The organism is Mesorhizobium sp. 113-1-2 (genome assembly GCF_016756475.1).
GTDB lineage: Bacteria > Pseudomonadota > Alphaproteobacteria > Rhizobiales > Rhizobiaceae > Mesorhizobium > Mesorhizobium loti_C.
This window is the reverse complement of sequence record NZ_AP023242.1, coordinates 4,110,300-4,223,553: the sequence shown is the minus strand read 5'-3', so window position 1 is coordinate 4,223,553 and position 113,254 is coordinate 4,110,300. Positions and strand designations below refer to the sequence as shown.

At 63.3% G+C, this 113,254-nt stretch carries 107 protein-coding genes and 2 tRNA genes (2 of these 109 only partly in view); 59 read left to right on the top strand and 50 right to left on the bottom strand.

Going from position 1 to position 113,254, the window contains the following annotated elements:
* The 4 genes from JN279_RS20465 to JN279_RS20450 form a co-directional block, all read right to left on the bottom strand.
* On the bottom strand, nt 1-371 hold the 5' end (the start) of the coding sequence (locus JN279_RS20465; RefSeq protein ID WP_202350091.1) for an acyltransferase family protein. 652 nt of this gene lie to the left of the window's left edge; the window shows 371 of its 1,023 coding nt (coding positions 1-371); it begins with the start codon at nt 369-371; its stop codon lies off the left edge, out of view.
* Between the two features lie 276 nt (nt 372-647).
* Entirely contained in the window at nt 648-1,445 is a 798-nt protein-coding gene (locus JN279_RS20460) for an FAD binding domain-containing protein (protein ID WP_202350090.1), read from the bottom strand.
* Nucleotides 1,446-1,457: 12 nt separating this feature from the next.
* Nucleotides 1,458-3,809 carry a xanthine dehydrogenase family protein molybdopterin-binding subunit gene (locus tag JN279_RS20455; protein WP_202350089.1) on the bottom strand — a complete coding sequence of 784 codons (2,352 nt, stop codon included), beginning with the start codon at nt 3,807-3,809 and terminating at the stop codon, nt 1,458-1,460.
* 109 nt (nt 3,810-3,918) lie between these two features.
* Nucleotides 3,919-4,422, bottom strand: a complete 504-nt coding sequence (locus tag JN279_RS20450; protein WP_096446851.1) for a (2Fe-2S)-binding protein — start codon at nt 4,420-4,422, stop codon at nt 3,919-3,921.
* Nucleotides 4,423-4,733: 311 nt separating this feature from the next.
* Here JN279_RS20450 and JN279_RS20445 point away from each other — a divergent pair, with 311 nt between their 5' ends.
* The 3 genes from JN279_RS20445 (at nt 4,734) to JN279_RS20435 (ending at nt 7,842) form a co-directional block, all read left to right on the top strand.
* On the top strand, nt 4,734-5,870 hold the full coding sequence (locus tag JN279_RS20445; RefSeq protein WP_096446853.1) for an FIST signal transduction protein: 1,137 nt from the start codon (nt 4,734-4,736) through the stop codon (nt 5,868-5,870).
* Nucleotides 5,871-5,889: 19 nt separating this feature from the next.
* The gene (locus tag JN279_RS20440) at nt 5,890-7,230 is read left to right on the top strand and encodes a hybrid sensor histidine kinase/response regulator (RefSeq protein ID WP_096446855.1); all 1,341 of its coding nucleotides are present in this window, start codon (nt 5,890-5,892) and stop codon (nt 7,228-7,230) included.
* 147 nt (nt 7,231-7,377) lie between these two features.
* Complete coding sequence (locus tag JN279_RS20435) at nt 7,378-7,842, top strand: immunity 26/phosphotriesterase HocA family protein (RefSeq protein WP_096446857.1); 465 nt, start codon at nt 7,378-7,380, stop codon at nt 7,840-7,842.
* 56 nt (nt 7,843-7,898) lie between these two features.
* On the opposite strand, the gene JN279_RS20430 is transcribed toward JN279_RS20435, so the two are convergent.
* Complete coding sequence (locus JN279_RS20430) at nt 7,899-8,582, bottom strand: response regulator (protein WP_096446860.1); 684 nt, start codon at nt 8,580-8,582, stop codon at nt 7,899-7,901.
* A gap of 225 nt (nt 8,583-8,807) precedes the next feature.
* On the opposite strand from JN279_RS20430, the gene JN279_RS20425 reads away from it, so the two are divergent.
* Genes JN279_RS20425 through JN279_RS20415 form a run of 3 tightly spaced genes read left to right on the top strand, consistent with a single transcriptional unit; the run spans nt 8,808 to nt 10,618 of the window.
* Entirely contained in the window at nt 8,808-9,503 is a 696-nt protein-coding gene (locus JN279_RS20425) for a fumarylacetoacetate hydrolase family protein (RefSeq protein WP_202350088.1), read from the top strand.
* A 4-nt stretch (nt 9,504-9,507) separates the two neighbouring features.
* On the top strand, nt 9,508-10,158 hold the full coding sequence (gene maiA, locus JN279_RS20420; RefSeq protein ID WP_096446864.1) for a maleylacetoacetate isomerase: 651 nt from the start codon (nt 9,508-9,510) through the stop codon (nt 10,156-10,158).
* A complete protein-coding gene (locus JN279_RS20415; RefSeq protein WP_096446866.1) occupies nt 10,148-10,618 on the top strand; it encodes a DUF4262 domain-containing protein in 471 nt (156 codons plus the stop codon). Before maiA ends, JN279_RS20415 begins: the two co-directional genes overlap by 11 nt.
* On the opposite strand, the gene JN279_RS20410 is transcribed toward JN279_RS20415, so the two are convergent.
* The gene (locus JN279_RS20410) at nt 10,619-11,863 is read right to left on the bottom strand and encodes an MFS transporter (RefSeq protein WP_202350087.1); all 1,245 of its coding nucleotides are present in this window, start codon (nt 11,861-11,863) and stop codon (nt 10,619-10,621) included.
* Between the two features lie 100 nt (nt 11,864-11,963).
* Here JN279_RS20410 and JN279_RS20405 point away from each other — a divergent pair, with 100 nt between their 5' ends.
* Together JN279_RS20405 and JN279_RS20400 are read left to right on the top strand one after the other, a co-directional pair.
* Nucleotides 11,964-12,425 (top strand): winged helix-turn-helix transcriptional regulator, encoded by a 462-nt coding sequence (locus JN279_RS20405; protein WP_096446870.1) that lies wholly within the window; start codon nt 11,964-11,966, stop codon nt 12,423-12,425.
* A 110-nt stretch (nt 12,426-12,535) separates the two neighbouring features.
* Nucleotides 12,536-13,576 carry a zinc-dependent alcohol dehydrogenase family protein gene (locus JN279_RS20400; RefSeq protein ID WP_202350086.1) on the top strand — a complete coding sequence of 347 codons (1,041 nt, stop codon included), beginning with the start codon at nt 12,536-12,538 and terminating at the stop codon, nt 13,574-13,576.
* A 9-nt stretch (nt 13,577-13,585) separates the two neighbouring features.
* Here the strand turns inward: JN279_RS20400 and JN279_RS20395 are convergent, their stop codons facing one another.
* A complete protein-coding gene (locus tag JN279_RS20395; RefSeq protein WP_202350085.1) occupies nt 13,586-14,449 on the bottom strand; it encodes a DMT family transporter in 864 nt (287 codons plus the stop codon).
* 105 nt (nt 14,450-14,554) lie between these two features.
* On the opposite strand from JN279_RS20395, the gene JN279_RS20390 reads away from it, so the two are divergent.
* The gene (locus JN279_RS20390) at nt 14,555-15,973 is read left to right on the top strand and encodes an aminotransferase-like domain-containing protein (RefSeq protein ID WP_202350084.1); all 1,419 of its coding nucleotides are present in this window, start codon (nt 14,555-14,557) and stop codon (nt 15,971-15,973) included.
* A gap of 16 nt (nt 15,974-15,989) precedes the next feature.
* Here JN279_RS20390 and JN279_RS20385 read toward each other — a convergent pair whose 3' ends face one another.
* Complete coding sequence (locus tag JN279_RS20385) at nt 15,990-16,880, bottom strand: LysR family transcriptional regulator (RefSeq protein WP_202350083.1); 891 nt, start codon at nt 16,878-16,880, stop codon at nt 15,990-15,992.
* 129 nt (nt 16,881-17,009) lie between these two features.
* Here JN279_RS20385 and JN279_RS20380 point away from each other — a divergent pair, with 129 nt between their 5' ends.
* The gene (locus tag JN279_RS20380) at nt 17,010-18,458 is read left to right on the top strand and encodes an MFS transporter (RefSeq protein WP_202350082.1); all 1,449 of its coding nucleotides are present in this window, start codon (nt 17,010-17,012) and stop codon (nt 18,456-18,458) included.
* 41 nt (nt 18,459-18,499) lie between these two features.
* Here the strand turns inward: JN279_RS20380 and JN279_RS20375 are convergent, their stop codons facing one another.
* From JN279_RS20375 to JN279_RS20365, 3 genes are all read right to left on the bottom strand, one after another.
* Nucleotides 18,500-18,997 carry a MaoC family dehydratase gene (locus tag JN279_RS20375; RefSeq protein WP_096446882.1) on the bottom strand — a complete coding sequence of 166 codons (498 nt, stop codon included), beginning with the start codon at nt 18,995-18,997 and terminating at the stop codon, nt 18,500-18,502.
* A 249-nt stretch (nt 18,998-19,246) separates the two neighbouring features.
* Nucleotides 19,247-19,675 carry a phasin family protein gene (locus JN279_RS20370; protein ID WP_096446884.1) on the bottom strand — a complete coding sequence of 143 codons (429 nt, stop codon included), beginning with the start codon at nt 19,673-19,675 and terminating at the stop codon, nt 19,247-19,249.
* Between the two features lie 103 nt (nt 19,676-19,778).
* Complete coding sequence (locus JN279_RS20365) at nt 19,779-21,074, bottom strand: DUF445 domain-containing protein (RefSeq protein WP_096446886.1); 1,296 nt, start codon at nt 21,072-21,074, stop codon at nt 19,779-19,781.
* Nucleotides 21,075-21,360: 286 nt separating this feature from the next.
* On the opposite strand from JN279_RS20365, the gene rirA reads away from it, so the two are divergent.
* Nucleotides 21,361-21,822 carry an iron-responsive transcriptional regulator RirA gene (gene rirA, locus JN279_RS20360; protein ID WP_096457419.1) on the top strand — a complete coding sequence of 154 codons (462 nt, stop codon included), beginning with the start codon at nt 21,361-21,363 and terminating at the stop codon, nt 21,820-21,822.
* Nucleotides 21,823-21,849: 27 nt separating this feature from the next.
* Here the strand turns inward: rirA and JN279_RS20355 are convergent, their stop codons facing one another.
* The 5 genes from JN279_RS20355 to hemP are packed head-to-tail and all read right to left on the bottom strand — an operon-like array spanning nt 21,850 to nt 25,967.
* Entirely contained in the window at nt 21,850-22,641 is a 792-nt protein-coding gene (locus JN279_RS20355) for a heme ABC transporter ATP-binding protein (protein ID WP_202350081.1), read from the bottom strand.
* An 8-nt stretch (nt 22,642-22,649) separates the two neighbouring features.
* The gene (locus JN279_RS20350) at nt 22,650-23,753 is read right to left on the bottom strand and encodes a FecCD family ABC transporter permease (protein ID WP_096446890.1); all 1,104 of its coding nucleotides are present in this window, start codon (nt 23,751-23,753) and stop codon (nt 22,650-22,652) included.
* A gap of 5 nt (nt 23,754-23,758) precedes the next feature.
* On the bottom strand, nt 23,759-24,667 hold the full coding sequence (locus JN279_RS20345) for a heme/hemin ABC transporter substrate-binding protein (RefSeq protein ID WP_096446892.1): 909 nt from the start codon (nt 24,665-24,667) through the stop codon (nt 23,759-23,761).
* Between the two features lie 11 nt (nt 24,668-24,678).
* Entirely contained in the window at nt 24,679-25,740 is a 1,062-nt protein-coding gene (locus JN279_RS20340) for a hemin-degrading factor (RefSeq protein WP_202350080.1), read from the bottom strand.
* A 20-nt stretch (nt 25,741-25,760) separates the two neighbouring features.
* The gene (gene hemP / locus JN279_RS20335) at nt 25,761-25,967 is read right to left on the bottom strand and encodes a hemin uptake protein HemP (RefSeq protein ID WP_096446896.1); all 207 of its coding nucleotides are present in this window, start codon (nt 25,965-25,967) and stop codon (nt 25,761-25,763) included.
* Between the two features lie 199 nt (nt 25,968-26,166).
* Here hemP and JN279_RS20330 point away from each other — a divergent pair, with 199 nt between their 5' ends.
* Genes JN279_RS20330 through JN279_RS20315 form a run of 4 tightly spaced genes read left to right on the top strand, consistent with a single transcriptional unit; the run spans nt 26,167 to nt 30,323 of the window.
* Nucleotides 26,167-28,356, top strand: a complete 2,190-nt coding sequence (locus JN279_RS20330) for a TonB-dependent hemoglobin/transferrin/lactoferrin family receptor (protein WP_202353771.1) — start codon at nt 26,167-26,169, stop codon at nt 28,354-28,356.
* Nucleotides 28,357-28,360: 4 nt separating this feature from the next.
* Nucleotides 28,361-28,804: a hypothetical protein gene (locus tag JN279_RS20325; RefSeq protein WP_202350079.1), complete on the top strand. Its 444-nt coding sequence runs from the start codon at nt 28,361-28,363 to the stop codon at nt 28,802-28,804.
* A 41-nt stretch (nt 28,805-28,845) separates the two neighbouring features.
* Nucleotides 28,846-29,949, top strand: a complete 1,104-nt coding sequence (locus tag JN279_RS20320) for an energy transducer TonB family protein (RefSeq protein ID WP_244734057.1) — start codon at nt 28,846-28,848, stop codon at nt 29,947-29,949.
* Between the two features lie 59 nt (nt 29,950-30,008).
* A complete protein-coding gene (locus tag JN279_RS20315; protein WP_202350078.1) occupies nt 30,009-30,323 on the top strand; it encodes an antibiotic biosynthesis monooxygenase family protein in 315 nt (104 codons plus the stop codon).
* 43 nt (nt 30,324-30,366) lie between these two features.
* On the opposite strand, the gene JN279_RS20310 is transcribed toward JN279_RS20315, so the two are convergent.
* Both JN279_RS20310 and putA read right to left on the bottom strand, forming a co-directional pair.
* A complete protein-coding gene (locus JN279_RS20310) occupies nt 30,367-31,467 on the bottom strand; it encodes a glycosyltransferase (protein WP_244734054.1) in 1,101 nt (366 codons plus the stop codon).
* Between the two features lie 48 nt (nt 31,468-31,515).
* Nucleotides 31,516-35,124 (bottom strand): bifunctional proline dehydrogenase/L-glutamate gamma-semialdehyde dehydrogenase PutA, encoded by a 3,609-nt coding sequence (putA, locus tag JN279_RS20305; protein ID WP_202350077.1) that lies wholly within the window; start codon nt 35,122-35,124, stop codon nt 31,516-31,518.
* Between the two features lie 165 nt (nt 35,125-35,289).
* On the opposite strand from putA, the gene JN279_RS20300 reads away from it, so the two are divergent.
* A complete protein-coding gene (locus JN279_RS20300; RefSeq protein ID WP_056596145.1) occupies nt 35,290-35,742 on the top strand; it encodes an Lrp/AsnC family transcriptional regulator in 453 nt (150 codons plus the stop codon).
* Nucleotides 35,743-35,799: 57 nt separating this feature from the next.
* Here the strand turns inward: JN279_RS20300 and JN279_RS20295 are convergent, their stop codons facing one another.
* The gene (locus tag JN279_RS20295; protein WP_202350076.1) at nt 35,800-36,999 is read right to left on the bottom strand and encodes a cytochrome-c peroxidase; all 1,200 of its coding nucleotides are present in this window, start codon (nt 36,997-36,999) and stop codon (nt 35,800-35,802) included.
* 7 nt (nt 37,000-37,006) lie between these two features.
* Nucleotides 37,007-37,456 (bottom strand): FixH family protein, encoded by a 450-nt coding sequence (locus JN279_RS20290; RefSeq protein WP_095200265.1) that lies wholly within the window; start codon nt 37,454-37,456, stop codon nt 37,007-37,009.
* A gap of 151 nt (nt 37,457-37,607) precedes the next feature.
* Between JN279_RS20290 and JN279_RS20285 the strand changes: the two genes are divergently transcribed.
* On the top strand, nt 37,608-38,528 hold the full coding sequence (locus JN279_RS20285) for a sugar kinase (protein WP_096457434.1): 921 nt from the start codon (nt 37,608-37,610) through the stop codon (nt 38,526-38,528).
* Between the two features lie 12 nt (nt 38,529-38,540).
* Here the strand turns inward: JN279_RS20285 and JN279_RS20280 are convergent, their stop codons facing one another.
* From JN279_RS20280 to JN279_RS20270, 3 genes are all read right to left on the bottom strand, one after another.
* Entirely contained in the window at nt 38,541-39,563 is a 1,023-nt protein-coding gene (locus JN279_RS20280; protein ID WP_096446904.1) for an aldose epimerase family protein, read from the bottom strand.
* A 90-nt stretch (nt 39,564-39,653) separates the two neighbouring features.
* Entirely contained in the window at nt 39,654-41,111 is a 1,458-nt protein-coding gene (locus JN279_RS20275) for an NAD-dependent succinate-semialdehyde dehydrogenase (RefSeq protein ID WP_202350075.1), read from the bottom strand.
* 198 nt (nt 41,112-41,309) lie between these two features.
* Nucleotides 41,310-42,260, bottom strand: coding sequence for an AEC family transporter (locus JN279_RS20270; protein ID WP_096446908.1), 951 nt, complete (start codon nt 42,258-42,260; stop codon nt 41,310-41,312).
* Nucleotides 42,261-42,371: 111 nt separating this feature from the next.
* On the opposite strand from JN279_RS20270, the gene JN279_RS20265 reads away from it, so the two are divergent.
* The 11 genes from JN279_RS20265 to JN279_RS20215 all read left to right on the top strand — a co-directional run bounded on the left by JN279_RS20265 (nt 42,372) and on the right by JN279_RS20215 (nt 54,043).
* Complete coding sequence (locus JN279_RS20265; RefSeq protein ID WP_202350074.1) at nt 42,372-45,392, top strand: caspase family protein; 3,021 nt, start codon at nt 42,372-42,374, stop codon at nt 45,390-45,392.
* 98 nt (nt 45,393-45,490) lie between these two features.
* Nucleotides 45,491-46,039 (top strand): histidine phosphatase family protein, encoded by a 549-nt coding sequence (locus JN279_RS20260; protein WP_183460362.1) that lies wholly within the window; start codon nt 45,491-45,493, stop codon nt 46,037-46,039.
* A 229-nt stretch (nt 46,040-46,268) separates the two neighbouring features.
* A tRNA-OTHER gene (locus JN279_RS20255) sits at nt 46,269-46,344 on the top strand.
* 2 nt (nt 46,345-46,346) lie between these two features.
* Nucleotides 46,347-46,415 (top strand) — tRNA-Leu (locus JN279_RS20250).
* 360 nt (nt 46,416-46,775) lie between these two features.
* Nucleotides 46,776-47,918 carry a slipin family protein gene (locus JN279_RS20245; RefSeq protein WP_202350073.1) on the top strand — a complete coding sequence of 381 codons (1,143 nt, stop codon included), beginning with the start codon at nt 46,776-46,778 and terminating at the stop codon, nt 47,916-47,918.
* 233 nt (nt 47,919-48,151) lie between these two features.
* Nucleotides 48,152-48,433, top strand: a complete 282-nt coding sequence (locus JN279_RS20240) for an acyl carrier protein (protein WP_010909964.1) — start codon at nt 48,152-48,154, stop codon at nt 48,431-48,433.
* A gap of 56 nt (nt 48,434-48,489) precedes the next feature.
* Nucleotides 48,490-49,680 (top strand): beta-ketoacyl-ACP synthase, encoded by a 1,191-nt coding sequence (locus tag JN279_RS20235; protein ID WP_096446918.1) that lies wholly within the window; start codon nt 48,490-48,492, stop codon nt 49,678-49,680.
* A 50-nt stretch (nt 49,681-49,730) separates the two neighbouring features.
* Nucleotides 49,731-51,008: a beta-ketoacyl-ACP synthase gene (locus JN279_RS20230; RefSeq protein WP_202350072.1), complete on the top strand. Its 1,278-nt coding sequence runs from the start codon at nt 49,731-49,733 to the stop codon at nt 51,006-51,008.
* A 37-nt stretch (nt 51,009-51,045) separates the two neighbouring features.
* A complete protein-coding gene (locus JN279_RS20225; RefSeq protein WP_202350071.1) occupies nt 51,046-52,074 on the top strand; it encodes a zinc-binding dehydrogenase in 1,029 nt (342 codons plus the stop codon).
* 13 nt (nt 52,075-52,087) lie between these two features.
* The gene (locus JN279_RS20220) at nt 52,088-53,074 is read left to right on the top strand and encodes a lipid A biosynthesis lauroyl acyltransferase (RefSeq protein ID WP_202350070.1); all 987 of its coding nucleotides are present in this window, start codon (nt 52,088-52,090) and stop codon (nt 53,072-53,074) included.
* 135 nt (nt 53,075-53,209) lie between these two features.
* Nucleotides 53,210-54,043, top strand: a complete 834-nt coding sequence (locus JN279_RS20215) for a class I SAM-dependent methyltransferase (RefSeq protein ID WP_244734052.1) — start codon at nt 53,210-53,212, stop codon at nt 54,041-54,043.
* Here the strand turns inward: JN279_RS20215 and JN279_RS20210 are convergent.
* The 3 genes from JN279_RS20210 to JN279_RS20200 all read right to left on the bottom strand — a co-directional run bounded on the left by JN279_RS20210 (nt 54,028) and on the right by JN279_RS20200 (nt 57,267).
* Nucleotides 54,028-55,245 (bottom strand): NAD(P)-binding domain-containing protein, encoded by a 1,218-nt coding sequence (locus JN279_RS20210; protein WP_096446928.1) that lies wholly within the window; start codon nt 55,243-55,245, stop codon nt 54,028-54,030. The two genes, JN279_RS20215 and JN279_RS20210, sit on opposite strands and share 16 nt — an antisense overlap.
* A gap of 116 nt (nt 55,246-55,361) precedes the next feature.
* Nucleotides 55,362-56,570, bottom strand: coding sequence for a carboxylate--amine ligase (locus JN279_RS20205; RefSeq protein WP_244734050.1), 1,209 nt, complete (start codon nt 56,568-56,570; stop codon nt 55,362-55,364).
* 265 nt (nt 56,571-56,835) lie between these two features.
* On the bottom strand, nt 56,836-57,267 hold the full coding sequence (locus tag JN279_RS20200) for a L,D-transpeptidase (protein ID WP_096446930.1): 432 nt from the start codon (nt 57,265-57,267) through the stop codon (nt 56,836-56,838).
* A 220-nt stretch (nt 57,268-57,487) separates the two neighbouring features.
* On the opposite strand from JN279_RS20200, the gene JN279_RS20195 reads away from it, so the two are divergent.
* From JN279_RS20195 to JN279_RS20170, 6 genes are all read left to right on the top strand, one after another.
* On the top strand, nt 57,488-58,765 hold the full coding sequence (locus JN279_RS20195; RefSeq protein ID WP_202350069.1) for an acetylornithine deacetylase/succinyl-diaminopimelate desuccinylase family protein: 1,278 nt from the start codon (nt 57,488-57,490) through the stop codon (nt 58,763-58,765).
* Nucleotides 58,766-58,889: 124 nt separating this feature from the next.
* The gene (locus JN279_RS20190; RefSeq protein ID WP_096446934.1) at nt 58,890-60,368 is read left to right on the top strand and encodes an ABC transporter substrate-binding protein; all 1,479 of its coding nucleotides are present in this window, start codon (nt 58,890-58,892) and stop codon (nt 60,366-60,368) included.
* Between the two features lie 79 nt (nt 60,369-60,447).
* The gene (locus tag JN279_RS20185) at nt 60,448-61,395 is read left to right on the top strand and encodes an ABC transporter permease (protein WP_096446936.1); all 948 of its coding nucleotides are present in this window, start codon (nt 60,448-60,450) and stop codon (nt 61,393-61,395) included.
* A complete protein-coding gene (locus JN279_RS20180) occupies nt 61,392-62,261 on the top strand; it encodes an ABC transporter permease (RefSeq protein WP_202350068.1) in 870 nt (289 codons plus the stop codon). Before JN279_RS20185 ends, JN279_RS20180 begins: the two co-directional genes overlap by 4 nt.
* The gene (locus JN279_RS20175; protein ID WP_096446940.1) at nt 62,258-63,880 is read left to right on the top strand and encodes an ABC transporter ATP-binding protein; all 1,623 of its coding nucleotides are present in this window, start codon (nt 62,258-62,260) and stop codon (nt 63,878-63,880) included. The genes JN279_RS20180 and JN279_RS20175 overlap by 4 nt, the downstream gene beginning before the upstream one ends.
* Complete coding sequence (locus JN279_RS20170; protein ID WP_202350067.1) at nt 63,822-65,090, top strand: tetratricopeptide repeat protein; 1,269 nt, start codon at nt 63,822-63,824, stop codon at nt 65,088-65,090. The genes JN279_RS20175 and JN279_RS20170 overlap by 59 nt, the downstream gene beginning before the upstream one ends.
* Nucleotides 65,091-65,159: 69 nt before the next feature.
* On the opposite strand, the gene JN279_RS20165 is transcribed toward JN279_RS20170, so the two are convergent.
* The gene (locus tag JN279_RS20165; protein ID WP_096446944.1) at nt 65,160-65,591 is read right to left on the bottom strand and encodes a TerB family tellurite resistance protein; all 432 of its coding nucleotides are present in this window, start codon (nt 65,589-65,591) and stop codon (nt 65,160-65,162) included.
* A 147-nt stretch (nt 65,592-65,738) separates the two neighbouring features.
* On the opposite strand from JN279_RS20165, the gene JN279_RS20160 reads away from it, so the two are divergent.
* The 4 genes from JN279_RS20160 (at nt 65,739) to JN279_RS20145 (ending at nt 68,172) form a co-directional block, all read left to right on the top strand.
* Nucleotides 65,739-66,524, top strand: a complete 786-nt coding sequence (locus tag JN279_RS20160; protein WP_096446946.1) for a TSUP family transporter — start codon at nt 65,739-65,741, stop codon at nt 66,522-66,524.
* Nucleotides 66,525-66,575: 51 nt separating this feature from the next.
* Nucleotides 66,576-66,746 carry a hypothetical protein gene (locus JN279_RS20155; protein ID WP_080511798.1) on the top strand — a complete coding sequence of 57 codons (171 nt, stop codon included), beginning with the start codon at nt 66,576-66,578 and terminating at the stop codon, nt 66,744-66,746.
* A 102-nt stretch (nt 66,747-66,848) separates the two neighbouring features.
* Complete coding sequence (locus JN279_RS20150; protein ID WP_096446948.1) at nt 66,849-67,679, top strand: helix-turn-helix domain-containing protein; 831 nt, start codon at nt 66,849-66,851, stop codon at nt 67,677-67,679.
* Between the two features lie 73 nt (nt 67,680-67,752).
* Entirely contained in the window at nt 67,753-68,172 is a 420-nt protein-coding gene (locus tag JN279_RS20145; RefSeq protein ID WP_096446950.1) for a VOC family protein, read from the top strand.
* Nucleotides 68,173-68,323: 151 nt separating this feature from the next.
* On the opposite strand, the gene JN279_RS20140 is transcribed toward JN279_RS20145, so the two are convergent.
* Both JN279_RS20140 and JN279_RS20135 read right to left on the bottom strand, forming a co-directional pair.
* On the bottom strand, nt 68,324-69,799 hold the full coding sequence (locus JN279_RS20140; protein WP_096446952.1) for a cobyric acid synthase: 1,476 nt from the start codon (nt 69,797-69,799) through the stop codon (nt 68,324-68,326).
* Nucleotides 69,799-70,413, bottom strand: a complete 615-nt coding sequence (locus tag JN279_RS20135; RefSeq protein WP_096446954.1) for a dimethylsulfonioproprionate lyase family protein — start codon at nt 70,411-70,413, stop codon at nt 69,799-69,801. The genes JN279_RS20140 and JN279_RS20135 overlap by 1 nt, the downstream gene beginning before the upstream one ends.
* 142 nt (nt 70,414-70,555) lie before the next feature.
* On the opposite strand from JN279_RS20135, the gene JN279_RS20130 reads away from it, so the two are divergent.
* Complete coding sequence (locus JN279_RS20130) at nt 70,556-71,722, top strand: isobutyryl-CoA dehydrogenase (protein ID WP_096446956.1); 1,167 nt, start codon at nt 70,556-70,558, stop codon at nt 71,720-71,722.
* A gap of 26 nt (nt 71,723-71,748) precedes the next feature.
* Entirely contained in the window at nt 71,749-72,633 is an 885-nt protein-coding gene (mmsB, locus tag JN279_RS20125; protein ID WP_096446958.1) for a 3-hydroxyisobutyrate dehydrogenase, read from the top strand.
* A 280-nt stretch (nt 72,634-72,913) separates the two neighbouring features.
* Here the strand turns inward: mmsB and JN279_RS20120 are convergent, their stop codons facing one another.
* The 8 genes from JN279_RS20120 to JN279_RS20085 all read right to left on the bottom strand — a co-directional run bounded on the left by JN279_RS20120 (nt 72,914) and on the right by JN279_RS20085 (nt 81,194).
* On the bottom strand, nt 72,914-73,498 hold the full coding sequence (locus JN279_RS20120) for a cytochrome c oxidase assembly factor Coa1 family protein (RefSeq protein ID WP_244734048.1): 585 nt from the start codon (nt 73,496-73,498) through the stop codon (nt 72,914-72,916).
* A 143-nt stretch (nt 73,499-73,641) separates the two neighbouring features.
* Complete coding sequence (locus JN279_RS20115; protein ID WP_096446960.1) at nt 73,642-74,007, bottom strand: hypothetical protein; 366 nt, start codon at nt 74,005-74,007, stop codon at nt 73,642-73,644.
* Between the two features lie 138 nt (nt 74,008-74,145).
* Entirely contained in the window at nt 74,146-75,525 is a 1,380-nt protein-coding gene (locus JN279_RS20110) for an aspartate aminotransferase family protein (protein WP_096446962.1), read from the bottom strand.
* 50 nt (nt 75,526-75,575) lie between these two features.
* The gene (locus JN279_RS20105; RefSeq protein ID WP_081293941.1) at nt 75,576-75,701 is read right to left on the bottom strand and encodes a capsid protein; all 126 of its coding nucleotides are present in this window, start codon (nt 75,699-75,701) and stop codon (nt 75,576-75,578) included.
* Nucleotides 75,702-75,769: 68 nt separating this feature from the next.
* A complete protein-coding gene (locus tag JN279_RS20100; protein ID WP_096457437.1) occupies nt 75,770-77,833 on the bottom strand; it encodes a prolyl oligopeptidase family serine peptidase in 2,064 nt (687 codons plus the stop codon).
* A 79-nt stretch (nt 77,834-77,912) separates the two neighbouring features.
* On the bottom strand, nt 77,913-79,073 hold the full coding sequence (locus JN279_RS20095; protein WP_096446964.1) for an MFS transporter: 1,161 nt from the start codon (nt 79,071-79,073) through the stop codon (nt 77,913-77,915).
* Nucleotides 79,074-79,165: 92 nt separating this feature from the next.
* A complete protein-coding gene (locus JN279_RS20090; RefSeq protein WP_096446966.1) occupies nt 79,166-80,341 on the bottom strand; it encodes an MFS transporter in 1,176 nt (391 codons plus the stop codon).
* A gap of 160 nt (nt 80,342-80,501) precedes the next feature.
* Complete coding sequence (locus tag JN279_RS20085) at nt 80,502-81,194, bottom strand: helix-turn-helix domain-containing protein (RefSeq protein WP_244734044.1); 693 nt, start codon at nt 81,192-81,194, stop codon at nt 80,502-80,504.
* Nucleotides 81,195-81,359: 165 nt separating this feature from the next.
* Between JN279_RS20085 and JN279_RS20080 the strand changes: the two genes are divergently transcribed.
* The 4 genes from JN279_RS20080 to JN279_RS20065 all read left to right on the top strand — a co-directional run bounded on the left by JN279_RS20080 (nt 81,360) and on the right by JN279_RS20065 (nt 88,197).
* Nucleotides 81,360-82,436, top strand: coding sequence for a hypothetical protein (locus JN279_RS20080; RefSeq protein WP_202350066.1), 1,077 nt, complete (start codon nt 81,360-81,362; stop codon nt 82,434-82,436).
* A gap of 174 nt (nt 82,437-82,610) precedes the next feature.
* On the top strand, nt 82,611-84,188 hold the full coding sequence (locus tag JN279_RS20075) for a trimethylamine methyltransferase family protein (protein WP_202350065.1): 1,578 nt from the start codon (nt 82,611-82,613) through the stop codon (nt 84,186-84,188).
* 73 nt (nt 84,189-84,261) lie between these two features.
* Entirely contained in the window at nt 84,262-86,832 is a 2,571-nt protein-coding gene (locus tag JN279_RS20070) for a GcvT family protein (RefSeq protein WP_202350064.1), read from the top strand.
* 9 nt (nt 86,833-86,841) lie between these two features.
* Complete coding sequence (locus tag JN279_RS20065; protein WP_202350063.1) at nt 86,842-88,197, top strand: M24 family metallopeptidase; 1,356 nt, start codon at nt 86,842-86,844, stop codon at nt 88,195-88,197.
* Here the strand turns inward: JN279_RS20065 and JN279_RS20060 are convergent.
* Nucleotides 88,162-88,989, bottom strand: coding sequence for a phosphate/phosphite/phosphonate ABC transporter substrate-binding protein (locus JN279_RS20060; RefSeq protein ID WP_202350062.1), 828 nt, complete (start codon nt 88,987-88,989; stop codon nt 88,162-88,164). The genes JN279_RS20065 and JN279_RS20060 overlap by 36 nt on opposite strands.
* A gap of 91 nt (nt 88,990-89,080) precedes the next feature.
* Complete coding sequence (locus JN279_RS20055) at nt 89,081-90,091, bottom strand: fatty acid desaturase (protein WP_202350061.1); 1,011 nt, start codon at nt 90,089-90,091, stop codon at nt 89,081-89,083.
* Between the two features lie 230 nt (nt 90,092-90,321).
* On the opposite strand from JN279_RS20055, the gene JN279_RS20050 reads away from it, so the two are divergent.
* Nucleotides 90,322-91,179 carry a helix-turn-helix domain-containing protein gene (locus JN279_RS20050; RefSeq protein ID WP_095199809.1) on the top strand — a complete coding sequence of 286 codons (858 nt, stop codon included), beginning with the start codon at nt 90,322-90,324 and terminating at the stop codon, nt 91,177-91,179.
* 132 nt (nt 91,180-91,311) lie between these two features.
* A complete protein-coding gene (gene bmt / locus JN279_RS20045) occupies nt 91,312-92,334 on the top strand; it encodes a betaine--homocysteine S-methyltransferase (protein WP_202350060.1) in 1,023 nt (340 codons plus the stop codon).
* An 11-nt stretch (nt 92,335-92,345) separates the two neighbouring features.
* Here the strand turns inward: bmt and JN279_RS20040 are convergent, their stop codons facing one another.
* From JN279_RS20040 to JN279_RS20030, 3 genes are all read right to left on the bottom strand, one after another.
* Nucleotides 92,346-92,615, bottom strand: a complete 270-nt coding sequence (locus JN279_RS20040) for a hypothetical protein (RefSeq protein WP_096446980.1) — start codon at nt 92,613-92,615, stop codon at nt 92,346-92,348.
* 390 nt (nt 92,616-93,005) lie between these two features.
* The gene (locus JN279_RS20035) at nt 93,006-95,168 is read right to left on the bottom strand and encodes a YfbK domain-containing protein (RefSeq protein ID WP_202350059.1); all 2,163 of its coding nucleotides are present in this window, start codon (nt 95,166-95,168) and stop codon (nt 93,006-93,008) included.
* Nucleotides 95,169-95,170: 2 nt separating this feature from the next.
* A complete protein-coding gene (locus JN279_RS20030) occupies nt 95,171-95,731 on the bottom strand; it encodes an RNA polymerase sigma factor (RefSeq protein WP_202350058.1) in 561 nt (186 codons plus the stop codon).
* A gap of 336 nt (nt 95,732-96,067) precedes the next feature.
* Between JN279_RS20030 and JN279_RS20025 the strand changes: the two genes are divergently transcribed.
* Together JN279_RS20025 and JN279_RS20020 are read left to right on the top strand one after the other, a co-directional pair.
* On the top strand, nt 96,068-96,574 hold the full coding sequence (locus JN279_RS20025; protein ID WP_202350057.1) for a chromate transporter: 507 nt from the start codon (nt 96,068-96,070) through the stop codon (nt 96,572-96,574).
* Nucleotides 96,574-97,122: a chromate transporter gene (locus JN279_RS20020; protein ID WP_202350056.1), complete on the top strand. Its 549-nt coding sequence runs from the start codon at nt 96,574-96,576 to the stop codon at nt 97,120-97,122. The genes JN279_RS20025 and JN279_RS20020 overlap by 1 nt, the downstream gene beginning before the upstream one ends.
* Before the next feature lie 17 nt (nt 97,123-97,139).
* Here the strand turns inward: JN279_RS20020 and JN279_RS20015 are convergent, their stop codons facing one another.
* The 3 genes from JN279_RS20015 to JN279_RS20005 form a co-directional block, all read right to left on the bottom strand.
* Entirely contained in the window at nt 97,140-97,877 is a 738-nt protein-coding gene (locus tag JN279_RS20015; protein WP_202350055.1) for a dienelactone hydrolase family protein, read from the bottom strand.
* A 142-nt stretch (nt 97,878-98,019) separates the two neighbouring features.
* Nucleotides 98,020-98,706: a 4Fe-4S dicluster domain-containing protein gene (locus JN279_RS20010; RefSeq protein ID WP_202353767.1), complete on the bottom strand. Its 687-nt coding sequence runs from the start codon at nt 98,704-98,706 to the stop codon at nt 98,020-98,022.
* Nucleotides 98,707-98,804: 98 nt separating this feature from the next.
* A complete protein-coding gene (locus JN279_RS20005; protein WP_096446992.1) occupies nt 98,805-100,379 on the bottom strand; it encodes a trimethylamine methyltransferase family protein in 1,575 nt (524 codons plus the stop codon).
* A gap of 289 nt (nt 100,380-100,668) precedes the next feature.
* Here JN279_RS20005 and JN279_RS20000 point away from each other — a divergent pair, with 289 nt between their 5' ends.
* Entirely contained in the window at nt 100,669-101,367 is a 699-nt protein-coding gene (locus JN279_RS20000; protein WP_032930649.1) for a corrinoid protein, read from the top strand.
* Between the two features lie 85 nt (nt 101,368-101,452).
* Here JN279_RS20000 and JN279_RS19995 read toward each other — a convergent pair whose 3' ends face one another.
* Nucleotides 101,453-101,590 carry an entericidin A/B family lipoprotein gene (locus tag JN279_RS19995; protein ID WP_096446994.1) on the bottom strand — a complete coding sequence of 46 codons (138 nt, stop codon included), beginning with the start codon at nt 101,588-101,590 and terminating at the stop codon, nt 101,453-101,455.
* 54 nt (nt 101,591-101,644) lie between these two features.
* On the opposite strand from JN279_RS19995, the gene JN279_RS19990 reads away from it, so the two are divergent.
* Nucleotides 101,645-102,286, top strand: a complete 642-nt coding sequence (locus tag JN279_RS19990; RefSeq protein ID WP_202350054.1) for a DUF1638 domain-containing protein — start codon at nt 101,645-101,647, stop codon at nt 102,284-102,286.
* Here JN279_RS19990 and JN279_RS19985 read toward each other — a convergent pair.
* Both JN279_RS19985 and JN279_RS19980 read right to left on the bottom strand, forming a co-directional pair.
* A complete protein-coding gene (locus tag JN279_RS19985; protein ID WP_202350053.1) occupies nt 102,283-102,828 on the bottom strand; it encodes a hypothetical protein in 546 nt (181 codons plus the stop codon). The genes JN279_RS19990 and JN279_RS19985 overlap by 4 nt on opposite strands.
* 43 nt (nt 102,829-102,871) lie before the next feature.
* Nucleotides 102,872-103,783 (bottom strand): NAD-dependent epimerase/dehydratase family protein, encoded by a 912-nt coding sequence (locus JN279_RS19980; protein WP_202350052.1) that lies wholly within the window; start codon nt 103,781-103,783, stop codon nt 102,872-102,874.
* Nucleotides 103,784-103,933: 150 nt separating this feature from the next.
* Here JN279_RS19980 and JN279_RS19975 point away from each other — a divergent pair, with 150 nt between their 5' ends.
* From JN279_RS19975 to JN279_RS19950, 6 genes are all read left to right on the top strand, one after another.
* On the top strand, nt 103,934-104,509 hold the full coding sequence (locus JN279_RS19975; protein WP_202350051.1) for a DUF4893 domain-containing protein: 576 nt from the start codon (nt 103,934-103,936) through the stop codon (nt 104,507-104,509).
* Nucleotides 104,510-104,596: 87 nt separating this feature from the next.
* Nucleotides 104,597-105,379 carry a formyl transferase gene (locus tag JN279_RS19970; RefSeq protein ID WP_202350050.1) on the top strand — a complete coding sequence of 261 codons (783 nt, stop codon included), beginning with the start codon at nt 104,597-104,599 and terminating at the stop codon, nt 105,377-105,379.
* A gap of 203 nt (nt 105,380-105,582) precedes the next feature.
* On the top strand, nt 105,583-105,885 hold the full coding sequence (locus JN279_RS19965; protein ID WP_202350049.1) for a virulence factor: 303 nt from the start codon (nt 105,583-105,585) through the stop codon (nt 105,883-105,885).
* Nucleotides 105,878-106,474, top strand: coding sequence for a methylenetetrahydrofolate reductase C-terminal domain-containing protein (locus JN279_RS19960; protein ID WP_096447008.1), 597 nt, complete (start codon nt 105,878-105,880; stop codon nt 106,472-106,474). Before JN279_RS19965 ends, JN279_RS19960 begins: the two co-directional genes overlap by 8 nt.
* On the top strand, nt 106,471-107,562 hold the full coding sequence (locus tag JN279_RS19955) for a methylenetetrahydrofolate reductase (protein WP_095199795.1): 1,092 nt from the start codon (nt 106,471-106,473) through the stop codon (nt 107,560-107,562). The genes JN279_RS19960 and JN279_RS19955 overlap by 4 nt, the downstream gene beginning before the upstream one ends.
* 81 nt (nt 107,563-107,643) lie before the next feature.
* The gene (locus JN279_RS19950) at nt 107,644-108,618 is read left to right on the top strand and encodes a methyltetrahydrofolate cobalamin methyltransferase (RefSeq protein WP_019858705.1); all 975 of its coding nucleotides are present in this window, start codon (nt 107,644-107,646) and stop codon (nt 108,616-108,618) included.
* A gap of 79 nt (nt 108,619-108,697) precedes the next feature.
* Here JN279_RS19950 and JN279_RS19945 read toward each other — a convergent pair whose 3' ends face one another.
* Entirely contained in the window at nt 108,698-108,958 is a 261-nt protein-coding gene (locus tag JN279_RS19945) for a hypothetical protein (RefSeq protein WP_096447010.1), read from the bottom strand.
* A gap of 71 nt (nt 108,959-109,029) precedes the next feature.
* Between JN279_RS19945 and JN279_RS19940 the strand changes: the two genes are divergently transcribed.
* From JN279_RS19940 to JN279_RS19930, 3 genes are all read left to right on the top strand, one after another.
* A complete protein-coding gene (locus JN279_RS19940) occupies nt 109,030-111,099 on the top strand; it encodes an ASKHA domain-containing protein (protein ID WP_096447012.1) in 2,070 nt (689 codons plus the stop codon).
* A 187-nt stretch (nt 111,100-111,286) separates the two neighbouring features.
* A complete protein-coding gene (locus tag JN279_RS19935; RefSeq protein WP_202350048.1) occupies nt 111,287-111,472 on the top strand; it encodes a hypothetical protein in 186 nt (61 codons plus the stop codon).
* A gap of 234 nt (nt 111,473-111,706) precedes the next feature.
* Complete coding sequence (locus JN279_RS19930; protein WP_096447014.1) at nt 111,707-112,660, top strand: alpha/beta hydrolase; 954 nt, start codon at nt 111,707-111,709, stop codon at nt 112,658-112,660.
* 33 nt (nt 112,661-112,693) lie between these two features.
* Here JN279_RS19930 and JN279_RS19925 read toward each other — a convergent pair whose 3' ends face one another.
* Nucleotides 112,694-113,254, bottom strand: the 3' portion of a protein-coding gene (locus JN279_RS19925; RefSeq protein ID WP_010910020.1) for a LysR substrate-binding domain-containing protein. 339 nt of this gene lie beyond the right edge of the window; 561 of the gene's 900 nt are visible here — the last part of the coding sequence; the start codon falls outside the window, past its right edge; it ends in the stop codon at nt 112,694-112,696.

Below are 113,254 nucleotides of genomic sequence, written 5' to 3'. Positions count from 1 at the left end.
TAGGTGAATGTCAGTGCCGTCAGTGCCGCCTTCCATTTGAAGGCGATGAACGTGCCGGAGAGCGCGACCATGGCAATGATGACGAACACCAGAAGCGCCGGATAGATGCGCGAGAAGCGGCGTTTGAAAAACTTCTTCAGCGGGTAGCGTTCGATGAACAGGATTTCGGCCATCAGCCGGCCGCTGAGCACGAAGAAGAATTCAACGCCGAGCACGCCGAGATTGATTCCGGGAACCGGGAAAAAATGGCCGATCAGCACCAGGGCGATCGACAGGCCGCGCCAACCATCGAGATAGGCCAGTCTTGTCCGGGCCGATCTGTCGACGACGGATTGTGACGGAACCATCTGGGTCGCGGAAATTTCGGACATGCCGATCCCTTCGCATTGGCATGCGAAGGGGCACGGCGGTACCTATCCGAACCCGGCTCGCATTCCCGCCCCAGCCCATACTGCAGTGCAATATAAGTTTGTGCAAGTGCGAGATTGCCGCCGATGCAGTTTCCCGGCGAGCACGGACAGGAATTGCTTCGAGCAAAGGGATGGCGTGCTACGCTGATTCTATAGGGAACTGGGCGGCTACAGGCGGCCACGGACGAAAAAGGGGCCGCGAGAGCCCCTTTCCTTATCCACAACCGCCAACGCGCGTCACGCGTTGGCTGCCGCTACCGCGCGCTTGGCCATGACCGCGATCAGATTGGCGCGGTAGTCGGCGGAAGCGTGGATGTCGCTCATCAGGTTCTTCGCCGGCACTTTCACGCCATTGAGCGAGGCAGCGTCGAAACTCTTGGCAAGTGCCGCCTCGATCTCCTTCGAACGGAAGACACCGTCATCGCCGGCGCCGGTGACAGCAACGCTGACGCCGTCCTTGCCCTTGGCCACGAACACGCCGACGATCGCGTAGCGCGAGGCCGGGTTGCGGAATTTTTCGTAGGCCGCCTTTGCCGGCGCGGTGAAGGTAACCGCCGTGACGATCTCGCCGTCCTTCAGAGCCGTTTCAAAGAGGCCCTTGAAGAACTTGTCGGCTGATATCTCGCGCTTGTTGGTGACGATGGTGGCGCCCAGCGCCAGAAGCGCCGCGGGATAGTCCGCCGCCGGATCGTTGTTGGCGATCGAGCCGCCGATCGTGCCCTTGTGGCGCACCGCCGGATCACCGATCAGCGACGCCAGATGGGCAAGCGCCGGGCAGGCCTTCCGCAGCTTCTCATCGTTGGAGACGTCGAAATGGGTGGTGGCGGCGCCGATGGTGACCGTCTTTCCCGACACCTTGATGCCCTGCATTTCCTTGATGCGCGACAGATCGACGAGATCGGAAGGGGCCGCAAGCCTCGTCTTCATGGCGGGGATGAGCGTCATGCCGCCGGAGAGCAGCTTGGCGTCGCCGCTCTTCACGAGTTTGGCGGCGTCAGCGACCGAGGCGGCACGGTGATAATTGACCGAGTACATGGTTGTTCCTCCTCAGTGCTTCGTCGCGGCGCGGATCGCGGCCCAAACGGTGGCCGGCGAAGCCGGCATGGCGATGTCGGCGATGCCGATGGCGTCGGTGATGGCGTTGATGACGGCCGGCGGCGAACCGATGGCGCCGGCCTCGCCGCAGCCCTTGATCCCCAACGGATTGCCCGGACATGGCGTGTTCGAAGTCGAGACCTTGAACGACGGCAGGTCGCCCGCCCGCGGCATGGTGTAATCCATGTAGCTCGCCGTCAAAAGCTGCCCGCCGGCGTCGTAATGGGCGCCCTCCAGCAGCGCCTGGCCGATCCCTTGTGCGATGCCGCCATGCACCTGGCCCTCGACGATCATCGGATTGATGATGTTGCCGAAATCGTCGGCCGCCACGAACTGGACGATCTCGGTCGTGCCGGTCTCCGGATCGATCTCGACCTCGCAGATGTAGCAGCCCGCCGGGAAGGTGAAGTTCGACGGATCGTAGAAGGCCGTTTCCTTCAGCCCGGGTTCCATCCCTGCCGGCAGATTGTGGGCGGTATAGGCGGCAAGCGCCACCTGGAACCACGGCACGTTCTTGTCGGTACCGGCGACCTTCAGCGCGCCGTTCTCGATGACGATGTCGCCCTCGTCGGCCTCGAGCAGGTGGGCGGCGATCTTCTTGGCCTTGGCCTCGACCTTGTCGAGCGCCTTTGATATCGCCGACATGCCGACCGCGCCCGAGCGCGAACCATAAGTGCCCATGCCCATCTGCACCTTGTCGGTGTCGCCATGGACGATCGAAACCGAATCGATCGGCACGCCGAACCGCTGGTTGACCAGTTGCGCGAAGGTCGTCTCGTGACCCTGGCCATGGCTGTGCGAGCCGGTCAGCACCTCGATCGTGCCGACGGCATTGACCCGCACCTCGGCCGATTCCCAGAGGCCGACGCCGGCGCCGAGCGAGCCGACCGCCGCCGACGGCGCAATGCCGCAGGCCTCGATGTAACAGCTCATGCCGATGCCGCGCAGCAATCCCTTCTTGGCCGCCGCCGCCTTGCGCTTGGCAAAGCCGGCATAGTCCGAAGCGTTCATCGCCGCGTCGAGCGAGGCGCCGTAGTCGCCGGCGTCATAATTCATGATCACCGGCGTCTGGTGCGGGAAGGAGGTGATGAAGTTCTTGCGCCGCAATTCGGCTGGCGAAACACCGAGCTCGCGCGCCGCCGCTTCCATCGTGCGTTCCAGGAGATAGGTGGCTTCCGGCCGACCTGCCCCGCGATAGGCATCGACAGGGGCCGTGTTGGTGTAGACGGTGCGCACATTGGCGTGGATGGCCGCAATGTCATACTGGCCCGACAAAAGCGTCGCATAGAGATAGGTCGGCACGCAGGACGAGAACAGCGACATGTAGGCGCCGAGATTGGCGATCGTGTCGACCTTCAGCCCGGTGATCCTGTTGTCCTTGTCGAAGGCCATTTCCACCGTCGAGACATGATCGCGGCCATGCGCGTCGGAGAGAAAACTTTCGGTGCGGTCGGCGACCCATTTGACCGGCACACCGGTTTTCTTGGAGGCCCACAGGCAGACGATCTCTTCCGGGTAGATGTAGATCTTGGAGCCGAAGCCGCCGCCGACATCGGGCGCGATCACGCGCAATTTGTTTTCCGGAGCGACATTGTAGAAGGCGCTCATCACCAGCCGCGCGACATGCGGGTTCTGCGATGTCGTCCAGCAGGTGTAGTGGTCCTCGGCCTTGTCGTAATGGCCGAGCGCCGCGCGCGGCTCCATGGCGTTCGGCACCAGCCGGTTGTTGACGATCTTCATGCGGGTGACATGCGCCGCCGCCTTGATCGCCGCGTCGGTCGCCTTGGCATCGCCGATCTCCCAGTCGAAGATCAGATTGTTCTCGGCCTCGGGATGGATCTGCGGGGCGCCCTTTTCGAGCGCCTTGGTCGCGTCGACGACAGCCTTCAATTCCTTGTAGGTGATCTCGACCGCCTCGGCCGCGTCGCGCGCCTGGCCCTTGGTTTCGGCCACGACGATGACGACGGCGTCACCGACATAACGCACCTTGTCGAAGGCCAGCGGCGACCATGCGCCCATCTTCATCGGCGAACCGTCCTTGGAATGGATCATCCAGCCGCAGATGAGGTTGCCGATGCCGTCCGCCTTGAGCTCCTTGCCGGTCAGCACGCCGATGACGCCGGGCATGGCTTGAGCCTTCTTGACGTCGATCTTCTTGATCTGCGCATGCGCGTGCGGGCTGCGCACAAAGGCCGCATGCTTCATGCCGGGCACCACCATGTCGTCGACATAGCGGCCCGCGCCGGTGATGAACCTCTTGTCTTCCTTGCGCGCGACCCGAGCGCCAACACCTTCAATGCCCATAAGAAATTCCTCCCGAGATTGTAGGGGAGTAGGTGAGTAGGGCAGTACAGCAGGGAAAATTGGTTCCGGTTCCCTACTGCCTTACTGCCTTACTGCCCTACTGCTTCGTTCACGCAGCTTGTTTCGCCTTGGCCTTGGCAGTCCCCTTCGCCATCGTCTTCGATGCCGCGAGGATCGCCTTGACGATGTTGTGGTAACCGGTGCAGCGGCAGATATTGCCTTCCAGCTCGGCCCGCACCGTCGCCTCGTCGAGGCCTTCGGGATGGCGGGCGATCATGTCGGTTGCCGTCATGATCATGCCTGGCGTGCAGAAGCCGCATTGCAGGCCGTGATGTTCCTTGAAGGCTGCCTGCACGGGATGCAGGTCGGCGCCGTTGGCGAGACCCTCGATGGTCACGACTGTCGACCCTGAGGCCTGGACAGCAAGCATCGAGCAGGACTTGACCGCCTTGCCGTCGACATGGACGACGCAGGCCCCGCATTGCGAGGTGTCGCAACCGACATGCGTGCCGGTCAAGCCGAGATTCTCGCGCAGGAAGTGAACCAGCAGCGTTCGATCCTCGGCGGTCCCGCTGACCCGCCTCCCATTCACCATCAACGAAACGTCCGACATGAATCCTCCCTGGGTATCAACCTTGGTCATCACGCTGCCGACGCGCCGCTGGCACTTCGGCCATGCGTTATTCGTACACCGCACAACGCGCAAAAAACAGCGCGACGGAAAAGCCGGATCATTGTACTTTCGGTCATGACAGGGCCAAAGGTGCAGTCCCCTCGCCCCATTGCCAAAACGCCGATTGAAAGCAACAATATCCTTCGACGCCCGCGCGCCAGAAGCCTTGCAAAAACAGCGCACAAAAACAGCGTCGGAGGAAACGCGGGAGAACGCCGCTGACCAGTTCACGGACGCGCTACGCCTGCGGCTTGTCGGCGCTCACCACGGACGAGCCCGACCCGGATGTTTTCGCACGCGCGGTGGCCAGCGAGGCCGCCGCAATCAATGCCGGCTTTGCCCTCGTGTTCTTTTCCCAGAGCCTTGTCGAGGCCGGCGCCCTGTCGCGGGCACTCTCAGCCTACGCGCCGGGGCTGCACCATGCCGGCTGCTCCACCGCCGGCGAGATTACGCCGCAGGGGCTCGAGGAAGGCCATATGCTGGCGATGCTGCTCCCCTCGGCCGCCTTTACCGCGGTCAGCGCCATGGTCGACAATTTGTCCTCGTCGGGCATGGACAGGATCACCGGCGAGGTCGAGGCCTTGCGACGCAGGCTGCGCGTCCGGGTGGGCGGCGAGCAGGCCACGAACACCTTCGCGCTCTGCTTCATTGACGGGCTATCCTATGCTGAAGAAGCGGTCAGCTCGGCCATCCACTGGGGTCTTGACGACATACCATTGCTCGGCGGCTCGGCCGGCGACGATCTGAAATTCGAGACGACGCGCCTGATCTCGAACGGCAGGGTCACCTCGGACAGCGCCATCATCGTGCTGATCGCCACGGAAATTCCGTTCCACGTCTTCAAGACCGACAATTTCGTTCCGACCGACGAAAAGCTGGTGGTAACGGCGTCCGATGCCGATCACCGCATCGTGCGCGAGTTCAACGCCACCAATGCGGCGGAGGAATATGCCGCCTCCGTCGGCATCGTTCCGCAGACCCTGACGCCGTTGAGCTTCGCCTCGCACCCGGTGGTGGTGAAGGTGGGCGGCGAATATTACTGCCGCTCGATCCAGAGAATGCATGCCGACGGCTCGCTGTCGTTCTTCTGCGCCATCGACGATGGCGTCGTGCTGTCGATCGCCCAGCCAAAGGACATGGTGGAATCGACACGCGCCGCCCTGCGCGAGGTCGAGGAGCGCCTCGGGGGCATCGACCTGATCCTCGGCTTCGACTGCGTGCTGCGCCGGCTCGATGCGCGCAACCGGCAGGTCTTTCGTGACATTTCGGAACTCTACCGGGTCAACAATGTCGTCGGCTTCGGCACTTATGGCGAACAGTACCGGTCGATGCATTTGAACCAGACCTTCACCGGCATTGCCTTTGGCGAACGGCAAGCGGCGGAATAGGGGGCCGCGGAACAACAAGATGCCGCTCAAGGACATAAACGACCTCGAAAAGCTGAAGAAGATCAACGCCGCCCTTGTCAGCCGCGTCGAGCGGTCGATGGACCAGCAAGGCAATGCCTTCTCGCTGTTCCAGACCGCGATCTCGCTGGAAAACCGCGTGCGCACGCGCACCGACGAGCTGCACTCAACGCTGCGGCGGCTGGAGCAGTCGAACATCGATCTCATCGCCGCCAAGGAAAATGCCGAGCTGGCGAACCTCTCCAAGACAAGGTTTCTGGCGGCCGCCAGCCATGACGTGCTGCAGCCGCTGAACGCGGCCCACCTCTCCGTTTCGGCGCTCGCCGAGGTGCAGACCAGCGACGAAGGCAGGAAGCTGGTGCGCCAGGTCGAGCGCTCGCTGGAAACGATGGAGGACCTGCTGCGCACGCTGCTCGACATTTCCAAGCTCGACGCCGGCGTGGTGCAGCCCGATATCAGCGACGTCAGCCTGGAGGCGCTGTTTTCGTCGCTGCGCTCGGATTTCCAGCCGGTCGCGGAAATCAAGGGGTTGTCGCTGAAATTCCGGCCGGTCAATGCCGTGGTCCGCTCCGATCGCACGCTGCTGCGCCGCATCCTGCAGAACATCCTGTCCAACGCGCTGGGCTATACACGCTCGGGTGGCGTGCTTGTCGGCACCAGGCACCGCGGCGACACCATCCGCATCGATGTCGCCGATACCGGCTGCGGCATTCCCGAGGACCAGCGCGAGGCGGTGTTCGAGGAATTTCACCGCGGCACTCCGTCGTCCAATGCGGAGTCGGACGGCGGCGGTCTTGGGCTCGGGCTTGCCATCGTGCGGCGCATGGCCGGCGCGCTCGGCCACCCCGTGACCTTCTCATCGAAGGTCGGGCGCGGCACGATCTTCCATATCGATGTGCCCGTCGGCATCGGCGCGCCCGCCGACGCCATCGCCAGCGCCACCAGCCTGGAACGGTCGCGGGGCTATGGCCTGTTCGGCACCAAGGTGCTGCTGGTCGAAAACGACATTGAGGTGCTGGAGGCAATGACCTTCCTGCTCGAGCGCTGGCAATGCCTGGTGCGGTCCGCGACCTCGACCGACGACGCGCTGGACCTGCTCGGCGACACCGACTGGGTCCCCGACATCGTCATTGCCGACCAGCATCTCGACGGCGGCGATCTCGGCACCGCGACCATATCGGAAGTCCGCGACTATCTCGGCCGCGCCGTTCCGGCGCTGATCGTCACCGCCGACAGTTCCGAGGCCGTCGCCAAGGCAGCCCGCGCCGGCGGCATCGAACTGATGCGCAAACCACTGAAGCCGGCGCAACTGCGCGCGCTGCTGGCGCATTTGTTGGCTTAGTGTTTCCTCCTCCCCGTCACTATACGGGGAGAAGGTGGTGGCAGCTGGATGAGGGGCGGCGCCGACGTTCGCGATCTTCGTGGCGGGAAAAGAAATTAGTGCACTGTCGCCGTAATTCAACTGGGCGGCGAATAGGGGAAATTATACTTGAGAAAACTACCTTATAAAGAAGGCACCTTATTTGCCATTCCGTTGAGATCTGGTGGCTATGGGCTTGGCTTGGTAGCCCGTATGGCCCGAATGGGAAAGATTATTCTAGCATATCTATTTGGACCAATGCGTCTGGAATTGCCAAACGCGGATGAATTAAATGACATAAGTCCAGATAACGCGGTCAGGTGCTTACGGTGTGGCGATCTCGGTTTAATTAATGGAAGTTGGCCAATTATTGGTCAAATGAAGAGCTGGGAAGAAGACAAATGGCCTATGCCAAACTTCGTTCACAAAGAAAGCCTTTCTGATCGAATTCTTATTCGAAAATACTCAAATTCTGATCCCTCGAAGCTGGAGGGTCAAGCCAGCGTAGCTTCAGCGGGCGATTTGGATCAGGACGGTTTACACGGATATGAAATCGTCGAATTGCTTCTGACCGAGCAGCTGAAACCCCATTGATCAAGGAACCACGGTAACGATGTGAATTACGTTGACGGAGCGCCCTTTACACTAACTCAAAACCCAGCCTGATCCCTGAACAGCTCCGCATTGTCCAGCTTCGAAACCTCGATCACCGCCTGCGTGCGGCTGTACACATTGAGCTTGCGCAATATCTCCGAGACATGCGCCTTCACTGTGGTCTCCCCCACCTGCAGCTCGTAGGCGATCTGCTTGTTGAGCAGGCCCTGGCGCAGCATTTGCAGCACGCGCAGTTGCTGCGGCGTCAGCTTGGACAGGCGCTGGACCATGTCGGCGCGGTCGATGCTGTCGGCGTCGGCTGGCTGGCCTTCATAGGTTTCCGGCACATAGATCGCGCCGTCCATCACCGAGCGGATGGCGGCGGCCAGATCGCTCTTGCGCGCCGATTTCGGGATGAAGCCGGCGGCGCCATAGGACAGGGCCTCGGAAATGATCCTGGGCTCCTCATAGCCCGACACGATCACCACCGGCAGGCGCGGATAGCGGGTCCGGAGCTGCAGCAGCCCTTCGAAGCCGTGCACGTCGGGCATTGAGAGATCGAGCAGCGCAAGGTCGAAAGGCTTGGCGTCGGCCAGCAGATCGAGCGCCTCGGCGATCGAGCGCGCCTCGACCGTGTCGACCTCCGGATAAGCCATCTGCACGGCGCTGTGCAGCGCCTCGCGAAACAGCGGATGGTCGTCGATGATCAGGAACCGGGCGCGATCGTTGGATGCTGTCATGTGGCTCGTTCCGGTTTACCGGCCACACCATAGCCCCGCGACCATGGCCGGATTATTGGCAAATAGTCTATCGCCGGAGATACGCCGCTGCAAAAGTGATGGGAACCCTGAATTCCTTATACAGCCCCGGCAAAGCCCGTGCTTTAAGAAAAGCGACGCCTTGCCCGGTCCCCGAAATCGGCCGAAGGTGCCGCCGGCAACCCGATATCCAACACAGAGACCACCATGACCGCCTTCATCCTCCCCGTGCCGCCAACGCCTTCCGTCGCCATCGACGGGTCGGCCGAACGCTTTGCCGTACGACGCATTTTCTGCGTCGGCCGCAACTATGCGGCGCATGCGCGCGAATTCGGCAATGACGAGCGCGATCCGCCCTTCTTCTTCACCAAGCCGGCCGATGCGGTGGTCGATTCCGGCACAGCAATTCCCTACCCGCCGCTGACGGCCAATCTGCACCACGAAATCGAGCTGGTGGCGGCGATCGGCAAACCAGGCTTCCGCATTGCGCGCGAGCGGGCGCTGGAGCATGTCTGGGGTTATGGCGTCGGCATCGACCTCACCCGCCGCGATCTCCAGGACGAGGCCAAGAAGGCGGCGCGACCCTGGGACTGGTCGAAGGCGTTCGATCGTTCCGCCCCTTGCGGCCCGCTGGTGCCCGCACAAACGACCGGCCACCCGACGAAAGGGCGCATCTGGCTCGCCGTCAACGGCAAGGTCCGGCAGGAGGCCGATCTCACCGAATTGATCTGGCCAATCGCCGACATTGTCTCGATCTGCAGCGAGGGCGTAGAATTGCAGGCCGGCGACCTGATCTTCACCGGCACGCCGGCCGGTGTCGGCGCGGTCAAGCCGGGTGAGACGATGACCGGCGGCGTCGACGGCATCGGCACGATCGAAGTGACCATTGGCCAGCCGAAGTGAGCGCATGAGCGAACTCATCCTGCACAATTACTATCGCTCCTCCACCTCCTATCGGGCGCGGATCGCGCTGGAGATGAAGGGGCTGAGCTATGATTACGTCCCGCATCATCTGCGCCATGGCGAGCATCTGGAACCGGCCTATCTAGCGGTCAATCCGCAAGGGCTGGTGCCGGCCTTGGTGCTCGACGACGGCACGCTTTTGACGCAGTCGCTGGCCATCATCGAATATCTCGACGAGATTCAGCCCGCGCCGCCGCTGCTGCCGACGGACGCCCTTGGCCGGGCGCGCGTGAGAATGCTGGCGCAGATGATCGCCTGCGACATCCACCCAGTGAACAATCTGCGCGTGCTGACCTCGCTGCGAACTTTGTTCGGCGCCGGCGACCAGGACATCACCAACTGGTTCCGCCACTGGGTGAACGAAGGCTTTCAGCCGCTTGAGAAGATCCTGGCTTCCTCGCCTCAGACGGGAACATTCTGCCATGGCGAGGCGCCGGGGCTCGCGGATATCTGCCTGGCGGCGCAGATCGCCAGCAACGCCCGCTTCGGCGTCGACCTGACGCCCTATCCGACGATCGCCCGCATCAACGCCGCCTGCATGGCGCTGCCGGCCTTCCAGAAAGCCGCGCCGCAGAACCAGATCGATGCCGAGTAGAGAAGCCAAAGACCCCGAGGAAGCCAAGGCGCTCGCCGATATCGAAGAGTATGGCTGTCATATCCTCTATGTGCTGGAGGAGGACGAGCATCCGCCATTCGCGTACTCGGTGGGGATAGAACACAATTTCAAAGTCCCTGAACTGGTCGTCGTCGGACTCAAGCCGGAACTTTCGCAGACCATCATCAACGAGTATTGCCGACGAGTGCGCAGCGGCGAGAGGTTCAGCGTCGGAGGGCGGGCGTCAGGGTTCTTGGGAGGCGGCTTCGACTGTCAGTTCGGCTCGGTCCATCCGGACCACTATCCTGAACATTTCGGTTGGGATATCTGGTTCTACGACGGCTCGGATTTCCGGATTATGCAGCTAATTTTTCCAACAACTTCCGGGGTTTGGCCGTGGGATGCCGAAGCTGGCGAATGGGTTCGCAAACGGCAACCGTTGCTTGATACCCCGCCCTAACTAGTGCCCTAGCCTTAGCGTCGCCACCCAGAACACCAGCGCCGCCAGAGCGACACCGCCGCCAAGCATGCAAACACCGCTCCAGCCCCAGGCGCCAAAAATCATGGTCGAGGCGATGGAGCCGAGCGCGCTGCCGAGCGAATAGAAGATCATGTAGCCGCCGACCAGCCGGCTGCGCGCATCCGGCCGGCGCGAAAAAATCAGGCTCTGGTTGGTGACATGGACGGCCTGGATCGCCAGGTCCAGCATGAGGATGCCGGCGACAAGCAGCCACAGCGACATACCCATGAAGGCGATCGGCAGCCAGGCTGCGGTCATCAGCAACAGGCTGAGCCCAGTGACCAGCTGGCCGCGCCCGCGATCCACGAGGCCGCCTGTCCAGCGGGCACCGAGAGCACCAGCGACGCCGGCCAGGCCGAACAACCCGATCTCGGTGTGCGAGAGGGAGAACGGCGCGGCACTCAGCGGCAGCACCAGCGGCGCCCACAGCACGTTGAAGGTGGCGAAGATCAGCATGGCGAGCACGGCGCGCACGCGCAGCAGCGGCTCCTGCACGAACAGCAGCACCACCGAACCGAGCAGGCGCGGATAGGATGTGCGTGGCCGCTCCGCCTCGTGGCGCGGCAGGATCAGGTAGAGAACCAGCGCCATGACCAGCGTCAGCGCCGCCGAGATAAGATAGACCCAACGCCAGCCGGCAAAGTCGGCGACGACACCGGCGACGAAGCGGGCAAGCAGGATGCCGGTTATGACGCCGCTGGTGACGGTGCCGACCGCCCGCCCGCGCTCGGACGGCAGAGCGAGGTCGGCGGCGTAGGCCACCAGCACCTGCACCACCACAGCAAGCAGCCCGACGACCGCGAGGCTTGCCAGCAGCATCACGGCGTTCGGCGCAATCCCGACCGCGATCAATGCCATGGCGGAAAGGACCGCCTGCCCGGCGATCAGCTTGCGGCGGTCGAAAAGGTCGCCAAGCGGCACGATCAAGAACAGGCCGAGCGCGTAGCCGATCTGCGTGACCGTCACCACGATGCCGACCGAGGCCGGCGCGATGGCAAAATCATGCGCCATGGCGTCGAGCAGCGGATGGGCGAAATAGACATTAGCGACGCTCAGGCCGCAAGCGATCGCGAAGACCAGCGCGGTCATTGCCGACAGTCCCGGTGGCGACGCCGGCACGACTTGCCGCGGCCCGTCGGATCGCTCCAGGCTTGTTGCCGCGCTGTTCACCACCTGCACATTCATGTCGCTCTCCGTAAATAGGTTTCAAATTGAAACCACTTGCTGGATAGACAGAACAGTTTTATCTTGCAACCAAAATGACAACGCTGGACCAACGATTGCCATGGTGAAACGAACGAGCCACCACGAAGCGGATTGCCTGATCGCACGGCCGCTGGACGCGATCGGCGACTGGTGGTCGCTGCTCATCGTGCGCGATGCCTTCGATGGCTTGCGCCGCTTCGGCGAGTTCCAGAAGAGCCTCGGCGTTGCCAAGAACATCCTGTCGGCGCGGCTGCGCAATCTGGTCGCGCACGGCATACTGGAAACGGTTCCGGCTCCCGATGGCAGCGCCCACCACGAATACGTGCTGACGCAAAAGGGGCGCGGCCTGTTCTATGTCCTGGTCGCCTTGCGGCAATGGGGAGAAACCTATTTCTCCGGACCGGGCGAGCCCTACACCTTCATGGTCGACATCGAGAGCGGCCGGCCGATCAGGCGCCTGGAGGTGCATGCCGAGGACGGTCGACTGCTTGTTCCCGGCGACACAAGGCTCGCCGATTTCCGCAACAGGGAAAACAGCTGAGCGCCCTGGCCGGTTCGGCGGACCGGCCAAGCTGGCGGAATCGATTTCCGCTTGACCGGCCGGGGAATCGGCTATCGTTTCCCCAGACAGTACGCAGGGTGGAGTGACCGATGAAAGCCGTCGTCTTCGAGAAATTCGGCGAAGCGCCGACGATCCAGACCGTTCCCGATCCGAAGCCGGCTGCCGATGGCGTGGTCATCAAGGTCGAGGCAACCGGGCTCTGCCGCAGCGACTGGCATGGCTGGATGGGCCATGATGACGGCATCACCTTGCCGCACGTCCCGGGCCATGAGCTGGCGGGCGTCGTCGTCGCCGCCGGCAAGCAGGTCAGCCGCTGGAAGGCCGGCGACCGCGTGACGGTGCCGTTCGCCGTCGGCTGCGGCCGCTGCTTCGAATGCACCTCGGGCAACCATCAGGTCTGCGAGCACCAGACGCAGCCGGGCTTCACCGGCTGGGGCTCGTTCGCCGAATATGTCGGCATCGAGCATGCCGACACCAACCTCGTGCGCCTGCCCGAGGAGATGGAATACGCCACCGCCGCCAGCCTCGGCTGCCGTTTCGTCACCTCGTTTCGCGCCATCGTCGACCAGGGCCGGGTCAAGCCCGGTGAATGGGTGGCGGTGCATGGCTGTGGCGGCGTCGGCCTGTCGGCGATCATGATCGCCAGTTCGTTGGGCGCCAATGTCATCGCCATCGACCTCACCGACGAGAAGCTGGAGTTCGCCAGAAAGATCGGCGCCGTCGCGACCATCAATGCGTCAACGACGCCGAATGTGGTCAAGGCGGTCAAGCAGATCACCAATGGCGGCGCGCATATGTCGATGGACGCGCTTGGCCACCCCACCACTTCCTTCAACTCGATCGCCAATCTGCGCCGGCGCGGCCGCCATGTGCAGGTCGGCCTGATGCTAGGCGAGCATGCCCGCCCGCAAGTGCCGATGGACAAGGTCATCGCCTTCGAACTCGAAATCCTCGGCAGCCACGGCATGCAGGCCTACCGCTACCAGGCGATGATGGAGATGATCCGCCATGGCAAGCTCAAGCCCGAACTGCTGGTCGGCAAGAAGATTAGCCTCGACGAGGCGCCCGCGGCCTTAATGGCGATGGGCGGTTTCGAGGGCATCGGCATTGGGGTGGTGACGAAGTTCTAGGTCGGGAGTCTACCGCGCAAACTTCTTCGCGCCGAACACGCAGGCCACCACGCCAAGCGTGACCACCACCATCAGCGGGCTGACCTGTTCGTGCAGCAGTGTCGCCGCGAGCGCCAGGCCGAAGAACGGCTGCAGCAGCTGCAGCTGGCCGACCGCGGCAATGCCGCCTTGCGCCAGGCCGCGATACCAGAAGACGAAGCCGATCAGCATGCTGAAAAGCGAGACATAGGCCAGCCCGATCCAGGCGTGCGAGCCGACGGCGGCAAAGGATGGCGGCAAGGTCGCGAAAGTCAGCACCAGCATGATCGGCAACGACAGCGTCAGCGCCCAGCAGATCACTTGCCAACCGCCGAGCCTGCGCGACAACGCGGCGCCCTCGGCATAGCCCAGGCCGCAAACGACGATGGCGGCGAGCATCAGCCCATCGCCCACCGGCGAAGCCGTCACGCCTTGCATCAGCGCGAAGCCGGCGACCAGCGCACTGCCTATGCAGGAAAACAGCCAGAATGCCGGTCGTGGGCGCTCGCCGCCGCGCAGCACGCCGAAGATCGCGGTTGCCAGCGGCAGCAGGCCGACGAAGATGATCGAGTGGGCGGAGGTGACGTGCTTCAGCGCCAGCGCGGTCAGCAAGGGAAAGCCGACCACCACGCCAAGTGCGACGATCACCAGTGACATGAGATCGCCCCGCTCCGGGCGCTTCTGCCGGAACAAGAGCAGCATTGCCAGGCCAAGCAGCCCGGCAATCGCGGCGCGGGCCGATGTCACGAATGTCGGGTCGAAGTCCATCACGGCAACGCGCGTCGCCGGCAGCGAGCCTGAGAAGATCAACACGCCGATAAATCCGTTCAACCAGCCGCTCGCGGTCTTGTCCATTCCAGGCTCCATGTCTTTCGCCCTCTATCGGGCAGATGCCATGGTGCAGCCAGAGACAATGGGGTACAATTTATCGAAACTGTAATGGCCAGACGAGCAGTACGGATGACGGACTTCGCTTTGGAAAAGGACGACGCGCGGACCCCGGGCGCCCCCACACTGGTCGAAAGCGTCATGGCGACCATCCGCCAGCGGATCGCGGCGCGCAGCCTGACACCGGGCGCCCGGCTGCCCTCCATCCGCGCCTTCGCCCAATCCATGCAGGTGTCTAAATCCACCGTGGTCGAAGCCTATGAACGGCTTGCAGCGGAAGGCACGATCCGCTCCCGGCCGGGTTCAGGCTTCTATGCCGCCGGCTCGCTGGCGCCGCTGTCGCTGGCCGAGATCGGTCCCCGGCTCGACCGTGCCGTCGATCCGCTCTGGGTCTCGCGCCAGTCGCTGGATGCCGGCGACGAGGTGCTGAAACCCGGCTGCGGCTGGCTGCCGGCCTCGTGGATGCCGCAGGCCGGACTGCGCCGCGCGCTGCGCACGGCGGCGCGCGCCGATGATGTCGCACTTGCCGATTACGGCACGCCGCTCGGCCTGCCGCCGCTGCGGCAACTCCTGGCGCGGCGCATGGCTGGGCATGGCATCGAAGTCTCGCCCGAACAGATCATGCTGACGGAATCGGGCACGCAGGCCATCGACCTCCTATGCCGGTTCCTGATCGAACCCGGCGACACGGTGCTGGTCGACGACCCCTGCTATTTCAATTTCCACGCTCTGCTGCGCGCCCACCGCGCCAAGGTCGTCAGTGTGCCCTACACACCCTCGGGACCGGATATTGAGCTGTTCGCGCAGGCGCTGGCCGAGCACCGGCCGCGCCTCTACATCACCAATTCCGCCATCCACAACCCAACCGGCGCCATCCTGTCGCCGGTCACCGCGCACCGGTTGCTCAAGCTCGCCGACCAGTCGGACCTGACCATCGTCGAGGACGACATCTTCGCCGATTTCGAGCACGCCCCCGCCCCGAGGCTGGCGGCTTTCGATGGCCTCAGCCGTGTTGTCCAGATCGGCAGCTTCTCCAAGACGCTGTCAGCGTCGGTGCGCTGCGGTTTCATCGCCGCGCCCCGCGACTGGATCGAGGGGCTGACCGACCTCAAGATCGCCACCACTTTCGGCGGCGGACGGCTGGCGGCCGAACTGGTGCTGACGCTGCTGAAGGACGGCAGCTACCGCAAGCACATGGATCTGCTGCGCGCCAAGCTGGCGCGCGCCATGGCCGAGACCGGCGCTCGGCTGAAGGCGATCGGCATCACGCCGTGGATCGACCAGCCGGCCGGCCTGTTCCTGTGGTGCAGCCTGCCCGATGGCGTTGACGCGGCCGAAGTCGCGCGCCGGGCGCTTGCCGACAATGTCGTGCTGGCGCCCGGCAATGCGTTCAGCCTGTCCGGAACGGCCAGCCGTTTCCTGCGCTTCAACGTCGCTCAGTGCGAAGACCAGCGGATTTTCAAGGTGCTCGAAACCGCGATGAAGCGGTGATCGCACGTCGCTTCAATCAGCGGCTCGCACAGACCTCCCGCACGCAGTCGCGCAGCCAGCGTTGTGCCGGATCGGCATCGAGGCGCGGATGCCAGAGCATGGAGATGGTAACCTCCATCGTGGCGACCGGCAGCGGGAAACTGTGCATGCCGGTGCGCGCGCCGGCCGTGTGCCGCTCAGGCACGCTGGCGATCAGTTCCGAGGCGCGCGCCATGGCGAGCGCGGCCGAGAAACCCGAAACCATGCACACGACCGTCCGCTGCAGGCCAAGCGTGCCCAGTGCCTCGTCGATCGGCCCTTTCTCGCGGCCGCGCCGCGAAACACTGATGTGCCGGCCCGCGGCGTAGCGCCCGGGCGTCACAATGCCCTCGCTCAGCGGATGGCCTGATCGAACAGCGCCAATGAAGCGGTCGCGAAACAGCGCCTGGATGCGCACTTCGGGCCCGGTTTCGCCGGCGACCCCGATTTCCAGGTCGATTGCCGCATCGCGCAACGACATCACATCCTTGTCGGACTTCGGCGCGAAACGCAGCCGCACCCCTGGCGCATCGGCTTCGATGCGGGCGACCAGACGGGGCCCGAATTCCTCGACGAAGCCCTCATTGGTGCGCAGCGTGAACACCTTGTCCAGGCTTGCGGGATCAAGCAATTCGGCGGGGCGCAGCAGCGCCTCCGCGTCCTGCACGACAGCACCGACCTGCCGGCGCAATTCTTCCGCGCGCGGCGTCGCCACCAGGCCACGCCCGGCGCGGACCAAAAGAGGGTCGCCCGTTGCCTCGCGCAGCCGCGCCAGCGTCCGGCTCATCGCCGAGGGGCTGAGCCGCAGACGGCGCGCGGCGCGGGCCACGCTGCCTTCCTCCAGCAGAACGTCGAGAGCGAACAGCAGATTGAGATCAGGAGACGTCATCCGCAGATCATAACATGATGTGGCGTTTGACGCACGAATATGATGCAAATGCTGCGCCTTCCGCCATATCAACTACAAGACTAGATCTCCGATGGTTCCGGTTGCGGAGCGAATGGAAAGGAGATCGCCATGGCAGTCGCCGCACAAAGTCGAGATGGGCTGATATCAGCCCCCCAAGAGAAAGAAACGGTCGGCTGGGCTCTGGCAAGCCTGTCGCTCGCCACGCTGCTGTCGTCGCTCGGAACCAGCATCGCCAGTGTCGGGTTGCCCTCGCTGATGCAGACATTCGGAGCATCGTTCCAGGCCGTGCAATGGGTGGTTCTGGCCTATCTCCTCGCCATTACCACGCTGATCGTCAGCGCCGGGCGGCTGGCCGACATGTTTGGGCGCCGGCCATTGCTGCTTGGCGGCATCGCGTTGTTCACATCGGCATCGGTGCTCTGCGGCCTGGCGCCGACGCTGTGGCTGCTGATTGCCGCGCGCGCCGTGCAGGGGCTTGGCGCCGCATTGATGATGGCGCTGACGCTGGCCTTTGTCGCCGAGACCGTAAGCAAGGAGCGGACGGGCAGCGCCATGGGCCTGCTCGGCGCCATGTCGGCGATCGGCACGACGCTCGGCCCCTCGCTTGGCGGCTTGCTGATCGCCGGCCTCGGCTGGCGCGCGATCTTCCTCGTCAATGTGCCGCTGGGCCTGCTGACCTTCGCCCTCGCCTGGCGCGCCCTGCCCGCTCGCAACAACACAGCTCAGGCCGCCCAAGGCAGATTCGACGCGATGGGCACTCTCCTGCTGGCCCTGACGCTGGCCGCCTATGCATTGGCCATGACGCTTGGCCGGGGCCATTTCGGCGCGCTCAACATCGGCCTGCTGGTCGCGACCGCTTTCGGCGTCATTCTGTTCGCCGTCGCCCAGACGCGGGTGAAGAACCCGCTGGTCCAACTCGCCAGTTTCAAGGATCCGCGGCTCAGCGCCAGTCTGGCCATGAGCCTCATCGTCGCCACGGTGATGATGGCAACCCTGGTGGTTGCCCCGTTCTATCTGTCGCGAGGGTTGGGGCTCGATGCCGCGATGGTCGGCGTGGTGCTCTCGACCGGGCCGCTTGTGTCGACCCTGTCGGCGCTGCTGGCCGGACGGCTTTCCGACCGCTTCGGAGCCAACAGGATGATGGTCGCCGGCCTCACCAGCCTCGCCACGGGCACATTCCTTCTGTCGCTTGCCCTGACCGGGCTTGGCATTGCCAGCTATGTCGTTCCGATCACCGTCACCTGCTTCGGCTATGCCCTGTTCCAGACCTCCAACAACGCGGCCGTCATGACCGGCGTCGGCGCGGGCGAACGCGGTGTCATGTCGGGCCTGCTCAATTTGTCGCGCAATCTCGGCCTCATCACCGGCGCGTCGCTGATGGGCGCCATCTTCGCGGTTGCGTCGGCCGGTGGTCAGCAAGGAGCAGGACAGGACGTCCTGAATTCCGCTTCAGCCGCCCGGGGCATGCAGGTCACCTTTGAGACGGCAACGGCCCTGGCGTTGGTTGCATTGCTGCTAGCGCTGCTGTCATCCCGCAATGCGATCAAGCACGGATAATCGATGCGAAATTTCTGAAATCGCGGGGCTTGGGCGGCCGCTCAGGCCCCTGCCCGTTTGCGGCGCTCATACAGCATGACCAGCGTTTCCGCCGTCAGTGCCGGCTTTTCCTCGCCTTCGATCTCAACCGTGTTGGCTGCCTTCATCAGATACTGGCCGGGCCCCCTGTCCTCCATGGAAAGCAGGACGGTGCGCAGCCTGATGCGCGCGCCGACCTTAACCGGCGCCAGGAAACGCACCTTGTCGAAGCCATAGTTGAAGGCGGCCTGGGTGTTTTCCGGCACGATGCCCATACCGAGCGCCAGCGCGCCAATGATCGACAGGGTCAGATAGCCATGTGCGATCGTCGTGCGGAACGGGCTTTGCCGCCGCGCCCGTTCGGGATCGACATGAATCCATTGATGGTCGCCGGTGCATTCGGCGAACTGGTTGATACGGTCCTGGTCGACCGTGGTCCATTCCGAGACACCGAGCTCCTGCCCGGACATCGTTCTCAACTGCTCGAAGGTCGGCGGCGTTTTAGGCCGTACTTCTGTCATTCCTGCTTTCCCGATAGCTTGCCGTGCCTCCGGACCACGAACGGACGGCTCCTGTCAATTCGCCCTGCGTGAATCCGTTCCGCCGAATTCCGGCTGAATCGTGCCATGCCTTACCATGCATTGGCAGGTCGAATTCGGATTTTACGACGTTTCAGGGCAGCCGGGAGCTTATAGCGTGGCGCGGATGCAACTATGCGTAAGGTTACGCAATGCCGAACAACCGGAGACGTAACGGCAGGCCACGGGGATCTACTTCTGCCCGTAGCCGGCGCGGATTTCCTCCATCGCCTCCTTGATACGCGCACGCAGGATTTCGATCGATTCGGTGCCGGATTTGCGGGCCAGTTCAGCCACTTCACCGGCATTCTTGAGTGCGACCTCGAAGGACTTCCTGGCAAACTCCGTCTGTTTGGCCATCAGCTCCTGCGGGTTACCCGGCGCCCGGTAGCTCTGCGCCATGTCGGCAATTTCGCGCAGCGTGTCCCGCAGCATTTCGCGTTGCCTCGACAACAGCGAGGTCGCGCCGGCGGCGCCGGCTCGCGCCGATTTCTCCAAGGCCTCGAGGTTCTTTCGATGATGGGCAAGGATCGCCTCGACATCGACATTGGGCACCTTCAGGTCGCGGCCGAATTTGCCGAACATGTCCATGAAGGAATCGGATTCCGGTTGTTTTGCCACGATGTCTTCTCCCCTTTGCCGCGGATGCGGCTGCCCTCACGGGGAGCATAGCACTCGGATGCCGCGTGTCCATTTCGAAGACGGGCCTGGCGACCGATACGCATCAATTGACCGGGAGCAGCAATTCGATCGTGTAGAGCACAATACCCGCCAGCCCGCCGATAATCATGCCGTTGAAGCGGATATATTGCAGGTCCCGGCCGATGTTCATCTCGATCAGCCGCGTCAGTTGCGCCAGGTCCCAGCGCTTGACCTGATCGCCGATGAATTTCGACACGCCGCTCTTCTGGCTCTCGACAAAGGAGGCGAGCGCCACGACGAATCCTTGGTTCATGTCGGCCCGGATCCGCGCATCGCCGGCAAGATGCCGGCCGACCTCGACGAACATGTTGGCGAGATGTGCGCGGACCACCGAATTCGGCGCCTTGGCGTCCTGCGCGATGAACAGGCTGAGGCTCTCCCACATGTCGCCCGCCAGCGCCCTGACCTCGGGTCGGACGAGGAAATCACGCTTCATCTTCTCGGCGCGCTTTGCATATTGCTTGGACGTCCGCAGCCGCTCGACGAAGCCTTGCGCGAAACGGTCGAACTCGGCCCGCATCGGGTGGTCGGGATCGGCCCGCACCTCGTCGAGCAAGGAGCCTGCCGAGGCGACGATCTTCTTCAGGAGATAGGCGTCGGCGCGGAACAGGTTGAACAGCGACGGCAATTCCTCGCGGATCTTCTCGCGCATCGTCACCAGCGCCTGTTCGTCGTTGAGGAAGCGGCCGACCACCTTGATGAACTCGTCGAACAATTTCTGGTGGCGGCGGTCATCAGTAAGCGCCGACAAGAGTTCAGCCGCCAGCGGCGCCAGCGGCACCTTTTCGATCTGCTCGAGCATACGGCTGGTGACGAAGCCGCGCAGTCCGGATTGCTCGACCGCGGCCAGCGTCTGCGGCACCAGCCGCACGACGAAGCGCGACAGGCCGGCGGCGCGTTCGGCATCGGTCAGCCAGTCGGCGACGAGTGCTGCAAAATCGACCTCGGCAAGCTTTTCCCACACTGGCTCCGGCGCCAGGAAATTGGCCTCGATGAAGCGGCCGAGATTGTCGGCGATGCGGCTCTGGTTTTCCGGGATGATGGCGGTGTGCGGGATCGGCAGCCCGAGCGGCCGCCTGAACAGCGCCACCACCGCGTACCAGTCTGCCAGGCCGCCAATGGTCGCCGCCTCGGCGAAGGCAGCTACGAACCCCAGCCACGGATAGGTGCTTTGGAACGACTTGGCCAAGGCGAACACCAGCACGCAAAGCGCCAGCGCCGCGGTGGCGATGAATTTGGTGCGGCGTAATGCCGAGAGCTTGACGGCCGCGTCGGCATCGAAACGGACAGGCGCCAGGGACGGAGCCGATTGTGACATGGACGAATTGCTCCTCGTCGATCTCTGGTCGATCTCGGGCCTATCTAGGGATTCGTCAGCCGAAATGCCCGTAGCGGCCAGTTTTCCCCGCGTTTTGCCGGGTTGCGCACATAAAGTTGACGAGAATATTCATCTATGGTGCCCGGCTAGTCTGGAATTGTTCCAAGGTATAGGCCATATTCGGGTCGAGGCCAGTGCGACGAATCCGAAACTCCGGGATCAGAGCTGCGCCGGCAAAATTCTGGAATCCGGCATGGTCACCGCGCCGGCGCCTAGTGAGGACAAAATGCGGCTTACACGCCAGACCAATTATGCCATGCGCATCCTGATGTATTGTGCCGCCAACGATGACCGGTTGAGCCGCATTCCCGAAATCGCGACCGCCTATTCGGTGTCGGAACTGTTCCTGTTCAAGATCCTGCAGCCGCTGGTCGAGCATGGCCTGGTGGAGACAGTGCGCGGCCGCAATGGTGGCGTCCGGCTTGGCCGCGCCGCGGAATCCATCAGCCTCTTCGACGTCGTGCGGGTGACGGAAGAGAGCTTTGCCATGGCCGAATGCTTCGAGAACGATGCCGCCGAATGCCCGCTGGTCGACAGCTGCGCGCTGAATTCGGCGCTGCGCGAGGCTCTCAACGCCTTCTTCGCCGTGCTTTCCCGCTACACCGTTGCCGATATGGTGGCGGCAAGGCCGAATGTGCGCAACCTGCTCGGCATCGACATGCTGGAGCGCCGCGCCCCGGCTGCCTGATCTGAGCAGGCCGGCCTCACCTGAACATCAACCGACCGACGATTGCGGCAGCACGAACGGCATGTTGCCGGCCGGCAGCACGCCAATCCTGAGCCGGCAGTCGAACACTTTTTCGATCAGATCATCACTCAGCACATCCCGTGGCGAACCAGTGGCTGCGAGCCGGCCGCGGTGCATGACGAAAATCCGGTCGGCATACATGGAAGTCAGATTGAGGTCGTGCAGGATGGCGACCACGCCGCCGCCCCTTCTGGCGAAATCGCGGGCGATGTTCATGATGATCAGCTGATGCTTGATGTCGAGGCTGGAAACCGGCTCATCGAGAAAGAGATAGCGCGGCTTGCCGTCGAGCACCGGCGCCCAGACCTGGCACAGCACGCGCGCAAGCTGGACGCGCTGCTGCTCGCCGCCCGAAAGCTCCTGGTAGAAACGCCCGGCAAAACCGTCGAGGTCGACGCGCGCCAGCGCCCGCTCTGGCAGCCGCGCGTCCTCGCCTGATAAGGCGCCTGAGCGCCCGCCGACAAGGCCAAGCTTGACGACCTCGCGAACCGTGAACGGGAAGGACAGCGTCGTCGCCTGCGGCAGCACCGCACGATGGACGGCAATCTCTACCGGTTTCATCGCCGCAAGATCGCGGCCGTTGAGGGCGACCTGCCCGGTATAGGCGAGCTCACCCGACAACGCCTTCAGGAAGGTCGTCTTGCCCGAGCCGTTGGGGCCGACGATGGCCGCGACTTCGCCGGGCCGTGCGTCGAAATCGACACCGCCGACGATGCGCTTGCCGGCGATATCAACGGAAACATCCCTTGCCTCGATCATTCAAAGCCTCACAAATCGACCACGCCGCGCTTGCGCAGCAGGATCCACAGGAAGAACGGCGCGCCTGCGATCGCGGTGACGATGCCGATCGGCAATTCGGCCGGCGCCACGATGGTGCGGGCGACCGCATCCCCCAAGAGCAGCAGCGAGGCGCCGAGCAACGCCGAAGCGGGCAGCAGATAGCGATTGTCCGGACCGATCAGCAGCCGCAGCAGATGCGGCACGACGATGCCGACGAAGCCGATGCCGCCACTGACGGCGACGGATGCACCGACCGCAGCCGAGACACCGATGATGGCCGTATATTTCAACCGCTGTATCGGAATGCCGAGATGCCCGGCGGTCGCCTCGCCCAGCGCCAGCGCATTGAGGCCGCGCGCCAGGAACGGCATCGCCGCCAGCGCCAGTATGATGATCGGCCCGACCGAACCGATCTTCTGCCAGGTCGCGCCACCGAGCGATCCGAGCTGCCAGAAGGTCAGGTCGCGCAACTGGCGATCGTCCGCCATGAAGATGAGGATGCCGGTCAAGGCCATGGCGAGCGCCGCCAGCGCGATGCCGGCCAGCAGCATGGTGGCGACCGAGGTTTGCCCGCGCCGCGTGGCGACCTGATAAAGCACCAGCGTCGTGGCAAGACCGCCGAAGAAGGCTGCCAGCGGCAGCGCGAGCGTGCCGAACAAGGCTGTCACCGGCGCCAGCACCGTGGCGCCAAGCACGATGACGGCGACCGCGCCGAGGCTGGAGCCGGCGGAAACGCCGATCAGGCCGGGATCGGCCAGCGGATTGCGGAACAGTCCCTGCATGACGGCGCCCGAGACCGCGAGCGCCGCGCCGACCAGCATGCCGAGGATGATGCGCGGCAAACGGATATCGTAAATGATCAGGCTGTCACGGCCGTTCAGCGCCGCATCGCTCGGAATGGCCCCAAACAGCCAGTCCCTGAGAACGTTGATAGCCGAAGCATCCGATGCCCCTGACGTCAGCGACAAAAGCACGGCTGCCGCGAGCCCGAGGCACAACAGCAGGATGACGATGCGGGCGCGGCCCGAGCGGTCGCCTTCGGATGCATTCGCCATCACCTTCACCGGGCCGGCGATCGATTGGTCGACCATGATGCTTAGTCCGTGACTTCAGCGCCATAGAGCGAGACGGCGAGGTCGTGGATGGCTTCAGCCGTGCGCGGCCCGAAGCCGAGCAGATAGCTACCATCGATGCGGATCAGCTTGCGCGCAGTTCCGGCCGGCGTCGAGGCAACGGACGGGTTGCCGAACAATTCGTCGTCCAATACCGGCGGTCCGGCATTGCTCATCATCAGGATCACGTCAGGCCTGGCGGTGATGATCGCTTCATCGGACATCTGCTTGTAGCCGGAGAAGCCTTCGACGGCATTGACCCCGCCTGCCAGCCTGACCATGCCGTCGGCCGCGGTTTCGCTGCCGGCCGCCAGGATCTTGCCGCCCTGTATCGACAGCACGAACAGGATGCGCTTGCGCTCCTTGATCGAGGCGGTCTGCTTTTCGGCTGATGTCAGTTTGGCATCGAGTTCCTTGGCCAGCACCTCGGCCTTGGCATCGACGCCGAGCGCCTTGCCGACGATGCGGACCTTCTCGAGGATGCCTTCGTGGCTAAAATGCTCGGGCACTTCGATGAAGGGTATGCTGGTCTTCTTCAGCACATCGACGGCTTCCTTGGGACCGCTGCCCTGCAGCGCCAGGATACCGGTCGGATTGACCGACAACACACCTTCCGGCGACAGAGCGCGCATATAGCCGACATCAGGCAAGGCCAGCGCCGCTTTCGGATAATTGCTGGTGGAGTCGCGCGCCACCAGATGTTTCTCCTCGCCAAGCGCATAGACGATTTCGGTGATCGAACCGCCTATGGCGGCGATCTTCGACGGATTGGAGAAGACCGAGACGCCCTCGGCAGCGCCAGCCGGTTGCAGTGTTGCAAAGGCAAGGGAAAGGCCGAGGATCGGCGCTGCCATCGAACGGCGCATGGCCGGCAGGTTCGGGAAAAACCGCATCACACCGTTCCTCACGCTGCCGTCGGGCTTGGAATGCGCGGCAGGTTCTCGGCCAGGAACCGCCAGTCGTCGCGCTCGCTTTCGCCTTCGTGGCGCTTGCCGAAGAACTGGATGATCATCTCGCCATTCGCCGCATAGACCTCAAGCGAGGTGACATGGCCATCCTTGGTCGGCTTGCGCACCGCCCAGACTTCATGGATGTGGTCGGTGCGCAGGTGCAAGTGGAAGGTCTCGTCCAGCACATTGATCCACGGCCCCATCGGTTTGATCGACTTGACCGGTCCGGAATGGATCTGGATGCAGCCGCGGTTTCCGACGAAGCACATGATCGGCATCTCGCCTTCGGCGGCATGGTGGAACATGGCGCGGACCGCGTCATTGTCGAGCAGCCAGGCATAATCCGTTCCGACCATGCGCACCGCCTGGCGGCGGCTGAGCTTGAGCGTCTTCAGCATGCCGAAGAACTGGTGCACGTCGGTCAGCCGGCTCCAGCGGTCGCGCAGATCGTCTGGGCTGGCGGTGGTTGCCCCGCCCTCGCCCTGATCGTCGGAAATTGGGCCTGAAATATTGACCGTCGGTTCCTGGTTGGAGGATTCCAGCGAAGCGACCAGCTTCTGGTAGGCATAGAGGCTGGAGGCCGGCCGCAGATGCACCTTGTGCACCGCCTCGCCCGCCGCATCGAAGAACTGCAGGCTGCGGCGGATGTCGTCGCCGTCGCGTTTCTCCACGGCAAAGCCATGCGCCCAGACCTTCGGGAAGATGCGCAGGTCGATGTTCTCGCCAAGCACCATGGCATTGTGGTTGCCAGTGACGACCTTGTCATAGACGCCGATCTTTTCGTGCACGGCGCTTTCGTTGCGGGTCAGCGCCATCACTTCGCCAACGGCTTCGAGACCCGTCAAAAGGTCGTTGACGCGCGGTTCGATGCGCACGACGCCGTCACCGCAATGCGCGGCGGCCAACTCGGCTTCCGAAATGCCGAGTTGGGCCGCCAGGTCACGCTCGCGCGCTTTCGGATCCTCCGTCCGTGCCCGCCGGATTTCATGCGGGGCGGGTTTTACGCGCTGGTCCATGTCTTACCCCTGATGCCTTCTTACTTGTTGAGAATGAGCTTGCCCTGCCGGGTGATCTTCAGCCGGTAGAGCGCGCCATGATGCTCGATGCCGATCTCGTGCTCGCCCTGGAACAGCGTGTTGCTGGAGAGCGTTCGCACCGCCAGCGGGATCCGATCGAAGCGGGTGGAGGCATCGTCCGAACGGCGGGCGCGATAGCGAAAATCGTTGGGATTGTGCGTGTTCATCTGGGTCGATCCCTTTCCTGTGCCGGGCACCTGGCTAGGCGTTGCGAAATGTCGATTCATTTCTTGACTTGAATAATCATGTTTATTAGTCAGTGCAATACCGGAGTAAACGAGTCAACATTTAACACGCCGGACACGATGAAAAATGCCAGCGAGCCCCAGGCCAGCCAGCATGAAACCTGGAATCTGGAGTTGGGGCATGGGGTTGGTGAACTGGGAATGGCGCGGCCGGTCGGCGGCGCACGGTGTGGCGGCTTTGTTGGCTAGCGTGGCGGCGGTCGCTTTGTCCGCGCCGTCAGCCCACGCTCAGCAGGCAACGCAGCCGGCGGGCGAGCAGACAGATCAATCGAAGAAGGCTGACCAGGAGAAGGCAGCCCCCGCGGGTGCGACGCTGCTCGACAAGATCCTGGTGCTCAGCCGCACCGGCGAAACGGCGATCGAATCATTGGCCTCGGCCAGCCATGTCGACCAGGACCAGCTCGCCCGCCGCATGGCGACGACGCCGAACGAGATGCTGCTGGGTGTGCCCGGTGTCGCGACACAGGCCGACGCCAGGCGCGTCAGCACTAGCATCAACATCCGCGGCCTGCAGGATTTCGGCCGCGTCGCGGTGATCGTCGACGGCGCACGCCAGGACTTCCAGCGTTCCGACCACGGCACGCAATCGACCTTCTACATCGACCCCGATCTCGTCAAATCCGTCGATGTGATCCGCGGTCCTGTCGCCAACACCTATGGTTCGGGCGCCATCGGCGGCGTCGTCTTCTTCGACACCAAGGACGCAGAGGATTTTCTCAAGCCGGAGGAAACATGGGGCGCTTCGGTAACCGGACGCTATGAGAGCAACGGCAAGGGCTGGACCACCAGCGCCACGGGTGCCTACCGTTTCAATGAGAACTGGGATGTCCTGGGCAACATCGTCTACCGCAACTATGACGACTACAAGGATGGCGGCGGCGACACCGTCAAAGGCACCGGCTTCGACGTGCTCAGCGGCCTGCTCAAGACCACCATCCGCCCGTCCGAAAACAGCGAGTTGAAACTGGGCTGGGTCGGCTCAAGCGACAGCTGGGACGAAACCAGCGGCAGCGTGCCGGTCAACGATGTCGACCTGAAGTCGAACACCTTCACGGCCCGTTACAACATCACGGACGAGGACAAGAGCTGGCTCGATCTCCACATCAACACCTCCTACAACAAGACCAATCTCGACCTGACCAGCCTTGTTCCGCAAAACCGCTTCGATCCGGTCACAGGCCTTCCAGTGGTGCTGCCAACCGGCTCGACGTCGACTTTCGATGTCGGCACCGCCGCAATCGACATCTGGAACACCTCACGATTCGAAACCGGTGGCGTCGCCCACGAATTGACTTATGGCGGCGACTGGGTCGGCGACAATGTGAAGACGGGCGGTACCGCCGGCGGCGACAGTTTCTACACGCCGTCAGGCAAGCGCAACGTCTCCGGCGCCTATGTCCAGGATAAGCTCACCTGGGATTGGCTCGAGGTGATCGCCGGGCTGCGTTACGACAGCTACAGTCTCAAGGATGACACCCACGATACATCAGGCGATCGGTTGTCGCCGCGCATCACCGTCGGCGTCTCGCCCTTTGACAACGCCAGCCTTGCCGGCCTGCAATTCTATGGCACTTACGCAGAGGGCTACCGTTCGCCCTCCCTCACGGAGACGCTGATCAGCGGCAACCATCCGGCAGGTGTCACCTTCCCATTCCTGCCCAATCCGAACCTGCGACCTGAAACCGGCAAGACGACCGAATTCGGCATCAACTACAAGCAGAACGATATGTTGGAGGCTGGCGACGCACTCCGCATCAAGGCGGCCTATTTCAACAACGACGTCGACGACTATATCGAAGGCGTGACGTTGTCGCCGTTCGCCCCAGGCAGTGGTTGCCCGTTCGGCCCTGGCATTCCGATCTGCTACCAGTACCAGAATTTCGCCAAGGCCAAGATCCACGGCTTTGAGTTTGAAAGCGTCTACGACGCTGGATGGGGTTATGCCGGGCTTTCGGCATCGATCACGAATGGCCACACCATTTCCTACAAGGGTGTGGAAGCCGATCTCGCTACCATCCCCTCTTCGCAGGTCACCGCCCAGCTTGGGCTGCGCTTCCTCGAGGACAAGCTGACCGTTGGTGGTGAGGTGCAGTATAACGGCAAGCCGAAGGGCAATGCGGTGGCCGAGGACTACACGCTGGTCAATGCCTTCGCCAGCTACCAGGCGACCGACAATCTGAAGGTCGATTTCCGCGCCGACAACCTGTTCGACGTCAAATACGCCAATCCGCTCAACGGCAGCACGACAGTCGCGGTCTATGAGCCAGGCATCACGCTGAAGCTGGCGGCAACAATGCGATTTGGGGGCTGATGGCATGACGAGCTTGACGACATCCCTTCGTCTGCTGACCTCGACGCTGGCGATGTCGCTGGCGATGGTTCCGGCGTGGGCTGAAGGGTCCGCGCCGGTCCCCGCGCTGACCCTCGAACTCAATGCCGCGCAGCCTTCCGACAAGGGCTGCCGGCTGACCTTCCTGATCAACAACAATCTCGGCGCCGACCTCTCCAAGGCGGCGTTCGAGATCGCGCTGTTCAACACCGCCGGTGTCGTCGATCGGCTGACCGTGCTCGACTTCAAGGACCTGCCGGCAGGCAAGACCAAGGTGACGCGCTTTGATCTCGCCGGCACCGACTGCACCAAGGTCAGCCGCGTGCTGATCAACAGCGCGACCGAGTGTGCCGGCACCGGCGTCGAACCGGCCGCCTGCATGCGCAAGCTGAAGACGGACACCAAGACCGGTATCGCTTTCGGCGTCTGAGACCGGCGTTGGGGCTGCATCCCGCATTTACAGGAAATACCGTGGCCTGGCCGCCGGCCGGACACGGTTCGCCGATACCAGGGGCAGATGATCTTGATTTGACTTTTGCCCGCTGGTCGCTGCAATTTCCGGCCCGCGACATGCAGGAAATCAGTCCCCTCACCGACGCTGGCAGTGAACTGGCGGTAGCGCCGGCCGGGCCACTTGTGCCCGCACGGCCGACCGCCCGATGGCCCATTGCCCTCGTCGTCTCGGGCCTGCTCCATGGAGCGGCGGCGGCATTCTTTCTGTTCTCGCCCTCCAGCGCATTCAATTCCCGGAATGCTGAGCAATCGGAAGGCGGCGATCAAACCGGCGACAAGGTGGCCGGCAGCGCGTTGGACAAGGATCCGGCGGCAATAAATGTCACGCTGGAGCCGAAACCGCAGCCGACCAAACCGGAACCGGCAAAGGCTGTCAGACCAGCACCGCCGACAAAGCCATTGCAGCCTGAGCAGGAGGTTGTGAAGCAAGCTCCCGAGCCCGTACAGGAAGCAGCCAGGCCGCTGCCCGAGCCTTTGCCGGAAGCTGCCAAACAGCCAGCGGTAACGCCGGACATACTGGTGGCGGCGACCCCGCGCCCCGACGATCAGAGCGTGGATGCCAAAGCCGAAACATCGCCGCAGCCGAGCGTCCAGGCCGAAAGCGCTCAAGCGCCTGCTGTCGTTCCGGACCAACCGCCAATCCCCAGCGCCAGGCCAACTCCGCCAGCCGCTCCGGCGACGATTAGAGCAGCGAGTGAGCGCAGCGGCATGGCAGATGGCCTGGACAAGCTGGCGCAAGCGGCCAGCAAGGGCAAAAGACCGAAAGAGGCAGGCAGCGACGCGGAAGACAGCTATCGCGGCGACGTGTTTAGAAAGCTCGGGAGTGTCAACCGTACTCTCCCGCCTTCGCTGCAACTTAAGGCACGCAACAATGCGGTCGTCACATTCGTCATAGGCAGGAAGGGCGGCATAGATGAGTTGCGCGTTCTGCAGAGCTCAGGATCGGCGGCTTTCGACGAGGCCGCGCTCGGCATCGTGCGCAAGGCCGCTCCTTTCCCTCCAATTCCCGCACAGGCAGCAAACCCAACTTTGGAGTTCGAGGTCGGAATCGGCCCATTTTGAACCGGCCCGGAACAAAGCGCTGCAACGCCAACGATCAACATCCGCACGAAAGGAACCCCATGTACATCGCCATGAACCGCTTCAAGGTGCAGAACGGCTCGGAAGCCGATTTCGAGGCCGTGTGGAAGAACCGCGATTCCAGCCTTGCCGAGATGAAGGGTTTTCGGGAATTCCATCTGCTGCGCGGCCCGGTCAACGAGACCGAAGGCTACACGCTGTTTGCCTCGCACACGGTGTGGACGAGCCAGGACGATTTCGTCGCCTGGACCAAATCGGAAAACTTCCGCGCCGCACACAGGAATGTCGGCACGACGAAGGTCCACTATCTCGGCCACCCGCAATTCGAGGGCTTTTCCGTCGTCGAGGGCGCCTGACGTGGCTTTGCCCGAGCAAATGCGAGAACCTCGGGCACCCTCGTCATGATCGCGTCGAACCGCGCCCACCCAGCCGACGCAGCCAGTGGCCAACATGCATGCGCAGCCACTGCCAGGGCCGTCCCCGGGTCAGGTATCGCATCAGCCGCGGATCATCGGCCAGCTCCTTGAACTGACGCACATGCTGCCTCAGGAATGCGGGTATGAAATTGCGCCCGTTGATATCACTGAGCCAGGCTGAATTCTCCAGCACATAGTCGACGACATCCGCCGCCAATGTGCTCTTGTGGGCTCGGTGGGCAGGCGTTTGCGGTACATGGCCGCCGGCAAAGGCAATGCCGGTGGAAGACATGTTCGACCCGTGCAGGCGATAGAGGCTGAGCCCTTCGGATAGGATGAGGCTGCCGCCGGCCAGATGCGCACATGTGACCGTCAGATAATCCGCCCCCATCTTGGCCTTGAACGGGAAGGACAAGACCCGCTCCAGCGCGCCACGCCGGTACAAGATCGCCGAGCATGGCGACCATAGCCAGCCGGTTGTCGCAGGCGCGAAATAAGTCACTGGATGCTCTGATACGTAAGCAATCCCGGGCGCTATGCCGGCAAGCTGGCCACCAGGCGCGATGGCGACGCCATTGCCGTCGGGCCCGGAGCGCGGTTTGCGCAAGGGAAGGAACGTGCCGCTCAGCAAGGTGCCGCTGCCGTCGACCAGGAACACGTCGGAGCTCGACAGCGCGGCCGAATATGTTGCGTTGAGGTGGGCGGACAGATGCGCCAGAAGAAAATCCGGCAGCCACGCATCGTCGGCATCGAGAAATGCCACGAAAGGCGCGTCGGTCGCGGCAAAGCCAACGCGGAATCCCGTGATCTGCCCGCCATTTTGCGAGCGCGCCAGCAGGCGCAGGCGCGGATCGTCTATGGCTGCCAGAAGCTGGCGGATATGGTCGGCCGAGCCGTCGGTCGAGGCGTCGTCGACAATGACGCAGTCCCAGTTCCGGTAGGTCTGCGCCAACACCGAGCGGATCGCCTGTTCGACGTAGGGCCGGTAATTGTAGCAGGTGATGACCACCGCCACGCGCGGCAGCTCAAACGGTGGGGACTTGTCTTCCATCTGATCGGTCGCCCCGCTCGAATTGCCGCCCATGCTTATCCCCGGCAACTCGACACAAGGCAAGCGAGGTGTGAATAGTCTTTATGCCGCAGCGAGCAGGCTGGCATTGCCGCCCGCGGCGGTCGTGTCGACGCAGACGGCCCGCTCATGCACATAGGCCGCCGGATTGAGCACCTCGCTGACCAGCGGCACGATCGGGCCTGAGCGCTCGGCAATGACCTTGCGCACGATGCGCGCAGCTTCCGGCGTGCCCGAAAAAGCGACGACATCGACGCGCAGCGAGCGGGCCTCGACCGGATCGGGACGTCCGTCGATCGCAGCCAAAGGCAGGCCCTTGCCGGTCAATGCGGCGAGAGCCGCCGGCGCGCCCGGTGCAACGGCCAGCACCGCATTGCCGGCGGCGAGCGCCTGGATCGTCTGGGCAAGCAGCGTGTCGGCATCAGGCCCCAGGCACAGCACCCGCCCACGCGGCGACAGCGACAGCGTGTTGGCCTCGCCCGTCGGTCCCGGCAGATCGACCTGACCGAAATCGATTGCAGCGGCCGCGCCAATGGCGGCCGCACCCTTGCCGCGCAGATGCTTCCTCAGGATGGCGATCCGGTCCAGGCGCGTCGACCAGCCCCCGAGCGTGGGATCGGGCAGATTGTCGGCCAGCTCGGTCGCCGTCACCTTGTGGCCCTCGCCAACTTCCGTGCCGGCTTCCGGCCCTTTGCGGAAGCGGCGCAGATAATGCGGGCCGCCGGCCTTTGGACCGGTGCCCGACAGCCCCTCGCCGCCAAAGGGCTGCGAGCCGACGACGGCGCCGATCTGGTTACGGTTGACATAGATGTTGCCGGCATGGATGCCGTCGACGAAATGCTGGACGCGGCCTTCGATGCGGGTATGCAGGCCGAAGGTCAGGCCATAGCCCTTCCGATTGATGGCGGCGATCACCGCGTCGATCTCATCGGCGTCGAAGGTCGCGACATGCAGCACCGGGCCGAAGACTTCTCTGTCCATCTCCTCGATGCCCTTGACCCTGAAGACATGCGGCGCGACGAAGCGGCCGTCCCTCGGCGCCTCGAGCTTGGCGATCAGCCGGCCTTCGAGACCCTTCTTCGTGCAATAGTCACGGATCGAGGTTTGCGCCTCATCATCGATGACTGGGCCGACGTCGGTCGAAATCCGCCAGGGGTCGCCGATATTGAGCGCTTCCATGGCGCCCTTCAGCATCTCCAGCATCTTCTTCTCGACGTCCTTCTGCACATAGAGCACGCGCAGCGCCGAGCAGCGCTGGCCGGCACTCTGGAAGGCCGAGGCCAGTATATCGCGCACCGCCTGCTCGGGCAGCGCGGTGGAATCGACGATCATGGCGTTGAGGCCGCCGGTCTCGGCGATCAGCATGGCGTCGGGCGCGGCACTTTCGGCCAACTGCTTTTCGATCAGCTTGGCGACCTCGGTCGAGCCGGTGAAGCAGACGCCGGCAATGCGCGGATCAGCGGTCAGCGGCGCGCCGACCGATGGGCCGTCGCCGGGCAGCAGCTGGACGATGTCTTCCGGGACACCGGCCTCGCGCAGCAGCTCGACGGCACGGAAGGCGATCAGCGGCGTCTGCTCGGCCGGCTTGGCGATCACCGAATTGCCGGTGACGAGTGCCGCCGCGATCTGGCCTGTGAAGATGGCCAGAGGAAAGTTCCACGGCGAAATGCAGACGATGGCGCCGCGCGCTTGCGTGCCTATCTCGGCGTTTGCCGCTTCGGCGGCGTAGTAGCGCAGGAAGTCGACGGCTTCGCGCACTTCGGCGACGCCGTCGGCCAGTGATTTGCCGGCCTCGCGGGTGGCCAGCGCGAAGAACTCGACCGCATTGGCCTCATAGAGATCGGCGGCGCGGTTGAGGATGGCGGCGCGTTCGGCAACGGGGCGCTTTGCCCAGGCCGGTTGCGCTTCCACTGCGATCCGCACGGCGATCGCGACCTGCTTGGCGGACGCCTCGTGAACCGTTCCGACCACTTCATCGGGCTTGGCCGGATTGACGATTGGACGCTGCTTGCCGTAGCCGGCGGCCCGCGTGATCGGCTTGGCGTGCCAGCGATCCGGTCCGGCAAAGGCCGCCCTGGCCTTGTCGATCGCCGCCAGCGTCACCGTATCGGTGATGTCAATACCCCTGGAGTTGCGGCGACCAGCACCAAAGATCTGGGACGGCCGGGCAATCGCCGGATTGGCGGCAGAGCCCTGGCCTTCCACCGTTTCGAGCGGATCACGCGCGATGTCCTCCGGCTCGACGTCCTCGTCGGTCAGCTGATGCACGAAGGAGGAATTGGCGCCGTTCTCCAGCAACCGGCGCACCAGATAGGCCAGCAGGTCGGAATGCGCACCGACCGGCGCATAGATGCGGCAGCGCGTGCCTTCGGCCTGGCGCACCGTCTCGTGCAGCGCCTCGCCCATGCCATGCAGGCGCTGGAACTCGAAGGCGTCGCGATTATCAGCCATCGACAGGATGGCGGCGACGGTGTGGGCGTTGTGGGTGGCGAACTGCGGATAGATGCGGTCGGTCATGCCAAGCAGTTTTTTCGCGCAAGCCATGTAGGAAACGTCGGTGTTGGCCTTGCGGGTGAAGACGGGATAGCCGGCAAGCCCGAGCGTCTGCGCGCGCTTGATCTCGGTGTCCCAATAGGCGCCCTTGACCAGCCGGACCATGATGGTGCGGTCGTATTTCTTGGCCAGTGCATAGAGCCAGTCGATGACGAAGGCCGCGCGTGGCCCATACGCTTGCACCACCACGCCAAAACCGTTCCAGCCGGCGAGTTCCGGCTCGGCCAGCACGCGTTCGATGACGTCGAGCGACAGATCGAGGCGATCGGCTTCCTCGGCGTCGATGTTGAGGCCCATGCGCGAATGCCGGGCGGCGAGCGCCAGCGACAACAGCCGCTCGGCCATGACAGGAAGCATCTCCTCCTTCTGCGCCACCTCGTAACGCGGATGCAGCGCCGAGAGCTTGACCGAAATGCCGTGGTTCTGCCTGATGTCAGGGCCGTTGGAGCCGGAATCGAGCGAGGAAATCGCATCGGCATAGGCCTTGAGGTAGCGCAGCGCATCGGCCTCGGTGCGGGCCGCCTCGCCCAGCATGTCGAAGGAATAGAGATAGCCCTTCTGCGTCATCGGCCGGCCGCGCTTGACCGCCTCCGCGATGGTGCGGCCGAGCACGAACTGTTCGCCCATTTCGCGCATGGCGGCGGCCACCGCCTTGCGGATCACCGGCTCGCCCAGCCTGCGCACCATCGAGCGCAGCGTGCCTTCGATGCCGCCCTCGCCCTCGTCGAGGACACGGCCGGTCAGCATCAGCGCCCAGGTCGAGGCGTTGACGAAGATCGAGCTCGAACCGCCGGAATGCGCCGACCAATCATGCGGCGCGATCTTGTCGGCGATCAGATCGTCCATCGTCTCGGTGTCGGGTACGCGCAGCAGCGCCTCAGCCAGGCACATCAGCGCCACGCCCTCCTTGGTGGAAAGGCCGTAGGCGGAGAGGAAAACTTCCATCAGCCTTGGATCGGACGATCCGCGCACCGCCCGTACCAGATCCACGGCGCGCGCCGAGATCGCATCGCGATCCCCACCCGAGAGCCCTGTCGCCTCGGCCAGCCGCTTCACGGCCTCGTCTTCGTCAGGCAAATAGTTGGCACGGATCTGCTGGCGGATGGTGTCTAGCGGCATGGCGGGTCCTGCGGAGCGAGCATCAGGGAACGGGCCGGCGGTCACCGGACCGAATGGCGCAAGCTAGCACAGCTCCTAAATTTCGGCCGGTCCAAAGAAATCGACATCATAGGTCAATCGATCTATCCTGACGCCGGTGGTGTCAGCATACGGACTATGATTTCGATGACAGAAGACCAATTGGACCGCATCGACCGGAATATCCTGGCCGCGCTGGCAAGCGATGGCCGGCTTTCCATGTCGGAACTGGCGGCAAAGGTCGGCCTGTCCAAGACGCCGGTGCAGGCACGGGTGAAGCGGTTGGAGAAGGATGGCTATATCAGGGGCTATCAGGCGATCATCGACCGCGAGCGCATGGGCGAAGGCCATGTCGCCTTCGTCCAGGTCAAACTGTCCGACACCCGCTCCGCCGCCCTCGACGCTTTCAACCGGTCGGTGCAGGCCGTGCCGGAGATCGAGCAGTGCCACATGATGGCGTCGAGCTTCGACTATTTGCTCAAGGTCCGTACAAGGGATATCGCCGCCTACCGCCGCGTGCTCGGCGAGCGCATTTCCGCCCTGCCCCACGTCGCCCAGACCTCGACCTTCGTGGCGATGGAGACGGTGAAGGATCGCTGACCATGATCCCGAAAAGTGGATGCCGGTTTTCGGACAAGATCATGGTCAAACAAGAGCCTACTCCGACAGCGTCTTCAAAAACGCCACCAGCGCCGCGCGCTCGCGGTCCGACAGCTGCAGCGGATGGATCTCGGATGTCCCCTCGACGCTCGGCGCCGCCTTGGCGTAATGCGCCACCACCTCGTCGAGCGTCGAAAACTGCCCGGCATGCATGTAGGGCGGCCGCGTCGCCGCGCCGCGCAGCGATGGCGTCTTGTAGGCGCGGATCAGTTGCGGTGCATCCTTGACCATGAAGCGCAGCTCGCCGCAAGCGGCGACGTCGCCGTCGCGATAGGCGCCGAAGCAATTGAATAGATCGGCCTCGACCTGTGCCACCGCATCGACACGCCCGCGATCCGGCGGCAGATCCGCGACAGGCGGCACGCCCGTATTGTGAAAACCGTTGTCGGTGAAGCGCGGGCCGTTGTGACAGGTCACGCAATTGGCCTTGCCGATGAACAGTTTCAGCCCAAGGATCTCTTCCCGCGTAAAGACCGCATCGCCCTTCGGCTCGGCGCCGGTTGCAAGGTCGAGCGCAAAGCGGTCGAAGCGCGTCTGCGACGGCTCGATCGAGCGTTCGAAGGCGGCGATCGCCTTGCCTATATTGGCATAGACGCGGTTGATGGCGTCGCGCTGCGCATCGCTCATCGTCTTCCAGGCAGCCTTCTCGGCATCGTTTCCAAGCGGACTGGCATTCAACGGAATGCCGGAAAAATCGGGCAGCGGCCCGAAAATGCGCTCATAGCGTTCGCCGAAGCGCGCCTTGATGTAGTGCGCGTAGGCGGCCCGGTTTCCCGCCTGTTCCAGCGGGTTTTCCAGCGGCGTCAGCGCCTGCGCCCACAGGCTGTCGCGGCGGCCGTCCCAGAAGAACCATGGGTCGCGCGCCACGCCGGCCAGCGGCATGGTGCGCCGGTTGGTGCGGCCGACGCCGACCGCTTGCGGCAGGTCGTCCTGGAACTGCCGGTCGATTTTGTGGCAGGTCGAGCACGACACCGTGCCATCGCGGCTCATGCCGAGATCGAAGAACAGCGTCGAGCCAAGCGCCGCGGCGGCCGGCACGTCGGCAAAGCGGTTGGTGGTGTCGGGCTTCAGCGACGGCAGCGTGTTCAAGGCCAGCGAGGCGATGGTCTTCTTCTCGGCGTCGGAAAAATCCGGCTTACCGCAGCCGCCAAGGATGACGGCCACCATCAGCGCCAGAAAGCAGAAAAGGCGCTTCATCGATCGCTCACAGCACCACGTTGAACAGCACCGTGTCGGAGCCGGCGCCGGACGAGATGGCGAAACGAAGTTGCCACCAGCCGCTCATGGTGAATTTCAGCCCCTCGATGCGGTAGCGGCCCTCGCCCAGGTAATCGGTCACCTGTGGGCTGGTCGGCAGGCCGTGATTGTGTTGCGGCATGCCGCCGGAGATGGCGATCGCGGCGCGCTCCACCGAAGCCCCCGTCTTTGTTTTCAGGGTCAACAGCCAGGATTCCAGTTCGCCCTGCCGCACCACGCCCCGTTCCGGCACGAAGCTCGCCATGTACAGCCCGTTGTCGGTTTTCTTCGTCCGCGAGACATCCGGGCCGGCAAGTTGCGCCGACTGCGGCGCCGTCAGATAGACGACCGCGAGAACGCCGACCAGCAGCGCAGCCAGACCAAGACCCGCCAAGAGATAACGCCATATCGATGCCAAACCGGTTCCTCTTCTGCGGATAACGCTCTGCCGGGTGGATCGCGTCCCGCCAGCCTGTGGGAAAACGCTGTGGCTGAAAAAAGCCTGCGTGCCAAGCATGGCGCCGCCGCCGGCAAAAAGCTACAGCACCGAAATCACTGGAGGATTGCAGATGGCGGGAAACGGCGTCGCCTCGATCGGCGAATGCATGCTCGAACTGTCGGGCCAGACCGGCCCGAACTGGCGCATGGGTTTTGCCGGCGACACGTTCAACACGCTGTGGGCCCTGCACGCGTTGAGCGGAGACCGTCCGGCAACCTATGTCTCGGCCTTCGGCGACGACCCCTTCTCGCAAGGCCAGATCGGCTTCTTCGCCGAAAACGGCATCGGCATCGGTTCCAGTCCGGTGATACCGGGCGCGCGCCCCGGCCTCTATGCCATCACGCTGACCGGCGCTGAGCGCTCCTTCACCTACTGGCGCGGCGACGCGGCGGCCCGGCAGCTCGCCTCGGATCCCACGGCATTGTCGAAAAGCTTGGAAAATCAGGCACTTGTGTACTTTTCCGGAATCACTTTGGCAATTCTGGACGATGCCGCGCGCAAAACACTGCTGGCGGCTGTGGCCAAGGCGCGTGCGGCGGGCTCGTTGATCGCCTTCGATCCCAATTACCGGCCACGGCTTTGGCGCAACCGCGAAAGCGCGCAGGCGGCCATCGTCGAGGCACTTGGCGTCACCGACATCGCCCTGCCGACCTTCCCCGACGAACAGATGCTGTTTGGTGATGAGACACCGCAGGCGACCGCGGAGCGGCTTGGACAATGGGTCGGCGAAATCGTCGTCAAGAACGGCGAGCAGCCGGCGCTGATTGCCGAAAACGGAACGCTAAACAGCGTCTCCGCGATCCATGTCGCGGCCCCCGTCGACACCACCGGCGCCGGCGATTCCTTTAATGGCGGCTATCTGGCGGCCCGGCTTGCCGGCCTTGGCCCACAGGAAGCCGCCCGCCGGGCCCACCGCGTCGCCGCCGCCGTGGTCCAGGTCCGCGGCGCGCTGGCGCCATTCGAGACATTGCGGGCGGCGTTCGAAAACTAGCCGCCTGAAGGACTATGGCAGGCGGAAACGATATTCCGTCACGTGGTGATAGATCGCGCCCGGCCACAGCGTCGCCTGCGGGAAATACGACCGGTTCGGTGCATCCGGCCATATTTGCGGCTCCAGGCAGAAGCCGGAAAATGCCTTGTAGTCCCGGCCTTCCAGCCCCTTGCGCGGCGTCACATACTGACCGGTATAGAGCTGGACGCCGGGCTCCGTGGTCCAGACCTCCATCTCGACGCCGGAGCTCGCCCCTTGCGTCCATGCTGCTTGCCGAAGCGGCCCGCGTGTCGAAGCAAGGCAGAAATTCTGGTCATAGGGAAGCTGCTCGCCCTCGGTCTCCATGCGCAGCGGCCGCGCCTGGCGGAAGTCGAAGGGCGTGCCGTCGACCGGCTTGACCACGCCGGTCGGGATCATATCGCTGTCGACAGGCAGATAGGCCCCTGCGTTCAGCATCATCCTGTGGTCGAGAATGTCGCCGGCGCCGCCATCATCGAGGTTGAAATAGGAGTGCTGGGTGAGATTGCACAGCGTCGGCTCCTCGCAGGTTGCCGTCAGTTCGACGCTGAGCGTGCCGGGAATCTTCAGCCGGTAGGTGCAAGTGACGTCGAGCGCGCCGGGAAAACCCATCGCGCCGTCCGGATCGTGCAGCGTCAGCGTGACGAAATCCCTGCCATGCAGCGAAACCGTCCATGGCCGGTGCGAATAGCCCTGCGAGCCGCCATGCAGCGTATGCCTGCCGAGGAAATTTTGTTCGGTCTGGTAGCGGTTGCCGCCAATGGTAAAGCGGCCGTCGCGGATGCGATTGGCATAGCGGCCAACCACCGCGCCGAAGAAGGCGTTGTCGGCTTCGTAGGCTTGCAGAGTGTTGTAGCCGAGCACCAGCGGCGCATCATGGCCGGTCAGGTGCAAATCCTGGATGATGGCGCCGAGGCCGATGATATTGGCGGTGAGGCCGCCGCCCCTGATGGTGAAGCGGCGCACCGGCTCGCCCGCCTGCGTCGTGCCGAAAACCTCGCCGTCCTTCATCGTCATGCCCGCAAACGTCAGTTAATCCTAGGATTTCGGCTGGTTTTCTCGACCCAAGGCGGGCGGGCAAGGCCCGCCGACCCTGGGGATAAGGTATCAGAGGCCGAGGCCGCCGATACAGACATATTTGGTATCGAGGTAATCCTCGATGCCCTGATGTCCGCCTTCCTTGCCGAGGCCTGATTCCTTGACGCCGCCGAATGGCGCTTCCGGCGTGGTGATGAGGCCTTCATTGACGCCGACCATGCCGTATTTCAGGCCTTCCATGACGCGGAAGGCGCGGCCGAGATCGCCGGTGTAGAAATAGCAGGCGAGCCCGAATTCGGTATCATTGGCGAGCGCTATTGCTTCCGCTTCGGTCTCGAACTTGAACACTGGAGCGACCGGCCCAAAGATCTCTTCCTTCATGAAGCGCATCTTGGGCGTGGCGTCGGCGATGACCGTCGGCTGGAAGAACGAACCGCCGAGCGCATGACGCTTGCCGCCGGCGACGATCTTGCCGCCCTTTGAGGTGGCGTCGGCGATCAGTTCCTCGACCTTCTCGACCGCCTTCTCGTCGATCAGCGGTCCCTGCTGCACACCCTCTTCGAGGCCGGAGCCAACCTTCAGCCCGTTGCTGGCCGCGGCGAGCTTCTCGACGAACTTGTCATAGACGCCGGCCTGGACGAGGAAACGGTTGGTGCAGACGCAGGTCTGGCCGGAATTGCGGTACTTGGCGGTGATCGCGCCGGCGACGGCCCGCTCGATATCGGCGTCGTCGAAGACGATGAACGGCGCGTTGCCGCCCAACTCCATCGACACTTTCTTCACGGTGACCGACGACTTCTGGATGAGCAGCTTGCCGACCTCGGTCGATCCGGTGAAGGTGATCTTCGACACCAGCGGATTGGCGCAGATCTCGTCGCCGATCTCGCTGGCCGATCCGGTCAGGATGTTGACGACGCCCTTGGGGAAGCCGACTTCCTCGGCGAGCGCGCCCCAGGCAAGGCCCGAGTAAGGCGTCTGCGAGGCAGGCTTCACCACGGCGGTGCAGCCGGCGGCAAGTGCGGGACCGAGCTTGCGGGCCAGCATCGAGGACGGGAAATTCCACGGCGTGATGGCGGCGATGACGCCGACCGGCTCCTTGGTCACCAGGATGCGGCGGTCCGCCCATGGCGACGGCACGACGTCGCCATAGGTGCGGCGGCCTTCCTCGGCGAACCAAAGGATGTAGGCCGCGGCCGAACCGATCTCGCCCTTTGATTCGAACAGCGACTTGCCCTGCTCGATGGTGAGCAGCTCGGCCAGCACATCCTGGTTGTCCATCATCGCGTCGTGCAATTTGCGCAGCAGCTTCGAGCGCTCGAGCGCGGTCGTTTTGCGCCACGACTTGAAGGCGGCGTCCGCGGCCTCGATGGCGCGGCGGGTTTCGGCTTTGCCCGACTTCGGCACGGTGCCGATCTTCAGGCCGGTGGCGGGGTTGTTGACGTCGACCGTCTGGCCGCTATCGGCCTGCACCCATTCGCCGTTGATGAGATTGGCCTGCCGCATGAAATGGCTGGTTTTCTGAAGCATGGTCTATCCTCCGTTTCGGTGCCCTGACGGGCCGGTCTGTGAATTCTTCGATGAGCGTGCGTAGTGGGCGGAAGCCGGCACGCCGGAGCCACTGCTTTACCTAGGGCAAGGCCGGCAAGCAATCGCAAGATGGCATATAGGGGTTGGGCCAGCCAAAGGCTAGTCCTTCACATGTGAATTAGTTTAAAACGCCGAGACCTAACCAAAGACATGAACCACCACCGTCAGCCAGAAGGCCGTGGTGACGGCGGCGCAGGCGGTGGCGATGGTCATCTGGTTCGATGCCAGTGCCTGGCCGGTGTTGAACTGCACGGCGATAAGGTAGGAATTGATGCCGGACGGCAGTGCCGCGACCACGACCGCCACCTTGGCCGTCATCGGCGGCAGGCCGAGCAGCCAGACAAAGGCAAGAACCAGCGCCGGCATCAGGAACAGTTTCAGCGCCGAAAGCGCCAGCGCCGGCCGGACATTGCCGGAAACGCCGAAGCGGCGCAGGCTGAGCCCCATGGCAAACAGCGCCACCGGCCCTGCCGTGTCAGCCAGCGCATCGACCAGCCGCATGACGAGGCCGGGCAGTGGCACGCCGCTCAACCGCCACGCAAGCCCGAGCAGAATGCCGATAATCAGCGGGTTGATGAACAGCCGCCGCAGGAAACTGCGCAGCACCCGCAACGGATGGACATGTTCGCCACCGCCGCGGCCGAACATCTCGAACAGCACGATCGAGGCCATCATCATGACCGGCAGGTGCACGGACACCAGCAGCGACAGCACTTCGAAGCCGCTCGGGCCGAATATGCCAAGAATGAAGGGAGCACCAAGCAGCACCACATTGGAGTAGGCCGACGAGACGCCGCCGACGACGCCGGCACGGGCATCGCGTCCGAAGATCCGCGTGGTAACGAGATGGCCTGCGGCCCAGGTGATCGCCACCGCCGTGAAATAAGCCCCCCACAGCGGCCAAGGTGCGACGCCGTGGAAATCGGCATTCACCATCGTCTGGAACAGAAGCAGCGGCATCGCCACCGAGACCGCGAAGTCCGATATCCCCTCGCCGCTCGCCGGCCTGAGATAGCCGGTCAACCCGGCGAGATAGCCGAGCGCCACGAGGCTGAAGACGAATAGGACGGTTTCTGTAAGCGGAGACATTTTTCAGGGATAGGCGAGCCACGCGCGCGGCGCAATCACGCCCGAATTTGATCATGCTATGCTGGCAGAGTTATAGAGGGTTTGGAGTATCAGGGCGGACACCAACGACAAATGACCTTTGTCGAAACCTCGGGACGCAATTTTCTAGCGCGGATGTGGCTGACGGCTTTCGTCGCCGCGCTGCTTTGTCTTGCCGCGACGGCGCTTGCTTTTGCCGAGACGAAGAGCCTCAAGGGCGTGGCGCTGATCATCGGCCAGTCGAATTACCTGCACATCGCCGCCCTGCCCAACCCGGCCAATGACGCCCGCGACATGGCCAAGATGCTGACCGATCTCGGCTTCGACGCCCGCAACGTCACCGATCGCGACGCCGCCAAGCTGAAGCGCGACCTCGAACGCTTCGTCGAGGATGCCGAGGGCGCCGATGTCGCCTTCATCTATTACTCCGGCCACGGCATCGAGGCCGGCGGCGAGAACTATCTGGTTCCGGTCGATGCCGATGTCTCGTCGCTGAAGGATGCCAACAGCGCGCTGGTGCCGATTTCCGCCGTCATGGATGAGTTGAAGAAGACCGTGCCGGTGACGATCATGCTGCTCGATGCCTGCCGCACCAATCCGTTCCCGGCGGACGCCGTGGTGCGCCGGGCGCCGACCGCTTCCGCCGAGCCCATCGGCGCCGGCGGGCTGGAACCGGTGCGTGGCGCCAAGGTGCTCGCCAATGCGTCGGCGCAAGATGCGAGCCTCGGCACGGTGGTCGGCTTCGCCGCCGAGCCGGGCCGTCCGGCGCTGGATGGTGCGGCCGGCGAAAACAGTCCTTACGCGGCGGCTCTACTGCGCCATCTCGCCGCGATGAAAGGCACGGAGTTCGGCTCCGTCATGCGCATGGTGACCGAGGAAGTCTATCTCGACACCAAGGCCAAGCAGCGCCCCTGGGTCAACGAAAGCCTGCGCCGCCTGCTCTATTTCGGCGTCGCGCCGCCGGAGCCGACAGGTGATGACGGGCTGATCACCGGCGAAAGGCGGCAGCTGCTCTTGACCATTTCCGACCTGCCCGATCCGAAGCGGGCGCAGGTGGAGTTGGCCTCGCTGCAGGACGGCGTGCCGCTCGACGCGCTCTATGGTGTGCTGAGGGCGCTCGGCACAGACAAGATCCCCGAGGACCCGACCGACCTGCAGAAGGTGCTTGGCGCTCAGGCCGAGCGCCTGAAGAAAATGATGTCGGAACGAGCCGCACTGCGCACCGACGATCCCGAGATCAAGCGGCTCGTCGCGTCCGCCGACAAGGCCATCGGCCAGGGCGCCATGATGACGGCACGCAAATTCCTCGATGACGCGGTCGGCAGGGTCGAGCAAAACAGCGGCGCTGTCGACGACGCCGAGGAACTGGTCAGGCAAAAACGCATCGCCGACGCCGCCATCTATGCCAAACGCGCCGACGCCGCCGCACTGGTCTTCGACTACAAATCCGCCGCCAACGACTATGCCAAGTCCTTCTCGCTGGTCGAGAAATGGGACGACAAGCTGCGCTGGAACTACAAGAACCAGGAAGCCGAGGCGCTCAACGCCTACGGCTACGCCACCGGCGATCTCGATGCATTGCAGCACGCAATCGAAGCCTATCATGTCATCCTGAACTTCATTCCCAATGGCGAGCAGAATCGCGACTGGGCGATCACCCGCAACAACATGGCGGTGGTGCTGCAGACCATCGGCGAGCGCGAGACCGAGACCGCGCATCTCGAGGAAGCGGCACAGATCTTCCGCGATTCGCTCATCGTTTTCGAGCGCGAGAAGGACGACCCCAACTGGGCGGCCGCGCAGAACAATCTCGCCAATGTGCTTTTGAAGATCGGCGAACGCGAGAGCGATCCGAAGCGCCTCAATGAGGCGGTGGCGGCGATGCGCGCGGCGCTGGAAAAGCGCCCCCGAGACAAGCTGCCGCTCGACTGGGCCGCGTCGCAGAACAATCTCGGCCTGGCGCTCTATGCGCTCTCCGAGCGTGAAACCGCCGGCGAGCATCTGAAGGACGCGGAAGCCGCCTACCGGCTGGCGCTCGAGGAATACACGCGCGAGAAGACGCCCGTGGAATGGGCGATGGTCGAGAACAATCTCGGCAACACGCTGGTGACGCTTGGCATCCAGCTCAACGACAAGGCCAAGATCAACGAGGCGGCCGATGCATTCCGCGCCGCGCTGAAGGTCAGAACCCGCGAGACCTTCCCGGTCTCCTGGGCGACAAGCCGGCTCAACCTTGGCAACGCGCTCAGCGGTGTCGCCCGCTTCGACATGGGCACGGATACGCTCGAAGAGGCCGCCACGGCCTATGACGACGCGCTGACGGTGTTTACCCGCCAGCGCTTCCCGATGGATTGGGCGTCGGCGCAGAACAATCTCGGCTCGATCTACCAGACGCTTGGCCAGCGGACCCGCGACGCGGCCAGGCTCGAACAATCGGTGGCAGCGTTCCAGGCGGCGCGGCAGGTCTATGTCAGGCGGAAATTCCCGCTCGACTGGGCCATGTGCTACTACAATCTCGGTAACACGCTGCAACTGCTAGGCGGCGTGACGGACAAGCCCGAGCACTACAGCGAGGCGGTCGACGCCTACGGCAATGCATTGCGCGAGTACAAGCGCGAGACCAACCCGCGACAATGGGCCCTGGCCCAGGCCGGCCTCGGCTCGACGCTGCACTGGCTGAGCATGAGCAGTGCCGATCCCAAGATCCTGCGGGATTCGATCGCCGCGCGGCGGGCAGCCCTTGAAGTGCTGACCATCGAAACAGCACCGATCGACTGGGCCAACGCCCAGAACGGCATCGGCATGAGCCTGCTCAATCTCGGCAATCTCGAACGGACCGGCAAATATCTCGACGAGGCCGAGGCGGCTTTCACGGCGACGCTGAAAGTGTTCACCAGGGAAAGCCAGCCCTTGCAGTGGGCCTTTGAACAGAACAACCTTGGCGACATCCACTGGAACCGCGCCACCTATGGCGGCGGCAAGCCGGAATATCTCAGGGCTATCGAATTCTTCGAAAACGCCAAGCAGGGCTTTACCGAAGCCGGCTACACCATTCCCATCCCGCTTACCGACCAGAAGATCGATCTGGTGAAAAAGCAAATCGTCAAAAAGTGAGGCTGGGACATCTGGCAACGCCCGCTTGTCTTTGTGCCGGCGTTCCGATCCCTATATGCGAATCGCCGGAACCGATGTCGGCTCCTGGAAGGACTGCGATGATCCGATTTGCCCTGGCCCTGTTGCTGCTCGTCATTCCGGTTGCCGCCCACGCCACGGATGCCGGATGGGCGCTGCTGCGCGATGGCGGCCATGTGGTGCTGCTGCGTCATGCCATGGTCACAGGCACAACCGACCCCGCCAATTTCGACATCGACAGCTGCGCCACGCAGATGAATCTCTCAGCGCGCGGCAAGCAGCAGGCAAGCAAGATCGGCGCCTTGTTTGCCGCCCGCGCCGCCCCAATCGAGCGCGTTCTGTCCAGCCGCTACTGCCGCTGCCTCGACACCGCGCGCATCGCCTTCGAGGCTGAGCCGGAGCTGTTCGCGCCGCTCGATCTGCTGAAGGGCGACGATGCGCAGAAGGCAGCGCAAATCGCCGCCATCATGAAGGAAATCCGCGCCTATTCCGGCTCCGACAATCTGGTCATGGTCACCCATCTGGAAGACATCGTGGCGCTGACCGGTGTTTCGCCGCGCGAGGGCGAGGCCGTGGTCGTCGAACCGCAAGGCGACGGTCTGCGCGTTCTCGGCCGCGTCACGTTCTGACGGCACGGTACTGCATCTCCAACGTTGGACGCAGTGTTGCCGAAATGCCACCACTGAAAGAAGCCGCAAATTCGCCGCGACAATGCCGCTTGCGACAACCCGTCGCAGGCTCTATAGCCGCGCTCCCGGTCACGAGAACCGAAGTGAGCACAACGGTTGGAGCTTTCGTCTCCGCCCGTGCAGGCGGCTTTGCCGCCCTGTATACGGCGCCGCTTTGGGGATTGGGATCGCGGATGTAGCTCAGTCTGGGAGAGCGCCGGATTTGGATCCGGAGGTCGCAGGTTCGAATCCTGCTGTCTGCACCACGGATAGCTCAGTTTGGTAGAGCATCAGATTTAGGTTCTGATTGTCGAAGGTTCGAATCCTTCTCCATTGGCCTGATAAGCCAGCACCCTGCCAGGTGTTATCTGAAAACGGTCCGGGGACCGGAATGCTGAAGACCTGACGGACGGCCGAAGCCTTCGGGCCAAGGCCGTATCGAAAGGTCCGACGCCATCGGCTCGCGGCCAGGCCCGCGGTGATGGTCAAGGCGCAGCGTCGCCGGCAAGGCAGGCCAAGGCTTGCCGAGCCCGCTTCACTGCCCCGCGATCCGCTCCCGAAGGCCCGCCACGGGTTGATGCCACCGGTCCCCGGATCATTCGTGCCCGGACTGTGACGACGTGAAACGAGCAACGAAGGGAAGATCGACGCATGACGTGACGCCTCGCATGGGGCCATGCCCGACAGGAGTATGACAATGACCATTCTCGATAAGGTTCTTGGACGCGAGCGCGTCCTCGTAAAGGAAAACGAACGTGCCCTCACCCTCCACAAGGGTGAGATCAAGGCTGTCCTGTTGCCCGGCGAGCATTGGCTCGCCAACCGGCGCGGCAGCCTCGAAGTGTCTCGGCACGATTTGAAGAACCCGGAATTCGTTTCGGCGTACGAGAAGGCGTTGTTCGACAAGCTCCCGGATGTGGCCGCGCGTCATTTCACCGTCGTTCGCACCGGGCGCACGGATGTCGCCATCATCGAGCGTGACGGAAACCTGCACGCCGTTCTGGCGCCGGGCCGCAAGCTGGTTCTGTGGACGGATGCCGGCCCGTGGACGGTGACGACGGTCGACACGTCGGCGGATCTCGCCATCGATCCGGCGGTCATGCGCCGGCTCGGCCAGGCCCGGAAGGCGGAGCTGACGTCGGTCCATCCGGTCGTCGACGGCCAGGCCGGACTGCTGTTCGTTGACGGTGTCCTGGTGCGGACGCTTGCCGCGGGCGTGCATGGCTTCTGGAACGTCGGACGCATGGTGCAGGTGAAGGTCGTCGACCTCAAGCGCCAGTCGCTCGACGTCGCCGGGCAGGAAGTGCTGACCAAGGATCGCGTCACGATCCGCGTCAACATCGCCGCCGAATACCGGGTCGTCGACCCGGTCAAGGCGGTGAGCGCTGTGAAGGACTTCTCCGAGGCCCTCTACCGCGCCCTCCAGTACGCCTTCCGCAAGACGCTTGGCGGGCTGACGCTTGACCAGATCCTTGAAAAGAAGGTGACGGTCGACGAGGAAGCCGCTGCCAAGGTCCGTGCCGACATGGCCGAGATCGGCGTCGAGGTCAGCGATATCACGCTCAAGGATGTGATCCTGCCGGGCGAGATGCGCGAGATCCTCAACCAGGTGGTGTCGGCCGAAAAGCAGGCGGAGGCCAATGTCATCCGCCGCCGCGAGGAGACGAACGCCACGCGTTCCCTCCTCAACACGGCCAGGGTGATGGCGGAGAACCCGGTGATGCTGCGGCTGAAGGAGCTCGAGGCTCTGGAAACCATCGCCGGCAAGGTCGAGCGGCTGACCGTCCACAATGGAACGGGCGGACTGCTGAACGACCTGGTCAAGCTCCGTGACAGCTGATGCATGTCGCCCAAAAGTGGTTCCCGGTTTTGGGAAAACGACATGCATCGAAACAAACACTAACCTGACGTAATGGGAAGGGCCGCCGACTTGACCGGCGGCCCTTCTTGCGTTTCTTGGGCACGCTTCCCATCTGCGCCCGGACTATCAGGCCTTTTCCTGCCGGGAAAAACCGATTAGACAGCGCCCAAACAAGATGCGGACAGATTCCGCCCGCAAAGAAGGAAAAGCCCTTGTCCACCACGTTCGACAAAGTCGCCAAGATCATTGCCGACACCAGCGAGATCGATATCGACACCATCACACCCGAGAGTCACACGATCGACGATCTCGGCATCGACAGCCTCGATTTCCTCGACATCGTCTTTGCCATCGACAAGGAATTCGGCATCAAGGTGCCGTTGGAAAAGTGGACCCAGGAAGTCAATGACGGCAAGGCTTCGACCGACGACTATTTCGTCATGAAGAACCTGTGCGCCAAGATCGACGCGCTGGTCGCCGCCAAGACCGCCTGACGTCACCTAAGCGCGCGACCTTGACGCGCTTTGCCGCCTGACCCACAAAGCCGCCCATGAGTAGCCCCCGCGACGTCGTCATCACTGGTATCGGCCTTGTCTCCTCGCTGGGAGAAGGCCCTGACGCCCACTGGCAGAAGCTCGCGCAACCGGGCCTGCAGCCGGTGCTCGAAGCCGCGCGCTTCGCGCCCTATACCGTTCATCCGCTGCCGGAGATCGACTGGAACCTGCAGATCGCCAAGCGCGGCGACCAGCGGCAGATGGAGACATGGCAGCGACTCGGCACCTATGCCGCCGGCCTTGCGCTGGACGATGCCGGCATCAAGGGCAATGACGAGCTCTGCACGACCATGGACATGGTGGTGGCCGCCGGCGGCGGCGAGCGCGACGAGGCGGTCGACGCCGCCATCCTCGCCGCTTCGGAAAGCCGCAACGACCGCGATGTGCTGCTCAACGAGAAGCTGACCACCGAATTGCGGCCAACCTTGTTCCTGGCCCAGCTTTCCAACCTGCTCGCCGGCAACATCTCCATCGTCCACAAGGTGACGGGCTCCTCGCGCACCTTCATGGGCGAGGAAGGTGCCGGCGTCGCCGCCGTCGAAACGGCCGCCGCGCGCATCCGCTCCGGCCAGTCGACGCACATCCTGGTCGGCGGCGCCTTCCAGACCGAACATTCCGACATGCTGCTCGGTTACGAGCTTGCCGGCTATTTGCATCGCGGCCCCTGGAAACCTGTGTGGCAAAGACAGGGCGCCGAGGGCGGCGGCATCGTCACTGGATCCGGCGGTGCCTTCCTGGTGCTGGAGCAGCGCGAACACGCGACAAGCCGCGGGCGCAAGATTTATGCCGAACTCGGCCCGGTCGTCTCAGGCCGCGCCAGGCGGCCACGCGGAGAGCTCGATGCCGAGATCGCCGCGCTGCTTGGCCAGGCCGCGCTGCCGAACGGCAAGCTGCTTGCCCTGTCTGGGGCGTCAGGTGCGCATGCCGCAACCACCGCCGAGAAGGCAGCGCTCGACGCCAATCCGGGGATCGCCGCGCGCGGCTTCTCGACACTGACCGGACACATGAAGGAAGCACAGTTTCCTTTCGCGGTGGCGCTGGCGGCACTCGCCGTCGACCGCAAGGCCGCTTACCCTGTTTTCGATGCCGCAGCCGAGAAGCCGTTTGAAGGCATTCCTGCAAGCGTCCTTGCAACGGCGATCGGCTATCACCAATTCGAGGGCATGGCGCTGGTCAACGCCGCGTAGCGCGGCGCTCGCGGTCCATGCTGCAACGATAAACGCTCGAGGGCTCCCGGATGGCCAATCTGAACGATCACATGGGCAGGCCAATCGTCGCCGTCACCGGCATCGGCGTGGTCACCTCGCTTGGCGTCGGCAAGACCGACAATTGGGCGGCATTGACCTCCGGCAAGTCGGGCATCCACCCGATCACCCGCTTTCCCGTCGATCAACTGAACACCCGCATCTCCGGCATGGTCGATTTCCTGCCGTCGAGTTCGAAAGGTGCCAGCCCGCTCACCTATGAGCTGGCCGAGCTTGCGGGCCTCGAAGCGGTGACCGAATCCGGTCTTGATTCCAGCGACTTCGGCGGACCGCTTTTCCTCGCATCGCCGCCGGTCGAACTCGACTGGGCCGAGCGCTTCTCGCTCTACAATTCTGACAAGGACAAGGATGACACCGCCGCCGAAAGACTGCTTCGGGTGGCGCGTAGCTTGAAAGAGCTGGATATTTTCGAGACCACCCAGTTCGGTTCGATCGCCGACCGCCTTGCCGACCGCCTTGGCACGCGTGGTCTGCCGATCACCCTGTCGACGGCTTGCGCTTCAGGTGCTACCGCGATCCAGCTCGGTGTCGAGGCGATCCGACGCGGCGAATGCGACCGCGCGCTATCGATTGGCGCGGACGGTTCTGCCACCGCCGAGGCATTGATCCGCTTCTCATTGCTTTCGGCGCTCTCCACGCATAACGACATTCCCGAAAAGGCATCGAAGCCTTTCTCCAAGGATCGCGACGGCTTCGTATTGGCCGAGGGATCCGGGGCGCTGGTGTTGGAATCGCTTGAGGCGGCATTGGCTCGCGGCGCGACCATTCTTGGCGTCCTCAGCGGTTGCGGCGAGAAGGCCGACGACTTCCACCGCACCCGCTCGAAGCCGGACGCTTCGCCCGCCATCGCCGCGGTTCGCGCCGCCCTCGCCGATGCCGGCCTGAGTGAAGACGAGATCGACTATGTCAACGCCCATGGCACGTCGACCCCCGAGAACGACAAGATGGAGCATCTGGCGCTGTCGACCGTGTTCGGAGAGCGGATTGGCTCGATGCCGGTCTCGTCGAACAAGTCGATGATCGGCCATACACTGTCCGCGGCCGGCGCTGTCGAGGCGGCGTTTTCGCTGATGACGATGCGCGAAAGCGTCATTCCGCCGACCATCAACTACGACAATCCCGACCCGGCGATCGTGCTCGACGTGGTGCCCAACAAGAAGCGCAATGCCGAGGTTCGCAGCGTTCTGTCGAACTCCTTCGGCTTCGGCGGCCAGAACACTTGCCTTGTCATGGCGCGGGAACCGGTCTAAGCGAGCCCCTTCCGCTCAAACAGAACCGACAGGCTTTATGCGCGCACTCCAACTTATCGAGGACCGCCGTCTTGAAACGGTGGACCTGCCGCCCCCGCCGCCACCCGCACTCGGCGAAGTCACGCTGCGCATCAAGGCGGTGGCGCTGAACCACATCGATGTCTGGGGTTGGCGCGGCATGGCCTTCGCTAAGCGCAAGCTGCCGCTGGTCGTCGGCGCTGAAGCCTCCGGCGAGGTCGAAGCGGTCGGCCCTGGCGTTTCCAGCCTGCTGCCTGGACAATTGGTGTCGATCTATGGCGCGCGCACCTGTGGCCTTTGTCGCGCCTGCCGCGAAGGCCGCGACAACCTGTGCGAACATGTTTCCGGCGTTCACGGTTTCCATCTCGACGGCTTCGCGCAGGAAAAGATCAACCTGCCCGCACGCCTGCTGGTCCCCGCCCCACCCGGCGTGACCGACATTGGCGCCGCGGTGGCGCCTGTCACCTTCGGCACGGTCGAGCACATGCTGTTCGACAACGCCAGGCTTCAGCCGGGTGAAACCATCCTCGTCCATGCCGGCGGCTCCGGCATCGGCTCGGCCGCCATTCAGCTGGCCAAGCGGATGGGTTGCACCATCATCACCACGGTCGGCTCGAATGACAAGATCGACAAGGCCAGGGCGCTCGGCGCCGACCATGTCATCAACTATCGCGACGACCGCTTCGAAGGCGTCGTGCGCAAGCTGACGAAGAAGAAGGGCGTCGATGTCGTGTTCGAACATGTCGGCGCCGACACCTTTGCCGGCTCGATGCTGTGCCTGAAGCGCGGCGGCCGCCTGGTAACCTGCGGCTCGACCTCCGGCGTGTCGACGCAGATCAATCTGATGCAGCTGTTCCAGCAGCAACTGAAGTTGCTCGGATCCTTCGGCTGCCGCATGGAGAACATGGCCAACGCCATGCAGAAAATGGCGGCGGGACAGGTCGCACCGGTCATCGACACCGAGGTCGGATTCGACGATATCGACGCCGCGCTGAAGCGCATGGAAGACCGCGACGTCTTCGGCAAGATTATCCTGCGCGTCGCCTAGGGTCTTGACCTCGGTGCTCAAGAAGTTTCGCCGCGACCTCAGATTTCGCTACGGCCGGCAGTTGCGCCAGGCGAACTACTGGCTGGTTGCGCGTGCGGCGATGATCATCCTTTCGGTGCTGCGCCTGCTGCCGGTCGACAGCGCATTGAATTTCGCCGACCGGGTCGCGCGCCTCATTGGCCCCCGGGTCGGGCGCCATCAGGTCGCTATCGACAATCTGCGCAAGGCCTATCCGGAAAAGAGCGAGGACGAAATCCAGGCCATCGCCTCCGACATGTGGGGCAACATGGCCCGCCTCGCCGCCGAATACATCTTCCTCGACGCCCTGTTCGACTATGACCCTGCCGCCAGCAAGCCCGGCCGCGTCGAGGTCAAGGGAGTAGAACATTTCGTCGAGATCGCCGCGGAGAAGCAGCCGCACATCGTCTTCACCGGCCATCTCGGCAATTTCGAGCTGCTGCCGGTGGCGGCGGCCACTTTCGGCATGAACATCACGGCGCTGTTTCGCCCGCCCAACAACCCATACCTCGCCGACTACATCCTTTCGACGCGGCGCTCGACCATGGGGGCGCTACTGCCGTCGATGGCGGGAGCCTCGTTTGCCCTGGCGTCTGTGTTGGAAAACGGCGGCAATATCGGTGTCCTTGTCGACCAGAAATTCTCCAACGGTCTCGACACGACCTTCTTCGGCCGCCCCTGCCAAAGCAACCGGGTGCTCGGCACCCTTGCCCGCCACTATGACTGCGACGTCTATCCGGCGCGTTGCATCAGATTGCCAGGCAACCGCTTCCGGCTCGAGATCGAGGACAAACTGGTCTTGCCGCGCACCGCTGACGGCAGCGTCGACGTCCACGCCACCACCCAGATGCTGAACGACGTGGTCGAGCGCTGGGTGCGCGAGGATCCCGGCCAGTGGATGTGGTTCCATAAGAGGTGGGAGATCAGCAACTGGCGGCGCAAGAAGCGACCGCAGGCAAAGGCGCCCGCCGCGAGCAGCTGACCACCTTCCTTGGCCCTCTCCGGCACTCATGGGCCCACAATCCAGACATTCGTAACATTGCTGGTCAGGGAATCTTAAACGGGCGCGGTGCAGATACCCCAGAAGATGTTCATCGACTGGGATGGAGCCCGTGGCATGACGAATATCGAGATGCCGCGCCTGGATCGGGATGGCGTCGAAGATCGTTCGTTCGGCCGCCTTGGCCGGGCATTGTCGCATCTGCGTCAGCATGGCTTGCTTGAACCGATAAGGCTCGTCCATCGGCATGGCCTCGGCGCAAGCCTTGGCTTTGTCCAGCGCAACATCAGGCATATGTTCGCGGACCGGCTCGCCCGGAAATGGGATCGCCGGCACGGCGTCGATACGGCAGGGTCGATCCAGCTCGGCGGCCTCAACGTCGTCGGCCCGCACCGCGCCAAGGGCAATGAAGCCGTCTGCACCTCGCCGAAAACCTTCGACTTCATCATGAAGTCGCTGCCTCGCGATCTCCATGACCATACATTCATCGACATCGGTTCCGGAAAATCACGAACGCTGCTGCTGGCGTCACGATATCCCTTCGCCGAGATCATCGGCGTGGAGTTCGCACGGGAACTGGTGGACATCGCCCGAAGCAACATCGAGCGTTTCCGGGACCCTTTGCAGAAATGCCGGGCGCTCAGTGTCGTCGAGGCAGATGCGGCGGCCTACGATTTTCCGGAAGCGCCGCTGGTGGTCTATTTCTACAATCCCTTTTCCAAGGACGTTTTCGACATCGTCCTGAAAAATCTCGTGTCGTCGCTTGAGCGGCGCCCGCGGAATTGTTTCGTCGTCTATGGAAGCTCGAGCCACCGCGCCATCGATTGGGCGAGACCCGCAATCCGCGAAACCGGCATTTTCCGGGAACTGCCCGTGCCGGCGATGCCCGGCTTCCGCGATGCGATCCGCACCATCGACTATGCGGTCTTTCAGGTTCAGGCCGCGGCGTAATTTCTGCCTTTGCCGCTTTGAATGAAACGCGCGACGGTGCGTGCGGCAAACGGCGTGCCGGCGGTGAATCGCATCAGCGGGCCGAAACTGCCGACCGCGCTCGCGCCGACGAAATGCAGGCCGGGAATGCTGGATTCGAATCCCGCGGAAAGCAGCGGCAGCCCCTCCCGGCGGGCAATCGCGGCAAGCATATCGGGCGCGAACAGGCCGAGCTTGGCGATATCGATCCGGTAGCCCGTGCCGAGCAGGACGTGGTCGAAGGTGACGGCATCCTTCTCGAACCGCAGTTCGATGCCATTGCTTTTGGCGGACGCACTGATGATCCTGTTGCCGGCATTGACCTTTATCCCATCGAAATCCGGCTTCAGCCAACCCGTCGCGCCGGCGCCGAGGCTGCGCCTGTTAAGCCCGGCCCTGGCTGGCTCCGGGAAGCGGTGCACGAAGCCTGGAACCTCGACCAGCCAGGAAATCGGGAACGGGCCGACCCTGGAAGGCGATGCGAGCCGCTCCGACAGGAAGTCGCGCAAGCTCCAGCTCTGCTTTCCCGACAGTGCCCGATAGCCCAGCCAATGGATGTCGCCATGGCAGATAAGCTCGACATCGGCGCCGCTGCGCTTGAGCAGAACGGCGGATTCGCAAGCGCTTTGCCCGCGCCCGATGACGGCGACGCGCTTGCCGCGGAAGGCCTCATAACCAGTATGCTCGCTGGCATGGCTGACCAGTTCGCGAGGGATTCCGTCGAACACGGCGGGGATCAGTTGCTGGTTCATCAGGCCGGTGGCCACGACAACGCGGCGTGCCTTGACGGCATCGCCATCGGCCAGTGCCAGACGAAATCCGCTGTTCGCCTTCTCGACGCGGCCGACCCTGCGCGTATCCAGATCCGGAACCGCCTGGGCCTGAATCCACAATCCATAGTCGACGAAGTTTTCGAGCCACAGCGGTTCGCGGGGCGAGATTCCGAGGACCTTCGCGTAGGAATCGAGCGAGAGCGGACCTTTGGTGTGGCCAATATAGGTCGCGTGCCAGGGCGAGCGCAGCCGCATGCCTCTCGGCATATGATCGCGCCAGAAGGACATCGCGCCACCGAATGTGAGCGTATCGACGCCTGCCGCCTTGAGGGCGGAAGCGGCGGCCAGCCCGAAAGGACCGGCACCGATCACGGCCACCTCGCAGTCGGTCCTGGGCATGAAAGCGGTCATCTCAGTGGTCTCGCCTGTCTGTTTCTGCAGCCGTGGAACTCACTCAGTCACGCGGCCGTCCTAAACATTCCCGGGTTAAGATTGCGGAAAGAGGCTTCCTCCGGCCATTGCTCAACTCACAAAAGCCGAAGCAGCCGCCGCGTCAGCACTCTCCAGCCCGTCAAAGGCACGTCGATCAGGCCCGGTATAGGGTCCTTTGCCTGGAATGTCGCCCAAGCCCGTACTTTGGCGAATGAGCTGAAATAGGCCCGCTTCTTCAGCCGGCCGGCCGAGATCAGCTTGCCGGCCGCCACCATGTCCCGAACCAGATACATCCAGGACGTAGCGGGCCGCGCTGTGGCTGTCTGCACCGTTTGACCCGATTTGGTCGCCCAAAGCATGGCGCCGAGGTCGACGCCGGCGGCGGCACCCAGCCCAAACCAAGTCCAAGGCCGTGGGTTGACGTCGAGCACCTTCATCGAGCCATCGCGCGCGTCGCGCTTGAATTCGACCTCGACCAGCCCGTGATGCGCGATTGACGCAAGCAGCCGGCGCGCGGCGTCGATCAGTTGCGGTTCGTCGACAATCTCCACGAAGGTGCTGGTGTAACCGAAGTCGACCGGATACTGCCGCGTGCGGCGGGCGGTGAATTCCGCCACCGGCGCGCCCTTGTTCCAGAGCGCCGCGTAAGAGAATTGGCCCTCTCCTCCGCCCGGTATCATTTCCTGAACCACGACATTTCCGCTGCCGATCTCTTCGGCAGCCCAGGTGTAGGCTGTCAAAAACGATGCCTTGTCATGGGTGAGAACGGCCTTGGCGCGCGCGAAACGGCTGCGCCCGCCCATGTTGGGCTTCAGGATGACGGGAAAGCGAAGGTCGGCTGCCGCTGCCTGCTCGAGTGAAGTGATCTCATAGGTCAGCGGAACCGCAAGCCCCAGTTCGCGCGCCCGGCGATAGAGCAGCGGCTTTTCGCAAACCCATTTCAGCTGTTCCCACGGCGGCAGCACCACATCGAATACGGCGGAGAGTTGGTCGATCGATTGCGATACGAAGCGAACTTCCGGATCGCCGCCCGCGATCAGCAGAAAACCGCCCAGTCCCTGAACCTTGGCCAGATTGAGCAGGAAGGCGACGGCACCACCGTCATCGGGACCGGGCCACGTCATTGTCCGCTGGGCATATCGCGAAAAGCTGGGCAACGGAGTGTCGTTGCTCACCAGCCAGACAGGCACTTTCTGGGCGCCGAAGCTCCTGGCCAGCGCCAGCGTCCCGTGCGCCCCGCCAAGAATGAGCACCCCGGCGGGCCGGTTAGGAACACGATCGTCCATCTCTGGCTGGGGATGCATCTGTCAGTTCCGGCAAACGGCGCGCAATGGCAAGTGTCCCGGCGAACCGATTGACCGCCCGCAGCACTTAAGAGAGCCCTAATAATTCAAACTGCCCGGTACTGCTGATTGTTCTCAGTCAGGCAATGGCATGGAAAGCACACCCCTTATCCCTCGGCAATAGCCGTCCGTGTCGGAACAGGTAGAACCTTAACCGATTGTTGTAGCCGCCAGTAGAAAGTCTCGCGCCGGGCTCTGGCCCGGCAACGAGAATTCGCGCTTGCAACTAGTTCGTCACGACAATGCGCGTGTTGCCGAAGCCCACTTCCCGCACCATCGAATAGAACGTCGCGGCATTGGCCGTGTGTAGCCGCACGCAGCCATGCGAGGCCGGGCGGCCAAGTTGCCTGACCGCACCCGTCCCATGGATGGCATAGCCGCCATGGAAGAACACGGAATAAGGCATCGGCGACATATCGTATTTGCGCGAATACCACATCCGCGCGGTCCGCTGCGGCCGGTAAGTGCCACGCGGCGTGAAATAGCCCGGACGCGCGGTCGACACGACCCAGCGATAAACCTCCGACCCGTACCGCACCGTCATCGTCTGCGACGACACGTCGATATTCGCTTCCAACATCGCCGCGTAACTTGCGGACGGCGTACCCAGCAGCGCGGTTGCCAACATCGCCGCTGTTACGAGAAAGAACTTCTTCATGCGATCAAACCCCTTTGATTGCCCCTTGCCTGCTTGCCATCACGTTGTTTTTCACCTTTTTAATGGCAGTGAACAAATAGCACACAGTCCTTGATCAATTCGCCAATCCAAAGCAGCGAATTTGAACGATTTCCCGCGATAGTTGCCGTTACGACACGTCGCAGCGACTTGATTGCCGGCGGGCTTGCAATGCAACGTCGATCACTGCTCAACTCTCCCGATGAACGAACGACTCCTTCAAGCAATCGATGACAGGCGCGACGATGTCGTCGCGCTGACCGCCGACCTCATCCGTTTTCCGACCATCAATCCACCCGGCGAAGCCTACCGTCCATGCGCCGAATATCTCGGCGCGCGGCTGAGGAAGCGTGGTTTTGAAACCGAATTCATCCGCGCCGAAGGCACGCCCGGCGACACCGATCGCTACCCGCGCGTCAATGTCGTGGCCCGCTTCGACGGCCGGTCACCCGGCGCCTGCGTCCACTTCAATTCGCATATCGACGTGGTCGAGGCCGGTGAAGGCTGGACCGTCGATCCCTTTGCCGGTGTCGTCAGGGACGGCAGGGTCTATGGCCGTGGCGCCTGCGACATGAAGGGCGGGCTGGCTTCGTCGATCATCTCCGCCGAAGCCTTCATGGACGTCTATCCCGACTTTCCCGGCGCCATCGAGATATCGGGCACGGTCGACGAAGAGTCCGGCGGCTTCGGCGGCGTCGCCCATCTGGCCAGGCTCGGCTATTTCTCGAAACCCAGGGTTGACCACGTCATCATCCCTGAACCGTTAAACAAGGACCGCATCTGCCTTGGCCATCGCGGCGTCTGGTGGGCGGAGATCGAGACCAAGGGCGAGATCGCGCACGGTTCGATGCCGTTTCTCGGCGACAATGCGGTGCGCCATATGGGCGCCGTGCTGAGAGCTTTCGAGGACGAACTGTTCCCGGCGCTCGACCGCAAGATGACGCGCATGCCGGTCGTGCCCGAAGGCGCCAGGCGCTCGACCATGAACATCAACTCCATCCATGGCGGCCAGACCGAGGATTTCCGGCCCGGCCTGCCCTCGCCCAACGTGCCCGATTCCTGTCGGCTGACCATCGACCGCCGCTTCCTGCTCGAGGAAGACCTCGCCACGGTCAAAGGCGAAGTGACCGGCATTCTGGAACGCCTGAAGCGAGAGCGCAAAAAATTCGATTACGAGATTCGCGACCTGATGGAAGTGCTGCCGCTGATGACCGAGCGCGACGCGCCGGTGGTCAAGGCGGTGGCGCAAGGCATTCATGCGATCTTCGACCGCGAGCCCGACTACGTCATTTCGCCCGGCACCTACGACCAGAAACACATTGCCCGCATCGGCCACATCTACGACTGCATCGCCTATGGACCCGGCATTCTCGACCTCGCCCACCGGCCGGACGAATGGGTGGGCATAGAGGACATGGTGGAATCGGCCAAGGTGATGGCGATCGGGCTCAACGTGCTGCTGCGCGGCACAGCCGGATGAGCGGCCCGCGGCGCAAAAACATTTCTCCTGGCGCCGCGCGACAGCACGAAACGCAATTTACTCCCGCGCGAAATCACGCTTCTATCCGCCAGCTTGAGCATTTGAGCACATAGGGAGTTCAGCGATGAAGCTTTGGAAGACCCTTCTGGCCGCAGCCGTGCTGGCGTTCGCAACCGCCACTTCGGCGTCTGCCGCCCGGACCGATCTTGTCATCGGCATTCCGCTTGAACCCCCGCATCTCGACCCGACGGCGGGAGCGGCCGCGGCAATCAGGGAGGTCACCTACGCCAATGTCTTCGAGGGCCTGACCCGGATCGGCCCCAATGGCGAGGTTCTGCCGGATCTCGCCGAAAGCTGGACCATTTCAGATGACGGCAAGGTCTACACGTTCAAGCTGCACACCGGCGTGAAATTCCACGACGGCGCCGATTTCAGCGCCGACGACGTGAAGTTCTCGCTCGACCGTGCCCGCGCGGAAAACTCCCTCAACGCGCAAAAGCAGCTCTTTGCCGCCATCGACAAGGTCGACGTGGTCGACCCCGCCACCGTCAAGGTGACGCTCACCCACCCGCAGGGCTCGTTCCTCTACAATATGGGCTGGGGCGACGCGGTGATCGTGTCGCCGAAATCCGCCGACGCCAACAAGGAAAAGCCTGTTGGCACCGGCCCCTTCAAATTCGAGAGCTGGGCCAAGGGTTCATCGGTCACCCTGGTGAAATCGGATCATTACTGGGGCACCCCTGCTTTCCTCGAGAAGGTCGAGTTCCGCATCGTTCCCGATGCCGCGGCCGCGGTGCCGGCGCTGCTGTCCGGCGACATACAGGCTTTCCCCTTCTTCGATCCCGACAGCGTCTCCCAGGTCAAGGACGATCCGCGCTTCAAGGTGGTGGTCGGCGCGACCGAAGGCGAGACTATCCTGTCCATCAACAACAAGAAGCCGCCCTTCGACAAATTGCAGGTGAGGCAAGCGATCTCCTATGCGCTCGACCGCAAGGCGATCATCGACGGCGCCTCGGCCGGGCTCGGCCTGCCGATCGGCTCGCATATGTCGCCGGCCAACAAATACTATGTCGACCTGACCGGCCGCTATCCGCACGACGTCGCCAAGGCCAAGGAACTGCTCAAGGAAGCGGGACTGGAGAACGGCTTCAAGGCCACGTTGAAGCTGCCGCCGACGTCCTATGCGCGGCTCGGCGGCGAGATCATCGCCTCGCAGCTCCGCGATGTCGGCATCAACCTCGAGATCATCCCCGTCGAGTGGGCGCAGTGGCTGGACCAGGTGTTCACCAAGAAGGACTACGACCTGACCATCGTCTCCCATACCGAGCCGAACGACATCGATATCTACGCGCGCAAGGACTACTACTTCAATTACGACAACCCTGCCTTCAACAAGGTCATCGCCGATCTGGAACTGACGTCCGACGAGGCCAAGCGCAAGGACTTGTATGCGCAAGCGCAGAAGATCCTGGCCGATGACGCGGTGGTCGGCTTCCTCTACGAACTGCCCAAGGTCGGGGTCTGGGACGCCAAGCTGCAAGGGTTGTGGGAAAACGCGCCGATTCCCGCCAACGACCTGACCAAGGTGAAGTGGTCGGATTGATTTCACCCTTCCGAGAAATGCGTGGCTCCGGAAGTGAAATTGCTTCCGGCGCCTGCCTTTTTCCGGCACGTTGGTGCGGATGACCGCCTACCTCCTCAAGCGCCTCGCCATCTCCCTCGCCACGCTGCTACTGGCCTCCATTGTGGTGTTCGCCGTGCTGGAAATCCTGCCCGGCGACCCGGCGCGGCTGATGCTGGGCATGAATGCCAGCGCCGACCAGGTCGAACTGCTGCGCAACCAGATGGGCCTGAATGCTCCCCTGCTCTGGCGTTACCTGCACTGGGCCGGCGGCCTGCTCAGTCTCGATTTAGGCCGCTCCTACACCTATTCGGTGCCGGTCATCGATCTCGTGCGTGAACGGCTTGTGGTCTCGCTGCCGCTGGCGCTGATCGCGCTTGCGCTCTCCACGATCATCGCCATTCCGGTCGGCCTGTTTTCCGCCAGCCGGCGCGGCCGGGCCGGCGACACGATTTCCATGGGCGCGGCACAGCTTGGCGTCGCCGTGCCCAATTTCTGGTTCGCGCTGATGCTGATCTATGTCTTCGCCGTATGGCTGCGGCTGGTGCCGGCCGGCGGCTTTCCCGGCTGGAGCCCCGGCATCTGGCCAGCGCTGAAATCCCTGCTGCTGCCAGCCGTGGCGTTGGCGCTGCCGCAAGCGGCGATCCTGGCGCGCGTCACCCGCTCGGCGCTGATCGAGGTGCTGAACGAGGACTATATCCGCACCGCCCGCGCCAAGGGTCTGCCCTATCGTGCCGTTCTCTGGCGGCACGCGCTGCGCAACGCCATGATCCCGGTGCTGACCATTCTGGGCCTGCAATTCGCCTTCCTGCTCGCCGGCACCATCATCATCGAGAATGTTTTCTATCTCCCCGGCCTCGGCCGGCTGGTGTTCCAGGCGATCACCCAGCGCGACCTGATCGTCGTCGAAAGCGTCGTCATGCTGCTGGTCGCCGCCGTCATTGCCGTCAACCTGGTCGTCGACCTCTCCTATGCGGTCGTCGATCCACGCCTGAGAAGCCGGCAATGACGCTGCACATCGACATCCCTGAGGAGACGTTCAGCTCCATCCTGGCCAAGGCTTTCAGGAACACGGCATTCGTCACCGGCTTCGTCATCACCTTGCTGATCCTGGCGATGGCTGTCGTCTCCTATATCTGGACGCCTTACGATGTGACGAAGCTGGTCATATCAGACAAGACGCAAGGTCCCTCGCTGGCGCATTGGTTCGGCACCGACCATTTCGGCCGCGATATCCTGTCGATGATCATGGTCGGCGCCCGCAATTCGATCGCCGTGGCACTTGTCGCGGTCGGCATCGGCATGGGCGTCGGCGTGCCGCTCGGCGCCTTCGCCGCGGCGCGTGGCGGCCTCGTCGACGAGGCGCTGATGCGCGTCAACGATCTCGTCTTCGCCTTTCCGGCGCTGCTGTCGGCGATCATGATAACCGCCATCTTCGGGCCGGGCGCCGTCAACGCCATCATCGCCATCGGCATCTTCAACATCCCGGTCTTTGCCCGCGTCGCGCGTGCCGGCGCACTGGCGATCTGGCCGCGCGAGTTCATCCTGGCCGCGCGCGCCGCCGGAAAAAGCAGCACGCAGATATCGATCGAGCATGTGCTGCCCAACATCGCCACGCTGCTCCTGGTGCAAGGCACCATCCAGTTCGCGCTGGGCATCCTGGCCGAAGCCGGGCTTTCCTATCTCGGCCTCGGCGCGCAGCCGCCCATGCCGAGCTGGGGCCGCATGCTGTTCGACGCGCAGACCCGCATGGTGGTTGCGCCGTGGATGGCGATCTTTCCCGGCATGGCGATCGTCATCACCGTGCTCGGCCTGAACCTCCTGGGCGACGGCATCGCCGACATTCTCGACCCGAAATCGCGGCGGCAGCGATGAGCCTGCTGGAAATCGACAAACTGTCGCTGACCATCGGCGACACACAGATCCTGAAAGACATGGAGCTCTCCGTCGCATCTGGCGAAGTGATGGGGCTGGTCGGCGAATCCGGCTCCGGCAAATCGATGACGGCGCTGACGGTGATGCGGCTTCTCCCGCATGCCGCGCGCGCCACCGGGCGCGTGACATTCGACGGAATAGACATTCTCGGAGCAACCGAGGACCAGATGTGCGCGCTACGCGGCGACGACATCGGCATGGTGTTCCAGGAGCCGATGACAGCGCTCAATCCGGTCAAGACGATCGGCGAACAGGTGGCCGAAGGCATACGCTGGCACACCAAGGCCACACGCGCGACGGCCGAGGAGCGGGCGCGAAAAATGCTCGATCGCGTCGGTCTACCCGAAGCGAAATTCCCGCTGTCGCGCTATCCGCACGAACTGTCCGGTGGCCAGCGCCAACGCGTCGTCATCGCCATCGCCTGCGCGCTGAAACCGAAGCTCTTGATCGCCGACGAGCCGACGACGGCGCTCGACGTGGTGCTGCAGGCGCAGATCCTCGACCTCTTGCGCGATCTCGTCGCGGAAAGCCGCATGGGCCTGCTCTTGATCTCGCACGACCTCGCCGTGGTGACCGAGATGGCCGACCGCATCACCATCCTGCGCCATGGCGAGGTGATGGAAGCCGGCGACACGGCGCGCACGCTGTCGGCGCAACTCCACCCCTACACGCGCCAGCTGGCGCAGGCCTCGATGCATGTGCCGGCACGTGCGAGACCGCATGACGCAAGCCAAAGCAAGCCCCTGCTCCAGGTCGAAGGCGTGACCCGCGACTATCCCGGCCGCCGCGCCTCCCTGTTCAAACGGGCGGCCCCTATCCACGCCGTCGACGATGTCTCGCTGTCGATCGGGCCGGGCCAATCGGTGGCGCTGGTCGGCCGCTCCGGTTGCGGCAAGTCAACGCTTGCCCGCATGATCCTGGCGCTCGACAAGCCCAGCCAGGGCACGATCCGCTTTCGCGGCGAGACCATCACCGGCAAGAGCGAAGCCGAGCTGAAGCCCGCCAGGCGCGACATGCAGGTTGTGTTCCAGGACCCCTACGGCTCCTTCGATCCGCGCCAAAAGGTTGAGAAACTGGTCGCCGAACCCTTGCATGTGTTGGAGAAGAAGCCGACGCGCACTGAACGCCGCGAGATGGTGGCGCATGCGCTGCACGAAGTCGGCCTCGATCAGCGCGACATGGACAAGTACCCGCACGAATTTTCAGGCGGCCAGCGCCAGCGCTTGTCGATCGCCCGCGCCATCATCACCCGTCCCAAGCTGGTCGTTGCCGACGAGCCGGTCTCGGCGCTCGATGTCTCGATCCGTGCCCAGATCCTCGATTTGTTCGCCGAGCTCAACCAGAAGCTCGGCATTGCCTATCTCTTCATCACCCACGACCTGACCGTCGCCCGTGCGATCACCGACGAGGTGCTGGTCATGCATGACGGCAAGATCATCGAGCGCGGCAAGACCAGCGAGGTGCTGGATCATCCGCAGTCCGAGGCCGCCAGGGCGCTGGTTGCCGCCGCGCCGGACCTGCACAGGGCAATCGCGAAACGGATGCAGGAACAGGGGTAAAGGCCCCACAAACCTCGCTCGCAACGCATATACCAAGCGCAAAAATCCAAATATGGTTTGGAGAACCAAACAAGCAGGGGGCTCCATGCGGTCGCGTCGAAGGATTGTCGCCGGAGTGTTCGGATTGTTGATGGCCGGGGCGGCGTTTGCCGGTCAACCGACCGAGTGTGACCGTCTGGCGGGCTCGCCCACCGATCCGAATCGGGTCGGCGAAGGAGTTGGCCTCTACGGGATCGACCCGGCCGCGGCCATCGCGGCTTGCGAAAAGACGCTGGCCGCCGATCCGAACAATCCGCGCCTGCTGTTCGACCTCGGCCGTGCGCATGAAGCAAGCGGAAGTGTCGGCTCGTCGTCGGCTGATGAAATGGCGCTGGCAGGCAAAAGCTATAAGAGCGCCGCGGACCAGAACTATCCCGCGGCCGAGGTTGCGTTGGCCGCCTTCTATTGGCGCGGCAGCGATGGTTTCCAGCAGGACACCAGCCAGGCCATGCTTCTTCTGAAAAACGCGATGGTGTCAGACTCAACGGAGGCCAAGTCGCAGCGCCGGAACCTGTTCGCGGATACGACCTTCGCCACCGACCCCCGCGAAGCGCAGATCCAATTCATCAAGCAGGCAGCCGACGCCGGCGACGCGGACGCACTCTACGCGCTCGGCCTGCCGTTGAGCCTGGCTGAAGACAGGCAAGCAGACGTCGTCCAGCTCTGGCACCAGGCAGCAGTGCTCGGCAGCGCCCAGGCGGCGTTTGATCTCGCCAGGATGTATTTCAGGGGCAAAGGCGGCCTGTCGCCGAACCCGGAAGAGGCGCTGCGGCTGATCCAGAAGGCCGCGGCCGGCGACGATCCCCAGACGTGGGACTTCGCGGCCAAGGCCTATGAGCGCGGCAGCTACGGCCTGCCGAAGGACGACAGCCAGGCCGCTCGGCTCTTCAGGCAGGCGAGCGATGCCGGCAACAAATACGCACTGTACGATCTCGGCGTGTTCTACGAGGAGGGCAAGGGCGGATTACCACAGGATTCGCGCGAGGCGGCACGCCTCTACAAGCTGGCGGCAGATCAAGGCAATGAAGACGCCGTTGTCGCCCTCGCCCATGACATGGCGGAAGGTCGAGGCGGCTACGAAGCGGACAAGGCCAAGGCGATCGCGCTTTTGAAGCGTGCTGCGCGCTGGAGCACGCTGGCAAAGGACGAGCTGACGAAGATGGGCGGATGACACGGCACGCGGTTCGGCGGCCACAAGGAAGGTTTCCTCGGCGCCGACAAACCCGTTACTCAGGCAGCGCTACTCTTCCGGCTTCACCACGTCGACCGGGTTGATGTCGAGCAGGTCGAGCGTGCGGCGCAGCAGGCGCACCTCGCTCTCGGCCAGCTGCGAATCCGCCTTGGCGATCTCCGCCATGTGCTGGGCCAGTTGCTTGCGCCGTTCGACATCGAGATCGCGAAACAGTGCGATCGCCTGCGAGCCATTGGTCTCGTAGCCGAACTCATTGAGATATTCGATGACGGCGTCGATACTGGTTTCCTGAATGCCGAAAGCGTCCTTGCAGATGCGCCGGAAGGCAACCATCTCGCTCTCGCTGACTGTCCCGTCGGCGAGGATCATGCGGAACAGCATCAGCAGTTCAGCCGACAGGACTGGATCGTCGGCGACCTTGCGCACGCCCGGGTCGCCGTCGAAGATGGAGCGTATCTGGTCCAGCAATGCGAATGCCATCGGGGCCTCTTTCCGGGTTAACGACGCACAAATACAAATCCAAGCGCGATGCGCTTGGATAGAGGTAGCGCGGAATCGGCCTTGCGCAAACAGGGCTGTCGTGGTCGAACGCCGTTATCCCGCCGACCGGACGTCTCCGCACATCAGATGATCGATCTCACCACCCAGACAATCGTCATGCTTGCGCTCGCCGCCTTTGCCGCGGGCTTCGTCGATTCGATTGCCGGCGGCGGCGGGCTGATCACCATTCCGGCGCTTTTGCTTGCCGGCTTCTCACCGGTCGAGGCGCTTGGAACCAACAAGCTGCAAGGCATGTTCGGCTCCGGGTCGGCGACGATCCACTACGCCTCCAGGGGCCATGTCGACCTGCGTCGGCAATTGCCGTCGGCGCTGCTGGCGGCTGCCGGGGGTGTCGTTGGCGCCTTGCTGGCCACCATCGTTCCTGGCGATCTCCTGCGCGCCCTGCTGCCCCTGGTGCTGATCGCCATTGCGCTTTATTTCGCGCTGAAGCCCAATATGAACGATGTCGACCGGGCCGAGCGCCTGTCGCCATTCCTGTTCGGACTGACCCTGGTACCGTCAATCGGCTTCTATGACGGCCTGTTCGGCCCCGGCGCCGGCTCCTTCTACATGCTGGCCTTCGTCGCCCTTGCCGGCTACGGCGTGCTCAAGGCGACGGCGCATACCAAGCTGCTGAACTTCGCCTCCAACATCGGCGGCTTCATCGTCTTTGCCGCTGTCGGCGTCATCTCCTGGAAGATCGGCCTTATGATGGGCGTTGCCCAGTTCCTCGGCGCCCGTGTTGGCGCAAGCCTGGCCATGCGCATCGGCGCCAGGCTGATCAAGCCGCTGCTGGTAATCGTCTGCGTGGCGCTCGCGGTGAAGCTGCTGGCCGACCCCGCCAACCCGCTGCGTGTCATGATTGGTGTGTGATCACGCGCCTGTTACTATGGCACTGTTCGAATCATGTTGGAGGAGCCACGCATGAATCTCAGCGCGCCTACCCAGATCGTTTTCATCATTTCCCTGGTCATCGCCATCATCGGCATTCTCGCCGCGCTTGGCGTTCTTGCCTTTATCCCGCTCGCATCGGTGTGGATCGTTCTCATTGCCTACATCGTGCTCGCCGCCGGCTGCCTGATGCGCGGCGCCTGACAGGTTTCCCTTGAAGTGGGGACAGAGAGCGCCCGGCCAAAAGCCGGGCGCTTTTGATTCCGGTGCACGGCTGATAGATTTATCGCGGCGGAAGGATGGCCAATGCCGATCGAGATGCAGCGCCGGAAGGAACAGGACCGCTCCATCGCGGGGCGCTTCGAGATGCGCCGGCGCCTTCCCGATCCTGGGCTTGATGGCATCGTGTCTGACATTTGCGGCTATCGGGAAACCGCGGCAGGTCATTTCCGCAATGTCGAATACGCCTCGCTGACCGTACCTCTGGTGGTCAGTTTCGCCGAGCCCTTCGCCATCGGCCTCGGCAAGGCGCCCGGCGACAAAGACCGCTTTGCCAGCTTCGCCGCCGGGCTTTTTGCTGGGCCGGTGATGATCGAATCCTTCGGCGCCGCTTGCTGCGTCCAGATCAACTTCACCCCGCTTGGGGCGCGCCGCTTCTTCCGCCTGCCGATGAGCGAGCTGACCGACAGCATGGTCGTCCTCGACGACGTGCTGGGCACCGAAGGCAGGGCGCTGCGCGAACAGCTTGGCAATGCGCCGGACTGGGCGTCGCGTTTCGACCTGGCCGAAGCCTTCGTCACCGCCCGTCTTGCCAGCGCTGCCGAAACGCCGCTGGAAATCGCCTGGGCTTATCATCGCATCATCGCATCAGGCGGCCGGACCCGGATTGCATCGATCGCTGAAAGAGTGGGCTGGAGCCGCAAACACCTCGCCGAAAAATTCAACGAGGCAACCGGCCTCGGCCCAAAGACGCTGTCGCGCATCGTCCGCTTCAACCGGGCGCTCGGCCTGTCGCGACAGCCGACGGCCGACTGGGCCGATATCGCCGCCGATTGCGGCTATGCCGACCAGGCGCATTTGGTGCGCGAGTTCCGCGACCTTGCTGGCGAGACGCCGACGGCACTTGTCAGCAGGTAACATTTCTTCAAGACGCTGGAACAGCCTTCGAACAGAGTGGGTTATCGACCAACCCAACTTTGAGGAGATCGACATGACCACCAGCAACGAAGCCCCACGCCTCTACCCTGCCCTGCGCTACAAGAACGCGGCGAAAATGATCGACTGGCTGGGGGAAGCGTTCGGCTTCAGCGTCCGTGCCCGCTATGGTGAAGGCGATGTCGTGCACCATGCCGAACTGGTCTTCGGCTCGTCGATGATCATGCTGGGCAGCGCGCGCGATGACGATTACGGCAAGATGGTCGGCGAACCCGGCTCAGGCGGCGGCAAGTCGATCTATGTCGCCGTCGACGATGCCGACGCCGCCTATGCCAAGGCAAAGAAGGCCGGCGCGACGATCATCCAGGAACTGACCAACCGCGACTATGGCAGCCGAGAATTCATCTGCCGCGATCCCGAGGGCAGTGTCTGGTCGTTTGGCACCTACTGGCCGAAGGCGGGCGACAAGGGCTGACACCGGCCTGAGGGGTGCTGAGATTCAGGTCAGGCCGAGCCGAAAATGACGGGTTCCGAGAACCGGAGCGGAGCGTACTTTTCCTACGTGAGCACCGGAAGCGCAGGAAGCCACCATTTGCAGGCCGGCCTCACCTGAATATCGGCGCGCCTCACCGAGCCAGCCCGAAAATCGCATCGCAGTCGAGATGGGTTTCCAGCTCGGCCGCGACCTCGTCCAGCGCGCGCTCGACTTCGGCGCGATAGTCGATGCCACCGCCCTTGATGCCGAGGCTTTCGATGAATTTCCCGCGAAAGCCGTCGGCGCCGAACAGGCCATGCATATAGGTGCCTAACACCTTGCCATCGGCCGAGATCGCACCGTCCGCGACACCATTGATGATCGCCGATGGTCGCATCGTGTCCGGACCCGTGGTGCGGCCGAGATGGATTTCATAGCCTTCGAGCGGGAGATCGAATTGCACCGAGCGCGCGCTGACGTTGCGCACCGTCTTCTCCGGCTCCATCACCGTTTCGATATCGAGCAGGCCAAGCCCTTCGGTCTCGGTGACGCTGCCCTCGATGCCGTCGGGATCGCGCACGCGGCGGCCGAGCATCTGATAGCCGCCGCAAATGCCCACGACATGGCCGCCGCGCTTGCGGTGCGCGGCAAGATCCCGGTCCCAGCCATTCTCGCGAAATTTCAGGAGATCGCCGATCGTCGATTTGGAACCTGGAATGACCACCAGCCCGGCATCGGCCGGCAGCGGCTTGCCGGGAGGCACGAACACCACTTCGACCTGCGGTTCGGCCTTGAGCGGATCGAGATCGTCGAAATTGGCAATGCGGCCAAGCATCGGCACCGCGACCTTAAGCGCCCGCGCCTCGCCGGACGCCAGCCGTTCCAGCACCACCGAATCCTCCGAGGGCAGCCGCGCCGCCGCCTTCAGCCACGGCACCACGCCAAAGCAGCGCCAGCCGGTGAATTTCTCGATCGCCTTCAGGCCGTCATCGAACAGCGAAACGTCGCCGCGGAACTTGTTGATGAGATAGCCGACGATCATGCGCCGATCCTCTTCCGGCAGGATCAGATGCGTGCCGGCGACCGAGGCGATGACGCCGCCGCGATCGATGTCGCCGACCAGAACCACTGGTACATTGGCACGCGTGGCAAAGCCCATATTGGCGATGTCGCGGCTTCTGAGGTTGATCTCGGCCGGCGAGCCGGCACCCTCGACGATGACCAGATCGGCGCCCTCACCGACCTTGCTCCAAGAATCCAGCACGGCATCCATCAGCCGGGCCTTAAGCGCCTGGTAGTCGCGCGCCCGCGCCTCGCCGAACACCTTGCCCTGGACGATCACCTGCGCGCCGACATCGGTCTGCGGCTTAAGCAGCACCGGGTTCATGTGGACCGACGGCGCGACGCCGCAAGCGATCGCCTGCAGCCACTGCGCGCGACCGATCTCGCCGCCGCTATTGCTGTTGTCGCCGGGAATATCGGCGACGGCGGCATTGTTCGACATGTTCTGCGGCTTGAACGGCCGCACTTTCAGGCCACGATTCCTGGCGGCGCGGCACAGGCCGGCGACCAGCACCGTCTTGCCGACATCCGAACCCGTGCCCTGCAGCATGATCGCTTTGGCCATCAGTTCCGGCCCTGCGCCACAGTTCCGGTGATCGTGGATTTCTGCGCCAGCGGCCCGCCACGCCAGATGTAGAGCGCCAAAAGCGGCTCGCGGCCGGTTCGCATGGCGTGGCTGACATTGGCAGCGTGGTGGACGACTTCGCCGGCCTCCCGCTGGCGGAAGCCGCTCTCCCCCATGCGCCATTCCGTACCGCCGGTCAGTGGAATGTAGATCTCCTCGGCGACATGATGGTGGTCGGGATAGACGATCTCTGGCCCAAGGATCAGCAGGCCGGCCGCGACCTCGTCATTGGCGAAATGGCCACGCGTGCCGAACACTTCCAGCCAGCCGTAATTGTCGATGAAGGCCTTGCCGAAATCAGCCTCGGTGTAGGTCTGGCCCCAGCGCAATACGTTGCGCTGCTGCGCCAGCCATTGCACCAACGGTTTCGCAGCCGGTGGCGCCAAGTCTGCTGCGTCATCGAGATGCCGTACACAACCGAGCGGATGCGGCTCCAGCGCACGGGCCGGCATGTCCCAGCCAATGCGGGCCACGGCGTCGCGCACCAGGGCGTTGTCCACGCAAGCGAGATAGGCGTGGAATCGCCCAAGCAGCTCATCGAATTTTGTCGTCACATCTCGCTCCGGACATGCATTGATGCACAGCCGCTCCGCAGGGGATCGGGTTGCGCGGCGGCATCATTGGTCTAGATTGATGCCTGCGCAAAGCCAAAAACGACAGGCCAGCGGGCTAGCTGGCATATAGGGAGAGAACGCCATGGACGCCGCGGTCGATGCGAGCACCAGCCAGTTCGAACTCAACGAGGAACAGCGCGCCATCCAGGAGATGGCGCAGGCCTTCGCCGCCGACCGCGTCGCGCCGAATGCGCTCGACTGGGATCGCCGGAAGCATTTCCCGGCCGACGTCATCCGCGAGACCGGGCCGCTCGGCCTCGGCGGCATCTATGTCAGGGACGATGTCGGCGGTTCCGCGCTCGGCCGCCTCGACGCCGTGCTGATCTTCGAGGCGCTGTCGCATGCCGATCCTGGCTTTTCGTCCTTCATCTCGATCCACAACATGGTGGCCTCGATGATCGACCGCTTCGGCAATGACGAGCAGCGCCAGCGCTTCCTGCCGAAGCTCACCTCCATGGAATGGCTGGCAAGCTACTGCCTGACCGAACCGGGCTCCGGCTCGGATGCCGCGGCGCTCAAGACCCGCGCGGTGAAGAGCGGCGGCGACTATGTGCTCAACGGCGCCAAGCAATTCATCTCGGGCGCCGGCGACAGCGATGTCTATGCCGTGATGGTGCGCACCGGCGCCGACGGGCCGAAAGGCATCTCCACAATCGTCGTGCCGAAAGATGCGCCTGGCCTCTCCTTCGGTGCCAACGAGCACAAGATGGGCTGGCATATGCAGTCGACCCGCCAGGTCATTTTCGAGGACTGCAAGGTGCCGGCGGAAAACCTTTTGTCGGGTGAAGGCGCCGGTTTCGGCATCGCCATGGCCGGGCTCGATGGCGGCCGGCTGAACATCGCCGCCTGTTCGCTGGGCGGCGCCCAGTCGGCGCTCGACAAGGCGCTGTCCTACACCGCCGAGCGCAAGGCCTTCGGCTCGAAGATCAACCAGTTCCAGGCGCTGCAGTTCAGGCTGGCCGACATGGAGACGGAGCTGCAGGCGTCGCGCATCTTCCTCTATGCGGCGGCCTCCAAGCTCGACCGCAAGGCGCCCGATGCCGGCAAATGGTCGGCGATGGCCAAGCGCTTCGTCACCGATACCGGCTTCAACGTCGCCAACAACGCGCTGCAGCTGCTCGGTGGTTACGGCTATCTGCACGATTACGGCATCGAGAAACTGGTACGCGACCTCAGAGTCCACCAGATCCTCGAAGGCACCAACGAGATCATGCGCGTCATCATCGCGCGGGCATTGATCGGCCGCTGAAGCCAATAAACTCCGGGAGTGAGACAATGACGACGATCGCCTTCATCGGCCTCGGCAATATGGGCAATCCAATGGCCGTTAACCTGGTCAAGGCTGGGCATCAAGTGCATGGCTTCGATCTGATGCCCGAGAATTTGACCGTCGCGCGCGAGCAGGGCGTCGTTGTCATGGCCAATGCGCCGGCCGCCGTGAAGGATGCCGATGTGGTGATCACCATGCTGCCCGCCGGCAAGCATGTGCTGTCGGTCTATGAGGACATCGCGCCCAAGGCGAAAAAGGGCGCGCTGTTCATCGATTCCTCGACCATCGACGTCGACTCGGCGCGCAAGGCGCATGCGATTGCCGCGAAGCACGGCCTGCTCTCCATCGATGCACCCGTCTCGGGCGGCACCGGTGGTGCGGCAGCCGGCACGCTGACCTTCATGGCCGGCGGCTCGAACGATGCCTTCGCCGCCGCCGAACCTATCCTGAAGCCGATGGCGGGCCGCATCGTCCATTGCGGCGGCGACGGTGCCGGTCAGGCGGCGAAGATCTGCAACAACATGATCCTCGGCATCTCGATGATCGGCGTCGCCGAGGCTTTCGTGCTGGCGGAAAAGCTCGGCCTGTCGCATCAGGCGCTGTTCGACGTCGCCTCGACCTCGTCGGGCCAGTGCTGGTCCTTGACCACCTATTGTCCGGTGCCCGGCCCGGTGCCCACCTCCCCCGCCAACAGGGATTACAAGCCAGGTTTTGCCGCGGCGCTTATGCTGAAAGACCTGAAATTGTCCCAGGAAGCAGCACTTGGCGCGGGCGCGGTGACTCCGCTTGGCGCCGAGGCGGCGCAGCTCTATGCCCTGTTCAACGCCCAGGGGCATGGCGGCGCCGATTTCTCCGGCATAATTAATTTTCTAAGGGGTAACCCAGCGTAACCAACGGATTTTATGGGTTTTTCCCGGATCAACCCGGCAGAAAACCCGCAAATTTAGATTTGCTTAAGCTCTCGATAACTCCGCGGTAACGATGTCCCTATAAAACGGATGGCGAGGCGGACATATCGCATCCGCCCGGCGCTCCGGATCAGGTCTCGCGTACCGGAGCCCGTAAGTTTCGCAGTGTTTCAGTAGCGAAACGCCATGCGTATCTGGCAAAGCCGCGTTCCCGATGGAGCGCGGTTTTTGCGTTTCTGCCGCACACAATCAAGCCTTGCGTCTATATTCCGATCGCCGCGTTCGGGATTGGCACATGATCTTCGTTCGTCAATACGATCGGCGCATCCACCCCATCCACCCTGACCACCAGCAGTCGTATGCTCCATGTGCCTGCATTGCGAACCAGGTGGGAAAACACGGTACCTTTGCCTTTGGCGCCATGGACCGGAATGCCGAACTGGGCATCGCCGGCGCCATTCGCGTTGACGTTGAGACTGCCGCCAACCCAGAAATTGTCGGTCATATCGTCGCCGATTGCGGCTTTCACGCGGGTGTCGGCGCGAATGGCATCCATGGTCATGTGGTAGGCATCACTGCCTTTCAGGATGTAGGGAACGCTGCCGACCGACGCCGCGCAACCGCCGATCCCCACCACCCAGACGACCAGCCCGGCGATCGCCCAGTTGCGCTGCGTCTTGCGGAACTGCTCCGCGTCGCGCCAGGCCCGTTCTGCCAGGCCCAGCGGCTGCCGCGTGCGCCAAGCACAAAGATCATGATGAGGTTGACGACCGGGATCAGCGCCAGCAGCGCGATGAAAGTGCTGTTGCCAATTCCCCAGATCCAGTTGAGGAAGAAGGCGCCCCAATTCCAGCGATCGAGTTCGGCCGGGATTTCAGCCGGCTGGTTGAGCGGTTGTCCGGCCATGATGTCCCCCATCGGTGCGCATACCGATTGGTTCTAGCCCATGATCTCGACAATGCGCAAAATCAAAGTTCTGCAGGGTCTATTTCAAGCCTTTGACGAAAGCCGGCGAAAATTCGCCTTCACTGCGCGGCTTGCCGGCTTCAGCGCGGCGCTGATCGACCGTTCTGCCGCGACGCCGTTGAACAGCGACGGCGTGCGACCGGAAAGGAGTTCTGGCCAGAACCGCGACGCCGACTGCAGGAACGACATTTGCGCCGCGAACGCGCCCTCGGCGATTGCCGCGGTCTTCTCGTTCACCGCACGCACGGTTTCGGTGCCCCAGGGCTGGCTGCTGCCGGCGTCCATCGCCATCAACGGCAGACGCATCATCGCCACCATCGGCGCCAGCATCAGGTCGGCGCCGATGCTGGCTGCTTCCTGCGCGCGTCGGCTCTTGCCGGCTTTTCTCATGGAAATGAGCCCCCTATCGCAGCCGGATCGGCCGCTGCCTCACACACTACGCGCGGAGGATGAAGTTTGTTCCCCATCGAGGCAGTATGTTTCCCGAGGCCGGGCGTTCCCTGAAGAAACGCCCGGTCGGGGTTCGGCTTACCGCTTGCGCAGATCTGCCTGTGCCAGGTCCAGCGCTTTGCCGATACGCTCGCAGGCCATGTCGATCGTGTCGCGGGTCCAGATCAGCGGCGGCGACAGGATCATCGTGTCACCGGTGGCGCGCAGCATCATGCCGTTGGCAATCGCGTGATCACGCACCGTCACCGCGGCACTTCCCGACGGCAGGAACCGTTCCTTGGTCGCCTTGTCCTTGACGATCTCGATCGCCCCCATCAGGCCGATCGAACGCACCTCGCCGACCAGATCATGCCCGGCAATGCGCTCCTGCAAGGCCTTGGCGAAATAAGGTCCGGTGTCGTTCCTGACACGGTCGACCAAGCCTTCCTGCTCGATGATCTCGAGGTTCTTCAAGGCCACGGCGCAGGCCACCGGATGCCCGGAATAGGTGTAGCCGTGGTTGAACTCGCCGCCCTTGTCGACCAGCGTCGAGGTGATGCGGTCGCCGACCAGCAGTGCCGACAGCGGCTGGTAGCCCGAGGTCAACGCCTTGGCCGTGGTGATGGTATCGGGCTCGATGCCGAAGGTCTGCGCCGCGAACCATTCGCCCGTGCGGCCATAGCCGGTGATGACCTCGTCGAGCATCAAAAGCACATCGTACTTGCGGCAGATGCGCTGCACTTCCGGCCAGTAGCTCGCCGGCGGGATCTTGACGCCGCCCGCGCCCATCACCGGCTCGCCGATGAAAGCCGCGACCTTGTCGGCGCCGGCCTCGAGGATGGCGTCCTCGACCGATTTGGCCGCGCGCAGGCCGAAATCATGGTCGCTCTCGCCCGGCAGCGCCAGCTCATAGGCATAGGGCATCATCACATGGACGATGTTGGGCACGGCGCCATTGAGCTGCTTGTGCATGGCGTCCATGCCGCCGAGCGACGTGCCGGCGATGGTCGAGCCGTGATAGGCCATCTTGCGCGAGATGATGCGGTTCTTCTCCGGCTTGCCCTCGATCACCCAGTAGTGGCGGACAAGACGCAAGGCGGTGTCGTTGGCCTCCGAGCCAGAGGAGCCGTAGAACACCTGATTGACGTTCTTCGGCGCGATCTCGGCCAGCTTCTTGGACAACAGCACCGGCGTCGGCGTCGAGCATTTAAAGAAGGAATTGTAGTAAGGCAGTTCCTTCATCTGCGCATAGGCGGCCTCGGCCAGTTCGTCGCGGCCATAGCCGATGTTGACGCACCACAGGCCGGCCATGCCGTCGAGCAGCTCCGCCCCTTCGGAATCGTAGATGAACGGGCCATTGGCGTGGGTGATGATGCGCGAACCCGCCTCGCGCAATTCCTTGTGGTCGGTGAAGGGATGGAGATGATGCGCGGCGTCGATCTGCTGAAGCTGCTTCAGCGAATAATTCTGATAGGTCATGTGTGATTCTTTCCTCTGGATTCAGTCCGGCTGGCGCCGGGGCGAATGCATCAGAGGCTGGCAGGCGGCGAATAACCGATGCGGGCGCACAGCCGCAAAAGCTCCGCGCGCAGCGTGCGCGGTGACGGTGTCACCGCGACCCCGAACGTGCAGACAAAGGTCATAGCAGGAGCCATGGCGGGCACCTTAGAGCAAAGGCTGGCCGAGGTGAACCACCCTTTGCTTGGCCCATGAACAAATGACTCTAGGCCTTGGCGGTCAACGCCCGCTGCAGGAAGACATATTTCATCGCCGTCTGCGCCGCCTGCGGCCGGCGGTCGCCACGCCCGCCATGCCCGCCTTCCGTCTCCTCGAAAAACAGCGTCTCGGCATGGCCGGCCTCCTGCAGCCGGGCGGCCATCTTGCGGGCATGGCCGGGATGGACGCGGTCATCGGCTGTCGAGGTGGTCAACAGCACCGGCGGATAGGCAGCATTAGCCTGGACGTGCTGGTAGGGCGAATAGGCGGACAGCCATTTTGCATCTTCCGGCTTCGACGGATCGCCATATTCGGCCATCCATGAGGCGCCGGGCGGCAATTCGGTGTAGCGCAGCATGTCGAGCAGCGGCACCTCGATGATGACGGCGCCGAACAGTTCCGGGTGTTGCGTCAAGGAAACGCCGGTCAGCAGGCCGCCATTCGAGCCGCCCTGGATGCCGAGCGAGCTGGCCGTCGCGATGCCGCGCCTGACGACGTCTTCGGCCACGGCGGCGAAATCGTCAAAACCGTTCTGGCGATTGCCTTTCAGCGCCGCCTGATGCCAGGCCGGCCCGAACTCGCCACCGCCGCGGATGCAGGCCTGCACATAGGCGTTGCCCTTCTCCAGCCACAGCCTGCCGCGCACGCCGGCATAGCCGGGCAAGAGCGGCACTTCGAAGCCGCCATAGCCGTAGAGCAGCGTCGGCACCGGCCCCTTCTGGTCGCGCCGCCTGACGACGAAGTACGGGATCATCGTGCCGTCCTTCGAGCGCGCCTCGAACTGTTCCGAGATCAGCGGCGCGGCATCGAACCGCGCCGGCTGCGACTTCACCGTCTCCAGCGTCTCACCATCATCATCCGACCAGATGATCGAACTCGGCGTCAGGAAATCGGTGAAGGAGAAGGACACGCTGGAGCCGAAATGCTCGGCATGGCTGATGCCGACAGTGCCGTTCTCGGGCAGCGCGACGGGCTTAAGCGACCAGGCGCCGCCCTTGCGCTCGCAGACGAGCACCTTGCCGCGCACATTGTCCATCAGGCTGACGAACAGCCGGTCCTGTGTGTGGGCAATGCCGGCGATCGAGACGCGATAGGCCGGCGCCAGCAGGGTCTCGATGGCGCCGAAACTGCCGGTTTCGATCCAGTGCGCGAAATCGAGCGAGTAAAGCCCGTCCGGCTGGCAGGCGGTACCGTCCGGCGCCGTCCACGGTGTACGCACCCCGAACACCAGCTGATCCTTGAAAAGCGATGTGTCGGTGGCGTCGTCGGGCAGCGGAATGCGCCGGTTTTCACCAGACGGCAGATGCAAGAAGCTGTGCGATGCGAAGAAATCGATCGCCCGCGCCAGAAACACGTGACGCTTGTCGCCGTCGAACTCGACGCCGGCTCCGGCGGCGAGATCCTCGGTCTTTGCCTCGAAGATCGGCATCGCCTCTTCCAGCTTGGTGCCGCGCTTCCACAACTTGATCACGCGCGGGTAGCCGGATTCGGTCTTATCAGCGTCCTCGAAGGCCGCCGAGACGATGACGGTGTCCTTGTCCAGCCAACTGAAGCCCGACTTCGAGGCTCGCGCGTGATATCCGCCTTCTACGAATGATTTGGTTTCGATGTCGAATTCGCGCATCTCGCTGGCATCGCCGCCATCCGGCGACATCGACAGCAGGCAACGGCTGAAGTCCGGATAGAGGCGGCTGGCGCCGCTGAACACCCATTTTATGCCCTCCTTCGCCGCAAGCTGGTCGAAGTCGATGATCGTTTCCCAGACCGGCTTCTCGGTCTTGTAGGACGCGACCGTCGTGCGGCGCCACAGGCCGAGCGCATTGGTCTTGTCCTGCCAGAAATTATAGACATGGCCGGCGATTGCCGCGCCGACGGCTATGTTGTCCTCGGCCGTCATCAGGTCGAGCGCCGTCTCGAACGACGCCTGATAGGACGGATCGCCCTGCAATTCGCCTGTCGTGATCTCGTTCTGGCCATGCACCCAGTCGAGCGACTGCTTGGCGGTCCTGTCCTCCAGCCAGAGAAAGGGATCTTCGATGCTGGCTTCTGGCTTGGTGATGGGCTTGGTCATGGAATCTCCGATAGTTTCGGCACGCAACATCGACATGCCGCAGCCGGTATTCAAGAGTTGCGGCATCTCAACAGTGGATTCAGGCCTTCCCGCGACCAGCGACACTCGCCACCGCCAGCACCAGGCATAGCAGGCCAAGCGTGATCGGCAGGCCTCTTGCGCCAAGTATGTCCATGGCGGTGCCAGCCAACGGCGGCACGGCAATGCCGCCGACGCCCCACATCAGCGAGAAGGCGGCGTTGCCGGCGACAAGCGTCGAGCCGCTGAAACGCTCGCCAAGCTCGATGATCGACGTCGTGTAGATGCCGTAGGAAACCGCGCCCCAGACAAAGATCATCGGCCAGATCAGCGGCGTTTCGATGAGAAGCGGCAGCAGCATGCATCCGAGCACGGTCAGGCAAACACAGGCAAGCCGCACCAGGCGTGCGGTCAGCCTCTCCGCCAGCAGGCCGAGCGGCACCTGCATGGCAATGTTGCCGGCGATCATCATCGACAGCAGCGCCGACATACGGACTTCAGCGATGCCGTGATGGGTGCCATAGACCGGCAGCAGGGCCAGCGCCCCTTGTTCGAAACCCGCGGCCACGATGACCGCGAACAGAAGCAGCCACGCCATCGGCACGAAGCCAAGGACGGAAACCTGGTGACCGGCTTCGTCGACCTTCGGCAGGCGTGGCAGCACCGAGGCCAGGCAGATGCCGCACAGCACGAAGGCACAAATGCCGACGAGGAAGGGCGGCCACCCCTGCGTGCCGACCGCAAGCAGGCAGAGCGGACCAGCAGCAAAGCCGGCCGAGATGATCGTCGAATAGACGCCCATGATGCGCCCGCGCCGCGCCGGCGGCGCCAGCGCGATCACCCAGATTTCGCTCAAGACATAGAGCGGATTGGTCACCACGCCGATCAGGAAGCGCAGGGGAAACCAGAGATAGACATTCTGCGTCCAGCCGATCAGCGCCAGCACGACAGCCGAGAGCGCGGCACAAATGAGCGCCGTGCGCCCTGCCCCGAACCGCCGCGCCAGCCCTGGGATGAGCGGCGACGAGACGATGAAGCCGATCGGCGTCATCGCCGCCGACAGGCCGATCAGCGCCGGCGAGACGCCCTGGCGCTGCAGAATGAAGCTCAGCAGCGGGTAGGACAGTCCCTGCGCGATGGCGAACACCGAGACGGTCGCGATCACGCCGGTGATCGCTGCCCATTGCATTGCTTCGCCAGTTTCCGAATCCGCCACGGCCATGGTCTTACCGTTGGAGTGAGGCAGGATAAGCGGTCCGGCCAAACAGCGGTAAGCTCCGCCGGCGAAAAGCGCTTGCTCCAGCCAGGTCCATGTCAGGAGACCCGGCGTCGGGCGGAGCGGTACAGAGCGAAGGCGACCAGAACCGCGTCGAGACCGGCGATCACCAAGGGCAGGCCCAGCGGGCCGATGCCTTGCATCAGCAGCCCGGCGCCGGGCGGACCGACAATGCCGCCAACACCCCACAGCAAGGCGAAGGCCGCATTGCCGGTGACGAGCAGCGTGCCCTTGAAGCGGCTGCCGAGTTCGACCAGCGCCATCGTGTAGACGCCGTAACCGACAGCGCCCATCACCAGCAGCACGCCCCAGATCAGCGGTGAGGTGATCAGCAGCGGCAGCAGTGCCGCGCAAACCGTTGTCGCCACCGCGCAGGCCACGATCATCGGGCGGCCGCCGAACCGCTCGGCCAGCAGGCCAAGTGGGATCTGCAGCAGGATGTTGCCGAGCGACAGCGCCATCACCAGTGCGGCGAGCACGGCTTCCGGCAGGCCATAGCCGGCGCCGAAGACCGGGACCAGCGCATAGGTGCTTTGCTGGACGGCGGCCGACACCAGCACGGCCAGCAGCAGCGCCGGCGCCAGCCGGGCAAAACCGACAAAGCTGCCGGCCGGCTGACCGTCATCCTCGAAGCCGGTAAGTTTTGACGAGACAAGACGCAGGATGACGGCGCAAAGCAAGAAGCCGCCGACACCGACGCTGAACGGCGCCCAGCCCGATGTGCCGACGAACGTCAAGGTGAAGGGTCCGGCGGCATAGCCGGCGCCCATCAGCGTGTTGAACACGCCCATCACCCGGCCGCGCCGCGACGGCGGTGCCAGCGACAGCGCCCACACCTCGCCAAGGATATAGAGAGGGTTGATGACCACGCCGATGATGAAGCGGATGACGTACCAGGCCACCCAGTTCTGCAGATAGCCGATGCCGAGGAAGCACAGCGCGCCGATCAGCGAGCAGCCGACCGCCAGGTTGCGCGCGCCGACCAGCCGCACCGCCGCCGGCACGAACGAGGCCGACAGGATCAGCCCGAGCGGCATCATCGCCGCCGACAGTCCGATCAGCCCGGGCGACAGGCCTTGCTTCTGCATCAGAAGCGTGAACAGCGGCGAGCTCAGCCCTTGCGCGGCGCCGAACATGGCAAGTGCCGCGGTGACGCCGGCGAGCGCTGCCCACTGCGTTCCCGCTTCGCCTTCGGCGGCGTTGGTTGCGACCATACAGCTCTCTTCGCCCGGACACTTGCCAGCCCATTTGCCGGCCATCAGGCCGGCGAGCCCCAGCTATCGGTTCATTGCCGGAAAAGGAAGGTCCAGGCGCGGAAATCCAATTGTCCGGGATCGTCCGGCGGCCTCTCTTCATCGGATCGGCTCTTGACGACTACGTCAACAACTTTGCGTAGCCGGCATCAACGATCATAGTGAGATGTCTTTGATAGTCCGCGTATTCGATATCGCCCTCAAGAATACGCCCCAATTTCGGATTTCCAACGCCCGGCCAAGGCAACAGCGCGATCGGCGCCGCAACAGGGGTAAGATTGCTGCCCGCGCCGACGGCCAGCGTCGCCAGCAGTCCGTAGATCTCACCACGGATATGAGGACGGTTCAGGATGGCGACACGCATCTGTCCCTGATCGTTGGTGTAGAGATAGATTTGCCCGGACCTGTTGGGAATGGAGACCACGCCCTTTTGCGAAAACGGCGCGTCCAGGCGATCCATTTCGCGAAACGCCAGACACTCTTGATCCCCGTCCCAATAGATTTGCGTGCGATAAGCATAGATGGCGCCGGCAAGCTCAAAGGAAGGCCGCAGCGTCAGATAATCTCCCTCCAGCCACGCAACGCCGGCTTTGGCATATCCACCCAGATCCGGCCTCGACGAAGAGACCTTGGGCACCTGAACGCGTAGCGAAATGCCCAAGGCGGTTTCCAGCCGAACGACGCTCGCGATGGTGAAAGGACGGCTTCCGTTCAGTGCCTTTTCAAGGGTCGAAATGCTGATTTTGGCGCTATCGGCCAGCGTCTGACGAGACATGCGACGGCGGGCTAATTCCTCCCGAACGCGCTCCGCCATCGCTACGTTCTCTGAAGGTTCGATATCTGGCCTCATATTGCACCGGACAAATCCGCACAACGGCATACATCGCGCGACCGCCGATGCCAATCAAGGCCAAACAAAACGCTACGCCGGCTGGCGTCAGGAAGCGCATCGTTCGTACGGGTTACGAGCGAGGATGCAATGACCGTTTCCACCGTCTTCAAGCAATCGGCGATTGCCGGCGCCTGCATGCTTTTCACCGCCGGCACAGCGTTCGCATGGCCGCAGATGACGGGTGACACACGGCGCTCGGAGTGTGTCGAGGCTCTGGCGATGGCCTCGGCGCAATTCAGGTCCGACACGTTCAGCATGAGGGCGCCCTTGCCCATCGCGGCCGCTGCCATGTCCCGGTTGGTGCTCAGCATCGGCGAAGAGCATATCGAGGCTGGCAACGCCCAGATCGCCGACCCCGAAGTGTTCGACAAAATCGCTTATCCGGGCGACCCGAACACGCTGCGCAATCTGTATTGGCAAGTCACGCCACAGAATGGGAAGCGACTGATCGTGGCGGAGAGCGCAGTTGGCTGGCGCGGCGACTGGTACAGCTATTATCTGGTCGACCCTTCGCTTCCCGTTGAAACGTTCTTGGTCGATCCCCAGCAGGCACAAACACATGGTCTGCGGCCCGTCATCCAAGAGGTTTGGCGCCCGCTGCAACTGTTGCAGAATTCGGCGTCGGGCCAACTGTGGGCAATCGACCAAAATCAGGAAGGAAGCTGGGACGTATACATTCTGGACGAAGCCGGGATGTCCCCCCGCTGTCACATCGCCTTCATGCCTGCGTTGACCCGAGCGGTGCTGCTGGTTCCCAAACCGGTGCAACGCTTGGCAACCCTGCTTGCCGAGGCGCTGGGGCCGGGAAAAGATGAAGGCACGCTTCAGCCGACCGCGCGTATAGCATATGAGGTGGAGCAAGCTTGGGCCAACGCCGCCATACGTCCGTGGGCGTTGAAACGCGAACTCTACAACTCACGTGCCGAAGTTGATGACGGACTGAAGAAATGGGCGATGCAGGGTCCAGCTTACCGCAAGGCCTATCGCGTCCTACGCAGGCAGTATCCGAAAGCAGTGTCGTCCCTAACGTCCTACTACCGCTCAACTTTTCACGTTTCGTCGCGCGCGACGCGGGCAATGGCGATACATTCATTGGACTATGTATACCGCAGCTACTTTGTCTTTCATCGCGAGCCGTCCGTCACCATCCTCGGTTGGAACTGAGGACCGACACCCAAACTCAAGAGCGCGAGATCAATCAACCGGTCATTTGAGACTCTCGCAAAGCTGCCGTTCCGGCATGTCGCTTCCCTCGCCCTAGTGGTCGCCGCCTCCGCAATGGCCGGCGGGCCGCCGGTCCATTATGCCGCCCGCTGTTCGCATCGTACGAGGACCATCATGACCGCCGCCCTACACCCCCTAGAACCGGCTTTGGCGCCCGACCGTGCCCGCCGTGGCGGCCGCGCCGGAAAGCGCGCCGGAGGCTCGGCCGCGTTCGAGCAGCCGGCTTTCCGCCAGCTTAGAAACCCGCTCACGCCGACCAAGCTGGTCTCGGATGACGAGCTGGAATCGATCCACCTCGCCTCCTTGCGGGTGCTCAGGGAGATCGGCGTCGACGTCCTGCACGACGAAGCCCGCCGCATCATGAAGGCACATGGCGCCGATGTGCGCGAAGGCTCGGAGCGGGTGCGCTTCGACAGCGACATGATCCTCGATCTGATCTCGAACTGCCCGTCGGAATTCACGCTGCATGCCCGCAACCCTGCGCACAACGTCCGCTTCGGCGGCAACAATGTGATCCTGTCGATGATGGCGTCGGCGCCGAACTGCTCCGACATCGATCGCGGCCGTCGGCCCGGCAACCAGGCGGACTACCGCAACTTCCTGCGCCTGGCGCAGATGCACAACATCCTGAACTGCACAGGTGGCTATCCGGTCGAGCCGACCGATATCCATCCGTCGGTCCGCCACCTCGAATGCATCCGCGACCTCGCCACGCTGACCGACAAGGTGTTCCACATCTATTCGCTCGGCAAGGAGCGCAATGTCGACGGCATCGAGATCGCCAGGATCGCGCGCGGCATCAGCCACGAGCAACTGCTCGAGGAGCCGTCCGTCTTCACCATCATCAACACCAATTCGCCGCTCAAGCTCGACGTACCGATGATGGAAGGCATCATCCAGATGTCGAGCAAGGGCCAGGTCGTTGTCGTCACGCCCTTCACTTTGTCGGGCGCCATGGCGCCGGTCACCATCGCCGGCGCGCTGGTGCAGCAGAATGCCGAGGCGCTGTCCGGCATCGCCTTCGCCCAGATGGTGCGCAAGGGTGCGCCTGTCGGCTATGGCGGCTTCACCTCCAATGTCGACATGAAGTCCGGCTCACCGGCCTTCGGCACGCCCGAATATATGAAGGCGCAGCTCGTCGGCGGCCAGCTTGCCCGCCGGTACAACATCCCCTACCGCACCTCCAATACCTGCGCCGCCAACACGGTCGACGCCCAGGCGGCCTATGAGAGCGTGTTCTCGCTGTGGGGCGCCATACAAGGGGGCGGCAATCTGATGATGCACGGCGCCGGTTGGCTCGAAGGCGGCCTGCGCTGCTCCTACGAAAAGACCATTCTCGACATCGACCTGTTGCAGATGGTGGCCGAATTCCTGACCCCGCTCGATTTGTCCGAAGAGGCGCTCGGCTTCGACGCCATCCAGTCGGTCGGCCCCGGCGGCCATTTCTTCGGCACCCAACACACGCAGGACCGCTACAAGACCGCCTTCTACTCGCCGATCCTTTCCGACTGGCGCAATTTCGAGACCTGGGCGGAAGCCGGTTCGCCGACGGCGCTGGAAAAGGCCAACAAGGTCTGGAAAGAGCGGCTGGCGTCCTATGACGAGCCCTACATGGACCCGGCGATCCGCGAGGAGCTCAACGATTTCGTCCAGAAGCGCACGGCCGAAGGCGGCGCGCCGACCGATTTCTGATCGTGCCTGGCGTGCGTCGTCACGCCAGCGACTGAACCTCTGATTCAATTTACGCAAAAACGGACCTATCTTCATGAAATCCCACGTAAAAGCGGTTGTCATCGGCGGTGGCGTCGTCGGCTGCTCGGTGCTTTATCACCTGGCCAAGGCCGGCTGGACCGACATCATGCTGATCGAGCGTTCGGAGCTGACCTCCGGCTCGTCCTGGCACGCGGCGGGCGGCTTCCACACGCTGAACGGCGATCCCAATGTCGCCAAGCTGCAGGCCTACACCGTGCAGCTCTACAAGGAGATCGAGGAAATCTCGGGCCAGTCCTGCTCGCTGCATCTGACCGGCGGCGTCATGATGGCCGATACGCCGGAACGTATGGACTTCCTGCGCCTTGCCCATGCCAAGGGCCGCTATCTCGGCATGGACACCGAGCTGATCACGCCGTCCGAAGCCAAGGCGATGTTCCCGCTGATGGACGAGAAGAACTTCGTCGGCGCCATGTGGGATCCGGTCGAGGGCCATCTTGATCCTTCGGGCACGACCATCGCCTACTCCAAGGCAGCCAAGAAACTCGGCGCCGAGATCGTGCTGCGCAACCGCGTCGTCGATCTCACGCAGCAGCCGGACGGCACCTGGAACGTCGTCACCGAGCAGGGCACTGTCCATGCCGAGCATGTCGTCAATTGCGGCGGCCTGTGGGCGCGCGAGATCGGCCGCATGGTCGGCGTCGAACTGCCGGTGCTGGCCATGGAGCACATGTATCTCCTCACCGAGCCGATGCCGGAGGTCGAGGAGTTCAACAAGTCGACCGGCCGCGAGATGATCGGCGTGCTCGACTTCAAGGGCGAGATCTACACCCGCCAGGAGCGCAACGGCATCCTGCTCGGCACCTATGAGAAGGCCTGCAAGCCCTGGTCGCCGGTCAACACGCCCTGGGATTTCGGCCACGAACTGCTGCCGCCGGATCTCGACCGCATCGCGCCGTCGCTGGAAATCGGCTTCAAGCATTTCCCTGGCATCGAGAAGGCCGGCATCAAGCAGATCATCAACGGCCCCTTCACCTTCGCGCTCGACGGCAACCCGCTTGTCGGCCCGGTGCAGGGCCTGACCAATTTCTGGTGCGCCTGCGCCGTCATGGCCGGCTTCAGCCAGGGTGGTGGCGTTGGCCTGGCACTGTCCAACTGGATGGTGCATGGCGATCCGGGCTTCGACGTCTGGGGCATGGACGTTGCCCGCTTCGGCGAATGGGCCGGTCTGCGCTACACCAACGCCAAGGTGCGCGAAAACTATTCGCGCCGCTTCTCGATCCGCTTCCCCAATGAGGAACTGCCGGCCGCCCGCCCGGCGCAGACAACGCCACTTTACGACACGATGCTCGCCAACAACGCGGTCATGGGCGACAGCTGGGGTCTGGAAACCCCGCTGTGGTTCGCGCCGAAGGGCAAGGAACCGAAAGACATCGTCTCGTTCCACCGCTCCAACGATTTCGGCCCGATTGGCGAGGAAGTGCGCGCCACGCGCGAGCGCGTCGGCGTCACCGAGATCGCCAACTTCGCCAAATACGAGGTGTCGGGACCGGGCGCGGAAGAATTCCTCAACCGGCTGATGACCAACCGCATGCCGAAGACCGGCCGCATCGTGCTCACCCCGATGATCAACGAATTCGGCAAGCTGATCGGCGACTTCACCATCGCCAAGGCCGGCGAAGACCGCTTCATGATCTGGGGTTCGTCCGCCGCGCAGAAATACCATATGCGCTGGTTCGAAAAGCATTTGCCGAAGGATGGCTCGGTGCGCATTCACCGCTTCGACCAGACGCTGGTCGGCCTGTCGATCGCCGGACCCAAGTCGCGAGACCTCTTGCAGAAGCTGGTCGATGTCGACATCTCGACCAAAGCCTTCCGCTTCATGGATTTCCGCGAAATGGCCGTCGGCGGCGCGCCCTGCATGGTCAACCGCATCACCTACACCGGCGATCTCGGCTATGAGATCTGGATGGCGCCGGCCTACCAGCGCCTGGTCTACAAGGCGATCAAGGATGCCGGCGAGGAGTTTGGTCTCGTCGATTTCGGCATGCGCGCTCTGCTGTCGATGCGTCTCGAAAAGAACTTCCCGACCTGGTTCCGCGAGCTGCGGCCGATCTACGGGCCGTTCGAAGGCTCGATGGACCGCTTCATCAAGCTCGAGAAGAACGACTTCATCGGCCGCGAGGCCGCCGCCAAGGAACAGGCGGAAGGGCCGAAGCTGCGCCGCGTCTCCTTCATCGTCGATGCGGCCGATGCCGACGTCATGGGCGACGAGCCGATCTGGGCCAAGGTCAGCAAGGATTACGGCACGGTGGAAAAGCCGCATGGCTATGGCGCGCCGCGCTTTGACGACAAGGGCAAGGAAGTGCGTGGTTCCAAGGCTGCCGAAGGCGCGTCCGCCGTGCGCGGCATCGTCGACGGCGACTGGCGCGTGGTCGGCTGGGTGACCTCGGGCGGCTATGCCCACTATGTCCAGAAGTCGATGGCGCAGGGCTACGTTCCGGCAGCACTTGCCGAGGACGAAAGCGCCGGCCTGTTCGAGATCGAGATCCTCGGCCACCGTCGCCCGGCGCGCATCAATGTCGAGGCGCCGTTCGACCCGAGCGGCGAGAAGATGCGGACCTGAGGGTCGACCATGGACAGCGCGGCGCCAAAAGGCGGATTCGGCCGCCATCGCAAGATCATGCCGTTCGAGCCGGGCTCGATCGAGGAATTGCGCGAAGGCTCCCGCCAAAAGGCGGCTTCGCTCAACCAGCATGTGCTGGGCTATGGCGCCCAGGCTGAGGCGGAATGGGCGGCGGCAGGCATTGCCGCCCCCGATCTTCCGGCGATGCGCAAATACCGGCTGGAGCGCATCCGCGCCGAGTTGAAGCGGCGCGGCTATGCCGGTGCCCTGCTCTACGACCCCGTCAATATCCGCTATGCGACCGACAGCACCAACATGCAGCTGTGGGTCGCGCACAACCCGACGCGGCATTGTTTCGTCGCCACCGACGGGCCGGTGGTGCTGTTCGACTATTTCTCCTGCGAGCATCTGTCCGACCATTCCGGCGTCGTCGACGAGGTACGGCCGGCGGTGTCGTGGATGTATCTCTATGGCGGCGAGTTGACGGAGCAAAAGGTCCGCCGCTGGGCAGCCGGCATTGCCGATCTGGTGAGAGAGCATGGCGGCGGCAACAGTCGCATCGCTGTCGACCATCTCAACCCGGAAGGCGTCGAGGAACTGGCGCGGCTTGGTATCTCCATCGGCAATGGCGAGGCGGTGATGGAGAATGCGCGGCTGATCAAATCGCCGGACGAGATCCTCGCCATGCGCCGCGCCATCATCGCTTGTGAGGCAGCGATGGGCGAGATGGAACAGGCGCTGAAGCCCGGCATTTCCGAGAACGAATTGTGGGCCGAACTGCATCGCGGCAACATTGCGCGCGGCGGGGAATGGATCGAGACGCGGCTGCTGGCGTCAGGTCCGCGCAGCAATCCGTGGTTCCAGGAATGCTCGTCGCGCGTGATCGAGGCCGGCGACCTCGTTGCCTTCGACACCGACCTGGTCGGTCCCTACGGCTTCTGCGCCGACCTTTCGCGCACCTGGCTTTGCGGCGAAACCAAGCCGACCAACGAACAGCGCGACCTGTTCCGCATTGCCGCCGACCAGATAGAGCACAACACGCATTTGATGCAGCCCGGCATCTCCTTCCGCGACCTTGTCGATCGCTCGGCCGTGCCGCCGGGAGACTGCTTCCCGACCCGCTACGGCGTGCTCTATCACGGCGTCGGCCTGGCCGACGAATACCCGACCTTGCCGCATGCCAGCGACTGGACGCTGGATACGCCGGACGGCGTGCTCGAAGCAGGGATGGTGCTGTGCGTGGAAAGCTATATAGGCAGGCTTGGCGGGCACGAAGGCGTCAAGATCGAGGAGCAGATCCTGATCACCGAGACCGGCAACGAGCAGCTTTCAACCTACCCGTTGGATGCGAGGTTGCTCGGCTAAACCGGCAAGGGCTTCGCGCATTGCCCGGATTGTTTTTTCGGGCGTCGTCCTGGCGGTGATGAATGGCAGGCCCTTGCGGCGTGCCGTCCAGCCGATGACCACCACTTTGCTTGCCGCTGGTTCGAAACGCTGCGCCAGCGCCCAGCTTTCGCAATCGATGGCGGCGATGTCAGCCCTGCCCTCGGCAACAGCAACGATCGAGCCGCGATGGCCGCCGCTTGCGCTGCGCGAGGAAAAGATATCGAGGCTTTCGCCGGCTGCCTGCAGGTCGCGCGTCAGCCCGATAATGCCCGACATCGAATCGAGGCTGTTGAAGGTGAAGCGCTTGCTGCGCATCAGGTCGAGCGGCAGCAAGGCCTTGCCGTCCGCGGGCGATCGCGCCTCCGGCCCCTCGCCCGTCCGCATCACCAGCGCGCTGGAATAGAGCTCGCCCTGTCCGCCCTCATAGGCGTCATAGCTTGGCTGGCCGACCACTTGCACATGGCTCGACAGGCCGAGCTCCATCGGCCCCCAGCAGGTCTGTGCAAACAGCAGCGCCGGGTGCAGCCAGAGCTGGTGGTAATCGAGTTCGTCCGGCGGCAATGTCGCCGGGTCCGGCGCGATCAAGGCTCCCTCGGCATCATGGATGCCGCCCGGCACCGGCGGCAGATCGCCATTGCGGCGCACGATGGTCTGCGGCGCATCGATGCCCTTTTGCCGGAAGGCATCGCGCAGCAGCACCCATTGCGCGTCGACCTCGCCGCGCACTTCGGGCCAGTCATACATTGGCAACGCCGCAATCGATTCAATCATGCCGATATCAAATCATCACATCTGGAAAAAGGATCGCAAAAACGCGGCGTCCAATCAGAATTGGCCGACACCTCTCGCAGAATGCCCCGAACTATTCCTTGGGCGGCTCGGCGGGCACCGGCGCGGTGCCGAGCCCGTTGATGTTGCGCGCCCGGATGCGCGGCTTGAACGCCCGGCCGTGCTCCGGCGCGCGGCGAAGCACCGGATGCACGATCGGCTCCTTCGCCTTGAAGGCATAGGCTTTGATCAGCGCGAAATAGTTGGGATAGGCATAGCCATTGTTCATCCGCAGCCACTCGTCGCGGCGGTCGCGAAACAGCTTGGGCAGCTCGTACCAGGCCACGGTCGGGGTCTTGTGGTGGACGAAGTGCAGATTGTTGTTGAGGAACAGATATGACAGCGGCGAGCGCTCGATGATCACCGTGCGGCCTTCCGGGTGCTCGGACCACTGATGCTCGGCAAAGGTGCGGATCGCAATCAGCGACTGGCCGAGCCACACCGGCGCCAGGATGTAGAGCCACAGCGGAATGCCGAAGCCGAACTGCACGATCGGCGCCACGATGGCGAGGCCGATCGCATGCAGCAACCAGGCTTTGCGGATCGCCCTGTCACCGGCCATCATCTGCTTGAAATCGTCGATGAAGAAGCCGATGCACGACAGCCAGGGGCCAAGGAAGAAACGGCCGGCCATGGTGTTGTTGATCTTGAGCAGGAACTTCATCGTCGGCGGCAATTCGTCATGCTGCCACAGCGCTTGGTAATAGCTCTCGGGATCGTCGAGCGGATCGGTCAGCCGCTCGTCGGCATGGTGGCGCAAATGCAGCGTCTTGAAGCGGCGGAACGGCCAGACCAGGCCGATCGGGAGGAAGACGAAGGCCTCGTTGATCAGCGCGCTGCGCGTTGGATGGCCATGCAGCACTTCGTGCATGATCGACGACTGCAGTGCCAGGATAAAGCCGAGGAGAGCGAGCGCCAGGATGGGATAGGACGGCCAGAGCAGGAAACCGGTGACGAGCCATGTTCCGTAACAGAAGAAAGCGAGAACCACGGTGGGCCATTCGATGGCCGGTGCGTTGCGTCGCTTGATGCTCTTGCCTGTCATGCTATCGACCACTGTCCCTCAGTCGCCGGAACCCCCAATGGTTCCTGACAACATAGTGTCAGGAGAAACGATTCCACTCAACGCGACAAAGTATACAAAATGTTGCGATTGCGCATTTTTGACCGCACATGTTACACATTGTAAACAAGCTTAGGGATTCATTTACGCCTGAGACGCCCCGTTGGCCCGCCTCGGCGCAAATTTTTCCTCAAGATTCGGAGGACCGGACGATGGACAAACGCGACCTGTCAGCAATCTTCCGGGAGCGTTTGAAGCTGCTCCTGACACGCTCCGACCTCAACCAGTCGGCATTCGCGTCGGCGGTCGGCATCGACCGGTCGGCGCTGTCGCAGCTGATGTCGGGCGCCTCGACGCGCCTGCCGCGCGCCGAAACGCTGCTCAACATCGCCGCAGAATTCAAGGTGTCGCTCGACTGGCTGCTCGGCCTCAGCCAGGACGAAGGCGTCACCGGCGAAATCCGCGAAAGCCTGGAGATCGAGGAAGCGCCCGACGGTTTCGACCGCACGCTGCTCGCCAAATGGTTCGCCGAGGCCGCGGGCACCAAGATCCGCTACGTCCCGGCCGGCATTCCCGATCTCCTGCGCACCCGCGCGCTCGTCGACTACGAGGCCAACATTACCAACAGGAGCCGTCTGGCGCAGGCCAGCGAGACGCAATACCGCATCGAATACAATCGGCGCCCGGAAACCGACATGGAAGTCTGCATGCCGCGCCACACGCTGGAGATCTTTGCGCGCGGCCTCGGCGTCTGGGACCGCTTTCCCGAGGCCGACCGTAGGCAGCAGCTCGCCCATATGGCGACGCTGCTCGACGATCTCTATCCAACCTTCCGGCTGTTTCTCTATGACGGCCGCATGCGCTATTCGATCCCGCTCACCATCTTCGGCCCCTACCGCGCCGCCATCTATGTCGGCGACATGTATGTCGTGCTGAACGCCACCCAGCCGATCCAGGCGCTCACCCAGCATTTCGACAATCTGATCCGCGCCGCCGACATCAACCCACACGAGGCCGCCGCCTACGCGCGCAATCTGGCCGGCATGTCGTTCCCATCAGGCTCTGCCTGATTGACGGCCAGTCGACCGGCCTTGGCCGAGGGCCAGGTCAATCACATTGCCGAAAGGTCGCGGCAAATCATTGACTGGACATAAAGACTTCTTTATATCCTTATTCGAATTTGAAACACGAAAGCCAATCCGATGACGACGACCAATCCGATCGATGCCCTGCTGGCTGAAAAGGGCGTGCTGCTGGCCGATGGCGCCACCGGCACCAATCTGTTCGCGATGGGCCTGGAGGCCGGCGAGGCGCCGGAACTGCTGAACGAGACGGCGCCCGACACCATCACCAGCCTGCACCAGAATTTCGTCGATGCCGGCGCCGACATCATCCTGACCAACTCTTTCGGCGGCACCCGCCACCGGCTGAAACTCCACCATGCGCAGGACCGCGTGCATGCGCTGAACAAGCGCGCCGCCGAGATCGCGCGGGCTGTTGCCGACAAGGCCGGCCGCAAGGTGATCGTCGCCGGCTCCGTCGGCCCGACCGGCGAATTGCTGGTGCCGCTTGGCGCCATGACTTATGACGAGGCGGTCGACGCCTTTGCCGAGCAGATCGAGGGTCTCAAGGAAGGCGGCGCCGAAGTCGCCTGGATCGAAACCATGTCGGCGCCCGACGAGATCCGCGCCGCCGCCCAAGCCGCGATCCGCGTCGGCCTGCCCTACACCTATACCGGTTCTTTCGACACCGCCGGCCGCACCATGATGGGCCTGCTGCCGAAAGACATCCACGGCGTCGTTGACGGGCTGTCCGAGACACCGCTCGGCGTCGGCGCCAATTGCGGCGTCGGCGCCTCCGATATCCTGGCATCGCTGCTCGACATGACCGAGGCGAAGCCGCAGGCGACCGTGATCGTCAAGGGCAATTGCGGCATTCCTGAATTCCGCGGCACCGAGATCCATTATTCCGGCACGCCGGAACTGATGGCCGACTACGTCCGGCTCGCCGTCGATGCCGGCGCCAAGATCGTTGGCGGCTGCTGCGGCACCTCGTTCCAGCATCTTGCCGCCATGCGCAAGGCGCTCGACGCCCATACCAAGGCGGATCGTCCGACGGTTGAAAAAATTGTCGAGCGCATCGGCCCGATGCGCAACAAGGTGGCGACGGAAAACGCCGCCGAGAGCAGCGAAGCCCGCCGCGAGCGTCGTCGCAGCCGCGCCTGAAGCTTTTTTGATTATTCGCTGTTGTCGGCGTAGCTCGACTGCGCCGACTTGAAATCGACCACATTGTCGCCGCGCATCGTCATCAGCGCGCCTGATGAAGCCGGATCGGTGATCTGTTCCAGCATGGCGCGGAAGCGGTCGTTGGTAAGCGCCGACATGGCGGTGTGACGCGCTTGCGCGACATCGTCGCTAATGCGTCTGGATTCGGCCGATGGAGCTGATGAAACCGTCGAAGCGTCTCGCACCGGCGGCGGCAAGTTGGCGATAGTCCTGATCTGCAATTCCGGCTCCCTCAAGCCCTGTAAACATGGCCGGTGTAGCAACAGGACATTGCGATCCGGTACCAGAAATACCGCGCAATTTAACGATCATGCCGGTTAGCGCCGCGCCAGGATCTGTTGAGATTCAGGTCAGGCCGTGTTCGAAAACGATGGGTTCCGAGAAACCGGAGCGGAGCGTACTTTTGGGTACGTGAGCTCAGTTCTACTGCGACGCAGTAGAACGGGAAGCGCAGGAAGGCACCATTTGCAGGCCGGCATCACCTGAATATCAATAGATCCGAAAAAAAGGCCGGCAAGGGAATGACCCCTCGCCGGCCTGCCTCACCCGCCCGTAGGCCGGTTTCCGCTGTCAGAACGATCCCATCTGAAAGAAACCGGCCGTCATCGCCACTACCGGTTACCGCCCAGCGCCGAGGCAAGGCGCACAAGCGAGAGGAACTCAGACCTGTACCCAAACGGGTCGGCTCCTCGGGCGGCAGTGGCAATCTCCATGATCTTGTCGTAACCGAACTTCGCGGTCGCATCCTCGTCGCGCAGCTTCTGGCCGAAGGCGGCGACAGCGACGGAGAAGCGCTGGTCGGTGCTGGCCTGGTCGAAGGACGCCACCTCGTTGGCCGAGGTCACCGGCGTGGTGATCAGCTTCGAGATGTCTTCGTTGGGCAGCTTGTAGCGGATCTTGACGAAGGCATATTCGTCCGCGTTGGCGACGCCGCCATTGTTGACCGTGGCCTGGCCATAACGCAGCGGGTCGATCTGCTCGCCGCCGCTACCCTTCGGCGTGATCTCGTAGATCGCCGTGACCGAGTGGCCCGAACCGATATCGCCGGCATCGACGCGGTCATTGTTGAAGTCCTCGCGGTTGAGCGCCCGGGTCTCGTAGCCGATCAGCCGGTATTCGGAGACCTTGTTCGGGTTGAACTCGACCTGGATCTTCACGTCCTTGGCGATCGGGAACAGCGTCGAGGAGGCATCCTCGACCAGCACCTTTTCCGCCTCGGCCAACGTGTCGATATAGGCAGCAGTGCCGTTGCCGTTCTGGGCGATGGTCTGCATCATCTGGTCGTTCAGATTGTCGTGGCCGAAACCGAACACCGACAGGAAGACCCCGCTCTTGCGCTCCTGCTCGATCAGGCGCTTGAGATCATCGTCGTCGCTCTGGCCGACATTGAAGTCGCCATCGGTCGCCAGCATCACCCGGTTGACGCCGTCCCTGACGAAGGATTGCTGGGCAAGCTTGTAGGCTTCCTTGATGCCGGCCTCGCCGGCGGTCGAACCGCCGGGCGTCAGATTGTCGATGGCGTTGAGGATCTTGTCCTTTTCGGCCGCCCTGGTCGGCATCAGCACGGTGCCGGCCTCGCCGGCATAGGTGACGATGGAGATCGTGTCGTCAGCCCTGAGCTTGCTGACCAGCAGCCGGAATGCCGACTTGAGCAGCGGCAGCTTGTCGGGCTCGTCCATCGAGCCCGAGACGTCGATCAGGAAGACAAGATTGGCCTTCGGCTGCTCGGTCGACTTGATGTCGAAGCCCTTGATGGCGACGTGCATCAGCTTGGTGTGCTCGTTCCATGGCGTCGGCATGACGCTGACGGTCGAGTTGAACGGTGTCGACGCCGAGTCCGGCCCCTTCCAGTCATAGGGGAAGTAATTGATCATCTCCTCGACACGCACCGTGTCGGCCTGCGGCACGGAGCCTTCCTTCAGCGAACGGCGCACGAAGGAATAGGAGGCGGTGTCGACATCGATCGAGAAGGTCGAGACCGGATCCTCGAGCGCGGCATGCACCGGATTGGTCTTGAAATCCTGGACGCGGTTGCGGTTCTCCTCCTGCGGTGCGACCTGATCCGCCGGCGCGATGGTCGGCTGAGGTGCCATCAATTTGGAGTCGGCTCCCGGCACGCGAGCGACCCGTGACGCGTAGGGCGCGGTCCTGGTGCTACCATCCAACGCGAATTCACCTGTTGGTGCAGGTGCCGGCTTGTAAGCCTTCAAAGTGCCCGCCTCGGTTTCGTTGATTGTTGCCGGAGCATCAGCCGGCACACCACGCCCCAGTGCATTCTGCCGTGCCGCGCCGCCAACCGCGGTCGATTCGGATTTCGGTGGCGAGGCCGGCGCCACAAGCGCGTCGGTCGCGTCGCGGCTTTCCACATCCGCGTCGGCCTTCTTGTCCTTCTCCAACCCGGTCGGAGCCTGCTTCGGCTCGGCCGGCTTCAGGGTCGCCGGCTTGTCGGCCAGCGTCTCGGTAATCTTTTCGTCGCCGCCGAATTTGGACGGCTGTTCCCTCAGCATATGGAAGGTGGCGTATCCGGCGATCGGCAGGGCGACGAGCCCGGCAAGAGCCGGCGTGGCAATGAGTTTCTTTTGCATGATCTCGCTCCAGAGCTTTTGTGCTCGCTCGGTGAGACGAAGGCCGCCGACCGATCCTTGGGTGACGGCAGAAATATTTTCCTGGTCGTAGGCACGCATGGCGGCTTCGAAGGCGCGCGCCTTCGCGCTCTCGCCCGGCGCCGGTGCTGCGATATCGCGCAGCCTGTTGAGTTCGTTGTCGTCGACCATGGTCACACTTCCCCGGCTGAACGCATCAGCGTCTTCAGCCGTTTCTTCGCTTCATGGATGTGCCAGGAAACCGTCGTCTCCGAGATCGCCATGGCCTCGGCGGCTGCCGCGTGGCTCAAGCCCTCGCCATAGACCAGCAGCACCGCATCGCGCTGCTTGTCCGGAAGCTGCCGCACGGCGGCCCACAACGCCTCGGCCGGATCCTCGCTCTCGGCCGGGGCGTCGCCCGAAATCAGCGCATGGACGCCATAGGCCTCGGTCTTCACCGTCTCGCGCGCGGTCTTGCGCATCATATCGCGCGCCGCGTTCATCGTCACGGAATAGAGCCATGTCGTGAAGGCGCCGCCGCCACGATAATCGCGGATCGCCTTGCCGAGCCGGACACAGACTTCCTGGGCGATGTCTTCGGCATCGGCCTTCTTGCCGCACCAGCGATAGGCGGCGCGATAGACGAAGTCGTAGTGGCGCTCCAGCAATTTGCCGAAGGCCCCCCTGTCTCCGCCCTTCGCCCGCCCGATCAGTTCGGCGTCGGAGGCTTCGCTCTCATCCAGCATCATCGCCATCATTTGCCTGTTGGACGAAGGCTAATGGCTAATCCTTGGGGTGATGCAAAGATTTTTTTCAGCCCAGTGCTTTGACGCTCAAATCGCCTGCCGGGACAGCTTCACATAAGGCGCAAGAAAGAGTGACCCGCTGGCATCAACCATGGTGCTGGCAATTCCATGTCGACTCGGGTCTCTGGTTCTCTTGCTAGAGCATGATCCCGAAAAGTGGGAACCGGTTTTCGGAAAGATCATGCTCCAACAAGATCATGCTCCAACAAAGAGATGGTCGCGGCCAGAACGTCGAACATGCCGAAACCGGAAACAGCATCCACCCCCAGCTGCTCGCAGCTGTTCTTGGTCTTCACACGCATCGCCCTGACGAGTTTCGGCGGTGGCGTGAGCGGCTGGCTGCCGCGGGAATTCGTTCAAAACCGCAAGTGGATGACGCAGGAAGAATTTCTCAACGGCCTGTCGATTTCCCAGGCGCTGCCAGGTGTGAACGTCAAGAACATGGCGGTCTGGATCGGCTACAGGCTTCTTGGCTGGCGCGGCGCCGTCATTGGTTTCGTCGGCATCATCGTCCCACCTGCCATCGTCATCGTTCTGTTGGGAACGGTATTTTCTTCACTGTCGCGGTATCCGCTGACCCATATTGCGCTGACCGGAGCCGCCGCGGCGGCTGTCGGCCTGTCGCTGTCGATGGGCATCACAGCCGCGCGGGCGGTGCCTCGAACGGCTGTTCCCATTGCGATCATGGCCGGCACATTCATTGCCGTCGCGCTTCTGCACTGGCCGCTTTTCTGGGTCGTTCTTGCCGCCGGCTTCGCCAGCGTCGCCTACACCTACGCCGCGGCAAGCTGATGAGCGAGAGCCCGCACACTTCGCTGCTCAGCTTGCTGGCGGTCTTTGCTCCGCTCTCGCTTGTCACGATTGGCGGCGGGCAGAGCGCCATTGCCGATATCAACCGGCAGATCGTCGATGTCCATCAGTGGCTGAGCCAGGCGCAATTCGTCGACGCCTTCGCCATCTCGCGGATGGCCCCAGGGCCGGGATCCCTGCTGGTTACGCTGATCGGCTGGCAAGTCGCGGGTTTCTGGGGCGCTGTGGTTGCAACGTTGGCAATTTTCGGCCCGACCACCTTTCTAATCTATGCGGTCGCTCAGATGTGGTCCCGCAATGGCGGCGCGCGCTGGAAACGAGCGTTGGAGACTGGGCTCCGGCCAGTCGCCGCCGGCATGATCCTCGCCTCGACCTATGTGTTGCTACAGGCCATCGATGGCGGCTGGTTCGCGCGCGCCGTCGCATTGGCATCGACGGCAACGCTTCTTCTGACCAGGGTGGATCCGCTGCTTTTGATCGGCGCCGGCGTGGCTATTTTCGTCGGGCTTCATGCGATCAGCCTGGCCTAGGCGATCCGCACGACGGCTCAGATCAGTGTTTCGGCAAACAGCGTCATCAGCCTTTGCCAGTGCCGCTCGGCGCCGGCTTCGTTGTAGACGCTGTGGTCCGGCACGCACCAGCCATGCGCCATGCCGACATAGTTCTCGATCGCGTGATCGACTTCGGCATTGCGCAGTGCCTCCTCCAGCCTTGTCGACTGTTCCGGCGGGAAACTCCGGTCGACGCCGGCCATGCCGACATAGACCCGTGCCTTGATGGACGCCGCCTTGCGGTGCGGGCTGTCGGCGGCATCGCTGGCGAGGTTGCCGCCATGGAAACTGGCGACGGCCTTGATCCGGTCTGGATAGGCCGCGGCGGCGTTCAATGCTCGCGCGCCGCCCATGCAATAGCCGACGGTGCCGATCGGCCCGGTGACGTCCTCGGCGGAGAGCGCATCGAGAAAGGCCGCGCTGTCGCCGATGGTCATTTCCTGCGTCGTGCCGGTGACCAGCGCCATCAGCGCTGCCTTGGTCTTTTCCTCGGTAAAGGCGGTCTTGGCGTCGAACGGACCATAAGGCACGTTGCGGTAGAAGAGGTCCGGCACCAGCACCGCATAACCCTCGCCCGCCAGCCGCTCGGCCATGCCAGCGAGCGCCGGGCGCGGACCGAAAGCATCCTGATAGAGAATGACACCGGCCTTCGCCGGGGAGGCCTTGGCCGAGCGGAACAGGCCCGCCTTGGCCACGCCATCACGGGTCTTGATCTGAAGGTCCTGCTTGGTCATTACCTGCTCCGTTCATCCGAAGGGCGATACATATCCGCACAAACCGCCACGGCAAGGCATTGCTTGAAAGTAGCCGTCAACATTTCGTGCAGGATCGCGTGACGCGTTCGCAAGCTTCAGGGGCTCGACGAGGAAGGCTTGATCAGCTGGCGGCCCGTGCAAAGCTCGCCATGTGGAAGGCCTGGATATCAGGTGGATAGCGATATTCCTTGCCATAGGGACAGGCATTGCGGTCGAGGCAGCCGCCGCTCCGGCACGGTTCGCCATTCGCTCCCCGCACATGCGCCAGGCAGGCCTGATAGGCAAAGCCTTCCCTGGAGTATGCATCGACCGGACAGGATTTCAGGCAAGGTTTTGCGACACAGGCGTCGCAGAGATGGATCGCCTCGCCCTGCTGCGGAAGCGCGATCTCCTCTTCGAACAGCAACGCGCCGCGATAGGCGTGCCAAAGCCCGTATTGCGGGTGCATGAGAATACCAAGCGGCGACGGTTTTAACCCCTCCGCGCGCATCGCCCATTGCTGGAATGGCAGATAAGGCCTGTCTGAGGGCGAAACGGCGCGTGCCCCGAAGACTTCCGCCACATCGCCGATGGCCTGCCGTGACCAGCTGTCGAGCGGATTGGCGATTGCCAGCGGCTGCTGCTCCCGCCAGCGCAGGAAATGCGGCCAGGGCGCCGCCCCCGCCTGCCCGACCAGCAACAGAGACCTCGTCGGCGCACCCGAGGCGCCATGGGGGGCATCCTCGTTGTCAGGAAAAACAAAGCCGCCGCGCAGGATCAGGCCGTTGGCGCCAAGCGCGGCGGTGATCCCTTCGATCATGCCGCGCACAAAAGTCATCCCTTCTTGTCCGGGTCGGAGAAAGCGCTCCGCCAGACTTCCTTGTGGATGATGTTGGCGACTTTAGCCCCGCCTGACTCGGGCTCCTTTCAAGTGAAGGCGTCGGGCATCGACCCCTTCTTCTTGGCGATGAACTCCTTCAGGGCCTCGTCGATGCTGGGATCGAGATGCGGCGCCTCATAGCTTTCCAGCCAGCGGCGGGCGAGTTCGTTGGCGCGCTGCGGCGCGGTCTTCTCGCCTTCGGCCAGCCACTGTTCGTAGGAATTGTTGTCGGCGATGTTGGAGCGATAGAACGCCGTCTGGAAATTCGCCTGGGTGTGGTCGCAGCCGAGATAGTGGCTGCCCGGCCCGACCTGGCGGATGGCGTCCATCGCCTGGCCATTCTCAGACAGGTCGACGCCTTCGGAGAATTTTTGGGTCATGCCGAGCTGGTCGATGTCCATCATGAATTTTTCGTAGCAGGACGCCAGTCCGCCTTCGAGCCAGCCGGCCGAATGCAGGACAAAGTTGGTGCCGGCCAGGATGGTCGAGTTCAGCGTGTTGGCGCTTTCATAGGCCGCCTGCGCATCCGGAACCTTGGAGGCGCAGAGCGAACCGCCGGTGCGGAACGGCAGGCCGAGACGGCGTGCGAGTTGCGCCGCGCCATAGGACACCAGCGACGGCTCCGGCGTGCCGAAGGTCGGCGCGCCCGACTGCATCGAGATCGACGAGGCGAAGGTGCCGAACAGCACCGGCGCGCCCGGTCGGATCAGCTGCGTGAACGATGCGCCTGCCAACACTTCGGCCAGAACCTGCGTCAGCGTGCCGGCGACCGTCACCGGGCTCATCGCGCCGGCCAGAATGAACGGCGTGACGATGCAGGCCTGGTTGTGGCGCGAATAAACCTTCAGCGCACCGAGCATGGTCTCGTCGAACACCATCGGCGAGTTGGCGTTGATCAGGCTGGTCAGCACCGTGTTGTTCTCGACGAAATCGTCGCCGAACACCAGCTTGGCCATGGCCACCGTGTCCTCGGCGCGCTCAGGCGCGGTCACCGATCCCATGAACGGTTTGTCGGAATATTTTATGTGCGAATAGACCATGTCGAGATGGCGCTTGTTGACCGGCACATCGACCGGCTCGCACACCGTGCCGCCCGAATGATGGATCGACGGCGCCATATAGGCGAGCTTCACGAAATTCCGGAAATCCTCGATCGTCGCATAGCGCCGGACGCCGTCGAGGTCGCGCACGAAGGGCGGGCCATAGACCGGCGCGAAGACGGTGGCGTTGCCGCCGATCTGCACCGAGCGTTCGGAATTGCGGGCGTGCTGGGTATAGACGGACGGCGCGGTCTTCAGCAGCGAACGGCAAAGCCCCTTCGGGAAATGCACACGCTCACCCTTGACGTCGGCGCCGGCCTCTTTCCACAGCTGCAGCGCTTCGGCGTCATCGCGGAAGATGATGCCGATCTCTTCGAGCACCGTATCGGTGTTCTTCTCGATCAGCGCCAGGCCCTCTTCGTTGAGCACCTCATAGACGTTGATCTTGCGCTTGATGTAGGTGAGCTGGGTGCCCGGCCCGCCGCCGGAGCGTGCCGCGCGCCTGGCTGCTGCTCCGCCGCTCGCACCGCGCCCACGCCGCGCGTTTGACGCTTCCTGGTCGACTGCCGCGTGTTCGCTCATGATCGCTCTTCCCTGAATATGGCCTGGCCTGACGATGGCTGGTCCGTAACCGTTGCGGCCGCATGGCGCGGCTTTCGCCGGATCGTAGCCATGCACCCTATTCGAAACGGCCCGTCCGCGCCAACGCCTGTCGCAAAATCGACAAGAAAACCAATAGATTTTCCAGTCGCTTTCCTTTTGCGGGAAGTCGCAAATCAGCTATGGATACCCGCCCATTGCGGGTTAGGTATGAGCGCTAAAATTTTGTGCCTTGCGACACAGTCGCGATGCCGTGAGGAGCTGGATAAAAATGTCCGACGACGAGATCATCCTTTCTGAACTTTCCGACGACGAGCTGGTGCAGCAAATGCACGACGATCTCTATGACGGCTTGAAGGAAGAGATCGAGGAAGGCACGCGCATCCTGCTGGAGCGTGGCTGGGCACCCTACAAGGTGCTGACCGAAGCACTGGTCGAAGGCATGCGCATCGTCGGCGAGGATTTCCGCGACGGCATCCTTTTCGTTCCCGAAGTGCTGCTCTCGGCCAACGCCATGAAGGCCGGCATGTTCATCCTGCGTCCGCTGCTCGCCGCCACCGGCGCGCCGAAGCAGGGCAAGATGGTGATCGGCACCGTCAAGGGCGACATCCACGACATCGGCAAGAACCTCGTCGGCATGATGATGGAAGGCGCCGGCTTCGACGTCATCGACCTCGGCATCAACAATGCGGTCGAGAAATATCTCGATGCGATCGAGCAGCATCAGCCCGACATCATCGGCATGTCGGCGCTTTTGACCACGACCATGCCCTACATGAAGGTCGTCATCGACACGATGAAGGAAAAGGGCATCCGCGACGATTATGTCGTGCTGGTCGGCGGTGCGCCGCTCAACGAGGAATTCGGCAAGGCCGTCGGCGCCGACGCCTATTGCCGCGATGCCGCGGTGGCGGTCGAGACCGCCAAGGACTTCATGAAGCGCAAGCACAACGTACGCGCTTCCGCCTGATCCAAGGCATCAGGATGGACAGACAGGAAAAGCCGCGCCTTGCAGCGCGGCTTTTTTGTTCCCAGATGATGGAGGGGGCTGACGATCAGTTGGCGACAGTGTCTTTGACAGCCCTTGCCGTCGATTTGACATCCTTGCCGACACCCCGAATGGTGTTGGCGCAGGCCGTAAGGGCCAAGGCACTGGCAAGGATGGCTATCGGCGCAATGCGCAGCAGTTTCATGGACGGTGTCTCCCTCGACAGATAAATTAGCCCCGCAGCGAAAGCCGGCTCGACTTGGTCAAGACGCAAAAAACGAAACCGAATCAGACAGACAGGCTGCTCGTCATCGCCTGCGGGATGATTGCGCGCGAGGTATTGGCCGTCAAGGAACAGCTCGGGCTCGACCACGTCGAATTGACCTGTTTGCCGGCGGAGTTTCATTTCTATCCCGACCGTATCGCGCCCGCCATGGACAAGGCGATCGAGAAGGCCAAGGCGGAGGGCTATGAGCACATCTTCGTCGGCTATGCCGATTGCGGCACGGGCGGCCTGCTCGACCGCGTCATCGAGAAGCATGGCGTCGAGCGCATGGCCGGTCCGCACTGCTTCGCCTTCTATCAAGGCATGGAGGCCTATGCGAAAATCGACGACGACGACATGATGTCCTTCTACATGACGGACTTCCTGTGCCGCCAGTTCGACGCCTTCTTCATGAAGCCGCTCGGCCTCGACAAGCACCCGGAGCTGATCAAGGACTATTTCGGCAATTACGAGAAGCTGATCTATCTCGCCCAGACCGACGACCCGGAACTCGACAAGGTCGCGGAAAAGGCCGCCGCCCTGCTCGGCCTCGCCTATGAGCGGCGCGCGACCGGCTATGGCGATTTGACGAGCGAACTGACACGGGCAGCCTTGCACCCGGAGAGCGTTGGTTAGGCGCCCGCTTCCAACTGCTCCTCCGGTGGCGGATCCGACACGAAATCGACAACGCGACCGCTTTCAAGCCGGAGTGGGCCTATTGCGGACGGGTCTTTGCGCATCGCCTCGGCAATCATGGCGTCGACAGTGTCGAGGTTTCCCTGCAGAATTGAGCGGTCGCCGGATTCCCAGTACTGGCCTTCGTCGAAGACATCGAATTTGTGAAAAATAGGGGCAACTTTACGAAGCAGCCCGATGATTTCGATATGAGCCTCCGACCCGGCAAACTGGGTCTTGCAATATTGCTGCATGAAGAGGTGTCTGTCGAATTCGAACCGCAGAGGATCCGCCCGGGGATGCGGCAGAAGTTCTATTCCTGTAACCGGGCCGAGATAGTCCACGCTGCGTTCATCAATGACCCGATTGAGAACCATTTGGGCTTCATTTATTTCCCGAAATGGCCAGCCCCGAGCGGCGGCAACCGCCGCTGCTTCCTGCAACAGCGCAGCATATTTGTCGTCGTCAAGCAGTTGCCCCTCAAAGTGGATTGTCACTCCCACGTACACCTCCCCCCGAGAAACGGTCGCAACGATAGCTGTGCGTCTACTCGATCGCCAGCGCCTCAAGCACATCCGCGAAGCTCGCCTTGCAGACGAAACCAAGCCGCTCTTTGGCCCGCGATGGATCGTAGACGCGATCGATCGATGAAAACATCGTCCAGCCCCTCCTGGCATAGAGCCGCGGATAATCCGGGAAGTAACGTGTTACGACCGACGGTGCATCGGCGATCAATTCCGCGCAGTCTTCCGGCTGGAACGGCGTCGGTGCCGAGATAATGAAGATGTCGAAGCCCAGCTGCGGCGCCTTCTCCAACGCGGCGACATGAGCCTCCGCCGCATCTTCCACCGTCAGCCGGCGGAACAGCAATTCATTCGCCTTGGTGTTGGCATCGGACTGTTCGATCGCGTGCGCCATGTCATCGGCTTCGGGAAAGAAGCGGGCCGTGCGCAGCACGACCGCCGGCAGGCCATGCTGGAGATGATAGAGGCGGCAGAGATGTTCGGCCGAAAGCTTGGTGACCCCATAGATGTTGCGCGGCTCGGGCGACATCGCCTCCGTCAGCCAGGCCGCCTTGCGGGCACCGCCCTTGAAGCCGTCGCGTATCGCCTGCGAGATCATCAGCGACGTCGTCGAGGTGAAGACGAAGCGCTGCACGCCCGTCGCCACCGCCGCGTCGAGCAGGTTCAGCGTTCCCTGCACATTGGTGGCGACGAAATCGCTGTTGGCGCGGCTTTCTATATTGGGCTTGTGCAGCGCGCCGCTGTGGATGATGGCTTCGATTCGGTTGCCCCCGACCACCCGCATGACCAGGTCACGATCGGCGATCGAGCCGATCATCTGCGTTTCAAAAGATGGAACCGGGTCAAGACCGATCACCTCATGGCCAAGTGCGCGCAGGCGCGGCGCCAGCGCGCTGCCCAGCCAACCCGACGATCCCGTGAGCAAGATTCGCATGCGTCACACCATGATTTTTGACGGTGACGCTGTTAAGCACGGATGACAGGCGCGAGCGACCCGATAAAGTCAGGTAGCGGCCAGCAACGGCGCCGCTCCAGACATTAACTGCCATTTTTATCGACTGCCATTTTATCCAGGGAGTTCCAGATGATCCTTCGTCCCCTTTTCGCCGCCATCGGCTTGCTCTGCTTCACCCTGCCCGCCCTTGCCGACGGCCAGGTGCAGAAGCTGATCACGCCTGCCGACAAGACGCGCCTCGACAAGTACGGCGAGACGCGCAAGGCGGCGCTCACCGAGGCGAAGGCCGGCAACCCGATCGACGTCAAACAGCTCGATGCCTTGCTGGCGAAGCCGCTGGTGTCGTTTTCCGACAAGGACCTGACCGGCAACTGGAAGTGCCGCACCATCAAGGCGGGCGGGTTGAGCCCGCTCGTCATCTATGGCTGGTTCAAGTGCAAGGTGATCGACGACGGTTCCGGCTGGCGGCTGGAAAAGATCAGCGGCTCGCAGCGCACCCAGGGCCGCTTCTTCGACGATGGCGAGAAGCGCTCGATCTATCTCGGTTCCGGCTCCGTCAACGATGACAAGGCAAAGCCGTATGGCAGCGGTCCGCAGACCGACCAAGTCGGCTACGCCTTCCGCACCGGTGCAAAGGGATGGCGCATCGAACTTCCCGCGCCTTATTACGAATCGAAGCTCGACATCATCGAGTTCAAGCGCTGAGCGTGGTCATCAAGATTTAACCCGATTCCGGCACAAAATCCGGCCAGCATGCGGCGGCCGGCCGCGTGCAAGGCAGGAAAGCGGGCTATGTCATCATCGGTTGGAACCAACGCGCCGATCGTCGTCGTGACCGGCGGCGGTGGTCATGTCTGGGCCATGATCAACACAATCGCCGATCGCGTTGGTCCTGTCAGCGTCGTCCTCGAAACCCCTGAATCCAAAAAGCAATTGCTGCGTGGCCGGGCTCGCCGCCAGGGCTGGATCTCGGCCATGGGCCAGCTTGGCACGATGGTGCTGAGCAGGTTGGGCAAGCGGCTCCTGGCCAGCCATAGCGCGCGATTGATCGCGGAGGAGAAACTGGAGGTTGAGCCGCGACCAGACCAGGAAATCATCCGAGTGGCCTCGGCCAATGGGCTTGAGTGCCTGCAGGCGATCCAGAAGATCCAGCCAGGTGTCGTGCTGCTCAACGGTTGCCGACTGATCTCGGCTGAGATGCTGAGCAAGATGTCCTGCCCGGTGCTCAACTACCATGCGGGCATCACACCGAAATATCGCGGCATGAATGGCGGCTATTGGGCTCTGATATCAGGCGATGCGCAGAATTTCGGCACGACTGTCCACCTTGTCGATGCTGGCGTCGACACTGGCGGCGTGCTGAAGCAGGCGCGCGGCAGACCGAAAAAAGGCGACACCATCTCAAGTCACGCGCTCCGCCAGGCGGCGTTCTCGCGCGACATATGCGTCGAGGCCATCAGCGATGCGCTGGCTGGAAACCTCACGACGATCGATCCCGGCCTGCCGTCGAAACAGTGGTATCACCCGACGATCTGGTTCTACGTCTGGACCGGCCTCAGAACCGGAATCTGGTAGGCTTTGTCAGCCCCGAACCACATAAAGCCAGACGGCTTTTCCTAAGCACCGACCCTGCCTCCTGCGCGCGCCGCGAACGAATAAAGACACCTTTCATTTTACGACATTGAAATGCGTCGCTTTTGAATGCGCGCGCGTCGTCCCATAACAAGCGGCCCCCCTGCGCATGCGGCAATGCTCGATAGTTCGAGGAGCGAGAATTCATGGCCGATCTTATCGTCGTCTACTGGCGCGACATCCCTGCCCAGGTCATCGTCAAGAAGGGCCGGCAGAACGCCAAGCGCGAGCTGCCGTTGCGCTTCACCGAGGCCATCGACATGTGCGCCATGCGCACCGGCGCCGGCGGCACCGACGACTATCTGGCCGAATGGCGCAAGACCGATCCCGTTCCGGTCGGCGACGATCTCGAAGCCGAGGTCGAAAAGGCTTTTCAGGACCTCGACACGAAATATGACCGCGAGCGGCTGGTCGCTCTGGTCAAGGCAGGCGGCAAAGAAAATGTCTGAGACGCAACCGGCGGTTACACAGGCCACCCTGGTCAAGAAGGCAGCGCCGAAGTCCGACTACAAGCCGGCCGACGTGTCGCCTCAGCGGCGCGTGCAGCGGTCTTTCGCGGTGAGATTGTGGTCGATCCGGCATTCGCGCCTGCTGGAATGGTTCTATTCCCGTTTCGCCGACATGTTCCTGCTCCTCCACCCCCTGTGGAAAGGCATAGGTTACGGTCGCGTCGAAGCCCCGATCAAGTTTGTCGAAAAGCGCGTCAAGGGATTCATGTTCGATTGCCGCATGTGCGGCCAGTGCATCCTGTCGTCGACCGGCATGTCGTGCCCGATGAACTGCCCCAAGCAGCTGCGCAATGGCCCCTGCGGCGGCGTGCGCGCCAACGGCAATTGCGAGGTCGAGCCCGATATGCCTTGCGTCTGGGTCAAGGCCTGGGAAGGGTCGCAGAACATGGTCAATTCCGACAAGATCCTGACCGTGCAGAAGCCGGTCGACCAGTCGCTGCGCGAAACCTCGGCCTGGCTGCGGGTCACCGCGCAGGCGGCGGCCGCCCGTGAGGCCGCGTCCGCGCCGAAGACCGGAGCCGCCGCATGACCGCCCGTCAGCGCGACGAGAACCCGGCCGGCATTCATCTGCCGCTCGATCCCCTGCCCGGCCACTCATCACGAGGCCGGCTGGAGCGCGTGCTGCGCCGTGGCGAGTTCGCCGTCACCACCGAGCTCAATCCGCCCGATAGCGCCGATCCCGAGGACGTCTACAACCGCGCCAAGATCTTCGACGGCTGGGTCGACGCCATCAACGCCGTCGATGCCTCGGGCGCCAACTGCCACATGTCCTCGGTCGGCATCTGCGCGCTTTTGACTCGCATGGGCTATGCCCCGATCATGCAGATCGCCTGCCGCGACAAGAACCGCATCGCCATCCAGGGTGACGTGCTGGGCGGTGCGGCGATGGGCGTCGCCAACATGCTGTGCCTGACCGGCGATGGCGTGCAGGCCGGCGACCAGCCAGGCGCCAAGCCGGTGTTCGACCTCGATTCCATGTCGCTGCTCGAAACCGTCCGCATCATGCGCGACAACGGCAAGTTCCTGTCCGGCCGCAAGCTGACGACGCCGCCGCAGGTCTTCCTGGGTGCCGCGGTCAATCCGTTCGCGCCGCCCTTCGACTTCCGTCCGATCCATCTCGGCAAGAAGATCGCCGCCGGCGCGCAGTTCGTGCAGACGCAGTATTGTTTCGACGTACCGATGTTCAGGACTTTCATGCAGAAGGCGCGTGACCTCGGCCACACCGAAAAAGTGTTCGTCCTGTGCGGCGTCGGTCCCCTCGCCTCGGCCAAGACCGCCAAATGGATCCGCTCCAACGTACCGGGCATCCACATTCCGGATGCCATCATCAAGCGGCTGGAGGGCGCCCAGGACCAGAAGAAGGAAGGCAAGCAGCTCTGCATCGACATCATCAACGAGGTGAAGGAAATCCCCGGTATTTCGGGCATCCATGTGATGGCCTACCGCCAGGAGGAATATGTCGCCGAGATCGTCGATGAATCGGGCGTGCTCAAGGGCCGCCAGCCCTGGAAGCGCGAGATCCGTCGCGACGACCAGATGGTTGCCGACCGGCTCGACCACATCCTGCACGACGAAATTACCGAAACCCAGGTGGACATGGTGAAGACCGCGCATTGATCCGCGCGGAGGATCACCATTCGCTTGATCGAAAAGAGATAACGATATAAAGAACTCTTTATATCACGACGGAGAGATTTCATGACCCGGACCATCGTTGCCTCGGCGACACGAGAAATCATCATCGGCTTCGACCAGCCCTTCTGCGTGATTGGCGAGCGCATCAACCCGACCGGCCGCAAGAAGCTTGCCGCCGAGATGGTCGCCGGCAATTTCGAGACCGTCATCAAGGACGCGCTGGAACAGGCCGCCTGCGGCGCCACCATGCTCGACGTCAATGCCGGCGTCACCGCGGTCGACCCCAACGCCACCGAACCGGCGCTGCTGGTGCAGACGCTCGAGATCGTCCAGGGTCTCGTCGACCTGCCGCTGTCAATCGACAGCTCGGTCACCGCCGCGATCGAGGCAGCACTCAAGGTCGCCAAGGGCCGCCCGCTGGTCAATTCCGTCACCGGCGAGGAAGAAAAGCTCGAAGCCATCCTGCCGCTGATCAAGAAATACAATGTCCCCGTCGTCGCCATCTCCAATGACGAGACCGGCATTTCGATGGATCCGGACGTGCGCTTCGCCGTCGCCAAGAAGATCGTCCAGCGCTGCGCCGATTTCGGCATTCCCGCGCATGACGTCGTCGTCGACCCGCTGGTCATGCCGATCGGCGCGCTCGGCGATGCCGGCCGCCAGGTGTTCGCGCTGCTGCGTCGGCTCCGCGAAGAGCTCAAGGTCAACACCACCTGCGGCCTCTCCAACATCTCCTTCGGCCTGCCGCATCGCCACGGCATCAATGCCGCCTTCATTCCGATGGTGATCGGCGCCGGCATGACCTCGGCGATCATGAACCCGGTGCGGCCGCAGGAAATGGAAGCCGTGCGCGGCGCCAACGTGCTCAACGGCACCGACGAGAACTGCACCAACTGGATCAGGACCTACAAGGACTACAAGCCGGCCGAGGGCGGCCATGCGGTTGCCGCACCGACGGCGGTCAACGCCCCCGGCGAGGGCGGCGGCAATGGCGGTCGCCGCCGCGGCGGCCGTGAAGCCCGCATGGGTCGGGGATAAGCGCGCAATCGTGAACCGAACTGCAAACCACGCTGGACCGATCGCATCATCGATGCGGTCGGACGCGTCTGCGTTGCGGTCAGGCGATGCCCAATATGGCGTCGAACAACGCCATTCCTGCCCACGATCCGAATATGCCGGTCACGCCGCCTACGATGAAATCATCGTCATAGGCAGGCCAGAGCCCGTCGAGCAGCAGCACAGCGACAATCGCGCCGAGAATTCCGGTGGCCAGATATTGCGGGTTGCGCAGCCATGGGCCCTTGAGCAGCCGCACCATGGTAAAAGCGGTGAATATGCCGGACAGCAGGAGATCGGACATGATTGGCCTCTGGACCATCAGACACTCCGCCCAAGACTGAAACGATCCGTTAAACGGTATCGACAGTCCCTATCGAGACACGTGCACGTATGAACTCGCCTGCCAACATCACCGATCCACTCGTGCTGTTCATGCCGTCGGGCAAGCGCGGGCGGTTTCCTGTCGGCACGCCTGTGCTGGATGCCGCGCGCCAGCTTGGCGTCTATGTCGAGAGCGTGTGCGGCGGCCGCGCCACGTGCGGGCGCTGCCAGATCGAAGTGCAGGAAGGCAATTTCGCCAAGCACAAGATCGTCTCCTCCAACGACCACATCTCGCCCAAGGGCCCCAAGGAAGAGCGCTACGAGCGCGTGCGCGGCCTGCCCGAACGGCGCCGCCTCTCCTGCTCGGCGCAGATTCTCGGCGACCTCGTCATCGACGTGCCGCAGGACACGGTCATCAACGCGCAGACCATCCGCAAGGATGCCGACACCAGGGTGATCGCCCGCGATACGGCGATCCGCATGTGCTATGTCGAGATCGAAGAGCCCGACATGCACAAGCCGCTCGGCGATCTCGATCGGCTGAAGATCGCGCTGATGAAGGACTGGGGCTTCAAAAACCTCGAATTCGACTTCTACCTGCTGCCGCAGGTGCAAGGCATATTGCGCAAGGGCAACTGGACCGCCACCGCCGCCATCCACAAGGATGCCGACAGCGACATAGCGCGCGTCATCGCGCTGTGGCCGGGCCTCAAGAACGAGGCCTATGGGCTGGCCTGCGATATCGGTTCGACCACCATCGCCATGCATCTGGTGTCGCTGCTGTCGGGCCGCGTCGCCGCCTCGTCCGGCACATCGAACCCGCAGATCCGCTTCGGCGAGGATCTGATGAGCCGCGTCTCCTATGTGATGATGAACCCGGATGGCCGCGAAGGCATGACGGTTGCCGTGCGCGAGGCGATTTCCAGCCTCGTCGACAAGGTCTGCGCGGAAGGCAATGTCCAGCGCAACGACATCCTGGATTCCGTCTTTGTCGGCAATCCGATCATGCACCATTTGTTCCTCGGCATCGATCCGACCGAACTCGGCGGCGCGCCCTTCGCGCTCGCCGTCTCGGGCGCGGTGCGCATCAAGGCCTCCGACATCGGCCTCAAGCTCAACCAGGGTGCGCGCCTCTACATGCTGCCTTGCATTGCCGGCCATGTCGGCGCCGACGCGGCGGCGGTGACGCTGTCGGAAGGGCCGCATCGCCAGGACGAGATGATGCTGATCGTCGACGTCGGCACCAATGCCGAGATCGTGCTCGGCAATCGCACGCGTGTCGTCGCTGCCTCCTCGCCCACCGGCCCGGCTTTCGAGGGCGCCGAAATCTCCGGCGGCCAGCGTGCCGCGCCCGGCGCCATCGAGCGCGTGCGCATCGATCCCGAAACGCTGGAACCCAAATACCGCGTCATCGGCTCGGAACTGTGGTCCGACGAACCGGGCTTCCTCGACAGCGTGCAGGCGACCGGCGTCACCGGCATCTGCGGCTCCGGCATCATCGAGATCGTGGCAGAGATGTATCTCGCCGGCATCATCTCGGAGGATGGCGTCGTCGACGGCTCGCTTGCCGCGCGCTCGCCGCGGGTCGTCGCCAACGGCCGCACCTTCTCCTATGTGCTGAAGGAAGGCGAGCCGAAGATCACCATCACCCAGACCGACGTGCGCGCCATCCAGCTCGCCAAGGCCGCTCTTTATGCCGGCACCAAGCTCTTGATGGAAAAGCAGAACACCGAGCATGTCGACCGCATCCACTTCGCCGGCGCCTTCGGCTCGTTCATCGATCCGAAATACGCCATGGTGCTGGGCCTGATCCCGGATTGCGACCTCGACAAGGTTTCCGCCGTCGGCAACGCCGCGGGTGCTGGTGCCCGCATGGCACTGCTCAACCGCGGCTATCGCCGCGAGATCGAGGAGACGGTGAGCCAGATCGAGAAGATCGAGACCGCGCTGGAACCGAAATTCCAGGAGCATTTCGTCTACGCCATGGCGCTGCCCAACAAGGTCGATCCGTTCCCGAAACTGTCGGCAGCGGTGAAACTGCCGCCGCGCAAGACGGTTAGCGAGGACGGCGTTGCCGGCGACGCCACCCCGCGCCGGCGCTCTCGCGAAGGTCACGCGGCAAGGCGCGGCCGCGAATAAACGCTGCCTTCACGGGCAGCTCCAAACTCAAACTCATTTGCATGCAAATGTTTCCGGATCGAACCGATCCGGAAACCGAAACGCTGTTTTCGCGAAATCCACCCGATACATGGCAAGCGCATTTACCCGGCATCGAACGGCGGCCGAAGATAATCCTCGGCTACGCTGCTCTTCAAGGGAGATGAAAATGTCGATGTTTGGAAATCTCGGTCGCTTCGGTGTGACCATCAGGCAGAACCATGCCAGGAACAAGGCGATCCGCGCGCTGAACAGCCTGCCGGCGCATGTCCAGAAGGACATTGGCTGGCCGGCGTCGCCGCCCGCCGACCCGCAGGCCGCGCTCATCTCGCTGCTTCTGGGCACGGCGCGCTGATGACCTTCGCCGACAAATGCAAATTGCTCGGCAAGCGCCGGGGATCTCGCACATCCCCGGCGGCAACCAGCAACCGGCTGCGCGCGGCACTTTTGCCGCGCCGCTGACGTCAGCGGCGCGGATCACAGCGCCGTGTGGACACTGCGTAAAACTTGACATTTTCGGCCAAGGTACGATGTTCGGAATTAGTGGAGGTTTCTCTTAGTCGGCTCTTGCCGAAGTTCGTGTATCCGCATGCCAAGTTTCAAAAGCCACGTCGTGTCCTTCGTGCTCAGGTACAGCCGCAAAAAGGCGTTTTCCAGCCCGGAAAACCTGCAGCGCTGGATCGCGGCCGCGCGCAAGACCGAGGATCACCATCCGCCGGCCTCGCTGCAGCAGCGCTTGGACATCCAGACGCGCACCGTCGACGGTTTTCCGGTCTATGAAATCGCTCCAAGAGCCGGCGAGTATAAGCGGATCCTCTATTTGCATGGCGGCGCCTATGTGTTTGAGATCACGCCCTATCACTGGCGCCTGATCGCCGACATGGCAGACCGGCTGGGCTACGGCATCACCGTGCCGATCTATCCCATCGCCCCGGAACACGATTTCCACGCCATGTTCGGCATGGTCGGCGACGTCTATCGCCAGATGCTCGACGAGACGGAAGCGGAAGACATCATCTTCATGGGCGATTCCGCCGGTGGCAACATGGCCGTGGTGCTGACCATGATGGCTGCCGAAGAAGGCTTGCCGCTGCCATCGCGCCATGTGCTGATCTCGCCCGGCGTCGACATGTCGCTTTCCAATCCAAAGCTGTTCGAGGCCGAGCGCAACGACCCCTGGCTCGGTATCCCCGGCGGCCTCGAAGCGATCCGCCTGTACAGTGCCGGCATCGACCGCAGCGACTGGCACATCAGCCCGGTCTACGGTGATCTCTCCGTGCTGCCCAAGACATTGCTTCTGACGGGCTCGCGGGATCTCCTGACCCCCGACAATCTGGTCTTCGCGGAAAAGGCGCGTGCCGCCGGCGCCGAGGTCGACGTCGTCCATGAGCAAGGCATGTTCCACGTCTGGCCACTGTTCGACATGCCGGAATCGCGGCGCGCCCGCCAGCACATCGTGGCGTTTCTCAACGAGAGCCCCTCGCCGATCAGGCAGGACAGGAAAACAAGGTTCGAAGCGCCCTCCGCCGAGGCAGCGGAGTAGCGCTTCTGCTTTCGGTCCGATCCTGTTGACGGATCAGAACTTGCCGGTTTCCCGGAACACTTCGAAGGTCGCTCGGATATGGTCAGCCACGGCCTTCACCGGCGCGCTCGCGTCCGGCGCCACCACCATGGCCAGATTGTAGGTGCCGATATCGGGCATGCCGTCCTTCGGGCAGAGCTCGACCATGTCGTTGCCGAGGAAGGATCGCGGCAGCGGCGCGACCGCGAGGTCGGCCATGATCGCGGCGCGCTGGCCGGCCGTATGCGCGCTCATATAGGCGACGCGGTAGTTGCGGCCCTCGCGCCCCAGCGCTTCGAGCGCGCCGGCCCGCCATGCGCATCCCTCTTCCCACAATGAAACCGGCAGCGGTTCGCGCAGATGCGCGCAGCCGCCCTTGGCGCCGGCCCAGACGATCGGTTCGGTCAAAAGCACCTCGGCGCCGAGCGCGCTGGTCTTGTAGGAGTTGGTCAGAAGCGTGATGTCGAGTGCGCGGTCGTCCATGCGCCGGCGCAGATTGCTGCTCTGGTCGATGGTGACGTCGACGGCGATCGAGGGATGCGACTGCGCGAAACGCTTCAGCACATGCGGCAGCAC

What these genes read in the sequence shown, in the direction of transcription:
- JN279_RS19960 (WP_096447008.1), top strand. Translation starts at nt 105,878, where the DNA reads ATGTCTGAGACGCAACCGGCGGTTACACAGGCCACCCTGGTCAAGAAG.
- JN279_RS20440 (WP_096446855.1), top strand. Translation starts at nt 5,890, where the DNA reads ATGCCGCTCAAGGACATAAACGACCTCGAAAAGCTGAAGAAGATCAAC.
- JN279_RS20400 (WP_202350086.1), top strand. Translation starts at nt 12,536, where the DNA reads ATGAAAGCCGTCGTCTTCGAGAAATTCGGCGAAGCGCCGACGATCCAG.
- JN279_RS20300 (WP_056596145.1), top strand. Translation starts at nt 35,290, where the DNA reads ATGACAGAAGACCAATTGGACCGCATCGACCGGAATATCCTGGCCGCG.
- JN279_RS20160 (WP_096446946.1), top strand. Translation starts at nt 65,739, where the DNA reads ATGATCGATCTCACCACCCAGACAATCGTCATGCTTGCGCTCGCCGCC.
- JN279_RS20425 (WP_202350088.1), top strand. Translation starts at nt 8,808, where the DNA reads ATGACCGCCTTCATCCTCCCCGTGCCGCCAACGCCTTCCGTCGCCATC.
- JN279_RS20245 (WP_202350073.1), top strand. Translation starts at nt 46,776, where the DNA reads ATGACCATTCTCGATAAGGTTCTTGGACGCGAGCGCGTCCTCGTAAAG.
- JN279_RS20295 (WP_202350076.1), bottom strand. Translation starts at nt 36,999, where the DNA reads ATGAAGCGCCTTTTCTGCTTTCTGGCGCTGATGGTGGCCGTCATCCTT.
- JN279_RS20060 (WP_202350062.1), bottom strand. Translation starts at nt 88,989, where the DNA reads ATGATTGAATCGATTGCGGCGTTGCCAATGTATGACTGGCCCGAAGTG.
- JN279_RS20180 (WP_202350068.1), top strand. Translation starts at nt 61,392, where the DNA reads ATGACGCTGCACATCGACATCCCTGAGGAGACGTTCAGCTCCATCCTG.
- JN279_RS20355 (WP_202350081.1), bottom strand. Translation starts at nt 22,641, where the DNA reads ATGATCGAGGCAAGGGATGTTTCCGTTGATATCGCCGGCAAGCGCATC.
- JN279_RS20225 (WP_202350071.1), top strand. Translation starts at nt 51,046, where the DNA reads ATGCGCGCACTCCAACTTATCGAGGACCGCCGTCTTGAAACGGTGGAC.
- JN279_RS20100 (WP_096457437.1), bottom strand. Translation starts at nt 77,833, where the DNA reads ATGACCAAGCCCATCACCAAGCCAGAAGCCAGCATCGAAGATCCCTTT.
- JN279_RS19965 (WP_202350049.1), top strand. Translation starts at nt 105,583, where the DNA reads ATGGCCGATCTTATCGTCGTCTACTGGCGCGACATCCCTGCCCAGGTC.
- hemP (WP_096446896.1), bottom strand. Translation starts at nt 25,967, where the DNA reads ATGAACACGCACAATCCCAACGATTTTCGCTATCGCGCCCGCCGTTCG.
- JN279_RS19980 (WP_202350052.1), bottom strand. Translation starts at nt 103,783, where the DNA reads ATGCGAATCTTGCTCACGGGATCGTCGGGTTGGCTGGGCAGCGCGCTG.
- JN279_RS20200 (WP_096446930.1), bottom strand. Translation starts at nt 57,267, where the DNA reads ATGAAGAAGTTCTTTCTCGTAACAGCGGCGATGTTGGCAACCGCGCTG.
- JN279_RS19940 (WP_096447012.1), top strand. Translation starts at nt 109,030, where the DNA reads ATGAACTCGCCTGCCAACATCACCGATCCACTCGTGCTGTTCATGCCG.
- JN279_RS20410 (WP_202350087.1), bottom strand. Translation starts at nt 11,863, where the DNA reads ATGAATGTGCAGGTGGTGAACAGCGCGGCAACAAGCCTGGAGCGATCC.
- JN279_RS20015 (WP_202350055.1), bottom strand. Translation starts at nt 97,877, where the DNA reads ATGACCAAGCAGGACCTTCAGATCAAGACCCGTGATGGCGTGGCCAAG.
- JN279_RS19935 (WP_202350048.1), top strand. Translation starts at nt 111,287, where the DNA reads ATGTCGATGTTTGGAAATCTCGGTCGCTTCGGTGTGACCATCAGGCAG.
- JN279_RS20265 (WP_202350074.1), top strand. Translation starts at nt 42,372, where the DNA reads ATGACCTTTGTCGAAACCTCGGGACGCAATTTTCTAGCGCGGATGTGG.
- JN279_RS19955 (WP_095199795.1), top strand. Translation starts at nt 106,471, where the DNA reads ATGACCGCCCGTCAGCGCGACGAGAACCCGGCCGGCATTCATCTGCCG.
- rirA (WP_096457419.1), top strand. Translation starts at nt 21,361, where the DNA reads ATGCGGCTTACACGCCAGACCAATTATGCCATGCGCATCCTGATGTAT.
- JN279_RS20130 (WP_096446956.1), top strand. Translation starts at nt 70,556, where the DNA reads ATGGACGCCGCGGTCGATGCGAGCACCAGCCAGTTCGAACTCAACGAG.
- JN279_RS20215 (WP_244734052.1), top strand. Translation starts at nt 53,210, where the DNA reads ATGACGAATATCGAGATGCCGCGCCTGGATCGGGATGGCGTCGAAGAT.
- JN279_RS20175 (WP_096446940.1), top strand. Translation starts at nt 62,258, where the DNA reads ATGAGCCTGCTGGAAATCGACAAACTGTCGCTGACCATCGGCGACACA.
- JN279_RS20375 (WP_096446882.1), bottom strand. Translation starts at nt 18,997, where the DNA reads ATGACAGAAGTACGGCCTAAAACGCCGCCGACCTTCGAGCAGTTGAGA.
- JN279_RS20310 (WP_244734054.1), bottom strand. Translation starts at nt 31,467, where the DNA reads ATGGGCGGCAATTCGAGCGGGGCGACCGATCAGATGGAAGACAAGTCC.
- JN279_RS20365 (WP_096446886.1), bottom strand. Translation starts at nt 21,074, where the DNA reads ATGTCACAATCGGCTCCGTCCCTGGCGCCTGTCCGTTTCGATGCCGAC.
- JN279_RS19995 (WP_096446994.1), bottom strand. Translation starts at nt 101,590, where the DNA reads ATGAAACTGCTGCGCATTGCGCCGATAGCCATCCTTGCCAGTGCCTTG.
- JN279_RS20075 (WP_202350065.1), top strand. Translation starts at nt 82,611, where the DNA reads ATGACCGCCGCCCTACACCCCCTAGAACCGGCTTTGGCGCCCGACCGT.
- JN279_RS20070 (WP_202350064.1), top strand. Translation starts at nt 84,262, where the DNA reads ATGAAATCCCACGTAAAAGCGGTTGTCATCGGCGGTGGCGTCGTCGGC.
- JN279_RS20430 (WP_096446860.1), bottom strand. Translation starts at nt 8,582, where the DNA reads ATGACAGCATCCAACGATCGCGCCCGGTTCCTGATCATCGACGACCAT.
- JN279_RS20140 (WP_096446952.1), bottom strand. Translation starts at nt 69,799, where the DNA reads ATGGCCAAAGCGATCATGCTGCAGGGCACGGGTTCGGATGTCGGCAAG.
- JN279_RS20080 (WP_202350066.1), top strand. Translation starts at nt 81,360, where the DNA reads ATGACCGTTTCCACCGTCTTCAAGCAATCGGCGATTGCCGGCGCCTGC.
- JN279_RS20065 (WP_202350063.1), top strand. Translation starts at nt 86,842, where the DNA reads ATGGACAGCGCGGCGCCAAAAGGCGGATTCGGCCGCCATCGCAAGATC.
- JN279_RS20380 (WP_202350082.1), top strand. Translation starts at nt 17,010, where the DNA reads ATGGCAGTCGCCGCACAAAGTCGAGATGGGCTGATATCAGCCCCCCAA.
- bmt (WP_202350060.1), top strand. Translation starts at nt 91,312, where the DNA reads ATGACGACGACCAATCCGATCGATGCCCTGCTGGCTGAAAAGGGCGTG.
- JN279_RS20210 (WP_096446928.1), bottom strand. Translation starts at nt 55,245, where the DNA reads ATGACCGCTTTCATGCCCAGGACCGACTGCGAGGTGGCCGTGATCGGT.
- mmsB (WP_096446958.1), top strand. Translation starts at nt 71,749, where the DNA reads ATGACGACGATCGCCTTCATCGGCCTCGGCAATATGGGCAATCCAATG.
- JN279_RS20155 (WP_080511798.1), top strand. Translation starts at nt 66,576, where the DNA reads ATGAATCTCAGCGCGCCTACCCAGATCGTTTTCATCATTTCCCTGGTC.
- JN279_RS20275 (WP_202350075.1), bottom strand. Translation starts at nt 41,111, where the DNA reads ATGCTTCAGAAAACCAGCCATTTCATGCGGCAGGCCAATCTCATCAAC.
- JN279_RS20035 (WP_202350059.1), bottom strand. Translation starts at nt 95,168, where the DNA reads ATGGTCGACGACAACGAACTCAACAGGCTGCGCGATATCGCAGCACCG.
- JN279_RS20185 (WP_096446936.1), top strand. Translation starts at nt 60,448, where the DNA reads ATGACCGCCTACCTCCTCAAGCGCCTCGCCATCTCCCTCGCCACGCTG.
- JN279_RS20165 (WP_096446944.1), bottom strand. Translation starts at nt 65,591, where the DNA reads ATGGCATTCGCATTGCTGGACCAGATACGCTCCATCTTCGACGGCGAC.
- JN279_RS20345 (WP_096446892.1), bottom strand. Translation starts at nt 24,667, where the DNA reads ATGCGGTTTTTCCCGAACCTGCCGGCCATGCGCCGTTCGATGGCAGCG.
- JN279_RS20460 (WP_202350090.1), bottom strand. Translation starts at nt 1,445, where the DNA reads ATGTACTCGGTCAATTATCACCGTGCCGCCTCGGTCGCTGACGCCGCC.
- JN279_RS20090 (WP_096446966.1), bottom strand. Translation starts at nt 80,341, where the DNA reads ATGGTCGCAACCAACGCCGCCGAAGGCGAAGCGGGAACGCAGTGGGCA.
- JN279_RS20095 (WP_096446964.1), bottom strand. Translation starts at nt 79,073, where the DNA reads ATGGCCGTGGCGGATTCGGAAACTGGCGAAGCAATGCAATGGGCAGCG.
- JN279_RS20390 (WP_202350084.1), top strand. Translation starts at nt 14,555, where the DNA reads ATGACGGACTTCGCTTTGGAAAAGGACGACGCGCGGACCCCGGGCGCC.
- JN279_RS19975 (WP_202350051.1), top strand. Translation starts at nt 103,934, where the DNA reads ATGATCCTTCGTCCCCTTTTCGCCGCCATCGGCTTGCTCTGCTTCACC.
- JN279_RS20020 (WP_202350056.1), top strand. Translation starts at nt 96,574, where the DNA reads ATGAGCGAGAGCCCGCACACTTCGCTGCTCAGCTTGCTGGCGGTCTTT.
- JN279_RS19930 (WP_096447014.1), top strand. Translation starts at nt 111,707, where the DNA reads ATGCCAAGTTTCAAAAGCCACGTCGTGTCCTTCGTGCTCAGGTACAGC.
- JN279_RS20415 (WP_096446866.1), top strand. Translation starts at nt 10,148, where the DNA reads ATGCCGAGTAGAGAAGCCAAAGACCCCGAGGAAGCCAAGGCGCTCGCC.
- JN279_RS20395 (WP_202350085.1), bottom strand. Translation starts at nt 14,449, where the DNA reads ATGGACAAGACCGCGAGCGGCTGGTTGAACGGATTTATCGGCGTGTTG.
- JN279_RS19970 (WP_202350050.1), top strand. Translation starts at nt 104,597, where the DNA reads ATGTCATCATCGGTTGGAACCAACGCGCCGATCGTCGTCGTGACCGGC.
- JN279_RS19945 (WP_096447010.1), bottom strand. Translation starts at nt 108,958, where the DNA reads ATGGTCCAGAGGCCAATCATGTCCGATCTCCTGCTGTCCGGCATATTC.
- JN279_RS20085 (WP_244734044.1), bottom strand. Translation starts at nt 81,194, where the DNA reads ATGGCGGAGCGCGTTCGGGAGGAATTAGCCCGCCGTCGCATGTCTCGT.
- JN279_RS20005 (WP_096446992.1), bottom strand. Translation starts at nt 100,379, where the DNA reads ATGAGCGAACACGCGGCAGTCGACCAGGAAGCGTCAAACGCGCGGCGT.
- JN279_RS20280 (WP_096446904.1), bottom strand. Translation starts at nt 39,563, where the DNA reads ATGACGATGAAGGACGGCGAGGTTTTCGGCACGACGCAGGCGGGCGAG.
- JN279_RS20270 (WP_096446908.1), bottom strand. Translation starts at nt 42,260, where the DNA reads ATGTCTCCGCTTACAGAAACCGTCCTATTCGTCTTCAGCCTCGTGGCG.
- JN279_RS20340 (WP_202350080.1), bottom strand. Translation starts at nt 25,740, where the DNA reads ATGGACCAGCGCGTAAAACCCGCCCCGCATGAAATCCGGCGGGCACGG.
- JN279_RS20405 (WP_096446870.1), top strand. Translation starts at nt 11,964, where the DNA reads ATGGTGAAACGAACGAGCCACCACGAAGCGGATTGCCTGATCGCACGG.
- putA (WP_202350077.1), bottom strand. Translation starts at nt 35,124, where the DNA reads ATGCCGCTAGACACCATCCGCCAGCAGATCCGTGCCAACTATTTGCCT.
- JN279_RS20055 (WP_202350061.1), bottom strand. Translation starts at nt 90,091, where the DNA reads ATGACAGGCAAGAGCATCAAGCGACGCAACGCACCGGCCATCGAATGG.
- JN279_RS20190 (WP_096446934.1), top strand. Translation starts at nt 58,890, where the DNA reads ATGAAGCTTTGGAAGACCCTTCTGGCCGCAGCCGTGCTGGCGTTCGCA.
- JN279_RS20145 (WP_096446950.1), top strand. Translation starts at nt 67,753, where the DNA reads ATGACCACCAGCAACGAAGCCCCACGCCTCTACCCTGCCCTGCGCTAC.
- JN279_RS20000 (WP_032930649.1), top strand. Translation starts at nt 100,669, where the DNA reads ATGTCCGACGACGAGATCATCCTTTCTGAACTTTCCGACGACGAGCTG.
- JN279_RS20315 (WP_202350078.1), top strand. Translation starts at nt 30,009, where the DNA reads ATGTACATCGCCATGAACCGCTTCAAGGTGCAGAACGGCTCGGAAGCC.
- JN279_RS20330 (WP_202353771.1), top strand. Translation starts at nt 26,167, where the DNA reads ATGGGGTTGGTGAACTGGGAATGGCGCGGCCGGTCGGCGGCGCACGGT.
- JN279_RS20205 (WP_244734050.1), bottom strand. Translation starts at nt 56,570, where the DNA reads ATGCATCCCCAGCCAGAGATGGACGATCGTGTTCCTAACCGGCCCGCC.
- JN279_RS20150 (WP_096446948.1), top strand. Translation starts at nt 66,849, where the DNA reads ATGCCGATCGAGATGCAGCGCCGGAAGGAACAGGACCGCTCCATCGCG.
- JN279_RS20385 (WP_202350083.1), bottom strand. Translation starts at nt 16,880, where the DNA reads ATGACGTCTCCTGATCTCAATCTGCTGTTCGCTCTCGACGTTCTGCTG.
- JN279_RS20285 (WP_096457434.1), top strand. Translation starts at nt 37,608, where the DNA reads ATGGCGGGAAACGGCGTCGCCTCGATCGGCGAATGCATGCTCGAACTG.
- JN279_RS20195 (WP_202350069.1), top strand. Translation starts at nt 57,488, where the DNA reads ATGAACGAACGACTCCTTCAAGCAATCGATGACAGGCGCGACGATGTC.
- JN279_RS20050 (WP_095199809.1), top strand. Translation starts at nt 90,322, where the DNA reads ATGGACAAACGCGACCTGTCAGCAATCTTCCGGGAGCGTTTGAAGCTG.
- JN279_RS20105 (WP_081293941.1), bottom strand. Translation starts at nt 75,701, where the DNA reads ATGGCTCCTGCTATGACCTTTGTCTGCACGTTCGGGGTCGCGGTGACA.
- JN279_RS20230 (WP_202350072.1), top strand. Translation starts at nt 49,731, where the DNA reads ATGGCCAATCTGAACGATCACATGGGCAGGCCAATCGTCGCCGTCACC.
- JN279_RS20325 (WP_202350079.1), top strand. Translation starts at nt 28,361, where the DNA reads ATGACGAGCTTGACGACATCCCTTCGTCTGCTGACCTCGACGCTGGCG.
- JN279_RS20450 (WP_096446851.1), bottom strand. Translation starts at nt 4,422, where the DNA reads ATGTCGGACGTTTCGTTGATGGTGAATGGGAGGCGGGTCAGCGGGACC.
- JN279_RS20030 (WP_202350058.1), bottom strand. Translation starts at nt 95,731, where the DNA reads ATGGCGATGATGCTGGATGAGAGCGAAGCCTCCGACGCCGAACTGATC.
- JN279_RS20115 (WP_096446960.1), bottom strand. Translation starts at nt 74,007, where the DNA reads ATGAGAAAAGCCGGCAAGAGCCGACGCGCGCAGGAAGCAGCCAGCATC.
- JN279_RS20455 (WP_202350089.1), bottom strand. Translation starts at nt 3,809, where the DNA reads ATGGGCATTGAAGGTGTTGGCGCTCGGGTCGCGCGCAAGGAAGACAAG.
- JN279_RS20260 (WP_183460362.1), top strand. Translation starts at nt 45,491, where the DNA reads ATGATCCGATTTGCCCTGGCCCTGTTGCTGCTCGTCATTCCGGTTGCC.
- JN279_RS20110 (WP_096446962.1), bottom strand. Translation starts at nt 75,525, where the DNA reads ATGACCTATCAGAATTATTCGCTGAAGCAGCTTCAGCAGATCGACGCC.
- JN279_RS19950 (WP_019858705.1), top strand. Translation starts at nt 107,644, where the DNA reads ATGACCCGGACCATCGTTGCCTCGGCGACACGAGAAATCATCATCGGC.
- JN279_RS20235 (WP_096446918.1), top strand. Translation starts at nt 48,490, where the DNA reads ATGAGTAGCCCCCGCGACGTCGTCATCACTGGTATCGGCCTTGTCTCC.
- JN279_RS20350 (WP_096446890.1), bottom strand. Translation starts at nt 23,753, where the DNA reads ATGGTCGACCAATCGATCGCCGGCCCGGTGAAGGTGATGGCGAATGCA.
- maiA (WP_096446864.1), top strand. Translation starts at nt 9,508, where the DNA reads ATGAGCGAACTCATCCTGCACAATTACTATCGCTCCTCCACCTCCTAT.